The sequence below is a fragment of the Pseudomonas sp. VS40 genome (assembly GCF_018587885.1).
GTDB classification, from domain to species: Bacteria; Pseudomonadota; Gammaproteobacteria; order Pseudomonadales; family Pseudomonadaceae; genus Aquipseudomonas; species Aquipseudomonas pergaminensis.
Map to the genome: position 1 here is coordinate 57672 of NZ_JAGYWD010000008.1, position 115343 is coordinate 173014.

Genomic DNA, 115343 nt, shown 5'->3' on the forward strand with positions numbered 1-115343 from the left:
CCGATTGGCAGGCCGTCAACCAGCTGTATCAAGGGCGCGGCATGCTGCCGGTCGACGCCGAACGCCTGACCCCGCGTCATCAAGGTGGCCCGGTGTATTGGCTGGCGGAAGACGAAGACAGCGGCGCGGTGATCGGCAGCGTGATGGGCCTCAACCATCAGAAGGCGTTTCACGACCCGGAAAACGGTTGCAGCCTATGGTGCCTGGCGGTCGACCCGCAATGCACGCGCCCAGGCGTGGGTGAAGTGCTGGTGCGCCATCTGGTGGAGCACTTCATGAGCCGTGGCCTGAGCTACCTGGACCTGTCGGTGCTGCACGATAACCGCCAGGCCAAGAACCTCTACGCCAAGCTCGGTTTCCGCGCGCTGACCACCTTTGCGATCAAGCGCAAGAACGGTATCAACCAACCGCTGTTCCTCGGTCCTGGTCCGCAGGCGGGGTTCAATCCGTATGCGCGGATCATCGTCGAAGAAGCCCACCGGCGTGGCATCGATGTGCAAGTGGATGACGCCGATGCGGGCTTGTTTACCCTCAGCCATGGCGGGCGTCGTGTGCGGTGCCGCGAGTCGTTGAGTGACCTGACCAGCGCCATCAGCATGACGCTGTGCCAGGACAAAAGCCTGACCCATAAAACGTTGAAAGCGGCCGGGCTACGGCTGCCGTCGCAACAGCTGGCGGGCAGTGCCGATGACAACCTGGAGTTTCTCGACGAGCACCAGCGCATCGTGGTCAAGCCGCTGGACGGTGAGCAAGGCCAAGGCGTGGCGGTGGATTTGAAGAGCATCGAAGAGGTGCAGCAGGCGATCGAAGCGGCGCGCCAGTTCGACAGCCGTGTGTTGCTGGAGAGCTTTCACGAAGGGCTGGACCTGCGCATCCTGGTGATTGGTTTTGAGGTGGTGGCCGCCGCGATCCGTCGACCTGCGGAGGTGACCGGTGACGGCCAGCATTCCATCGGCGCGCTGATCGAAGCGCAAAGCCGTCGGCGCCAGGCCGCCACCGACGGCGAAAGCAAAATCCCCCTCGATGGCGAGACCGAACGCACGCTGAAAGCGGCCGGCTACGACTACAGCAGCATCCTGCCCCGTGGCCAGACCCTGGCCGTGCGCCGTACCGCCAACCTGCACACCGGCGGTTGCCTGGAAGACGTCACCGCCATCCTGCACCCCACGCTGGTGGACGCCGCCGTGCGCGCCGCCCGCGCGCTGGACATCCCCATGGTGGGCCTGGACCTGATGGTGCCCGCCGCCGACCAACCCGAGTATGTATTTATCGAAGCCAACGAACGGGCCGGCCTGGCCAATCATGAACCGCAGCCTACGGCCGAGCGGTTTGTGGATTTGTTGTTTCCTCACAGTTAACCGATGGCTTGAGCGATAGGTGGCCTGCCCCGGCCGCATCGCGGGCAAGCCCGCTCCCACAGGTTGAACGCCATCTAATGTGGGAACTGGCTTGCCGGTGATGAGGCCATCAATGGCACCCCCATCTTCCCGAGTTATCAGGAGTCTTTATGAGCCGAACCATCCCAGAACCCGATCTGAACTACCTGCAAAAAGTCCTGCTGGAAATGCTCGCCATTCCCAGCCCCACCGGCTTTACCGACACCATCGTGCGGTATGTCGCCGAGCGCTTGGAAGAACTGGGCATTCCCTTCGAAATGACCCGGCGCGGCACCATCCGCGCCACTCTCAAAGGTCAGAAAAACAGCCCCGACCGCGCGGTGTCCGCGCACTTGGACACCATCGGCGCCGCCGTGCGCGCGATCAAGGACAACGGCCGCCTGAGCCTGGCGCCCGTGGGCTGCTGGTCGAGCCGCTTCGCCGAAGGCAGCCGCGTCAGCCTGTTCACCGATAACGGCGTGATCCGCGGCAGCGTGCTGCCGCTGATGGCCTCCGGGCATGCGTTCAACACCGCCGTGGATGAAATGCCGGTGAGCTGGGACCATGTGGAACTGCGCCTCGACGCCTACTGTGCCACCCGCGCCGATTGTGATTCCCTGGGGATCGGCATCGGCGACTACGTGGCCTTCGACCCGCTGCCGGAGTTCACCGAGAGCGGGCATATCAGTGCCCGCCATCTGGATGACAAGGCGGGTGTCGCCGCCCTGCTTGCCGCGCTTAAGGCAATTGTCGACAGCGGCGAGCCCTTGCTGATCGACTGCCACCCGCTGTTCACCATCACCGAAGAAACCGGCAGTGGTGCAGCGGCCGCCCTGCCCTGGGACGTCAGTGAGTTTGTCGGTATCGACATTGCCCCGGTCGCACCCGGCCAGCACTCCAGCGAGCATGCAGTGAGCGTGGCGATGCAGGATTCCGGCGGGCCGTATGACTATCACTTGTCGCGGCATTTGCTGCGCCTGGCGTCTGACCACGAATTACCCGTGCGCCGCGACCTGTTCCGCTACTACTTCAGTGACGCCCACTCGGCCGTGACTGCTGGCCACGATATCCGCACCGCCTTGCTGGCCTTCGGTTGCGATGCGACCCACGGCTACGAGCGAACGCATATCGACAGCCTGGCGGCATTGAGTCGCCTATTGGGCGCCTACATCCTCAGCCCGCCCGTGTTCGCCAGCGATGCGCAGCCGGCCCAGGGTTCCCTGGATCGGTTCAGCCATCAGATCGAACACGAGACGCAGATGGAGAGCGACACGCGGGTGCCGTCGGTGGACAGTCTGGTGGGCAACAAGTCCTGAGACTGGCAACTCTGATCCCGGCGCAGTAGGATCGCCGGGATCCATCACCCGAGGCTTGTATGCTGATTCCCTACGACGCACTTGAAGTCGACACCCTGACGCGCCTGATCGAAGACTTCGTCACCCGTGACGGCACCGACAATGGCGACGACACGCCCCTGGAAACCCGCGTGTTGCGCGTGCGCCAGGCGCTGACCAAGGGCCAGGCGCTGATCGTGTTCGACCCGGAAAGCGAGCAGTGCCAGCTGATGCTCAAGCACGATGTGCCCAAGCATCTGTTCGACTGACCTCAGAGATTGGGCACCGGTACCGGATGGGTAGCGGCGCCCTGGCGGTCGCGGATCTTCTGGTAGACCTCGGCCCGGTGTACATGCACCCCGCTCGGCGCCTCCACACCGAATTTCACCTGGGTACCGTTCAGTTCAAGAATGTGCACGGAGATGTCATCGCCGATGGAGATGACTTCGCCCACGGCGCGGCTTAAAACCAGCATGGCAGTTATCCTTTTAGCAATGAAAGGACCTTGACCATGCGCGCTCGGTGTAGGGGCATCAATGGCTTGCGGAGAATTCAGGCAAGCCCTACAAACGCAGGTAAATTGCCTGACAGACTGCTGCCGGATTAGCCCTTGGCTGCCTGCGCCTTGGCACGCATCTTATCGGCCATGCTAGTCATTTCGTCGTACAGCAACTGCGGGTTCTTCTGCTTCAATGCCCATGCCATCCGCCCCTGTTCGTGGGGCAGGATCATGAATTCACCCGCTGCGACCCGCTGATAGATGTAATCCGCGATGTCCGCCGCCGAGATCGGAGAACTCTCCAGCAACTTGCCCACCTGGGCTTTCATTGCCGGGGTCGGCCCGCGGAACGAGTCCAGCAGGTTGGTCTGGAAGAACGACGGGCATACCACATGCACCCCGACTTCCTGTTGCTTGAGCTCCACCAGCAAGCTTTCCGACAGCGCCACCACGCCGGCCTTGGCCACGTTGTAGTTGCTCATGGCCGGCCCCTGCATCAGCGCGGCCATGGACGCGATGTTGATGATGCGGCCCTTGCTCTTTTCCAGCAGGGGCAGGAATGCCTTGCAGCCCTTGACGACGCCCATCAGGTTGATTGCAATCTGCCAGTCCCAATCCTCCAGGGACAATTCGGCGAAGAACCCTCCCGAGGCCACGCCGGCATTGTTGACGATCACATCGACCCCGCCGAGTTTCACCTCGCAGGCCTGGGCAAAGGCGGTGAGCTGGCTGTAGTCGCGCACGTCGCAGCGCTGGGTAAACCCATCGCCACCGGCCTCGCGGACGCGCTTGAGGGTTTCCTGCAGGCCCGCCTCGCTGACATCCGACAAGGCCAACTGCCAACCTTCGCGCGCCCAGCGCAAAGCGATTTCGCGACCCAGGCCGGACCCGGCGCCAGTGATCATCATGCGGTTTTGCATAGGAGGTAGCCTTGTGGTTCACGGAAGAAGTGACCGGCAGTGTAGCGAAGGATTTTCCTGCCCCCATCCACCATCAGGGTGATGAATGCCCCCGGCAAACCAGCGGCCCGGTCCGAGGTTCGCCTATAGCCTAAGTTCAATATTTTTCAACTTATAAGGTGAAGTTGCGAACGTATTAAAAGAAATAAGCAAGTTCGCAAATTGCTTTAAAAAAATAGTGAATCTTTCGCGATGGACGGCAGTCGGAGTTGTTAAGGCGTTCGTGAATTAACTAGCGGGCCTATCGTTAATAACCGGTCTTTGCAGAAGGCCAATAAGGAAAAAAACCATGAGCCTCATTCTGATCATTATCTTGATCCTCCTGCTGGTCGGTGGTCTGCCAGTGTTCCCTCACTCGCGTAACTGGGGTTACGGCCCGTCGGGTATCCTGGGCGTCGTACTGGTGGTCCTGCTGGTCCTGTTGTTGCTCGGCCGGATATAAATCCGCGCCGCAGTAAAACACGCACAAAAAAAAGAGGCCTTTAAAAGGCCTCTTTTTTTATGGCCGGTTAATTAGTCCGGCTTGCCGTCAACCACGCCGGCGGTGTTATCCAACAGACTCTTGGTGGCCGTCTGCAGGAAGGACTCGAGTTTCTGCCTCAATGCACCTTCATCCGGTGATTCAGGAATCACTTTACCCGTCGGGTTAGCGCCCAATTCGTATTCCCACAGCTTGGGTGGCATTTCCTTCGGCAGCACCAGAATTCGGTCGCCGGTAACCAACGCAACAGTCTGATCGCTGCCAGACGGCTTGATGACACCAAAGCCTTTATCGCCTTCCGGCAGGTTCAACAGATCGCGACCCCAGCACTGGTGCAGGGTTTCGCCGCCCAGACGGCCCATGATGGTCGGCACGATGTCGATCTGCGTACCCACCGTGTGGTCACGCTCGCCGAACTTCTCCTGCATGCCCGGTGCAATCATCAGCATCGGCACGTTGAAGCGGCCCAAGTCCATTTCGGTGATCTGCTGTTCGTTGCCGAAGCCGTGGTCGCCCACGATCACGAACAGGGTTTCCTTGAAGTACGGCTCCTTGCGGGCCTTTTCAAAGAACTGGCCCAGGGCCCAGTCGGAGTAGCGCATCGCCGTCAAATGCTCATCGAGACTGCCACGGCCTGTCACCCGCTCCACCGGCAATGGCGTCGGCAAGGCATACGGCGTGTGGTTCGATAGCGTTTGCAGCAAGGCATAGAACGGCTTGCCGCCTTCGCGGGCCTTCAACTCTTCCAGGCCACGGTTGAACATGTCCTGGTCGGACACGCCCCATGTCGGGTCGGAGAACACTGGGTCGACGAAATCGTTGCGACCAATGAAGTTGGTCATGCCCTGGTTGCTGAAGAAGCCCGATTGGTTGTCCCAGGCGAAGTCGCCGTTGTAGACATACACGTCGTCAAACTTGCGCGCGCTCAGCAACTGCGGCAGGCCCGACAGCTTGTGGCTGCCTTCCGGGGTCTGCATCAGGTATTCGAATGCCGGCAGGTTCGGGAAGCACGCCATGGTGGCGAACATCCCCTGGTGAGTGTGAGTGCCGTTGGAGAAGAAGCGGTCGAACAACAGGCCTTCCTTGGACAGTTTGTCGAAGTACGGCGTGATGTTGCCCGGACGACCCAGGGCGCCCACCGAGTGGCCGGCGAAGCTTTCCATCAGGATCACTACAACGTTCTTGATCGGCAGGGTTTTCTCTGCCGGCGGCGTGAACTCGCGGCGCACGGCGGCGGTGTCGGTGTCGACCAGTTTTTCTGTCGGCAGCACCAGCATATCGCGCACGGTCTGGGTGGCCAGCGGCTGTTCCAGCGTGGCTTTCCAGGTGTTATCACGATGCTCGGAGAAACGTGCCTTGGCCGCGCCGATCAGCGACAGGGTGCCATTGAGGCCCAACTGGTTGGCGAAGTTGGATTCGGTGGTGTAGACGTCACCCCAGCGCAGCGGGGGGCCCTGGCGCAGGGTGCCACGGGCGGCGACCACGGCGATCAGCAGGCAGACCACGAACACCGCGATGCGTGTGTACCACGGGGCAACCTGGCGGGTGCCAATGCTGCCGCCACTGAACGGGCCACGCGGGCGCGTCGCACGGTCGGCACCTTTGAACGCGATGCTCAGAATCAGCGTGCCCACGGCCCAGGCCAGCAGGTAGCGCACCACCGGGAAACCGTACCAGAGCATGCTCATCACGGTTTTCGGGTCTTCCTTCACGTACTGGAAGACCAGGCCGTTGAGGCGCTGGTGGAACTCGCGGTAGAAGTCCATCTCCATCAGGCCCAGGAACAGCGCGATGCTGGACGCAACGGTGAGCCAGAAACGGAAGAACCCGCGCGCGGCCATGGCCCGTACGCTGAACAAAGCCAGCAGCAACGGGATCAGCAGGTACACCACCAGGCGGATATCCAGGCGCAGGCCGTTGGCGAACGCCTCAAGGAAGGTCGAGGCCGGCGTGTCGAGGATCATCTCGCGGTTGTAGACCAGCAGCGCCAGGCGCAGCAGGGAGAACATCACCATCATGACCAGTGCGCAGAGCAGCGTGTACGCCAGATGGGATTTGACGGTCGGTTGCAGCAGGCGATTAGAAGCTCGCTGCTGACTCAGGGCGTCCGGGTTTGCCATGTCGTTTCAGGACCCATTGGAAGTTTAAGTGACGAAGTAGTGCAGTGGCGCGAATGGTGCCCGATCAACGGCAGCAAGGCTATTAATTACTGAACGTGCACCGCTGCCCCGCCTTTAGTGGCACGTGCGATAGAGCCCTGGCAGGGAAATAAAGCCGGCGAATTGTCTTGGATGGAATGTGAAAATTCTGTGCAGCGAATATTTCGATACACAAATCTAAGGGTTGTGCTGAAACCAATGTGGGAGCGGGCTTGACCGCGAATGCAGTGGGTCAGTCGAAATAGCACTGACTGACCTAACGCATTCGCGGGCAAGCCCGCTCCCACATTTAGCGTGCTACGTCATCAAATCCGCACATTGCCCCGCGGCCCGGCAATCGCCCAGATGATCAGGCCCAGCACTGGCAGCAGCAGGATCAATAGGATCCACAGCACCTTGGCGCCCGTGCTCGCGCCGCTTTTGAATACGTTGATGATCGCCCAGATATCCAGCGCCAGGATGATCAGGCCGATCAAGCCATTAAAAGTGGAACCCATGGTGTCGCTCCTAAAGTGAGGGCATGCACCTTTAGGATAGTCAGCCCAGGCCGGGGTTCCGTTTTATTTCAGACGTGGACGGCGATCTTCAGCGCTTCCAGGGACGGCTCGCCCTTGATCCCCACTTCGGCGCACAACTCCAGCACGCGCGGCAGGTCGTTGCCGTACACCAGCACCGCCTGGATTTCATCATCCAGCAGTTGGCTGAAGTTAAGCAGCACGTAGCCGCCGTCTTCCGGGCTGAGGGCGCTCATCTGGATCTGGATACGGTTCAGCGCCGTCAGGTCTTCGGTCTTGGCCAGTTGCTTGGGCTTGAGGTTGAACGCCACGCCGGGACCGAACGACGCGACGATCTGCGCGAACAGGTCGGCGTAGGTGTCGGCCTGAAACAGCACGGTGTCCGGCAGGCTGCCGACCACCACCCACTCACCCAACGGAATGGGGAAGGTGTCGTCGTAGTTGATGTCCGGGTTGGCTGCCAGAAACGCCTCAGGATCCGCGTAGGCCTGAGCCGCTTCATCGGCAATACGCGCCACCTCGTCTTCGCCCATGACCCCGGCGCTGATTTTGCTGATAAGTTCGACGAGGGCGGTTTTCATGGGGCAATCCTGTGGCGTGCTGGTTTTCGAGGGCGCAAAGCCTACACCAGTTTCTGCAGTTTCGCCGCCGTATCCACCGCGCCCATGGTCAATGCTGCTGCCAATGCCGTTGCGCCCTGGGCATCGGTAGCCTTGGGGTTGGCGCCCTGGCCGAGCAGGTAGTCGAGCATTTCGACGCGGTTGAACATCGCCGCCATCATCAATGCCGTACGCCCGTCCGAGGAGCAAGCATCGACCGGCGCCCCGCCTTCGATCAGCGCCTGCACCACTGGCAAGTTGCCTTTGAACGCAGCACCGGCAATCGGCAGTTGGTTCTTGTCGTTGGCGATCAGGGGGTCGGCCTTGAACTCCAGCAACACTTTTACCGCATCGGCATGGCCGTGGTAGGCCGACAGCATCAGCAGGGTGTCGCCATTGTGGTTGCGAAAGTTGGCCGGCAAACCTTTGGCCAACAGCGCGGCGAGCATGGCCGCGTCGCCACGGCGCGCTACGTCGAAGACCTGCTCGGCAAATTCGGCGGCTTCGTCATCGGTCATTTGTTTGGCTTGGTCTGACATGTGGGACGGCTCCATAGGTAGTGCTTTATATGGCGCCCAGTGTCGCGATGGAGTTCCCACATGTCATGGCTTTTTTGTCAAAAGCCCCGATAGGCACATTCAATAGCGCTGCCTTTAGTAACGAAAGTGTCCCCCCTGGATCTGCGCCAGCAACTGCCCGGTGACGGGCACATAGCTGTCCGACCCCGGCAGCCAGGCGTAGACCGGGTCATTGCCCGCCTTGTCCGGGTCGAATGCTTCCTCCTTGAGCCGGACCTTCTGGTATTTGAAGGTGCCAGTGGTTTCCATCTTCACTTTGATCCGCAGGAACAGCGGCACTGCGTAGTGCGGCAGCTGACCATGGGCAAACTGCAGCAGCTCACGCAGATCCAGGGCCGCCAAGGACTCGCTCGGGGTAATGGCCACCATGCCCGCGCGGCCGTTGGTGTTTTCGATTTCCACCCCATAGGCCACAACCTCGGCGATCTGCGGGTGTTGCAGCAGGATATTTTCCACTTCCGTGGTGGAGACGTTTTCGCCTTTCCAGCGATAGGTATCCCCCAGGCGGTCGACAAATTGCGCATGGCCAAAGCCGATGCTACGCACCAGGTCGCCGGTGTTGAAGTAGCGGTCGCCCTTCTCGAACACATCACTGAGGATCACCTTGCGGTTTTTTTCCGGGTCGGTGTAGCCGTCATAGGGCGATTTTTCATCGATCCTGGCGAGCAACAACCCCTGCCCGCCTGTCTTCACTTTGTGCATGAAGCCATCGCTGCCACGGATCGGTTCACCGGTGTCATGGGCGTAATCCACCAACGCCCAATGCTGCAGGCAAAAGCCGACAGTGTTATCGAAGTTCAAGACGTTGGTGAAACCGATATTGCCGTCGCTGGCGGCATACAACTCGCAAACATGCTCTACGCCGTAACGCGACTTGAACTGCGCCCACATGCCTGGGCGCAGGCCATTGCCGACCATTTTGGTCACGTGATGCCCGCGGTCGTTTGCACCTGCAGGCTGGTCGAGCAAGTAACGGCACAATTCGCCGACATACCCGAGGGTGGTCGCGTTGAATCTGCGGGCGTCATCCCAGAATTGGCTGGCACTGAACTTGCGCCGGATGGCGAACCCCGACGCCCCCACAATCGCCGACCCCCAGCACACGCACAGACCCGTGGCGTGGTACAGCGGCAAGGTGCAATAAAGGACATCGTCCGGCCCCATGTCCAGGGCAATGCTGCCGAAGCTGACGGCAGTCTTGGTCCAGCGGCCATGCTTCATGATGCCGGCCTTGGGCAATCCGGTTGTGCCGGAGGTGTAGATATAGAAGCAGGGGTCGTTGAAGAATATCTGCGCGGTGCTTGGCGGGTTGTCCACCGGGCACTCGGCGCTGGCGGCCAGCAAGTCGCAATAACCGCCGGGCGCTGCACTGGCCTGTTGGTCTGCTACAAACCAGGTCCGTTCGGCGGGAATCTCTACCTGGTCACGTACCGTTTCATAAGCAGCCACCAATTCTGCACCGACTACAATCGCCACCGGGCTCACCAGGTTCAGGCTGTGCACCAGCGCCGCCTGGGTCTGCGCGGTATTGAGCATCGCGCAGATGCCGCCCAGCTTGGCCACGGCCAGCACGCTGAGGAGCAACTCCGGGCGGTTCTCGATAAACATTGCTACCACGTCGCCCTTGCCGATGCCTTGGGCATGCAGATGGTGGGCAATGCGGTTGGCCTGCTGATTGGCTTCGGTGTAACTGAGCACACGATCGGCGTACAACAACGCCGTGCCCTGCGGGTTGCGCAGGGTCGCTTGTTCGAAATGCCAGCCAAGGCCACAAGGCTGTGCGGGGTCGGTGACATTGGCGGCGCGCATGCCGCGGACCACACGGGGCAGTGCGCGAACGATGGCAGGCACCTTACGCAGCATCATGCCCCAGGTGATCATGTCGTTTTGCGGGTGGTTCATGGGAACGTCCTTTTTCTTATTCTTCTTAAACCTCGAAGGAAAGTACGCCAGCCCCTCTTCGGCTGTACACGCGGGATTTGAAAAGTTTTGTATCCCGATGGGTGAGTGTTGAAAAAAGGAATTTAGTCGGGCGGCGGCAGTCTTTATGAGTAAGGACGCGCCCGTTCGTCCGTGTCGAGCAACGCAAAATGCAGGATGCATGATGGCCATTCATGCAAATTGCACGAATCCGAAAAATTGCATTTTTTATAACATACTGATTTATAACGATATTTTATAAATTCAGTAGCTGGCACAATCACTGCACCTATCTCTCCATGCTTGCCCAATTGAGCCAACGGAGCTGATAGACATGAGCCTGATCCAAGATAAATTCGCTTCAGTATTCTCCAACTACGACGTCACCACCCAGCCACGTCCTGACGGTGGCATCCTGTTGACCCTGCGTAACAGTGAAGGCAAACAGGTCAAGCGCTCGATCTCTTACCAACAGCTGCACACTGCCGACCAGCTGACCTGGGTCATCAGCGCCATTCGCCGCGACCTGGCAGAACAAGCCAGCGATCTGCCGCAAATTTCGATGTTGCAAAGCCAGAACCGCTTTGCCCTGCCGACCTACCATTCGGCTTAAGCGCCTAAGCTTAAGTAGCAGACACAGAAAAGGGCCGCGACACCGTTGAGTGTCGCGGCCCTTTTTCATGGATTCAGAATAGCCCCATGCGCGCCGCTTCGTTCAGCGCCTGGACACGGTTGCTGACTTGCAACTTGCCATAGATGTTGCGCAGGTGGAATTTCACCGTGGCTTCGGAGGTGGCGCGTATCTGACTGATCTCCCAGACAGTCTTGCCTTCGGAAGCCCAACGCAGTATCTCCCGCTCCGCAGGCGTCAGCGGCTTTCCGGCCAGGTTGATCCGTCGCCTCAGCGCATTGGGCACCGAATAAGGCGCTTGGGATGATTCCCTTGGACCTCTCATTGGTTTCTCTCCTTATTTATTGGCTTAGCCTTATCACCCTTCGGATTCCTCCTATTGACAGGTGATATAAACGTTAATACCGAGGAGAGTTACACAATGAGGGAGACTCAGGCGTAGGCCTTGAAATAAACAGCAAGGCCTCACAAAGTTTTAAGCTTCTTCCCACAACAACTTCCACCCTTCAAGGGTTGAAGTTTCTGATAGCCCGCGATTAATCGTCCAAACCGGGGAAGCGACGGGCAATCTCGTCACCGGTGAATTGCGGCAACAACCCTGTTGCGGTGTTGAATAACCGCAATGCCACAACGTGCGGGTTCTCACCTATATCAAACCAGTGCGCCATGCCGGCCGGGATCACCAGCAGGTCGTTTTTCTCACAACGCACGGCGTAGACAGAGTCGCCTATGTGCAGGGCAAACAGGCCCTGCCCCGCCAGGAACACCCGTACGTCGTCTTCGCTGTAGCGGCGTTCATCCAGAAACTGCGCACGCAGTTCGTCCTTTTGCGCGTGGTCGCCGGTAACCCTGAGCACTTCCACGCGGGCGTAGCCAAGGGCATCGATCTGCGCCTGGTAGGCCGCAACCAGTTCAGCATCGCTGGCGCCCTTCTCGGTCGCGACGGGTTGCCAACGCTCAAAGCGCACCCCCTGTTCGGCGAGGGTCGCGGCGATGTCATCGAAATGGGTCAGGACCTTGTTCGGAGTGTCCGGTGTAGCGACGGAGTAGACAGCGACATAACTCATTGAAGGGTTCCTTGGTTCTGCTCGTGCAATCGAAGACCGATGATAATGGCGGCGGCCAGGGCCGCGACACTGGCGATACTGAAGGTCAGGGTCGGCCCCAACAGGTTCCAACTGTAACCCGAATACAACGCGCCCAATGCGCCGCCGGTGCCGGCCAGGGCGGCGTACAGCGCCTGGCCCTGACCTTGTTGCCTGTCGCCGAAACTGCGCTGCACAAAAGCAATCGCCGCCGCATGAAAACTACCGAAGGTGGCGGCGTGCATCACTTGCGCCAGCAGCAGCACCCAGAAAAACTCGGCAAACGAGCCCAGCAGTAACCAGCGCAGCGCCGCCAACAGGAAGCTGGCCAGCAGCACCCGGCGTACTGAGAAGCGCGCGAGGATGCGGCTCATGGCCAGGAACATCAACACTTCCGCCACCACCCCCAACGCCCACAGCAGGCCGATCACGCCACGGCTGTAGCCCAGGTGTTCGAGGTGCAGGGTCAGAAAGGTGTAGTACGGGCCGTGACTCATCTGCATCAAGGCCACGCAGGCGTAAAACGCCAAGACCCCGGGGCTGCGCAGTTGCTTGAGAAAGCCATCGCCCGCCAGGCGATTACCCTGGGTGGCGGGCTGCGCATTCGGCACCCACAGGCTGGCGCCAATGATGCCGGCCATGATCACCACAACCACCACCGGGTAGATGTCCAGGCTCAGCCAATCGAACAGGCGGCCCATGATCACCACGGTAAGGATGAATCCGATGGAACCCCACAGGCGGATCTGGCTGTAGCGCGCGGTCTGTTTTTGCAGGTGTGCGAGGGTAATCACTTCGAACTGTGGCAACACCGCGTGCCAGAAGAAGGCATGCAGGGCCATCACCAGGGCCAGCCAGGCGTAGGTGTGGCTGACGAAGATCAGCGAAAAACTCACCAGCGTGCACACCGCGCCAAACCGCACGATGGCCAGGCGTCGTCCGGTGTAGTCGCCCAGCCAGCCCCACAGGTTGGGTGCCACGCAACGCATCAGCATGGGGATGGCCACCAGCTCGCCGATGCGCGCGCTGGAGAATCCCAGGTGGTCGAAATACAGCGCCAGGAATGGCGCTGTCGCCCCGAGCAGGGCGAAGTAGAAGAGGTAGAAGCTGGAGAGGCGCCAGTAAGGAAGTGCGGGCGTCATGTCGATTTTTGGGGCTGCTTCGCAGCCCAGCGCGAGCAAGCTCGCTCACCACAAAAAGCTTGCTGAGCACAGCAAGCTCCCTCACCACAGCAGGCTGTCACAGCTGGCCCAGCACCGGAGTATTCACGCGCACATCGGCGTTTTGCCCACGGTTGCGCAGCAGGTGGTCCATCAACACGATGGCCATCATGGCTTCGGCGATCGGCGTGGCTCGGATGCCGACGCACGGGTCGTGGCGGCCCTTGGTGATCACGTCCACCGGGTTGCCCTGCACATCAATCGAACGGCCCGGGGTGGTAATGCTCGAGGTGGCCTTGAGCGCCAGGTGCGCAACAATCGGCTGGCCGGAGGAAATGCCGCCGAGGATGCCGCCGGCGTTGTTGCTGAGGAAACCTTCCGGGGTCAGCTCGTCGCGATGCTCGGTGCCGCGCTGGGACACGCACGCGAAGCCGGCGCCGATTTCAACCCCCTTCACGGCATTGATGCTCATCAGCGCGTGGGCCAGCTCGGCGTCGAGGCGGTCAAAGATCGGCTCGCCCAGGCCCGGCTTGACGCCTTCGGCCACCACGGTGATCTTGGCGCCGACGGAGTCCTGGTCGCGGCGCAGCTGGTCCATGTAGGCCTCCAGTTCCGGCACTTTATCCGGGTCCGGACTGAAGAAAGCGTTGTCTTCGACGCTGTCCCAGGTCTTGAACGGAATTTCAATCGGCCCCAACTGGCTCATGTAGCCGCGAACAGTGATGCCCTGGCTGGCCAGGTATTTCTTGGCAATGGCACCGGCAGCTACGCGCATGGCCGTTTCGCGGGCCGAGCTGCGGCCACCGCCGCGGTAGTCGCGCTCGCCGTATTTGTGATGGTAGGTGTAGTCGGCGTGGGCCGGGCGGAACAGGTCCTTGATCGCCGAGTAGTCCTTGGACTTCTGGTCAGTGTTGCGGATCAGCAGGCCGATGGCGCAACCGGTGGTGCGGCCTTCGAACACGCCGGAGAGGATCTCGACTTCGTCAGGCTCCTGGCGCTGGGTGGTGTGGCGACTGGTGCCGGGCTTGCGACGGTCGAGGTCACACTGCAGGTCTTCCAGGGACAGCTCGAGGCCGGGCGGGCAGCCGTCGACAATGGCGACCAACGCCGGGCCATGGCTTTCGCCCGCGGTGGTGACAGTGAACAGCTTGCCGAAGGTATTGCCGGACATGCAGGGCGCTCCGTGAAATCAGTTGAATCAAGTCAACCGTAATAACTTAAGGCGGCCAGTATACGCAGGCTAACCGAGTAGTTCATCCTCGAAACCTTACCGGTAGACCTTGGTCCAACCGGCACCTTCCTCATGATGGCGCGATGATGCTGCGAGTTCTTCTGTTCACCCTGACGTTGTTTACCGCCGTGGCCCAGGCCGCCTCCCCTGTTGTGCTGCAACGCCCCATCAGCCTGGATACCGGCAGCGGCGAGCTATTTGGCTCGTTGTTGCTGCCTCAGTCTGACAAACCCGTGCCGGTGGTGCTGATCATCGCCGGTTCCGGCCCCACCGATCGCAATGGCAACAGTGCCGACGGCGCCCGCAACGACAGCCTCAAGCGCCTGGCCTGGGTGCTGGCGCGGCATAACATCGCCAGCGTGCGCTACGACAAACGCGGCGTGGCCGCCAGCCTGGCCGCCACGCCGGATGAACGCAACCTGACCCTGGACGCCTACGTGGCTGATGCGGTGGCCTGGGGCAAACTGCTCAAGGCCGACAAGCGCATGGGCCCGCTGATTGTGCTGGGCCATAGCGAAGGCGCCCTGGTTGCCGCCCTCGCCGCCCCCCAACTGGACCCGGCGGGCGTGATCTCGCTGTCCGGCAGCGCGCGCCCGGTCGATCAAGTCATTCGCCAGCAATTGGCCGATCACCTGCCCCCTGCCCTGTTGCTGCGCAGCAACGAGATCCTCGATCACCTCAAGGCCGGCCAGGTGGATACCGATGTGCCTGGCCCGCTGGAAGGCATTTTCCGGCCCAGCGTGCAGCCTTACCTGATCAGCCTGTTCCGTGCCGACCCGTCGGCCGCGTTCGCCAAATTGCGCATGCCCGCGCTGATCATCCAGGGCAGCAACGATATCCAGGTGGGTGTGGGCGACGCGCAGCAACTGAAGAAGGCCAAACCCGATGCGCAACTTGTGCTGATCGAGGGTATGAACCATGTGATGCGTATTGTGCCCAACGACGTGAAGCAGCAATTGGCCTCCTACAATGACCCCCAACTGCCGCTCGCTGCCGAGCTGGGCAGCCGCCTTGTGCGCTTTATCGACGGACTTCAACCCCGTTAAGCGACAATTTGCCTCCAGTCCTGAGAGAAACGGCCGATAAGCCCAGAGTCGACAGTAAAAAGACTGTCGACTTGCTGGGTTTGGACAGGATCGCGCCGCATGACAACCACTGAAGCAACACCGGAATCCACCGCCGACACCCCGGCTGAAAAAACCGAGGCCGTCGACGCGGCACCCCTGCCGTGGGCGGATGTACAGGCCGAGCATTTCAAGATGCTGCGCCTTGCGCCCCTGGCCACTGACCGTGCCACCGGTGTACGACCGTTGCGCTTCGTGCAGTTCGGCTATGCCGAACGCAATGACAAACACCACAGCTTGCTGCGCATGGTCATCCAGCTGCCAGGCCAGCGGGTACGCCGTGAACAGAACCATCTGGATATCTGGGTCGACCACGACAAGCGCCGTGTGCACTTCGGCCCCGGCAACAGCCTGGAAATCGAACCGGCCAACCGCGGCATCGGTCGCTTCCTGGTGGCCCAAGGCGCTGCATGGGCGAAGAAGAAGTGGTCGCACTACCGCGTCGACGGCGTTGACCTGGCCAACAAAGATGCATTGAACGAGGCCACCCGCCTGCGCCGCGATCACTTCTTGCGCATCCAGGGGTTTGATGTGGCCTACGCCGATGTGCAGCACCTGAAAGGCAACGTGCAGCCGGGCAAGGTCGGCGATGTGCTGGACAGCTGGAACACCGAGAAAGTGCAGTTTGTGGAGATTCTCGAAGCCGCGCAGATGCTGCAGCAGGCCGAGCAGAACCTGGCGGAGCAGGAAGTGAAGCTGCGCAAGGAAGAGGAAAAGGTTACCAAGTTCAAGCGTGAGGACAGCGGGTTGCGGTTTACCATCACGTGCTTGGTGGCGTTTACGGTGTTTCAGGCGGGGTTGCTGATCTGGATTGCCACCCACCGCTAGTGAGCTGGAACGCAGTCAAAGGTGTTAGCTGGCTTGCCTGCGAAAGCGGCCTGACAGCCGACCACAATCTAACTGCCACCCCGCGATCCAAATGCGGGAGATGGCTTGCCTGCGAAGGCGGCCTGACAGCCGACCACAATCTAACTGTCCCCCCACGATCCAAAAATGTGGGAGCTGGCTTGCCTGCGAAAGCGGCCTGACAGCCGACCACAATCTAACTGTCCCCCCACGATCCAAATGTGGGAGCTGGCTTGCCTGCGAAAGCGGCCCCACAGCCGACCACAATCTAACTGTCCCCCCACGATCCAAATGTGGGAGCTGGCTTGCCTGCGAAAGCGGCCTGACAGCCGACCACCATCTAACTGTCACCCCCGCGATCCAAATGTGGGAGCTGGCTTGCCTGCGAAAGCGGCCTGACAGCCGACCACAATCTAACTGTCACCCCGCGATCCAAATGTGGGAGCTGGCTTGCCTGCGAAGGCGGCCTGACAGCCGACCAGGATGTTGGATCAGACCGAGTACATATCCGTTATTTAGGTCACGACTGCTATGGGTTCCGCCCTTACGGCGGCTCACTTTGGAAAAGCCCCAAAGTAAGCAAAAGGCTCTTGCCCCAACACTCGGCACCTCGCCTAGGCTCGGTGTGCCCGTAATCCGCCAGGGATTTGGGGGGCCGCCGCCACGCGCCATCCATGGCGCGGGGCGGCTAAACCGGCATCCCTGCCGGTTTACCCCCCAAATCCCTGTCGAATTCCGGCCAGCGTGTTTGACGGGGCGCCTAAGGTCAAAAGCTAGATCAAGATCACGATCAAGAGCGGCTCGCTTCGCATCGTGGTTAGGGTTGGTTGGTGCGAAGATACCTGTGGAATACGCACCTGTAGGAGCCGGCAAGCCGGGCTCCTACAGATTGTGCCTCACACTCGGGCGGCGAAGACGGCCTGATGCTGGCGGCACTGCTCCGCGGTGAGCATGAACACGCCGTGGCCACCGCGCTGGAAGTCCAGCCAGGCGAAGTCCACTTCCGGGTACAGCGCTTCGACGTGCACCTGGCTGTTGCCCACTTCAACAATCAGCAGGCCCTTCTCGGTCAGGTGGTCCGCCGCTTCGGCCAGCATGCGCCGCACCAGGTTCAAGCCATCGTCGCCGCAGGCCAGGCCCAGTTCCGGTTCGTGCTGGTATTCATCCGGCATGTCGGCGAAGTCTTCGGCATCCACGTAAGGCGGGTTCGACACGATCAGGTCAAAGCGCTGGCCCGGCAGGCCGTCGAAGCCGTCGCCCTGCACGGTGTACACGCGCTCGTCGACGCCGTGGCGCTCGATGTTCTGGTTGGCGACTTCCAGGGCTTCGAAGGACAAGTCGCCGAGTACCACTTCAGCGTCCTGGAACTCGTAGGCGCAGGCGATGCCGATGCAGCCGGAGCCGGTGCACAGGTCGAGGATGCGCGCCGGTGGCTGGGCCAGCCAAGGTTCGAAGCGGTTTTCGATCAGCTCGCCAATCGGTGAGCGCGGGATCAACACGCGCTCGTCGACGATAAACGACAGGCTGCAGAACCAGGCCTCTTTCAGCAGGTAAGCGGTGGGCACACGCTCATGGATACGGCGATGCAGCAGACGCTGTACGTGGGAGATTTCCTCTTCTTCCAGGTTGCAATCCAGATAGCTATCGGCAATTTCCCACGGCAGGTGCAAGGCGCCGAGCACCAATTGCCGGGCTTCGTCCCAGGCATTGTCGGTACCATGCCCAAAAAACAGCTCTTCCCCATGGAAACGGCTGACAGCCCAACGGATGTGGTCGCGCACGGTGCGCAGGCGGGATGTGATCACGGGGGCAAGCTCCTGGGAAAAAACGACTGGCGATTCTAACAGCCTTCACCTGTACCGACGATGTACGAAAACCCTTCGCCATCCGTCGGATTTCATACAAATTGCCATCATTGTGTTAAACAGGCCCACCTCTTGACATGGCTGCACGTCAACAACGGCGTACCTTACGATGGTAGCGATTCACAGAACCGCTCAGCCAGTGGACAATGTCACAAAAGCCCCCCTCACAGGAGCCCCAGAATGTCCGTTCCAAAGACGATGTTTCAACTCAGCGGTCGTGGTTACGCAGCAGCGAACCTCAGCCATGCGACCCTCGTGATCATCGACGCCCAGAAGGAATACCTCAGCGGTCCGCTCGCCCTCTCGGGCATGGACGCTGCCGTTGGCAACATCAAGCAACTGGTTGGCGCAGCGCGCAATGCCGGGCGCCCGATCGTGCACGTGCGCCACCTGGGCACCGTGGGCGGCCTGTTCGACCCCCAGGGCGAGCGCGGCGAATTCATCCCGGGCCTTGAGCCTGAGGGTGACGAAACCATCATCGGCAAGCTGCTGCCCAGCGCGTTCCACGGCACCGGCCTGGAAAAACACTTGCAGGACCTCGGCTCCCTGGACCTGATCGTCTGCGGTTTCATGAGCCATTCCAGCGTCAGCACCACCGTGCGTGCCGCCAAGAACCTGGGCTTTCGCTGCACCCTGGTGGAAGACGCCTGCGCCACCCGTGACCTGCCGTACAAAGGCGGCATCCTGAGCGCCGAACACGTGCAGCAGACCGAAATGGCCATCATGGCCGACAACTTCGCCACCCTGGCGTTGACCAAAGATCTGATCTGATCGACCTTCTGATGAGCGGCGCGGCAGTGTTTATTGCCCCGCTCATCCGCAATGCCTTTTCATTTGGCGCATTTACCCCTCGTCCCGGAACAACCTGTGTATTGTCCGGTCGAAGGGCCGATACCCTGGAGGAAAGGTCGGAATGAAGATATCCGATGGTTTTGATGCTCGTCGCTTGCGCCCCAAGGGCCCGAGCAATTGGCGTCTGCGCCTGGTGGCCGGCATTGCCGCGCTGCTGGCGATTGTAGGTGTGCTGTTGGCCGGCGCTGGTGGCGCCGGTTTGTTTGGTCATTCGCCGGCCCTTGGCGAACTGAATGCCAGCCCCGGTGGCTCGGCGATTCTGTTGGTGATCGGCCTGCTGGTACTGTGGCTGGGTATCTGGTTGTGGCGGCGCAGCCGTCGGAAAATGCGCCAACCGTTGTCGCTGAATATCGCATCGCACCTGATGAAAAAGCACGACTGATGGCGCTTGGATAGCGTTTCCTGCGCCCCGGCCGCCGCGATTTAGGTAAACTGCCCGCCCTTCGCGGAGGCTGACATGCAAGACGACGATTTTTCCCTGTTCAAAAACGAGTTGCGCGGCGTCAAGCCGATCAAGCACGACCGCGCCGACACCGGCAAACCCAAGGCTGACCGGGCGCAAATCGCCAAGCTGCGCCAGGCCGCGACCGTGCGCACCGATGCCACCACCGTGGGCGGCCTCTCGGACCAGTTCGTGATCGACGTCGGCCCCGAAGACGAGCTGATGTGGGCCCGCGACGGCGTGCAGGAAAGCCAGATGCGCAAGCTCAAGGCCGGCCAGATCCCGTTCGAAGGCAGCCTCGACCTGCACGGCATGACCGTGGAAAAAGCCCGGGAAACCCTGTGGGCCTTCCTGGCCGAAGCGACCAAGTTCGAAATCCGCTGCGTACGCGTCACCCACGGCAAGGCCGTGCGGTTGGACGGCAAGCGCCCAATGATCAAGAGCCACGTCAACACCTGGCTGCGCCAGCATGCCCAGGTACTCGGCTTTACCTCGTGCCAGCCCCGCCACGGCGGCGCCGGTGCGGTGTATGTGATGCTCAAGCGCACCATGATGGAAGGGCGCGACGAGTAACAAGTGCCATCGTCAGGCTTGCAGCGATGTGCCCGCCACCGTAACCTTGCGCTTTGCGAAAATCCCACAGGTAGTTTCATGTCCCTGGAACAGAATTACACCGCGATCCTCGGCCAACTCGGCGAGGACGTTTCCCGCGAGGGCCTGCTCGACACGCCAAAGCGTGCCGCCAAGGCGATGCAGTACCTTTGCCGCGGCTATGAGCAGACTCTGGAAGAGGTCACCAACGGTGCCTTGTTCAGCTCCGACAACAGCGAAATGGTGCTGGTCAAGGACATCGAGTTGTACTCGCTGTGCGAACACCACCTGCTGCCGTTTATCGGCAAGGCTCACGTCGCCTATATCCCGAGCGGCAAAGTGCTGGGCCTGTCCAAGGTTGCGCGGATTGTCGACATGTATGCCCGCCGCCTGCAGATCCAGGAAAACCTCAGCCGCCAGATCGCCGACGCGGTGATGCAAGTGACCGGCGCCCTGGGCGTGGCCGTGGTGATCGAAGCCAAGCACATGTGCATGATGATGCGCGGTGTGGAAAAACAGAATTCGTCGATGATCACCTCGGTGATGCTGGGTGAGTTCCGCGAAAACGCGGCCACCCGTAGCGAATTCCTCAGCCTGATCAAGTAACGGGCTGCGTAAGAAAAAACCGGCGTTCATCGCCGGTTTTTTTTCGCCTGCAGAATTAAGGTAAGCTGCGGCCCCTTCTGTCATGGGCAAGAGGTTTCAGCCATGTTCGTCAAAGCACTTCGAGTCGGCCTCGGCCACATCATCATCGCGGGCGACTTCCTGACCCGCCCCCGTAAAAAGCAGCGTCCCGCCGAGCGGCAGGCGCAGGTGAATGCCGCCGCCAAGGAACTGACCCTCTATCAATTCCACGCCTGCCCATTCTGCGTGAAGACTCGCCGTACCCTGCATCGCCTGAATGTACCGGTGGCCCTGAAGGACGCGAAAAACAACGAGCAGGACCGCCAGACCCTGCTGGAACAAGGCGGCAAGATCAAGGTGCCGTGCCTGCGTATCGAAGAGAATGGCCAGACCACCTGGATGTACGACTCCAAGGTGATCATCGATTACCTCGACAAGCGCTTCGCCGCAATCTGACAGACACCGCTCTCCCGTTGGCGCCCGACTTGCCGGCGATGGCGTGCAAAAAACCACCGCCTGGCTTTCGGGCCCATCGCCGGCAAGCCGGGTTCCTACAGGTTGATGTCTAAATCCAGCAGCGCGGACCCCAGGCACTTGCCATGGGCATCCAGCGCCAGCGAACGGGTGACCCCGCCGCGCAAGATCCCCGGTAGCACGAAGTTGAGTGCCTGCACATTTGGCAATTCGTACCGCCGCACGGGTGCGGCGCCGGGCTCCAGCAGGTCCGCAAAAAATGCTGTTACGCGCTCGGCCGTCAGGTGTTCGCACAGCAACGGGTAATCCTCGCCACGGTACGCAATGATCGAGATATTCGACGTGTCGCCCTTATCCCCGGTGCGGGAATGGGCCAGTGTGTGCAGCTTCATGCTTCGATCCTCGGTTTGACCGCACCACGCGGCAGCAGCAAAGACGCCACCGCCACCACCTGCCGCAGGCTTTTACTGGCGCCACCACCACCGGACGGGCCGTTGGTGTAGAGGGTTTCCACTTCATTGCCCACGCGCACCGCTTCACCGCGCTCTTCACAGCGCGCCGCCACGCGCAGGCGCACTTCCCAGGGCTCGACCGTGCTGCGCGGGCCGTGCAGCGAGTCCATGCCGATCAGTTCGGCGCGTACGTCCTGCATGTTCACGCCCATCAACTCAAGCCGCTTGAGGACGACCTCTCGCGCCAACTGCGCCCGCGCGACCGCGCCGGGGCCGCCGTAGGACATCTGCCCTTCGCCGATCCAACCGTCCAGGTAACCCACGCTGACTTTCAACTGCTCGGGTCGTGCACGGCCATCCGCCCCCACGGCGCGAATGCGATCAACACCCTCCTCCACAAAGCCCACGTGGGAAAAGTCCGCGGTCACATCCGGCGTCAGATACGCCGCCGGGTCGTGCACTTCGTAGATCAGTTGCTCAGTGCAGGTGGCGCGGCTGACCCGCCCACCGGAGCCGCTGACCTTGGTGATCAGCGCGTCGCCATCGGCATCGATCTCGGCCAACGGAAAGCCCAGGCGCGCCAGGTCGTCCACATCCTTGAAACCGGGGTCGGCAAAATAGCCGCCGCTGACTTGCCCGGCGCATTCGAGCAAATGCCCGACCAGTGTACCTCGGCCCAGGCGTTGCCAGTCGTCCGCCGCCCAGCCGAATTCGAACATCTGCGGCGCCAGGAACAACGAAGGGTCGGCCACCCGCCCGGTGATCACCACGTCGGCATCAGCGCGCAACGCCTCCAGAATGCCGTCGACACCCAGGTAGGCATTCGCAGAGATCAGCCGCTCACCCAGGGAGCCGACGGTCTGGCCGTTGTCCAGCAACCACTCTGGCTGCAACACCGTCAACACATCGTCGCCAACCACGGCAACCACCTTGAGACCAAGGCCCAACTCGCTGGCAATTCGCCGCACTTCAACTGCCGCTGCCACCGGGTTGGCCGCGCCCATATTGGTGATCACCCGCAAACGCCGGCGTCCGGCCTTCACACCAACGAACGGCAACACCCGGCGCATGCGCTCACTCAGGAGCGGGTCGTAGCCACCCTGCGGGTCACTGATGCGCGCCTGCTGCGCCAGGGCAATCGTGCGTTCAGCCAGGCATTCGAACACCAGGTAATCCAAGTCGCCGTATTCGGCCAACTCGACTGCAGGCTCGATACGGTCACCGGAATAGCCGGCGCCGGAACCGATGCGCAAGGTTTTCATTTCAAATAACTCCCAGGAGCAACGCCGTCAGGGTCATCAACACTGACGCGGCAAACAGAAACGGAATGGTGAAGCGTTGGTGGTCGGCCAATTCGACCTTGCACAGGCCCACCAGCAGGAAGGTTGCGGGGGTCAGCGGGCTGACCGGGAAACCGGTGGTGTGCACGCCCAGCAACGAGGCCTGGGCCACTTGCAGCGGGTCGACGCCCAGGGCCTTGCCGACTTCGGCGATCACAGGCATCACGCCGAAATAATAGGAATCAGGGTCGAACAACATGCTCAGCGGCATGGAAATGAAGCCCACCACCGCCGGGATCAACTTGCCATGGCCCGCCGGAATCTGCGCCACCGCCACTTCGGCAATGGCCTTGAGCATGCCGGTACCCTGCATGATCCCGGTGAACACCCCGGCGGCCAAGAGGATGCTGGCCATGGTCAGGGCGGTCTTCGCATGGGCATCAATGCGGGCGCGCTGGGCGTCGACGTTCGGGTAGTTGATGCACAGCGCCACGACGGTGCCGAGCATGAACATCACCACCGGGTCGACCCAACCGGCAATCATCACCACCATCACCAGCACGGTGAGGATCAGGTTGACCCAGAACAGGCGCGGACGACGCAGCTTGAGGTCATCGTCACTGAGCACCCGCTGCGGCACGGCATCCACGCTGGAGCCGGCGCCGAGGCCCAGGCGTTTTTCTTCGCGACGGCCGAGCCACCAGGCACAGGCAAACACAAAGATCAGGCCGACGATCTGCACCGGGATCAGTGGCTGGAACAGGTCCGCCACCGGCACATGCAGTGCCGCAGACGAGCGCAACACCGGCCCGGTCCAGGGCAGGAAGTTGACCCCGGCCGCCATCGCGCACACGCAGGCCAGGATGCGTTTATCGATGCCCAGCCGCGTATACAGCGGCAGCATCGCCGGTACCGTCACCAGAAAGGTCACCGCGCCCGAACCGTCCAGGTGCACCAGCAGCGCCAGGGTCGCGGTGCCTACGACAATTCGTGTAGGACGCGTCCCTACCGTGCGCAAGATGCGGTCAATGATGGGGTCGAGCATGCCAGCATCGGTCATGATCCCGAAAAACAGGATCGCAAACACAAACATACCCACCACGGGGGCGACGTTCTTGATACCGGTGATGATGAAAGCGCTGGTTTGCAGGCCGAATCCGCCGAGCAGCGCAGCGATGATCGGCAAGGCGATCAGGGCCACCAGCGGCGAAAGGCGTTTGCTCATGACGGCAGCGAGCAGGCACAGGATGGTAATGACACCCAGGGTAGCGAGCATGGGTTACTCCAGAGCGGCCTTGATGGCCGGTTATTGTTTTCCCTGGAGTATTGGAAGCGGGTTAGTCTTTGTAAATTGGAATATTCACCAGCCAGTGTTCGGAAAAACAAAATGAAGAACAGCATCCAGCACATTCAGGCGTTCCTTGCGGTCGCCCGCACCGGCAGTTTCACCAAGGCGGCCAATGAGCTGCATCTGTCGCCGTCGGCGCTGACGGTGCAAGTCCAACAGTTGGAAGACTGGCTAGGCGTCGCCCTGCTCGATCGCAGCCCGCGCCATGTCAGCATTACCGCCGCCGGCCAGGACGCCCGCGGGCCGATGGAAAAACTGCTGCTCGACCTGGACAACATTGTCACCGGCTCCCGCGACCTTGCCGCCTTGCGCCGTGGCGTGGTCACCATCGCCGCCCTGCCCTCGGTGTGCGCCGGCACCCTGCCGCCGGTTCTACGCCTGTTCCGCGAACGTTTTGCCGGGATTGAAGTACGCCTGCATGACCTGGTGGCTCATCGCATTCATGCCCAGGTGCGTTCCGGCGAAGTGGATTTCGGCATCGGCGTGCGCGCACGGCTCAGCCATGGCCTGGACTTCGTGCCGGTGCTGAATGATCGCTTGTGTGCATTTGTGCCGGTGGATCATCCGCTGACCCGCCATCGCACACTGGCCCTGGAACAACTGGCGGACCAACCGATCATCCTCACAGGGCGTGACAGCAGCGTGCGTGAACAAGTAGACGCGCTGTTCGATGAGACGCGCCTGACGATGAATGCGGGGATGGAGGCCAACTACATGTCGACCGTGTTGGCGCTGGTGCGCCAGGGGCTGGGGATCAGTGTGCTGCCGGAGTCGGCGGCGGACAACCTGGAGGGGTTGAAGCGCATCGACATCGATCACCCCGGCGTGAACCGGGAGATCGGGTTGATCAGTCGCAGCGGGATGGGGTTGAGTCCGGCGGCACAACGCTGCTTTGACCTGCTGCACGACGAACTATCTGACACACCGTAGCCCCACATTTGCGCCTCGTTGTCAGTCGAGCATTGGCACGTGCTTGGGATGGCTGGCAACACGCTTCAACCACGCCTGCACACCCGGATAAGCATCCAACTCAAAACCACCCTCATTTGCCACATGGGTGTAGGCATACAAGGCCACGTCCGCAATGGAGAACTGCTCGCCGACCAGGTACGGCGTCAGTTGCAGTTGGCGCTCCATGACCTTGAGAGCCTTGTAACCGCCCTTGTGCAGTTTCTTGTATTCCTCCAGGCGGTCTTCGGGCAGGCCCAGGTAAAACTGGATAAACCGCGCCACCGCAATGTACGGCTCATGGCTGTATTGCTCGAAGAACTGCCATTGCAGCACTTGCGTGCGCAGGCGCGGCTCGGTCGGCAGGAACTCACTGCCATCGGCGAGGAAGTTGAGAATCGCGTTGGACTCCCACAGGCAGGTGCCGTCTTCCAGTTCCAGCACGGGGATCTTGCCATTGGGGTTCTTCGCCAGGAACTCGGCGGTCTGGGTGTCACCCTTGAGGATGTCCACATCGATCCATTCATACGGAATGCCCAGCAGGCTGAGCATCAATTTGACCTTGTAGCAGTTGCCCGACTTGTAGTCGCCATAAACCTTGTACATGAGGCTCCCCTTATGCCGCTTGCGCGTGCTGTGCTTGACGGACCACCGCGGCCAGGCGCTTGAGACCTTCGTCCAGGCGGGCCGGGTCGATATGGCTGAAATTGAGCCGCAACGAGCCAAGGTGTTGGTCTGGCTCGGAAAAGAACGGTTCACCGGGCATGAACGCGACGTTCTGGTCGAGCGCTTGAGCCAACAAGGTGCGGGTGTCGAGCGGCTGTTTCAAGGTCAGCCAGAAGAATAATCCACCCTGGGGCACTTGCCAGTCGGCCAGGTCGCTGAAATGCCGTTCCAGTGCGGCCTGGAAAGCGTCGCGGCGTTCGCGGTAAAAGCTGCGCAGTTGCACCAGATGATGCTGGTATTTTTGCGTGCCGATCCACTGCATCGCCTGCCATTGACCGACGCGGTTGGTGTGCAGGTCCGCCGACTGCTTGAGCTTGAGCAGGTGTGGGAACAAGTCCGGGCTGGCGATCAGGTAGCCGACGCGCAGCCCTGGCAACAAGGTCTTGGACACGGTGCCGGTGTAAATCCAACTGGCCTTTTGCAGGCGCCCGACGATGGGTTTGGCGCTGCCGCCGTCGAAGGTCAATTCGCGGTAGGGTTCGTCTTCGATCAGGGTCACGCCGAACTCATCGAGCAACGCCGCGACGGCCTCGCGCTTGGCTTCGCTGTAACGCACGGCCGAGGGGTTCTGGAAGGTCGGGATCAGGTAGATGAACGCCGGGCGATGGCGTTCGAGGTTTGTACGCAACGCGGCCAGGTCGGGACCGTCGGCTTCCAGTTGCACGGTCAGGCAGTGCGCGCCGAACAATTGGAAGATCTGCAAGGCGGCCAGGTAGGTCGGGCCTTCCAACAGGATTTGCGTGCCTTTATCGATATAGAGCTTGGCCGCCAGGTCGAGGGTTTGCTGGGAGCCGCTGACCACCAGCACCTGGCTGGCCTGACATGGCACACCCAAGGCGCGTGCTTCTGCGGCGAGCAGTTCGCGCAGCTGTGGTTCGCCTTCGCTCATGCCGTACTGGCCGATGTTCAGCGGCATGTCGTCCCAGTTCAGTGCGGGCAGCATGGCTTCTGCGGGCAGGCCACCGGCGAACGACATCACTTCCGGACGCTGGGCGGCCGCGAGGATTTCACGGATCAAGGAGCTTTTAAGGCGCGTAACACGTTCAGAGAAGGCCATAAGGTCACCGGTAGCGAAGCCTGGAGGAAATACGTCAAACTGGTTGACCGAAATTACGATGACTTGCACGGATACGTCAATATGCTTGACCTTAAAAACCCAACCGCCCAGCAAGAGGCCATGGAAGCGTTCTTCTTTGGCTACCAGGCGTTCACCGCCAAGGCTGACGAAATGCTCGAGCGCCGTGGCCTGAGCCGGGTGCACCAGCGCATCGTGTTTTTTATCGCGCGCTACCCTGCCTTGAGCGTGAAAGAACTGCTGGAACTGCTGGGCGTGAGCAAGCAGGCGCTGAACATACCGCTGCGCCAACTGCAGGAAATGCACTTGGTGAACAGCGTCGCGTCCGAGACCGACAAGCGCAAACGCCTGCTTGAACTCACGGAAGAAGGCCTGCGTTTCGAGCAATCCCTGCGCCGTGAACAAGTGAAGTTGTTGCAGCGCGCGTTCGGCGAGGCCGGGGAAGAAGCGGTAGCGGGATGGCTGGCCGTCAATCAAGCATTGAGCGGTTGACCTATCCCCTCACACCGCTATTCGAAAACATTATTTGCTTTATTTGTATACAAAAGCATAATTCGCCTCGTGCGAGTTCCTGACCTATTGGTCAACAAAACCCGCCAGTACCTCAAAGCGCTGTTGCCCACACCTGTGACCGGCGCTGGAAATAACAATAAAACTCTTGAGGAGTACTCGCTGTGGATAGCCGCAAATCCGAAGCCCCGACGCTGGACCTTGCCCCCTCACAGAACAGTTGGCTGGAACGCCTGTTCAAACTGCGCTTGCATGGCACCACAGTGAAGACCGAGCTGATCGCCGGCCTCACTACCTTCATCACCATGGCCTACATCATCTTCGTCAACCCCAACATCATGGCCGACGCTGGCATCGATCACGGCGCGGCGTTCGTCGCCACCTGCATCGCCGCCGCCTTGGGCTGCCTGTTGATGGGCCTGTACGCCAACTGGCCCGTGGGCCTCGCGCCGGGCATGGGCCTGAACGCGTTTTTCACCTACACCGTGGTCGGCACCATGGGCTACACCTGGGAAACCGCGCTGGGTGCGGTGTTTATTTCCGGCGTGCTGTTCATGGGCCTCACCCTGTCCCGCGTGCGTGAATGGTTGCTCAACAGCATCCCCGTGAGCCTGCGGCATGCCATGGGCGCAGGGGTGGGCCTGTTCCTCGGAGTGATTGGCCTGAAGACCGCCGGCATCATCGTCGACAGCCCGGCTACCTTGATCAAGCTCGGCTCCTTGCACGAGCCGGCGCCGCTGCTGGCGGCCGTGTGCTTCCTGCTGATCGCCATTCTCAGCTATCACCGTGTGTTCGGCGCGATCCTGATCAGCATCATCGCCGTGACCCTCGCCGGCTGGGGCCTGGGCCTGGTGCACTACAACGGCATCCTCTCCACCCCACCCAGCCTGGCGCCGACCTGGATGGCCATGGACGTTAAGGGTGTATTCAATATAAGCATGATCAGCGTTGTATTTGCCTTTCTTTTTGTACACATGTTCGACACCGCAGGTACACTGATGGGCGTCGCGCAACGGGCCGGCCTGGTGAATGCCGATGGCAAGATCGACAACCTGTCCCGCGCCTTGAAGGCCGACAGTGCTTCCAGCGTATTCGGCGCCATGGTCGGCGTTCCACCGGTTACCAGCTACGTGGAGAGTGCCGCAGGTGTGGCCGCTGGCGGTCGCACCGGGCTGACAGCGGTGACGGTAGGCATCCTGTTTGTGGCGGCGATGTTTTTCGCGCCGTTGGCCGGCATGATTCCGGCGTACGCCACGGCGGGTGCGTTGATTTATGTGGCAATGCTGATGATGGCAAGCATGGCCCATATCAATTGGGATGAAGCCACCGACAGCATTCCAGCAATCGTCACCGCGATCATGATGCCGCTGACGTTTTCGGTCGCCGACGGGATCGCCCTGGGGTTTATCACCTACGTGGCGCTCAAGGCGGGCACCGGCAAGTACCGCGAGATTTCTGTGAGCCTGTGGGTGCTGTGCGCAATTTTTATCGCCAAATTCATATTTCTATAAGGAGTAACGGATGAACCTGGAAACCTGGCTACTGTTCAGCGGCGCGGCATTGGTGGTGATTCTGATCCCCGGGCCGTTGTCACTGTTGATGATCAGCAACAGCCTCAATTATGGCTTGCGTCGGTCATACCCAGCGTTTCTGGGTGGGGTGTTTGCCTCTATCTGTTTGCTCAGCGCCTCGGCCCTCGGTTTAGGCGCGCTACTGCTGGCGTCGGAACAACTGTTCAGCGCCTTGAAAGTGCTTGGCGCGGCGTACCTGTTTTATCTGGCCTGGCAAAGCTGGCAGCAATCGCGGCAGCCGGCACACGCTGCTGAAGTCCCACCGGTAGCGAGCACGCCGCGCTTTCGCGCCCTGTTTGGCCGTGCGTTTGTACTGGGCGCCAGCAACCCCAAGGACATTCTGTTTTTCGCCGCGTTCCTGCCGCAATTTCTCAGCAGCCAGCAAGCGTTCCTGCCGCAGTTGCTGATAATGATTGCGACGTGGACGCTACTCGATTTGCTCTGCAAGCTGGCCTACGGCCTGGGCGCGCACGGCGCCGCCCGCTACTTGCGCAGCGGCAAGGGCCAAAGTTGGTTCAACCGCATCAGCGCCGCCCTGTTCAGTGGGGCGGGCATTGTTTCGCTGATCAAGGTCAGGCTGCCAGTTTGACGAAGTAAACGGTGGCCGATACCCGCCCGTTAACGGGCCACTGGATGCCGGCCAAAATACGCACCAAGCGTTGCTCACTCAGTGCGAGCTTGACCTCGGCCGACAACGCCGTGTTCATATAGACGGCGGATCGCCCCAGGAACCAATTATCCGTCAACCTGTTGCCCAAGGGGAGGCTAGCCTTTTCAATCCAGTGAAAAGTCAGGTAGTAGAGCATGCCGGGTGAACGGGGGTGTGTGGCGACGGCTTCCTGTACGGATTTGCCGCGTTTGACTTCGAGCTCCCGAACACTGAACCCTTGCTCCTGCAGCACGCTCTTGACGGCATCGCGCTGCGCGACACCGCGTTCAGCCGCCCGCCCTTTGCCTTCGCGCTGCAGCGGTTTTGCCAAGCGGCGCGGCGGCGTGAAATCAACACGCGTGAAGCCAGGGGCTGCGCCCTGGTAGCCAACGAATGTAGTGCTTCGTCCTCGTTCAGTTGGCCGTAACATCCTCAGCAAATCGTCCGTCTGCCCAGGTTTTGCAGGTGCTGGCGGCAACCAGCCGTCCAGCGTTGCGCGCACATTGAGCATATGAGTCGCCGTCGCCGCCCTGGTCGTATCTGACAGCTCAATCATCCTCGCCACGGCAAATTCGCGACTCTTATGCGTCATGGACGGAAAGGCGTCCGCCACATACTCCGTGAGCGGCTTATCGAACAAGGGCGCATGCAGTTGCCACCCGCCCGTTGGCGTGCGAGACGCTGGAAGGGGTTGCTCAACCAGATGCGTGCTTGTCCAACGCTCGATATCGACGCGAGCCAACGAGACCGGGGGCTCGTTCTTCGTAATAAACACGATACGGTTCAAAGGTGCTTGCCCACCCTGCGGCAGCAACCTGTAAAAACCGCTTGAGGGGTCTGTGAAGCTCGTATAGGCAGGGGCGACCCGGAGGGCATTGTAGGAAAACCCGTGTGCATCCAATGGCACAAAGAAAATGCCAGGTGCGGGGGAGTTTAATTGCGGACTGATCTGGATTTGCATACGCCAATCGAGCCAATGGAGGGCGGGTGTGGAGGACTGGAGGATCCTGTTTTCGGTAGCCGTGCGCACGACGGGTGGCCACCAGTCCGGCGCCGGCGATGCCCGTGAGGGCCATGGATCAAGCACGCCCGAACTCGTTCCAGCCGCCGGCAGAGGCGCGTCGGCGCCGAGTAACCACTCCCGGGACTCATGGATGTTGATGATCAGTTCGTCCTGTTCCGGCAGCTGCTTGTTTTTCAAGCGCAACGACGGCTCGTTCGCGCGCCGGTAAACCGGATAATGGTGAGTGCCGTCCACCACAAACAGCTCGCCATTTTTGACGTAGACACCTTCCCGCCCCGGCCCCTTCAACGCCACAGCGTCTTCGGGCACCGATTTGACTTTAAAACGCTCCAGTGCCGGAAGCTGCCTCACCGATGGGGTCGAGGGGAAGGTAGGGGCCGGCTCAACACGCCAGCGATGCATCCGCCGCAAAGCCGGAGGCAGAGCAGACCGTGCAGCACCCGCCCCCGCTCTACCCGGGCCAGGTATGAAGGTCATGACCAGGCCGACCATGAAAAATTTTATCGTATCGGCGAGCACGCCTTTATCACGGGGGTCGCCAGAGCGTTGATAACGTTGCGCGGCGATGTGCAACTCATAGAGGTCACTGAACAGCCCGAGAATCGGAATAAAGACACTCAATACCATGCGTATTTTGGCGACGCTCTCATCGCGAAGACGGCGGGTTCGATATTTTTCCAGCGCCTTGTTGGAGTAACTGGCCGCCTGTGTCTGGCGCTGCAGCTCATGTACGTACCCGCGGTACAGCAACGCCTGGGCATCGCAGCCGGGGTTGGCGACGATTGCCAGCCAATCCTGCGGATCACTGGCAATCTGTTCGGACACCTGCTCCTCTATCTCGTCAAGCGACAGCGATGGCTCCCGATGCTTCACCCGAAGCGCGCGAGATAACCGCCAAATCCCTTTCACAAAGGCGTTACCGGTGGCCACATCGAGAATGCTGGTGGCCTCTGGTTCAAGCGTTGCCTGAAAGGCCCAGCCCGGCGCGACCTGCCGCGCCAGCGCCTTGGCGTTATCGGGCAATGCGCCCAGACGGTTCAACTCAGCTCGGGCCTTTTCAAGACCGCTGTACTCAGTGAGCACCAAAGCGCGCGGGGCCTGGGGCCAATAGACCACGCAAAGTCCGGAGCGCTTGTCTTCTACCACCACTATTCCGGCGACATAGCGATCATGTTGCATCGTATGTCCCACCACATGAATCCCATGCAGCCGTAATTCATGTTGGTTTTTCAACAGATCCTGCGGCGCACGTGCGGCCATTGCCGTGCTGAACACGCTCTGTGCTGTGGTGGACAACCCCTGTTGAACCGCGCAAAACAGATGATAATCAGCGCCCGTGCGCAACACGCGATTCAATAACTCGGGAATACGTCCTTCGCTGGGCGAGTGGTCGGGGCTGACCGGTGGGTAAAAGGTGTTTTTTATCAACCCGTCGTAGTGACCGCCGATATCCAGCGAAGAGATTATTTGCCTCAGATGGTTAACATGAAAGCCTGGCCATGGCCTTCGCAGAATACAGGCACGGTTTAATTTGTACTGCGTCCAAGATGCCAGCGGATCAAGGTTTTGCAGCGCCACCTCCAACAGACTGAAGGCCCTGCATGCGGAAGACAGGGGCAATAGGGTTCGCGGGCCCTTCAGGAGGCAAGCCTCTTCATAATCACAATACGTGCCGTGAATATCGCCAGACATCGCGATAAAGGGCTCATCCACACCAATCTCCAAGGCGATCCCCTCGCGACGCAAGCGGGCGGTCAACGCTTGGCGGGCATAGGTGTGCAAGTCCGGCAGACGTTGCTCTTGCCGCGCTAAAAATGCCCAGACGCTGCTCATGTAAAGCGTCTGCAAGCGCCTGAAGGGTCTACGCTGCGCACGCGTTGCCCCCGTTAACCATGCCGGCAGTTTTTTCGCTTCAAGCGCAACCTTGCGCAGCAGCTCAATATTCGCCTGCGCGCGGCTCAGAGTACTGTTGACAGGAACCTGCAGGTGTTGCTTCAGCTCAATCAGCAGCAGCGCACGGCTCAACTGCGGATCCTTTACCTCGCTGAAAACACGGGTGATATCTTCACTGCTTTTGTGCAATCGGTCGTAGGCCCCCAGCAATTTCTTGAGCGTGGCCAGCGCGGGTTTACCTGGGATCTCTACATAGCGCACGCTCAGGGTTTCACGGGCGGCGTGTGCACGTAAGTCGCGACGCTTATCGCGCTCCACACAGCCCCACAGCACAGAGTCGTCCCGGCTGCTCAGGCTTGCCTTGAGACTGCGGGTTAACCGGTCCATCCCGGAAAAAGCCAACACCCCCCCCTCCACCCCAAAAGCGTACAGAACCACGGGAAGCTGGCGCGTCGGCCTCCTCAGCGCCGCTGCCGTGGTGACCACCCACACGTTATGGAGCGAAAAGAAGGCGCCTAGGTCGTTGCCGATTGCGACTGACATCACCCTTGTTTGACTGCCGGGGCGCTTGCTTTCCAAAGGCTGCTCTATCACTTCAATCATCAAGTCCCGATGGGCCGTGCTGAGGAGTGCGAGTCGGTGTTGCAATTGAACCTCACAACGCAGAGCCTCGGCCTGGGCGTTCATGAACAGAGAAACACGCCTGGGAGTTCCCGCTCCGCCGGGTCGCTCAGCCCAAAAGACCAAATCAAGCGACCGTTGCAGCACCTCCTTCATCAACGTCTTCAACGCCTGTGCATGCACCTCCAATTGACTCATCAGCGACCGGAGCTCTTGGTACGCGGGTGTCTCTGCGGCGGGATCATCCGGGGCCAACAGCGCGACCAGACCTTTTTCATAGCGTTTTAACTGATGCTTTTCGGTGAGTAACGCGAGGCCCGGTGCCATGCTCGCAAACACTATTTCTGCGTGTCGTCGCTGATGATCCCACTCAAGTAATGAGTCGCGGATGGGCCCCAGGCGAACGCCGCCGATCAACTGCTTTCTGGTGCGCTCCATGAACCTGAGAAAGGGCACTGCCTCCAGCGGTTGAGACCGGGGGGGCTCTGCGGAGTAGACCTGCGCCAGATTAATCGTAAAGGCACAAGCGACTTCATTGGCCCATTGCCCCTCCAGCAACATCTGAGCGCCTTGCGTCAGTGCATCCCCCACAATCTTCGGACCACACGCGAATCCAGTTGTCGGCGACAGGCCAGCCGGTGGGCACAATCGATTGCGTCGATTCAACGGCATACACTGCCACAGCTGGTGAAAACGCTCTCTGTCCAGCTCCAGCAGGCCGCATTGAAGGTCGGTGAAGCTCGGATACTCGTAAAAATTGCGTACCACACCTGGAAGGTAAATCACGTGGAGGGCTCTAGCAGGCTCGCCCTCACGATAAATATGCAATGCTCCGGGGATCGCTTCAGCGGGCGCACCCGGCCACATCAATTGGCTCACGTGCACGTTGGCCCAAGGTTCACCCGCCCGCTGGCGTGCCTCAGCAGTCGGGGCATCGATGACGGCCTGGACCATCTGCATTGCCGCACTCGACAGTTCGTCCAATTGCCAGGTAATAAAGGCTCGGTCAGCGAACAGTCCCACGTGCAGCTCGATCCAGCGCTCACGCCGCGTCAGCCAGGAGCCCATGGCCAGGGTATTCCAATAGGTTTCCTGCGCGTGGGCCAGCCGGTCAGTCAGCCGCATCTCGATTACCCGTTGCACCACCTCCGACGGCGTGTAGAGCAATTGACGATTCGGCTCGCCCTTGACGCTCAGTGCGGTGAAGGCGTTGACGTTGATTTCCACCGCCGGCTTCACCAGCACCAACAATGCCCGCTCGGTCAGCGTCTGGACCTTCTCGGGCAAGAGCGGCGGCTTGGGCTCGGTAAACAACAGCGTGTCCGGGTCAATCTCAAACGCCTTGTGCAGCTCGGCGCGAATGACCTTCAATACTGTGGGCGAACGTCCTATCAGGTGGGCAAGTGCCCGAGTCGACTCGACACACCGAAGGTCGGCAAGGGCAATCTTATTGACCAAGCGGCTGGGATGCGTACTGGCGTTTATTCGCCATCGCAGTGTGTTGCGCATGTCCTGCGATGCCGTTTGGGCGGCTATGTCTGCATCGTTGGTATCGAGGGGCGGGCTCATGGTGTTTTCTATCAATGAGAAAAAACCAGCCTAGATGGGGCGCATATTCAAAAGGCGCTAGATAGTTAAGCCCATCCAAGAATCGAAAAAAAGCCCGCAGTGTGGGCGGGCGAAAAACCAACGAAGAGCTTTGGGGGTGTGAAGCAAGGTGACGCTCAGCTACCGCGATAGGTGGAGTAGCTGTAAGGCGAAATCAGGAGGGGAACATGGTAATGATCCTGCTCGGCGCTGATGCCAAAGCGCAGCACCACTACATCCAGGAAGGCCGGCTCTGGCAGTTGCACACCACGCGCGCGGTAATAGTCGCCGGCGCTGAATTGCAGTTGGTACACGCCGCTGCGATAGTCATCACCTTGCAGCAGCGGCGCGTCGCAACGACCGTCGCTGTTGGTCAGGGCGGTGGCAACCCGTTCCAGTTGCGCGCCTTCGACGCGGTACAGTTCAACCTTGATCGCGCTGCCGGGGCAGCCGTGCGCGGCGTCCAATACGTGTGTGGTCAAGCGTCCCATGGCGTCTTTGCGCCTCCCGTAGACAGTAAGAAGAGTGATCCGCACTTTTTCGGGGCAGCGAAAAAGTCGGCGATGGCTGATTAAGACACTTTCTAAAAAAATTGTACACAATAAATTCAACAAATATCCCAACCCCTGTAGGAGCCGGCGTGCCGACGCCAGTGTCTGGCCTGATACGCCGATGGGAACCCTTCGCTGGCAAGCCAGCTCCTACAGGTGGGCGTCTGGCAAAAAGATTTTGCGGTTTAGCTGACCAGTCAGGCAGGTTTCTTGCAATAGCCTATTCATGTGCCGTTTAGAAAAAATGCAGAAATGCAGGCTTACAAAGTCGGCGATAAGTTGTATACAATCACTCATCGCTACTACGACGAACAAGAAGGAAGACTGCAGTGAGCGCTGACTACCCACGCGACCTGATCGGTTACGGCAGTAACCCTCCTCACCCCCACTGGCCGGGCAAGGCGCGCATTGCGCTGTCTTTCGTACTCAACTACGAAGAAGGCGGCGAGCGCAATATCCTCCACGGCGACAAAGAGTCCGAAGCCTTCCTGTCGGAAATGGTCTCGGCCCAGCCGCTGCAGGGCGAGCGCAACATGAGCATGGAGTCGCTGTACGAATACGGCAGCCGTGCCGGCGTGTGGCGCATCCTCAAACTGTTCAAAGAATTCGATATCCCGCTGACCATCTTCGCCGTCGCCATGGCCGCCCAGCGCCACCCGGATGTGATCCGCGCGATGGTCACCGCCGGCCACGAGATCTGCAGCCACGGCTACCGCTGGATCGACTACCAATACATGGACGAGGCCCAGGAGCGCGAGCACATGCTCGAAGCCATCCGCATCCTCACCGAACTGACCGGCGAACGCCCGCTGGGCTGGTACACCGGGCGCACCGGCCCCAATACGCGGCGGCTGGTGATGGAGGAAGGTGGCTTTCTCTACGACTGCGACACCTACGACGATGACCTGCCCTACTGGGAACCCAATAACCCCACCGGCAAGCCGCACCTGGTGATCCCCTACACCCTGGACACCAACGACATGCGCTTTACCCAGGTGCAGGGTTTCAACAAGGGTGATGACTTTTTCGAGTACCTCAAGGACGCGTTCGACGTGCTCTACGCCGAAGGCGCCGAGGCGCCGAAAATGCTTTCCATCGGCCTGCATTGCCGCCTGATCGGCCGCCCGGCGCGCCTGGCGTCGTTGAAGCGTTTTATCGAATACGTAAAAGGTCATGAACAGGTGTGGTTCACCCGCCGCGTCGACATCGCCCGTCACTGGCACGAAACCCACCCGTACACGGGAGCCGCGAAATGACTGCGTTCCACACCTTGAAACCCTCGACCCTGAGCCGCGATGCATTCGTCGCAGCCTTCGCCGACATCTACGAACATTCGCCATGGGTGGCCGAAAAGGCCTTCGACCTGGGCCAGGACACTTCGATCGACCAGATCGAAACCCTGCACCAGCGCATGAGCGACATCCTGTTGAGCGCCGATCATGCCAGCCAGCTTATGCTGGTAGTCGCTCACCCGGACCTGGCCGGCAAAGCCGCCGTCCAGGGGCAACTCACCGAAGCCAGCACCAATGAACAGGCTGGCGCCGGTATTCACCAATGCACGGCCGAAGAGTTCTCGCGCTTCACCGAGCTGAACGATGCCTACAAGGCCAAGTTCAAGTTTCCCTTCATCATGGCGGTAAAAGGCAGCAACCGGCACCAGATCCTCGCCGCGTTCGAAACGCGCATCCACAACTCGGTGGACACTGAGTTCAAGTGCGCGCTGGACGAGATCAACAAGATCGCGTTGTTCCGCTTACTGACCCTCTAAACGACCATCCCCAGCCACTTTATCTAAGGCAGACAAGAAGAATGAAAGCTTACGCCGTACCTTTCGAAAAGTTCGTCAACCTGGCCGACGCCCGCCTGGGCACCAAGATCATCTCCGTCACCGATGACTGGTTCGCCGACGCCAACCGCCTGTTCCAGCCGACCCCGGCCGTGTGGAAGGAGGGCGTTTTCGATGACAACGGCAAGTGGATGGACGGCTGGGAGTCGCGCCGCAAGCGCTTCGAAGGCTACGACAGCGCGGTGATCCGCCTGGGCGTGCCGGGTTCGATCAAGGGCGTGGACATCGACACTTCATTCTTCACCGGCAACTACCCGCCGTCGGCGTCCCTGGAAGCCTGCTTCCTGGCCTCGGGCGAGCCTGACGAAAACACCCAGTGGGTGGAAGTGCTGTCGGCCGTCGAGCTGCAGGGCAACAGCCACCACTACCACGAGATCAACAACGACCAGGCATTCAGCCACCTGCGCTTCAACATCTACCCGGATGGCGGCGTGGCGCGTCTGCGTGTGTACGGCGTGCCGTTCCGCGACTGGTCTTCGGTGGGCGACAACGAACAGGTCGACCTGGCTGCTGCCTTGAATGGTGGCCGCGCGCTGGCGTGCTCCGACGAGCACTTCGGCCGCATGAGCAACATCCTCAACCCGGGCCGTGGCATCAACATGGGCGACGGCTGGGAAACCGCACGTCGTCGCACGCCAGGCAATGACTGGGTGATTGTCGCCCTGGGCCACCCAGGCGAGATCGAGAAGATCATCGTCGACACCCTGCACTTCAAGGGCAACTACCCGGACACCTGCTCGATCCAGGGCGCGTTCGTGAAGGGCGGCACCGACAGCCAGATCGAAACCCAATCGCTGTTCTGGCGCGAACTGCTGCCGGCGCAGAAGCTGGAAATGCACGCTGAACACACGTTTGCCGAGCAGATCAAGGCGCTGGGCCCGATTACCCACATCCGTCTGAATGTGTTCCCGGATGGTGGCGTGAGCCGCCTGCGCGTATTGGGCAAGGTAGCTAAGTAAGCGGTGAACCCATCGCAGGCAAGCCAGCTCCCACAGGGGAATGCATTCCCAGTGTGGGAGCGGGCTTGCCCGCGATGACAACAGATCAAACAACACAGTATTCGGATAAGAAGACAGCCATGCGCACACTGATGATCGAACCCCTGACCAAAGAAGCCTTCGCCCCTTTCGGAGACGTTATCGAAACCGACGGCAGCGATCACTTCATGATCAACAACGGGTCGACCATGCGCTTCCACAAACTGGCAACGGTGGAAACCGCCAAGCCAGAGGACAACGCCATCATCAGCATCTTCCGCGCCGACGCGCAGGACATGCCGCTGACCGTGTGCATGCTGGAACGACACCCGCTGGGCAGCCAGGCTTTCATTCCGCTGCTCGGCAACCCCTTTCTGATCGTGGTCGCGCCACTTGGCGATGCACCTGTATCGGGCTTGGTCCGCGCCTTCGTCACCAACGGCAGGCAGGGCATTAATTACCATCGCGGCGTCTGGCACCACCCGGTGCTGACGATCGAAAAGCGGGATGACTTCCTGGTGGTTGATCGCAGTGGCACAGGCAATAACTGCGATGAGCATTTTTTCAAAGAGGATGAGCGGTTGATCCTCGCCCCCCACCAATAAGAGAAGGTCTGATCACCCGACAACAAGGGTGACAGGCGAGAGGTAAAGACTGTGGAAGCACATTTGATGGAATGGCTGAACCTGAGCGTGCGCTGGGTTCACATGATCACGGGCGTCGCGTGGATCGGCGCTTCTTTCTACTTCGTCTGGCTGGAAAACAACCTCAATCGCGTCAACCCCAAGAGCGGCCTGGCCGGTGACTTGTGGGCGATCCACGGTGGCGGTATCTACCACCTGGAAAAATACAAACTGGCCCCACCGACCATGCCGGACAACCTGCACTGGTTCAAATGGGAAGCCTATTTCACCTGGATGTCCGGCATCGCGCTGCTGTGCGTAGTGTTTTACTGGAACCCCACGTTGTACCTGCTGGCCCCTGGCAGCAGCCTCAGTGGTCCGGAAGGCGTATTGCTGGGCATTGGCTCATTGTTCGCCGGCTGGTTCATCTACTCCTTCCTCTGCGATTCGGCCCTGGGCAAGCGCCCTGCCCTGCTCGGTTTCATCCTGTTCGTGCTGTTGATTGCCGCCGCGTACGGCTTCAGCAAAGTGTTCAGTGGCCGTGGCGCCTACCTGCACGTGGGTGCGGTGATCGGCACCATCATGGTGGGCAACGTGTTCCGCATCATCATGCCGGCGCAACGTGCACTGGTCGCGGCGATCGCCGAGAACCGCACACCAGACCCGGCGCTGCCGGCCAAAGGCCTGCTGCGTTCACGGCACAACAACTACTTCACCTTGCCGGTGCTGTTCATCATGATCAGCAACCACTTCCCGAGCACCTACGGCAGCCAATACAACTGGCTGATCCTGGCCGGTATCGCGGTGGCGGCGGTGTTGGTGCGGCACTACTTCAACACCCGGCATAACAGCCAGAAGTATGCGTGGACGTTGCCGGTAGGCGCGCTGGCGATGATTTGCCTGGCGTATGTGACCGGGCCAAAACCGGTATCGACTTCGCCAGAAGTGGCCAAGGCACCTGCGGCAATCGAGTATCAGCCACTGCCGGAAACCGCAGTGGGTGGTGGCCTGAAACCTGCTGCACCTGCCGCACCGGCTGCTCCGGCGGCCGAACCGGCACCGGCCCAGGCCACCACCGATTTCGGCCAGGTCCACAGCGTGATCGAACAGCGTTGCACCGTGTGCCATTCGGCCAAGCCCACCAGCCCACTGTTCAGCACCGCGCCGGCTGGGGTGATGTTTGACACCCCGGCACAGATCCAGCAGCAGGCCGCGCGTATTCAAGCGCAGGCCGTGGCGAGCCAGATCATGCCGCTGGGCAACATCACCCAGATGACCCAGCAGGAACGGGACTTGATTGGCACCTGGATCAATCAGGGGGCCCGTACCAACTGACAGCCTGATGCAAATCCAATGGTGGGAGCGGGCTTGCTCGCGAGTGCGAGGGTTCAGTCACTTATGTTTTGAATGACACTCCGCTTTCGCGAGCAAGCCCGCTCCCACAGGGGCTTTGCAGCGTTTTCAAGCGCAAGTTCCACCCGGCAATTGAATGCCAAACAACACAACAATAAAAAGATCCGAGGTGTTGCATGACCGAGTTAGCCGAACCGCAGATTCCTGCCGCGCCCGCCATGGTGCGGCTGCCCCTCTTGCAACTGATTCTGGTAGGCCTGCAACACGTCTTGCTGATGTACGGCGGCGCCGTCGCCGTACCCCTGATTATTGGCCAGGCCGCCGGCCTGAGCCGTGAAGAAATCGCCTTCCTGATCAACGCCGACCTGCTGGTGGCCGGGATCGCCACCATGGTGCAGTCGTTCGGCATCGGTCCGGTGGGCATTCGCATGCCGGTGATGATGGGCGCCAGTTTTGCCGCCGTCGGCAGCATGGTCGCCATGGCCGGCATGCCCGGCATCGGCTTGCAGGGGATCTTCGGCGCAACCATCGCCGCCGGGTTCTTCGGCATGCTGATCGCGCCGTTCATGTCCAAGGTCGTACGCTTTTTCCCACCACTGGTGACCGGCACGGTGATCACCGCGATCGGCCTGTCGCTGTTTCCGGTGGCCGTGAACTGGGCCGGGGGCGGCAGTGCCGCCGCCACATTTGGCTCGCCGATCTACCTGGCGATTGCCGCACTGGTACTGGCCACCATCCTACTGATCAACCGCTTCATGCGCGGTTTCTGGGTGAATATCTCGGTGCTGATCGGCATGGGCCTGGGCTACGCCTTGTGCGGTGCGCTCGGCATGGTCGACCTCAGCGGCCTGGCGATGGCGCCGTGGGTACAGGTGGTGACGCCGTTGCACTTCGGCATGCCCAAGTTCGAGTTGGCGCCGATCCTGTCGATGTGCCTGGTGGTGGTGATCATCTTTGTCGAATCCACCGGGATGTTTCTCGCGCTGGGCAAGATCACCGGCCAGGATGTCACGCCGAAGATGCTGCGCCGTGGCCTGTTGTGTGATGCCGGCGCGTCATTCTTTGCCGGCTTCTTCAACACCTTCACCCACTCTTCCTTCGCGCAGAACATCGGCCTGGTGCAGATGACCGGCGTGCGTTGCCGTTCGGTGACGATCATGGCCGGGGTCTTCCTGATTGTGCTGAGCCTGTTGCCCAAGGCCGCCTACCTCGTGGCGTCGATTCCACCGGCGGTGCTGGGCGGCGCGGCCATCGCCATGTTCGGCATGGTGGCGGCGACCGGGATCAAGATCCTGCAGGAAGCCGACATCGCCGACCGTCGCAACCAGTTGCTGGTGGCGGTGAGTATCGGCATGGGCCTGATCCCCGTGGTGCGCCCGGAGTTCTTCGCGCAGCTACCGCTGTGGATGAGCCCGATTACCCACAGTGGCATCGCCATGGCCACGCTCAGCGCGTTGTCGCTGAATATCCTGTTCAACATTCTCGGTGGCGCTGAACGCCCTGAAGTCGCTCATACGCATTGATTCCCCCTGTTACTAAAAAGCAAAGAATAAAAACAATAACGAAACAGGGAACACAAGCATGCACACCCTTCACCTGGGGCCGGCTACAAGCCGTGCCCCATTCTCGCCCCACGCGCTCTGTTACAGCGCACTTGAGCCCAGGCTTTGGAGCCAGTATTCTCCGCGCCCGCTCGAATCGACTCAAAAAAAAACAGCAAATGTAAAAGCTGACTGCAAGGCCAACTTATCCCGGCCTCATGTCTGCGGCCAAAGTGCGCAAACGTCCTCTGAATTCGACTGCATCCCATGCAGCCGACGGGGATTTTTTGGCTTTTTAAACACCTTGGCGCAGCTCTTGCTAAAAGCACTAAAGCTGACCGAACAGACGATTTTTGCAGCGAACCAAAAGGCGCCACACCAGAGCGTCTGCGTAGAAGAAAAACCATAAAACTTTAACTCGGGAGCAACCGAATGAAACCTATGTTCAAAGGCCTGATGCTGGCGGGATCCCTGCTGGCCGGTGGCCAAGCCGTGGCCGGTGACCTGTTGCAGTGGCAGAACAACAGCCTGACTTACTTGTGGGGCAAGAGCTTTACCGTCAACCCGCAGATCCAGCAAACCGTCACGTTCGAACATGCCGATGCCTGGAAGTACGGCGACAACTTCTTCTTCCTCGACCGCATCTTTTATAACGGCAAGGAAGACGGCAATGTGGGCCCGAATACTTACTACGGCGAGTTCAGCCCACGTTTGTCGTTCGGCAAGATTCTGGACAAGGACCTGTCATTCGGCCCGATCAAGGATGTATTGCTGGCACTCACTTACGAGTTCGGCGAAGGCGATAACGAGTCGTACCTGGTGGGCCCTGGTTTTGACTTGAACATCCCCGGTTTCGATTACTTCCAGTTGAACTTCTACCAGCGCCAGACCGAAGGCAATCGCCCGGGTGACGGTGTTTGGCAGATCACCCCGGTGTGGTCGTACACAATCCCGGTGGGCAACTCGAATATCCTGATCGACGGCTTTATGGACTGGGTAGTCGACAATGATACGAACGCCCGTGGTACTTACCACGCCAACCTGCACTTCAACCCACAAGTTAAATACGACCTGGGCAAAGCGCTGCATTGGGGCGACAAGCAGTTGTATGTGGGTTTTGAATACGACTACTGGAAGAACAAGTACGGGATTGAAGATTCGGGTGCATTCAAGACCAACCAGGACACGGCGAGTTTCCTGGTCAAGTACCACTTCTGACCCTGGCTGATTTTCCATGCCCCTCCCCCTGTAGGAGCCCGGCTTGCCGGGCGCCTACAGGTTCGGCGTGAGGCCTAGGAACCGCGACAACTCTTCACGCTTGGCCAACGCATCGCGCCGCCCCAACTCAATCAATTCGCTGCAATACCCCGCCTCGAACAGCAAGTAACTCAACACCCCTGCCCCGCTGGTCTTGGTCGCTCCCGGCCCGCGTAAAAACATACGCAATGCCGCCGGCAATTCCTGCCGATGCCGCGCCGCGATTTCATCGATGGGTTGGCTCGGTGCAATCACCAGCACCTCCACCGCCGCCACGCCAGGCGCGGCATGGCTGTACTGATTCAAGCGTTCCAGCAATTCGATGTCGCTTTCCAGGCTGTCAATGAACGTGCTGTTGAGCATGTGCCCGCCGATCTGCGCCAGGGTCGGCTCCTGGCCGGTGTAGGTGCGTTGCGTCGCCGGTTCATTGCCGCGCGGGTTGCCACTGACGCCGACCACCAGCACGCGGCTGGCGCCCAGGTGCAACGCCGGGCTGATCGGTGCCGATTGCCGCACGGCGCCATCGCCAAAATACTCCTGGTCGAGCTTCACCGGGGCGAACAGTAAGGGAATCGCCGAACTGGCCAGCAGGTGCTCAACCGTCAGTTGGGTCGGCACGCCGATGCGGCGGTGGCGTAACCAGGCGTCGATGGTGCCACCGCCCTGGTAGAAAGTTACCGCTTGCCCGGACTCGTAACCGAAGGCCGTCACCGCAACGGCGTGCAGGTGCTTGTGGCGGATAGCCTCGTCGATGCCCTCAAGGTTCAAGCGCTCCTGCAACAAATCGCGCAACGGCGAGCTGTTCAGCAGTGCCACCGGCACTTGGGCACCAATGCCCAGCAGGCTGTGGATGAAAAAGCGGCCCGCCTGACGAATCACCCCCGGCCAATCGCTGCGCAGCACCAGATGGCTGCGAAAGCCCTGCCAGAACGCGGTCAGGCGTTGGATGGCGGCGGTGAAGTCCATGGCACCACTGGCCAGGGTTACTGCGTTGATCGCGCCGGCCGAGGTGCCGACGATCACCGGGAAAGGGTTCGGCGACCCTGGCGGCAACAACTCGGCAATGGCCGCCAATACCCCTACCTGATACGCCGCTCGCGCCCCACCGCCGGAAAGAATCAAGCCAGTAACCGGTTCAGCTGGGCGCATTGCGTCACTCCATGTGGGCCATCAAGGGAAGGTTCGGTCTTATCAGCGGCGTTTTTCGTACAGCTTGGCTTCACCTGGCGGCCGGCTCTTGAAGCGGCGATGGGTCCACAGGTATTGCTCGGGGCATTCACGTACCGAGGCTTCGACCCACTGGTTGATGCGCAGGCAGTCGACTTCATCGCTCTCGCCGGGGAAGTCGGTCAACGGCGGGTGGATCACCAGGCGGTAGCCGCTGCCGTCGGCCAGGCGCTCCTGGGTGAACGGCACCACCAGCGCCTTGCCCAGGCGGGCGAACTTGCTGGTGGCGGTCACGGTGGCGGCCTGGATGCCGAACAGCGGCACGAAGATGCTTTGCTTGGCGCCGTAATCCTGGTCCGGTGCGTACCAGATGGCGCGGCCGGCGCGCAGCAGCTTGAGCATGCCACGCACGTCTTCGCGCTCCACGGCCAGGGAATCGAGGTTATGACGCTCGCGGCCACGGCGCTGGATATAGTCGAACAACGGGTTGCCGTGCTCGCGGTACATACCATCAATGGTGTGCTTCTGCCCCAGCAGCGCTGCGCCGATTTCCAGGGTGGTGAAGTGCAGGGCCATGAGGATCACGCCCTTGCCATCCAGCTGGGCCTGCTTGAGGTGTTCCAGGCCTTCGACGTGGGCCAGGCGCGCCAGGCGCTGGCGCGACCACCACCAGCTCATGGCCATTTCAAAGAACGCGATGCCGGTGGAGGCAAAGTTTTCCTTGAGCAAATGTTTACGCTCTTTGGCGGATTTTTCCGGGAAGCACAGTTCCAGGTTGCGTGCAGCGATGCGGCGACGTTCGCCGGCCACGCGGTACATACCCGCACCCAGCAGGCGACCAATCGCCAGCAGCGCACGGTACGGCAGTTGGGTGACCAGCCACAGCAGGCCGAGTCCCAGCCATAACAGCCAAAAACGCGGGTGAAAAAATACAGCTCGAAAACGCGGGCGATCCATTACAGATTCCGGTAAAGACAAGGGCCGCGCATTCTACAACGGTTCGACTCGGCTTGCGGCCCGTGAGTGTTCTCGTTATAAGTCTCGACACTTTTCGTGACAAGCCGCTTTTGCCGACCATGAGCCAAACCGAACCGCTAGACCAAGATCCCGTGTTCCAGCTGAAAGGCAGCATGCTCGCCATCACCGTGCTGGAACTCGCCCGTAATGACCTCGAGGCCCTGGACCGCCAGCTGGCCGCCAAGGTCGCCCTGGCGCCGAATTTCTTCAACAATGCCCCGCTGGTGCTGGCCCTGGACAAACTGCCCGCCGGCCAGGGCAGCATCGATCTGCCTGGCTTGATGCGTGTATGTCGCTCCCATGGGCTGCGCACCCTCGCGATTCGCGCCAGCCGTATCGAGGACATTGCCGCCGCCATCGCCATTGAACTGCCAGTACTGCCACCGTCCGGCGCGCGCGAGCGTCCGCTTGAACCATTGGTCGGTGAAGAGAAGAAAAAACCGGAAAAACCACCCGAGCCTGCGATCAAGCCTACAAAGATCATCACCTCGCCCGTACGCGGCGGGCAGCAAATTTACGCCCAGGGTGGCGACCTTGTGGTGATCTCCTCGGTCAGTCCGGGGGCGGAACTTCTGGCCGATGGCAACATCCATGTATACGGCCCGATGCGCGGACGTGCCCTCGCCGGCATCAAGGGAGATACCAAGGCCCGTATTTTTTGCCAGCAGTTGACCGCTGAGCTAGTGTCCATCGCAGGCCAGTACAAGGTTTCAGAAGATTTGCGCCGTGATCCGCTGTGGGGGGCTTCGGTGCAGGTCAACCTGTCGGGCGATGTGTTGAACATCATCCGTCTTTAACGGATACTGCCGCATTTTCCAAGCATCTCTAGACTCTGATAGCACAGCGAAACCGGCAAGACTTGCGTAGGAATAATCGGAAGTGACGTTTCCCCTAGGGAAACCCCATCTTTTTCCTACAAAGGCTGTCCGCCTGCAGCGAGTTCCAAGAGATGTTTTTCAGGGACCGAAATGTCCTTTTTCCTTAGGGGTGAAACACCTTGGCCAAGATTCTCGTGGTTACATCCGGCAAGGGTGGTGTGGGTAAGACCACCACCAGCGCCGCTATCGGTACCGGTCTCGCTCTGCGCGGCCACAAGACAGTTATCGTCGACTTCGACGTCGGCTTGCGTAACCTCGACCTGATCATGGGCTGCGAGCGCCGCGTGGTGTATGACTTCGTCAACGTGGTCAACGGTGAAGCCAACCTGCAACAGGCCCTGATCAAGGACAAGCGCCTTGAGAACCTGTACGTGCTGGCCGCGAGCCAGACCCGTGACAAAGACGCGCTGACCAAAGAAGGCGTAGGCAAAGTCCTCGCCGAGCTGAAGGAAACCTTCGAATACGTGGTCTGCGACTCGCCGGCCGGTATCGAGACCGGTGCTCACTTGGCGATGTACTTCGCCGATGAAGCCATCGTGGTCACCAACCCGGAAGTGTCCTCCGTACGTGACTCGGACCGCATGCTGGGCCTGCTGGCCAGCAAATCCAAGCGCGCCGAGGAAGGCCAGGACCCGATCAAGGAGCACCTGCTGCTCACCCGCTACAACCCTGAGCGCGTCAGCAACGGCGAAATGCTGGGCGTTGAAGACGTGAAGGAAATCCTCGCCGTGACCCTGCTGGGTGTGATCCCGGAATCCCAGGCCGTCCTGAAAGCTTCCAACCAGGGCGTTCCAGTGATTCTTGACGACCAGAGCGACGCCGGCCAGGCGTACAGCGATGCCGTTGATCGCTTGCTGGGCAAGACCGTGGAACATCGCTTCCTCGATGTTAAGAAGAAGGGATTCTTCGAGCGTATCTTTGGAGGCAACTAAACAATGAAATTTCTCGACTTCTTTCGCGCCAACAAAAAGCCAAGTACCGCGTCGGTAGCGAAAGAGCGTCTACAGATCATCGTGGCGCACGAACGCGGCCAACGCAGCACGCCGGACTACCTGCCAGCCTTGCAGAAGGAACTGGTCGAGGTGATCCGCAAGTACGTCAATATCGGCAACGATGACGTGCATGTCGCCCTGGAAAATGACGGCAGCTGCTCGATTCTGGAACTCAATATCACCCTGCCTGATCGTTGATCGAAAAGGCGGCTGCCACGGCGGCTCGTTCACCCTGACCTGTTTTACGGGCCGGGTGGGCGAGCCGCCGTTGGCGTTTGTTACGAGGCTGTTTAATGCCGTTGTCCACTATCCATATCCTCTATCAGGACGACGCTGTCCTGGTGGTGAACAAGCCCACCCTGCTGCTCTCGGTGCCTGGCCGCGCCGATGACAACAAGGATTGCCTGATCACCCGCCTGCAGGAAAACGGCTACCCCGAAGCCCGCATCGTCCATCGCCTGGACTGGGAAACCTCTGGGATCATCCTGCTGGCCCGGGACGCCGATACTCACCGCGAACTGTCCCGCCAGTTTCACGACCGTGAAACCGAAAAGGCTTACACCGCCCTGGCCTGGGGCCAACCGGAACTGGACAGCGGCAGCATCGACCTGCCCCTGCGCTACGACCCGCCGACCAAGCCTCGCCATGTGGTCGACCATGAATTCGGCAAGCATGCGCTGACCTTCTGGAAGGTGTTGGAACGGTGTGGCGACTGGTGCCGCGTCGAGCTGACGCCGATCACCGGGCGCTCGCATCAGTTGCGCGTGCACATGCTCTCCATCGGCCACCCGCTGTTGGGTGATGGCCTGTATGCCCATGAGCAGGCCCTGGCCGCCTGGCCGCGCCTGTGCCTGCACGCCAGCATGCTGAGCTTCACCCACCCGCAAAGTGGCGAGCGTTTGCGCTTCGAGTGCCCCGCCCCTTTTTAAAGCTGCGAACGCAGTACATTGTGGGAGCTGGCTTGCCTGCGATAGCGGTCTATCTGTGCCAAATGCATTGACTGACACACCGCTATCGCAGGCAAGCCAGCTCCCACAGTAGTTTTGTGTGTTGCTCAAGAAGGTAGCTTCACGCCAAATCGCGAGCCAATACGGTAAACTCCGCGCATTGCTGTCTGGAGCTATTTATGCGCGAAGCGTTGAATCAAGGCCTGATCGACTTCCTCAAGGCCTCCCCTACTCCTTTTCATGCCACTGCTGCCCTGGCCCAGCGCCTGGAAGCGGCCGGCTACCAGCGTCTCGACGAGCGCGAAACCTGGACCACCGAGGCCAACGGGCGCTATTACGTCACCCGTAACGATTCCTCGATCATCGCCTTCAAGCTCGGCCGTCATTCGCCGCTGCAAGGCGGTATCCGCCTGGTCGGCGCCCACACCGACAGCCCGTGCCTGCGGGTCAAGCCCCAGCCTGAACTGCAACGCCAGGGCTTCTGGCAGTTGGGCGTGGAAGTCTACGGCGGCGCGCTGCTGGCGCCGTGGTTCGACCGCGACCTGTCCCTGGCCGGCCGCGTCACTTTCCGCCGCGATGGCAAGGTCGAAAGCCAGCTGATCGATTTCAAGCTGCCGATTGCCATCATCCCCAACCTGGCCATTCACCTGAACCGTGAAGCCAACCAGGGTTGGGCGATCAATGCCCAGACCGAGCTGCCGCCGATCCTCGCGCAATTTGCCGGTGACGAGCGCGTGGACTTCCGCGCCGTGCTCACCGAGCAGCTTGCGCGGGAACATGGCTTGAATGCCGATGTGGTGCTCGACTACGAGCTGAGCTTCTACGACACGCAAAGCGCTGCGGTCATCGGCCTGAACGGCGACTTCATCGCTGGCGCACGCCTGGATAACCTGCTGTCGTGCTACGCGGGCCTGCAAGCCCTGCTCACCAGCGACAGCGAAGAAACCTGCGTGCTGGTGTGCAACGACCACGAAGAGGTCGGCTCCTGCTCGGCGTGCGGCGCCGATGGCCCGATGCTCGAGCAGACCCTGCGCCGCCTGCTGCCGGAAGGTGATGAATTCGTACGCACCATTCAGAAATCCCTGTTGGTATCGGCCGACAACGCCCACGGCGTGCACCCGAACTACGCCGAGAAGCACGACGCCAACCACGGTCCCAAGCTCAATGCCGGCCCGGTGATCAAGGTCAACAGCAATCAGCGCTACGCCACCAACAGCGAAACCGCCGGGTTCTTCCGCCACCTGTGCATGGCTCAGGAAGTGCCGGTGCAGAGCTTCGTGGTGCGCAGCGACATGGGTTGCGGCTCCACCATCGGCCCGATCACCGCCAGCCACCTGGGCGTGCGCACCGTGGACATCGGCCTGCCGACGTTTGCCATGCACTCCATTCGCGAACTGTGCGGCAGCCATGACCTGGCGCATCTGGTCAAGGTGTTGGGTGCGTTTTATGCAAGCCACGACCTGCCCTGATAATTAGGGCTGACTCGGTCAAAAATGTGGGAGCGGGCTTGCTCGCGAATGCAGAGTGTCAGTCAAAGATGTTGTGACTGATCCACCGCATTCGCGAGCAAGCCCGCTCCCACATTAGTTCTGCGTACACCTGATCTGCATCACCTGCATTTTCCGCAATCCGACCTAGACTTGTCAGTATTCCCACTCCGACAAGGCCGTCGCACCATGATCTCCATGTCCTCCTTCCACGCCATGCTTATCCCGATCATGATCGGCATGATCCTGTTGGCTGTAGGCTTCAACTTCCGTGACAAGCCCCTCGGCGTATTAGGCATGTGGATCGGCATGCTGCTGATCCTGGGCACCGTGGTGTACAAGATCCTCGCCAAACTGGCCGAATGACGATTGCACTCGTACACTCGGTCAATTCGTCGTTTCCAAGGTTGACCGCCTCGTGCTTTCCCGTCTGTTTGCCCTGCCCTGCTATTGCCTGATTGCCCTGCTCACCCTGCTGCCGCTCGCGCCTGCCCAAGCCGTGAGCTTGCCTGGCTTGCTGGGCAGTACCAATAAGACCCAACCCCAGGCCGAAGTGCCGCTGGGGCAGTCGTTGGACGAGGTGATCAAAACCCTGGAGAACGACCAGCAGCGTACCCAGTTGCTCACTGACCTGAAAAAACTGCGCGCCGCCACACAAAAAGCCCAGCCTGCCGCCGAGCAGGGGGTACTGGGGCTGATCGGCAGTACGCTGTCCGGTTTTGAGCAGCAGTTCTCCGGCGCCGACAGCCCGTTGGGGCGCTGGTCCAACGAGGTCGACCTGGCCAAGGAAGAACTCAGCGCGCTGATGCTGCCGGCCAACGAATGGCTGCCGATCATTTTCGGGTTTGCCCTGATCCTGGCGGTCTGGAGCCTGCTCGCCGCCGCGCTGATCTGGCTCAGCCACCGCGTTCGCGAACGCTTCGGCCTGCCCGAAGAACTGCCGCAACACCCGCGCACCTGGGACATGGTGCGCTTTGCCCTGCGCAAACTCGGCCCGTGGCTGATCGCCTTGGTGATCACGGTCTACCTGAGCTATGCGCTGCCCTCGTCCCTGGGCAAATCCCTGGCGATGGTCCTGGCCTACGCGCTGGTGGTGGGCACCTGTTTTTCGGCCATCTGCGTGATTGCCTTCTCCGTGCTCGACGGTCCCCATCGTCATCGCGCGTTGTATATCCTGCGCCACCAGGCCTTCCGCCCACTCTGGTGGATCGGCAGCTTTGCCGCCTTCGGTGAAGCCTTGAGCGACCCGCGCTTGGTTCAGGCCCTGGGCCAGCACTTGTCCCATACGGCTGCAACGGTCGCCAATGTGATGGCGGCGCTGTCCACCGGCGTATTCATCCTGCGTTTCCGCCGGCCCATCGCCCACCTGATCCGCAACCAGCCACTGTCGCGCCGCCTGACGCGCCGCGCCCTCAGTGACACCATCGAAATCATCGGCTCCTTCTGGTACATCCCGGCGTTGTTGCTGGTGGGCATCTCGCTGTTCGCCACCTTTGTCTCTGCCGGCGATACCAGCACGGCCTTGCGCCAGTCCCTGCTGTGCACCGTGTTGCTGGTGCTGTGCATGGTGATCAACGGGTTGGTGCGTCGCCACGCCCTCAAGCCGCAACGCGGGCACAAACGCCATGCGCTGTACTCCGAGCGCCTGAAAAGCTTCGTCTACACCCTGGCCCACCTGGTGGTATGGCTGGTGTTTATCGAATTAGGCCTGCGCGTGTGGGGCCTGTCGCTGATCCGTTTTACCGAAGGCGACGGCCATGAAATCAGCGTCAAGCTGTTCGGCCTCGGCGGCACGCTGCTGTTCGCCTGGCTGATCTGGATCCTCAGTGACACCGCGATCCATCACGCCCTCACCCGTTCGCGCAAAGGCCTGGCCAATGCGCGGGCGCAAACCATGATGCCGTTGATCCGCAACGTGTTGTTCGTGACCATCTTTATCATCGCCGCGATTGTCGCCCTGGCGAACATGGGCATGAACGTCACGCCGCTGCTGGCGGGTGCCGGTGTGATCGGCCTGGCCATCGGCTTTGGTGCGCAATCGCTGGTGGCAGACTTGATCACCGGCCTGTTCATCATCATCGAAGACTCCCTGGCCATCGATGACTACGTGGATGTCGGCGGCCACCTGGGGACGGTGGAAGGCCTGACCATCCGCACCGTGCGCCTGCGCGACATCGACGGCATCGTGCACACCATTCCGTTCAGCGAGATCAAGAGCATCAAGAACTACTCACGGGAGTTCGGCTACGCGATCTTCCGGGTGGCGATTCCCTACAACATGGAAATCGACGACGCCATCAAGCTGATGCGCGATGTCGGCCAGAAAATGCGCAACGACCCTCTGCAACGTCGCAATATCTGGTCGCCACTGGAGATCCAGGGCGTAGAGAGTTTCGAATCCGGCAGCGCGATCCTGCGCGCACGCTTCAAGACGGCGCCGATCAAGCAGTGGGAAGTGTCGCGGGCGTTCAACCTGTCGCTCAAGCGTCATCTGGATGAAGCCGGGCTGGACCTGGCCACGCCGCGCTTGAGTGTGCAGGTGGTGACCGCCGGCACGGTGCAGGAGAAAGATCAACAACAATAAACTCAGGAGAGGTCCTTATGCGTTTAACCGGTCTGACACACCAATGGGCGTTCGGCATGCTGTGCGCTGTGGCCAGCAGTGTCGTGGTTGCCGCCAGCAGCGACCAGGAGAGTGCCCGGGAGGCAATCGCCACCCAGGCAACGGCACTTGAGCCGGCGCTGCTGGAAACCCGACGCGACATTCACGCCCACCCTGAACTGGGCAACACCGAAACCCGCACGGCCGAGCTGGTCGCCAAACAGCTGCGTGACCTGGGCCTTGAGGTCAAGACCGGTGTCGCCCGCACCGGCGTGGTCGCCGTACTCAAAGGCGCCCTGCCCGGCCCGACCGTCGCCTTGCGTGCCGACATGGATGCACTACCGGTGAAGGAAGTCGCCGACTTGCCTTTCGCCTCCAAAGCCAAAGGCACCTACTTGGGCAAGGACGTCGACGTGATGCACGCCTGCGGCCACGACGCCCATGTCGCCATCCTGCTGAGCACTGCGAAGATCCTGACCGGCATGCGCGAACGCCTGCCCGGCACCGTGGTGTTCTACTTCCAACCGGCCGAAGAAGGCCCGAGTGATTTCATCCCCGACGGTAAAAATACCTGGGGGGCCAAAATGATGGTGCAAGAAGGCGTGATGAAGGCGCCCAAGCCGGACGCAGTGTTTGGCCTGCATGTGTGGGCGGGTGTACCCGCCGGCCAGATTGCCTACCGTCCGGGACCGACCCTGGCCAGCTCGGATGACTTGCGCATCAAGATCCTCGGCAAACAGACCCACGCCGGTCGCCCCTGGGACGGCATCGACCCGATCACCGTGGGCGCAGAGACCATCGTCGGCCTGCAAACCGTGGTCAGCCGCCGCACTGACATTTCCTCGTTCCCCTCAGTGGTGAGCATTGGCACCATCAACGGTGGCACGCGCTACAACATCATCCCTGAGTCGGTGGACATGACCGGCACCATTCGCTCCTACGACTACGGCATCCGCCAGAAACTGCACGCGGATGTGCGGCAGACCGTGGAAAAAATCGCCGAAAGCGGCGGCGCCAAGGCCGAAGTCACCATCATCGAGAAGTACGACCCCACCATCAACAACCCGGCGTTGACCGAGAAGATGCTGCCGAGCCTGCGCTGGGCGGCCAAGGATGACGTGGTGCAGGCCCCGCTGGTGGGCGGCGCCGAAGATTTCTCGTTTTATGCCAAGGAAACACCGGGGCTGTTTGTGTTCCTGGGGGTGACGCCGAGGGATCAGGACATGAGCAAGGCGGCGCCGAACCACAACCCGGGGTTCTTTGTGGATGAGTCAGCGCTGGTAGTGGGGGTGAGGACGTTGGCGTCGTTGGCGACGGATTACCTGTACGCCAACCAGGCACTGTGAAGCGTTTCTGTGGGAGCGGGCTTGCCCGTGATGGCGGTGTGTCAGGCGATGTATTCGATGACTGATAAACCGCTATCGCGGGCAAGCCCGCTCCCACATTTGATTTGCGGTGCTTAAGCGAGCGTGGCGCCATCCATCTTCTGGCGCAGGCTCAGTGGACGCATATCGGTCCAGACTTCTTCGATGTAGGCCAAGCACTCTTTCTTCATGCCGCTCTTGCCCACGGTGCGCCAGCCTTCCGGCACAGCCTTGTAATCGGGCCAGATGGAATACTGTTCTTCATGGTTGACCACTACCTGAAACAGGATGTCGTCGCGGTCAAATACTGAGGTCATTGCTGTTCTCCATCGCTAAAAGGCTGGCTGCGCACCGCGCGCAGCACTGATATCTGTAGAAACGTACCGAACCGGAAAAAAATTAGAGGCTGGCGACCGCTGCCGCCAAAGCGCGCCCGAAGATATCCGCCACCCGGTCGATTTCAACAGCGGTGATCACCAGTGGTGGCAGGAACCGCACCACGCTGCCATGCCGGCCACCGAGCTCGAGGATCAGCCCACGCTTGAGGCATTCGCGCTGCACCAGCGGCGCCAGCTGGCGATGCACCGGCGGGTGGCCCTGGATGTCTGGCGTGCCAGTCGGGTCTACCAGTTCCACGCCGAGCATCAGCCCACGGCCGCGAATATCCCCCAGGTGCGGGAAGTCGCGCTGCAGGATGCGCAGGTGCTCACCCAGGCGCTCGCCCATGGTTGCGGCGTGACCGGCCAGGTCGTGGTCCTTGAGGTAGCGCATCACTGCCGAGCCCGCCGCCATCGCCATCTGGTTGCCACGGAAGGTCCCGGCGTGTGCGCCCGGCAGCCAGGTGTCGAGCCAGTCGCGGTACACCACCACCGCCAGCGGCAAGCTGCCGCCGATGGCCTTGGACATCACCACCACATCCGGAATGATGCCGGCGTGTTCGAAGGCGAACATTTTGCCGGTGCGGCCGAAACCGCTCTGGATTTCATCGACGATCAACGCCACGCCCGCCTGCTCGGTGATGCGTCGCAGGCCACGTAGCCAGTCGAGGTCAGCCGGAATCACACCGCCCTCGCCCTGCACCACCTCGACAATCACCGCCGCCGGCAGCAATACCCCCGCCTCAGGGTCATTCAGCAGGTTTTCCAAGTAGTGCAGGTTGACCTTCACCCCTTGCGCCCCGCCTAAACCAAACGGGCAACGGTAGTCGTAGGGGTACGGTAAGAATTGCACGCCATTGCCGAGCAAGGCGCCCAAGGGTTTCTTCGGCCCCAGGCTGCCCATCAGGCTCAAGGCACCCTGGCTCATGCCGTGGTAACCGCCCTGGAACGACAACACCGTGCTGCGCCCGGTGGCGGTGCGCACCAGCTTCAACGCGGCTTCCACCGCATCGGTGCCGGTGGGCCCGCAGAACTGGATCTTCGCTTCCCGCGCCAATGCCGGCGGCAACAGGCCGAACAGGTCCTGCACGAACTGGTCCTTGACCGGCGTGGTCAGGTCCAGCGTGTGCAGTGGCAGTTCATCGGCCAGCACTTGCTGGATGGCCTCGATCACCACCGGGTGGTTATGCCCCAACGCCAGGGTGCCGGCGCCGGCCAGGCAGTCGATGAAGCTGCGGCCTTCCACGTCTTCCACGTAAATACCCTTGGCGCGCTTGAGCGCCAGGGGAATGCGCCGAGGGTAGCTGCGGGCGTTGGACTCCTGCTGGCGCTGGCGGGCGAGCAAGGGTGTTTCGTCGAACTGGTAGAGCGTTTCATGCACCTGGGCGTCTTCGATACGGCTGGTAGCGACTGACATTTCTCGATCCCTCAATACGCTGATGTGGTGACCAAACTGCCGATCCGCTGGCGTCTGGCCCAAGGGGCATGCGCACGGATTTCCTGTTCTGGAAACGCACCAGCATGAGAGGGATTTAGTGACTGTGATCGTTAACTGATGGATGAAGATCCAAATGTGGGAGCGGACTTGCTCGCGAAGGCGGTGCGTCAGTCGCCACTCCCATCAACTGGCAGATTGCATTCGCGAGCAAGCCCACTCCCACATTTGAACCGCGTTCGGCATCAGAGCCCCAGGTATTTTTCGTTCAGCGCATACAAAATCGCGCAGGTCTCCCCGTCCAGAAACCCGCAGTAATCCCGAGGCCGAAAGTGCATCTGAAACGCCCTCGTCCTCTGCTGAAACCCTTGCCGATTTTTCGCAGGCGCATACCCGTAACGCTGAAACGCCCGCTCCACCTCGACCTCTGGCGGCAACCCGAGGCAAAAGCGGCGCTGGTACATTGCCCGCGTCGCCTCATCAAACCAGGCCCCTACCCCCGCCTCATGCAAACCCTGCCACGGCAGCCGAGGCCCCGGATCACTCTTGCGCCCGTACGCCACGTCCGAGTGCCCGAGGATGTCGGTCGGCCCGATCTGCGGATAACGCCCCAGAACGTCGCGGACCAGCGCAATCAACACCTCGATTTGTTCCTGCCCGTAGGCAGGAAACGTGAACACACCGCCGTCATCCCGCGCCAGGTTGACGATCTCGATGCCAATCGAGCGGCTATTAAGGTTGTCACGCCCCGCCCAATGGCTCACCCCGGCATGCCAGGCGCGTTTGTCCTCCTCCACTAACCGGAAGACCCGCAGTTCTTCATAGCCCGCAGCGCGGTAGCTGGGGTCCTCTGGATCGGGCAGCAGGTAGTGCGCGCTGACCCCGTCCTGGGTCAGGGTGCGCAGGGATGAGCCAAAAGGCGCCGCGGTGTAATGCAGGATCAACTGCCGCACCGGCTCGCCGTTGCGTTCGTTGAAGCCTTTGGCAGGGAAACTTGTATCAATGACCAACATAAGAACCGTCCTTTTCAATACAGGCCGAGTCGTTCAGCCCGTTCAAGCGCAAAAAAATTACCGCCATCCTGAAGACTTGATCCTCAGGAGGGCGGTAACTATTTGGCACGTGAGAGAAAAGGGATCAGCGTCGCAGCGGCATGCCCAGGTCGACGCGCAGGCCGTCCGGTTGGCTGTCGAACTTCAACGAGCAGGCGCAACGCTGCACGATCGCTTGCACGATCGCCAGGCCCAGGCCGCAGCCTTCGCTGTTGCCATTGCGCCAGAAGCGTTGGGTCAGGTACTGCAGGTCCTCGGGGGAGATCTGCTTGCCGTGGTCGCGCACGCGAAACACCACCGTGTCGGCGGCGGTGATTACGCTAAGTTCCACCCGGGTGTCCGCCGGCGTGTGGCGCAAGGCGTTGTCCAGCAGGTTGCGCAAGGCCGCAACCGCCAGGCCCACCGGCATTTCCACCGGGGTGGCCGAGAGGTTGGCCGGCAGGATCAGGTCGATACGCGCGTTGTCACCGGCATTGGCATCCTGGATCGCCAGCCGTGCCACATCCTCGGCACTGGAGTGCATGCCATCGTCAAACGACAGGTTGCCCTCCACTCGCGCCAGCAACAGCAATTGTTCCAGGGTCCGGTGCAGGCGGTCGGCGCCCTCCTCGGCATGGGCCAGGGACTGGTCGCGGGCCGCGCCCTCGGTCATGCGGGCTACTTGCAGGTGGGTCTTGATGGCTGTCAGCGGGCTGCGCAGTTCATGGGCGGCGTCGCCGGTAAGGCGGCGTTCGCGCTCGATGGTCTTGGCGATGCGTTGCAGCAGTTGGTTCTGGGTGTCGAGCAGCGGCTTGAGCTCGCTGGGCAACGGATGGATCTGCAGCGGTTCGAGGGAGTCGGCACTGCGGCGCATCAAGGCGTCGCGCATGCGATTGAGCGGTAGCAGGCTCTGGCCGATACCCAGCCACAGCAGGCACAGGCAGCCGAGCATCGCCACGCCCACCGGCACCGACGCCGCCAGCAGGATCGACAGGTTCAGCGCTTCACGCTCCACCTGGCGGTCGGCGGTGGTGATTAAAAGGTCGCCACGGGACAGGGTGAAACTGCGCCAACCCACGCCATCGATGACCTGGTCACGAAACCCGCTCATGCGCGATTCCAGCCCCTCGTCCGGCGTGGTGTGGCTGCGTGCCAGGATTTCCCCGCGCAGGGAGCTGACCTGGCAGGCCATGCCACCCGGCACCTGCAACTGTTCGGCGCTGAAATGCGCGCCGCCACTCACACTGGCAAGGCCCGGCATCTGCTCGGTCAGCCCCGCCACCATGCGCGCCGACGCCACCAGGCGCTGGTCGAGGGAGAACATCATCTGGTTGCGCAGGTCGTTGAGCATCCAGGCGGCCGCCAGGGCCCAGATCAACACAAAAGCGGCGCCCAGCTTGAACGTCAGGCGCAGGCGCAGGCTCTTCACGATGCGTCCTCGCCCCCGTCAGCCGGGCCCAGGCGGTAGCCGAGGCCGCGCACGGTCTCGACGATGCCGTTACCCAATTTGCGCCGCAGGTGGTGGATATGCACGTTGAGGGCGTTGCTCTCCAACTCGTCGTTGAAGCCGTAGACGCTGTCCTTGAGCTGCTCGCTGGACAACACACGCCCCTTGTTGTGCAGCAAGGCTTGCAGCAGCGCCTGCTCGCGGCGCGAGAGGTCCACCGGCTGGCCGCCCAGGAAGGTTTCGCGGCTGCTGGGGTCGTAGGCCAGGCGACCATGCTCGATCAGGTTGACGCTGCGGCCCGCCACCCGTCGCAACAGGGTTTGCAGGCGCGCGGCGAGTTCGCGCAGGTCGAAGGGTTTGAGCAGGTAGTCGTCGGCGCCAGCTTGCAGGCCGTCGACGCGGTTGGTCACCGAGTCTCGCGCGGTGAGGATCAGCACCGGAATTTCCAGGCCCTGGCTGCGCTGTTGCTGCAATAGCTTGAGGCCGTCTTCATCCGGCAGGCCGAGGTCGAGCACCATGATGTCGAAGGTCGCCGCCTTGAGCATCGCGCGTGCGGCGCCCGCCGTGGCCACGCGCTCGACGGTAAAACCCTGGGCGGTGAGGCCGGCCACGATGCCGCTGGCGATGAGTTCGTCGTCTTCGCAGACCAATACGTGCATGCTGAACCCTTCATAAAAGATCGGGAGATTAAAAGTGCCGTGGATTAAGCGCCGATTATGCCGTGAAAAGACGCCCACTAAGACTCTAGAATAGCCTCGGTTAATCATCGGTTAATCAACGCCACACATTGTGTGCCTCACTTGCATCGAACTAAGGCTTGACCATGCGGCATCTGTTTACCTTACTGCTGGTGTTGTTCGCGGGATTGGCCCAGGCCGCGCCGGGCAACCCGTTTGAGACCAAACCTGATTTCCTTCCGGTGGGCAAAGCCTTCACCTTTACCTCCGAACGTCTTGAAAGTGGCGAGACGCAGCTGTATTGGCAGATTGCCGACGGTTATTACCTGTACAAGCAGCGCATGAAATTCGATGGCCTGGCCGAAAAGCCCGTGCTGCCGCAAGGCGAGGCCCACAGCGATGAGTTCTTCGGCGACCAGGAGGTGTATCGCCAGGGCCTGGAAGTGAAGATTCCGGCCGGCGCCACCGGCCAAATCAAGCTGGGCTGGCAGGGCTGCGCCGACGCGGGCCTGTGCTACCCGCCGCAATCGATCACCGTGGACCTGGGTGGCAACCCGGCCGTGGCCGCCACCGCCGAAGCCCAGGACCAGAGCCTGGCCAGTGGTTTGCAGCAGCGCAGCCTGGGCTGGAGCCTGTTGCTGTTCTTCGGCCTGGGCCTGTTGTTGGCGTTTGCGCCGTGCTCGTTGCCGATGCTGCCGATTCTCGCCGGCCTGGTGGTGGGCAGTGGCGCCAGCCCGCGTCGCGGCTTTGCCCTGGCCAGCAGCTACGTGGTGTGCATGGCGTTGGTGTATGCCGTGTTGGGTGTATTGGCTGCCCTGCTCGGCAGCAACCTCGCCGCGCTGCTGCAGACGCCCTGGATCCTCGGCAGTTTCGCCGCGTTGTTCGTGATCCTCGCCCTGCCGATGTTCGGCTTCTTTGAGCTGCAACTGCCGGCGTTCCTGCGCGACCGCCTGGACAACGTCAGCCGTCAGCAAAGCGGCGGCAGCCTGGTAGGCGCCGGGGTGCTCGGTGCACTGTCCGGCCTGCTGGTAGGCCCCTGCATGACCGCGCCACTGGCGGGCGTGCTGCTGTATATCGCGCAAAGCGGCAACGCGCTGCACGGTGGCTTGATCCTGTTCTGCATGGGCATCGGCATGGGTATTCCACTGTTGCTGCTGGTGACCGTGGGCAACCGCTTCCTGCCCAAGCCGGGCACCTGGATGAACGTACTCAAGGGCATCTTCGGCTTCCTGTTCCTCGGCACCGCCGTGTGGATGATTCGTCCGGTGGTCGGCGAAAACCTGTGGGTCGGCCTGTGGGGCGCACTCGCGCTGGTGATGGCCTACTGCGGCTGGACCCTGGCCCGCGAATACGGCCTCGCCGCCAAAGTGTTCGGCGCCGGCTCCCTGGTGTTGGGCCTGTGGGGCGCCGTGTTGGTGGTGGGCGCAGCGGGTGGCAGCGATGACCTGTGGCAACCGCTGAAGGTCTACAGTGGCTCACGGGCCGCCGCCGCCCCCACCGCCCACGACGCCTTCATGACCATCAGCGACCCCGCCGTGCTGCAAAGCCAGCTCGACAGTGCCAAGGCTCAGGGCCAATGGGTGCTGGTGGACTATTACGCCGACTGGTGCGTGTCGTGCAAGATCATGGAAAAACAGGTGTTGGGCAAACCGGAAGTACTCGACGCTTTGAAAGACGTGCGCCTGCTGCGCCTGGACGTCACCGCCGACAATGCCGCCAGCCGCGAGCTGCTCGGCCGCTATAAAGTCCCCGGCCCACCCAGCTTCGTGTGGATCGGCCCGGACGGTGAAGAACGCCGTGCCCAGCGCATCACCGGCGAAGTGGATGCCACCGCCTTCCTGCAACGCTGGACGCAAGCCCGGGACGCCCTCTGATGCTGACGCTGACCATTGGCACCTTCGCCATCGCCCTGAATCACATCCTGCTGATCAGCGCGCTGATCCTCGCCACCCTGGTGGGCTGGCGCGTGGCCAAGCGTGGCGGTGAAAACCCGGAGTCGGTGCTGTTCAGCCTGTTCCTGCTGGGTATGCTGGTGGCCCGCGTCAGCTTTGTGCTGATGTACTGGAGTGACTACCGCAACGACTGGCTGCAAATGGTCGACCTGCGTGACGGCGGCTTCCTCGCCTGGCCCGGCGTGATCGCACTGGTGCTCGGCGCACTCGCCTACGGCTGGCGTCGCCCGGCCCTGCGCAAGCCGCTGAGTGCCGGGGTCATCACCGGCCTGGTGTTCTGGGGCATGGCCAGCCTGTCCCTGAGCCTGTATGACAAAGGCTCGCAGCTGCCGGACATCACCCTGCGCAATGCCAATGGCGACGTGGTGCAACTGGCCGACTACAAGGGCGGCCCGCTGGTGATCAATCTCTGGGCCACTTGGTGCCCGCCCTGCCGGCGTGAAATGCCGGTGCTGGAACGCGCCCAACATCAACGCCCGGACGTGACCTTCCTGTTCGTCAACCAGGCCGAAAGCATGCAAAGCGTCAGCACCTTTCTCGCCACCCAGGGCCTGACCCTCGACAACGTGCTGTTCGACGCCAGCGGCCGCCTCGGCCAGGCCGTGGGCTCGATGGCCTTGCCTACCACCCTGTTCTATCGCGCCGACGGGCGCCTGATCAACAGCCACCTGGGCGAGTTGTCCCAGGCCAGCCTGGCCCGTGCCATGGAACCCTTCGACTCCGCTCCTGCTGCCACAAGGAAACCGACATGCCCCGCCTCCGCCACCTGCTGACCCTGCTGCCGCTGACGCTTGCCGCCACCCTGGCCCAGGCCGAAGACTGGCCGGCGCCGATCAAACAGATCGAAGCCAAGGGTGCCAAGATCCTCGGCAAATTCGACGCTCCCAGCGGCCTCACCGGCTACGCCGCCCAGTACCAGAACCGTGGCATGGCGCTGTACCTGACCGCCGACGGCAAGAACGTGATCGCCGGCAACCTGTACGACGCCCAGGGCAACGACCTGAGCAGCGCGCCCCTGGAAAAACTGGTGTACGCGCCGATGGCCAAGGAAGTCTGGGCCAAAATGGAGAAAAGCAGCTGGATCCAGGACGGCGACAAAAACGCGCCGCGCATCGTCTACCTGTTCAGCGACCCCAATTGCCCGTACTGCAACATGTTCTGGGAACAGGCCCGCCCCTGGGTGAAGGCCGGCAAGGTGCAGCTGCGCCACATCATGGTGGGCATTATCCGCGAAGACAGCCCGGGCAAATCCGCCGCGCTGTTTGCCGCCAAAGACCCGCAAAAGGCCTTGGAAGAACATGAAGCCGCGGGCAAAGGCAGCAAGTTGCAGGCGCTGGAGAAGATTCCGGCGAATATCGAGGCCAAGCTTGATGGGAATATGAAGTTGATGGATGAATTGGAGTTGTCGGCGACGCCGGCGATTTTCTATCTGGATGACAAGGGGGGGTTGCAGCAACAGCAAGGGGCGCCTTCGCCGGAGAAGCTGGTGAAGATATTGGGGCCGAAATAAAGCCTCCGACCATCGGAGGCCTTATTCTTACCAGGGTCTGATCACAGTCCTTCGACAGTGATCTGGGTCACATCAAAGTCATTGACCGGATCTCTGCCCATATGAAGGTTATCAAGTGAGAGTCTCGTGGTATCTGAACCGGCCAGGAAAGTACCTTGAAGCAATTCCCACGGTGTACCAGGCTCCGTTCTCGAGGAAATTTCTTCCCCTTGAGCTACGAGCACCAAAAGAGGCTTTCTGCCATCTCCTGGTTGATAAGAGTCGCGTACCCAGGCACTGAACTTGTAGAGACGCCCAACCTCCAGTTGGGTAAAGTCCTTGTACATCTTCACACGCTGGGTGACAGGGTTCTTCGTATTGGTGAACCCCCAGTCTTCCAAATAATACCCATTCGTCGATCCCGGTACAGCCCCTTCCTTAAGCCTCAGATCGTCTTCATGTGTGGCACCTGGCCCTCTCTCCCAGTTATTCCAGCTTTCACCGTCAGGGTTGAAATCGGTGTAATCGTAGAAAGCCTTACGAATCTTCAAATGCAATTCCGGAAACGCAATCGAATTACCCACCCCACCACCAATATCCGGCGTCGCTTTGAATGTCACAACCAACGGCGTTGCATTACGCAGTTTTTCCAGCTCTGTACGCTTGAGTAATTTATTCAACCCACCGTCCACGTCATACGAGGTAATCGGATCGGCAGTAGACACTTTTATGATGTAAGGCGCGCCATTTTCGTCGGCGATCCCCGCGCACTCCAACCAGCCAAGCTGACCTGACAGAATAAACCACCAGGGTTCAACAGTGATTGAAGCATCCCCAAAAAAGCTGGCCAAATCCAGAATGCCACCTTGTTGGGCGGGTGGCGTAGCCTGCGGCACTACCGGTGTCGGCAGTCGCACAGGCGCGCTGATCTTCAAGTTCAAATCCGCAGACGTCTGCACCTTGCATGCGCTGGTCACGGTGTAATTGATCTTCACCGTCTTGCCCATACTTTCGATCACCGCTTCCCGTGGCAGAGCGAAGATGACTGCCCCCTCAGCGCTGCCGGGTTTGGACGCCAACGGCCAGCAAGTACCATTCGGCTTTTGCCAGCAGACGCTGATGCTGTGCTTGGTGTTGTTGCCGACGTAATCCACTTCGACATGAACACCGTCGCGCCCATTCCAGGCGGTCAGGTCAGTGTCCACCGCTTCGGTCACACTGGGCTCAAGCAGCACCAAGGGTTCTTGTTTGAGGTGGAAAGTTTTAAACGGAAACTCAACAGCCCCAAGTTCACCCAGCCCATCGAAACTCACTGCAAAATACAGATGCAAATCACTGCAATCCGCCAGTTTCTGAAGCTCGGCCCTGGGTATCGCTGCATCCACGCCATTTTCCAACCAGGATGATGTCAGCGGTTCATTTATCAATACGTCAAAACGATAAGGGCTCCCGCCCGCCAGCACGCCCACGCACCACATCCAGCAAGACTGCCCCAGTGCCGCGTAATCCCAGATGGGCACCACGCCGGTTGCATCATCATCAAAGGTGTAGAGGTCCAGCACATTGCCGGTAGCCTGTTCAATATTCGGTCTCGACAAACCATCGATGCCAAGCACTTTTACGGTACGCTTGGGCGAGAACCATTGGCTGCCATCGCAGCGCCTCACGTTGTAAGCCAGCGTAATGGTTTTCTTAAAGTTGGCGCTGATCGCCGAAGGTGGCACTGCAAACACCACGCTGCTTTCACCCTCGCCCACTTCACGACACTCCAGTGACGGCGAGCCTGGCCCCGGCGTACCGGAGAGCGTCAGGCACACCCGGTCATCACTGCACACGCGTTCATAGGCCACCACGACATGTGCCCCCTTAACCGTATTCACCGGGTTTAGCACACAGCCATCGAACTCAGTATGAACAGCCTCCCGCATTTCCGGCGGCGACAACTGCAGGTGGGGCTCAGTGTGCAGGGTTAGTAGTAGCGAGCGAAAGAGTCTGTAGACTGCTCCGGCGCTTTGGCGAAAGCGAACCTCGCATAAAATAGACAATTCACTGTGATGCTTAAGTTGCAGGAGTACATCCCTTGGCAGAGGCCGGCGCCAGCCCGTGCGCACGTCTTCCTCGGTAACGGGTTCATGCTTGAATGGATAGAGTCTGGCCTTGGTGCCGTCGAGATAAGTCCCGCTCAGATAGCAATTAATTGTCTGGTTCGTGCCTGCAAATGCCCAGGGGGAAATCAAAATAGTAGGGTCTTTACAGCACAGCAAGGAAAGATCCAGCTTGCTATCGATCGCTTCGGGAAGCTCCACCTGAGGCAAGTTGGAAGGCAGGCTGATTCTTACGCTACCTTGTCGAGATGTTTGCTCCTCGTCGTTCCGGCTGACGGTGTAGGTGAAAATGGCATAGTCATCCAGCCACAGCGCTATGTAGTGCGCCGGAATATGAAAGTCGATATAACCACCGTCGACACCTTCCTGAGGTTCGAGCGGAGGATAAGGGCTACCTTCAATGGGCCAGTTCAGGGTGATGAGGTCACTGGCCCGCATATCGTCGTATATGACCCGAACCGTCCCTCCATCCAGCAGTTTGAGTGAATCGACATCAGATTTTCCCTCGGCCTCAAGCAGCTCTGGCTTAAGCAAATCAAGGGCATCCGGTAATGACTTGGGCATGCTGAAAGCTCCTTTCCAATGGACGGTGAGTGCCAAGCCGAAGTATTCGCCTATGAGGCACCGCCCTATCACATCGGAAAAAAACGGCTTTTCCTACTGTCAGAATTCACAGTTCTAACCCGAAAAAAGACGCTGTCCGATCAACGGACAGCACCAACTTCGTTCTTAAGCCCCTCCAACTCCGCTACCGTGCTGCAACAGCAAGGGGCGTCGCCAGAGAAGCGGGTGAAGAATCTTGGACCGAAATAAATCGAGGCCCTCTGCAGTGTGTAGAGGGCCTATTTCTCAAACCGCTATGAAATTTCCTCCAGAATAATTCTACTCATGTCGAAGTCATTACCTTGTTTCCCCATCTGCAGATTGTCAATACTGAGCCTGGCGGTGGTTGAGTTCGCTATGAACGTACCACTGATGGTCATCCAAACCCTGGAAGCCAGAACAGTCGCCGGATAAATATCAACCCCATTGGCTACCAAGCCAATTTTTGGAGGAGGGCTAGCACCACTGTTATTTCGTACATCTGCTCTAAATTCATAGCGAAAGCCTGGTTCGAGATTATTGTAGACTTTTACCAATTTCTCCCTTTGCGTTAATGGATTGCTGGTGTCGGTGTATCCCCAGTCAAACAAAAAAACGCGACCATCAGGATCAGTCTTGATTTTCAAATCTTCAGGGTGGGTTGCACCGCCCCCCGACGCCCAACCATTCCAATTTTCCCCAATAAATTCAGTTGCATCCAGCATTTTCTTGGTAAACATAGTAATGATCGACGTCGGAAATACAATTGCATTGCCTACATTTGGGTCGCCATCAGCGGTGACTTTAAACTGGATCAATAAAGATGTTTTATCCTTAAACTTTAAAAGCTCATCCCGCTCGATCGGCCACTGCAGTTTATGTTGACCATCCTGCTCAATTTTTTCCCCGGTGATCACCTTGATCGTATACGGCAAGCCATCCTCACCTGTGCCAAGACACTCCAACCACGCTAACTGTCCGGGCAATATGAACCACCAAGCATCCAAACTAACGTGGGCATCTCCAAGAAAAGTACGCATATCCAGTACTGATTCAGTCACTTCTAGAACAGTCGGCTCGGGGAGCCTTACTGGGGTACTGATGTTCAGTTCCAAGTCCATAGAAGTTGCCTGCTGACACGCGCGTTCAACGGTGAAGTTAATCGGTATTGTTTTATTGATTCCATGAATAACCGCGTTGCGAGAAACAGGAAACTCGACGTAGCCAGGATCACTATTGCCTTGTTTACTGATGCATGGCAAACAGGCGCCTTCCTGTTTCCAGCACACACTGATCATGTCTCTGGCACTCATCCGTGGGTACTGCACTCGAACAGTTGCCCCATTTCGAGCATTCCATACCGTCAAATCAGAACCTACCGCTTCTCGTACCGTAGGGGCATCCAGCACTAGATCAGGCTGCACCAGCTCTAACGCCAGCACTGGAAATGCTTCAGCGCTGGCCTTGTCCAACCGGCCATTGAAATTCACCGCGAAATGCACATATACGGTGCTGCAATCCGATAGCTTTAGAAGCTCGCTTCGCAGCAGAATTTCACTGACGCCGGTCCTCGGTCCCGACTGACCTTGCAGGACATCAATACTGTAAGGCGTGTCGCCCTCCGAAATCCCGGTCACCCAGAGCCAGCGCGGATGGACTTCATCGATAAGCCACCAAGGGTGGACCGTTATTTCGGCGTCGCCGGAAAAGGTATTGAGGTCCAGCGTTTTCCCCGTGGCCTCACTCACATCGGGCATGGGTAGATCGCTGATGTTCAGGACATGAATATCGCGGGACGGCGATTGCCACATCTCTCTACCGCGCTGCACGGTGTAGCACACCGTCACGGTTTCCTGGAGGTTCGCGCTGATGGACGAAGCCGGCACGACAAAGTCGATAAAGCCTTTGGTCCCCATCTCCTGGCAGCCCAGATAAGGCGTTCCCGGCCCGGCAGTACCCTTCCAGTAGGCACACACATTGTCGTTGGGGCAGGGTTGATCGTAAGCCACTCGAAGCGTGGCGCCGTCCTTAGCGTTGATTGGGTTGAGTGAGAACTCGCCGGGCGTGCACTCCACCGCTTGAACGACGTTGGGCGCGCCCAGTTCCAGATGGGGCAGTGTGAGCAGCGTTGTGGTGCTGCTGGGAAAGAGTCGCGAAAAGCTGTTGTCGTGACCATGGAGCTTGACGTCGAATATCAGGATCAATCGACTATTGTGCTCAAGTTGCTTGAGCAAGGCCATTGGCAACGGCCTAGACCATCCGCCCAGCACTTCTTCGTCGGTGATCTTCTCGCCCTTGAAGAACTCCTCATAAAAACGCCCCCCCCCTGCATAAGTGCCACTTAAATATAGCCCGGCACTCTGCTCATTATTGATAAATGCCCAAGGCGCAACCGAAACGACAGGATCGCGGCAACACAACAGCGAAAGGTCCAGCACACCATCAGTGGCCTGCAGAAATTCGGGTGCGGGCAGGTTGGAGGGCAGCTTGATTCTGACCTCGGCCACACGCGACGGATGCGTTTCACCGTCACGGGTAACGGTATAGGAAAATTTGACGATGGCGTCGAGGCGTAGCCCCACATCAAACGGCTCAACATCGAAATCGACGCAACCCGCGTCAACACCATACTGCGGCTCAATGGGCGCGCACTCACCTGGTCGGGACTCCCAGCACACGGCAATCCGATCCGTGCGAAGCATCCCGTCATAACAAACCCGTATGGTCGCCCCGTGAAGCAATTTCAGTGGGTCAACCTCTCGTGCGCCCTCTGCCTCGACCAACTCGGGCATGGGCGGTTCAAAAACATCCGGCAATGACTTGGGCATGCTGAAAGCTCCTTTCCAATGGACGGTGAGTGCCAAGCCGAAGTATTCGCCTATGAGGCACCGCCCTATTGCATCGAAAAAAAGCAGAACTTCCTACTGTCAGAATTCACAGTTCCAACCCGAAAACAGACGCTGTACGACCAGCGGACAGCGTCGGCTTCGCCGTAAAGCCCTCGAAGAACACGACGCCGCCGGCAGGCCTGCACGTTGCAGGCACTGGCCAAGATCCGGCCAATATCGGTACCTCTGCCATGCCACCGTATGTCCTGGAAACCTGTTCCAGAAGGGTCACCGGGTCATTGTCAACGCCAGTGCCCCCCTGAAATGTTAGGCTAAGAGCACCCATTCATTTGGAGCACTGCTCACTCCACTGAGCCTATTAACGTAAAATTGTCAAAAAAAGCATAATCCACGGAATCGATTTCCAACGTCTTGACATGCTCCTTCTGCGGGGCATCGAACTCGATCCACAAATGCCTTGGAGGAGACGGCAGCCACCGCTCGTGCAAGAGCTCACCCTTGTCGTTCAGAAACCTGAACCCAACGGAATTGTGCCCATCAATATGAGCCGCTGCAAAACGGACACACTTACACTTATTAGTGAAATCCAGCCTTAGCTTTTGTGGCCTATGCAACATCCCTGAGAGCTGATAGGCGGTTACAATTGCAGGTCCCGTCAAATAGGGTGGTACGGCAGGGAACGTGACAATGCCCCCGCCACGACCAACATTGTCTATCATCGTGATCGTCATGGTCGATAACTCAATTTTTTCTTGATCGGCAAGAAACTTATTAGGCTGCCCATCAAATCCTTCAGTCTGCACGAAGCGGTGAATCAACGTGGTCGTGAGCAATGGAAATGTCGTCGGCAATTCCTCTGCCGGGTCGCCATCAAATAGCACCTGCATGACAAATGTGACTTCGCTGCGGTGACACAATTGCATGAACACATCGTGCGGCATTGCTTTTTTCCATCCGTTGGTTACCTCTGACTCCGTAACGCTCTCCCACTGTACCAGCGGCAAAACGGTGGGGGTTCCGTCCTCCAGAAAGCCACGGCATTCCAGCCGGACTTTGTTTTTTGTGCTGATCATCATCCAAGGTTCAGCCGTGATCTCGGGGTCACGTGCGCAGAAATCACCCAGGTCAAATATCAGGTCTGGCAAAGCCGGCCGGGGCAATCGGCTTACATCGCAGGGTGGGCTTTCGAGTGTTTTACACTTACGAGTCACTGTGTAATGTACCCGCACGGCATCTTCCAGGTACGGTGTCGCCGCGCTGGCGGGAATTGCAAAGTCGACGAAGTCTTGATCCCCAGCCTCTTTGCATGGGACCGGTGGAGTGCCATCCCCCGGCCCGCCCTCCCAATAGACACACACCTGGTCATCCGGGCACGTATCGTCATAGGCGACTCGGACCGTGGCGCCCTGAACCGCATTGACGGGCCTGAGTACATAATCGTTCGGCCCCCGCTCGGTGGCATCGGGAACACTGGGAGGGGGCAGCACCAGTGGAACTTGCTGAATATTGAAACGATGAACAAGGAACTCTTGGGCGTCCACCAAATCACTCGCCTCACAAAAGCTTGCCGCAAAGTGCAGATCAAAATCACTGCAATCGGCCAGTTTTTGCAAATCAACCCTGGAGAGCGGCGTCTCGACACCACGCGCCTTCCAGTCATCCGTAACCGGTGCCCCGCTCAAGAGATCAAACCTCAAATCACGCCCGTCTTCCCCTTTGCCAGTGACCCACATCCAGCAAAGTTTCGAGCATTCACCATAGGCCCATGCAGGCACTGTAGCCGTCGCGTCCCCTGAAAACGCTCCCAGATCCACTGTATGGTTAGTGGCTTCCTCGATCTGCGCACGGGGGAATTGAGGCACCAAAACGTTAACCACGCGATCAGGTGATGGCAGTTCACTCTCGCCGAAGGCAAGGGTGTAGCTCAGCGTCATTGGCTTGTTGAAAAAACACGCAACGGTACATGCGGGCAGCTTGACGGACGCCCGATCCCCATCCTGCTCAATCACCACGCAGTCAAGCTGTTTCCTTGCATAACCGGGTCCCGTCACAAAGAAGCAGACACGATCACCTGCATAGGTATCCAGATTGGAGGCATCTACATCCCCACCATCCCTGGTCAATTCAGGGTTAAGACACCACTCGTCGTTGTAAAACACAGATTGCTGCAGATGGGGAGGTGGCAGGTTTTCAATGCCGGGATCCACAATCAATGCAGCGGTGCGACGATGTTGAATCTCCAGCGCATTTCTTGGCAGGCGTGTTTCGAGGCGAGGATCAACCTCAGCGGGAGGTTCGGCGGCCAAGCTACTGGTGATCCAGGCACATTGAAGGGTAATCGATCTCCATGGCTTGCGTCGCGCCAGCCAACCACGGGCGATAAAAAACTTAAGTACGTAGCCGTCGACTGCCTCTTCAGGGCTCAACACGTGACCATAAATCACGGTGTAGAACACATATGGAATGGCGTCTTGCTCGGTAACAGCAGTGCAATAAACCTTATCGCCCGCTTTCGCAAGAGGAGGGACAGGCACCAACACCGTCTCGTCTCCTGTGTGATATTTCATGTCATAGGTAGGTGTGTTATTAACAGTTTCTTCATGAAGCAGGTAAGGGGCCAAGTTTTTACTTTCACTGGCTGGGTAGAACGATATCCCCACTTCCTTGACCAACGAAGCCGCTGGCTGCCCGCTTGCTCGCCCTTTATAGGAAATGAGCAGGGTGAACCCCATTGAGGTCGTCAGATAATGCAGAGGGATAGCAATCCTCCTGGCGCCTGACTCACCACTTGAATCCACAATATCGTGGAATACCAGCTCAGGCGCCTCCTTCACGAGGAATATGACGGTGGTGTCTGAACTGTCCATGCGTGAATCGACGGTCAGGTATGAACCCTCCATTTGGGAGGGAACAATGGTTGCGCCCACCTCACTGGAAATCAGCGGGGCATTCACTTCAACTGCGTCCAGCCTGGCTGTTTGGGAATCTGAGCTTTTGGGCTTTGGAGCGCTGTCAGCGCTTGATGGGGTTTCGCGAGGTGGTTTTTTTTGCTTAGCCATGAAAAGAACTCCGTGTTCCGAGGGTATACCCTTATCCTGTGTGCGGACGAGGGCTACCCATCAGTGAGCTCTTCTGATGCTTATTCGCCTACTGTGAGAATTGACAGTTTTGGCGCTATACCCCGCCCCTGCCGACCAGTGGTCATCTGCGCTTCTTCCAACTTCTTCCCCGTGCTGCACTCGATGCCAACGCGACGTTGATCGCTTAGCTGAAATTGCTTGGTCCAAAGTCAGCAGCGTCCAGTCTGACGCCATCGCCGGCAAGCCGGCTCCTACAGTTGGAGTGATTCACCTGTAGCAGCCGGCTTGCCGGCGATGAGGCCCTGACAGACAACGAAGCTTAAAGCCCCTCCAACTCCGCCATCAAATCACTCAACCGGTCCACCTTCTCGGCGCTGATCTCATTCGCCGCCAACCCATTAATGTACTCGGCCAACTCTGCCACCGTGCTGCACTCGAACATCGCCCGCAGCGGTACGTCACGTTGCAGGGTTTTCTGCACCCGCGAGGCAATCTGCGTGGCCAGCAGCGAATGCCCGCCCAGTTCGAAGAAGTTGTCCTCTACCCCTACCCTGTCGACTTTCAGCACCTCGGCCCAGATGGCGGCCAGGGTGGTTTCCAGTTCGTTTCGCGGCGCCAGGTAGTCCTGGCTGTGCAACTGGCCGATCTCCAGGGTCGGCAAGGCTTTGCGGTCGAGTTTGCCGTTGGCGTTCAGTGGCAGGCGGTCAAGCCATAGCCAGTGCAGCGGCACCATGTATTCCGGCAGTTCGGCCCGCAGGCGCTGCTTGATGCGGTCCAGGCGCTCGCCGGGGTTCAGCGCTGCATCAGCCGCCACCAGGTAGCCGACCAGGTGCTTGCCATTGACGCCTTCCTGCACGCCCACCGCCGCATCGCGTACTTCCGGTTGTTCGTGCAGGCGCGCTTCGATTTCACCCAGTTCGATACGGTAGCCGCGAATCTTCACTTGATGGTCGATGCGCCCGACGTACTCCAGCACGCCGTCACTGCGACGGCGCGCTAGGTCGCCGGTGCGGTAAAGCCGTTCGCCCGCGGCACCGAAGGGGTTCGGTACAAACACTGGCGCGGTGCGCAGTGGGTCGCTGACGTAACCGCGACCGACGCCCGTACCGGCGACACACAACTCGCCAACTGCGCCTTGGGGCACCAGCTCCAGCGCCCCATCGAGCAGGTACAAACGGTTGTTGTCGGTCGGTGTGCCAATCGGCAAGTAAGTGCCACGGGTCGACGCCAGGTCGACGCGGTAGAACGCCACATCGTCCGAGCATTCCGCCGGGCCATATGCGTTCACCAGGCCAATCTGGGGGTAACGCAACAGCCATTGGTGCGCCAGCTCCGGCGGCATGGCTTCACCAGTCGGCAGCATCCAGCGCAGACCGTCCAGGCCAATACGCTCCTGGGCCAGCATGCCCTGGATCAGCGACGGCACGCTTTCCAGCACGGTAATCCCTTGGGCCTGAACGTGCTCCAGCAAACCTTGGGGATCATGGGCGAGGGTATTCGGCACGATGTCCACCCGCGCGCCAAACAGCGGCGCAGCGAGGAATTGCCACACAGAAATATCGAAGCTCTGCGAAGCGGTTTGTGCAATCACATCCGCGTCACTCAAGGCCAGGTACGGCACCTTGCTCAACTGGTTATTGAGCATGCCGCGCTGTTCCACCATCACGCCCTTGGGCAGGCCAGTGGAACCCGAGGTATAGATCACATAGGCGAGGTTGTCCGGACCGCTGTAGATGCCGGGATTTTCGCCGCGTGCAGGCACTTCTTCCCACACCAGCAACTGGCAGTCGAAGCCTTCCAGCAACTCGATGGCCTGCTCGCGACATGCCTCAGTGCACACCAGCAGTGGTGTGCGGCTCAGGTCGATGATGCTGCGCAGTCGCTGGCTCGGCAGGCCTGGGTCGAGCGGCAGGTAGCCGGCACCGGCCTTGAAGCTGCCGATGTTCATGCCCAGCAGGTCGAGGTTGCGTTCGGCCAGCAATGCCACGGGTTGATCCAGACCGACGCCCGCACTGATCAGCGCGTGGCCCAGGCCGTTACTGCGGCGATTGAGTTCGTCATACGTCCATTGCTGATCAAGGCAACTGGCGGCAACCCGCTGAGGATGCGCGGATACCTGGGCCTCGAACAGTTCGACATAGCTACGCTCCAGCGGGTAGTCGTGCTCGCTCTGGTTACAGCCTTCCACCAGGAACCCGCGCTCTTGCTCACCGATCAGCGGCAGGTCGGCCATGTCGCCATGGAAGCCCTGCACCAGCGCCAGCAGCAGGCGCTTGAACTCGCCGAGCATGCCTTGCACGGTGGTCTCGTCGAAGTAGCGCTGGTCGTAGGACAGGTGCAAACCAAGGTCATCACCCGGGTAACACACGGCGGTCAGCGGGAAGTTGGTGTGGGTGCGGCCGGAGTCCGAGGTGGCATTCAGGCTTTGCGCACGGTCCAGCACCGAGACTTCCACCGGGGCATTTTCGAACACGAACAGGCTGTCGAACAGTGGCTGGCCCTTGGGCAATTCGCTGTGCTCCTGGATCGTCACCAGCGGCAGGTATTCGTACTCGCGCAGTTGCATATTGCTGTCGAGCAAGCCGCTCAACCACTGACGCACGCTGCAACGCTGATCGTCCTCGGGCAGTTTTACCCGCAGCGCGATGCTGTTGATGAACAGGCCGACGGTGCGTTGCATCTCCGGCATTGCCACCGGGCGCCCGGCCACGGTGACACCGAACAACACGTCACGGTCGCCGCTCAAGCGCCGCAGCACCAAGGCCCACGCCGCCTGGGCGAAGGTGTTGACGGTCAGTTGATGAGCCTGGGCCAACTCACGCAATTGCGCACCGTCGCGGGCATCGAGGCGGGTGTAGCAATCGCCCACCACCATGCCGCCGCTGTGGCCCGCGTGTTCACGCAGGAACGGCCGGTCACTCGGGATCGGCGTGGTGCGTTCGAACCCTTGCAGGTTCTGCTGCCACCATTGGCGTGCCTCGTTGAGGTTCTGGCGTTGCAGCCAGGCAATGTAGTCGCGATAACGCGGCGGCGTGGCCAACTGCGCCTCGCGGCCTTCGCTTAGGGCCATGTAGATCTCGAAGAAGTCATTCATCAGCAACGAACGGCACCAGGCATCGATAAGGATGTGGTGGTTGCTCATCATGAACCAGTAGCGTTCAGCGCCGACGCGGATCAGGCGCAGGTGGAACGGCGCCTGGTTGAGCAGATCGAAACCGGCTTCGCGCTCTTGCTTGAGCAGCGCTTGCAGACGCGGTTCCTGTTCGCTTTCCGGGTCCTCGCTCCAGTCCAGGTATTCAATCGGCGTGCTGCCCGGTGTGTGGATCACTTGCAGCATGTCTTCGCCGACGTTCCAGCAGAACGAGGCGCGCAAGGCTTCGTGACGGGCGATCACCGCCTGCCAGGCCTGGGCGAAGCGCTCGGGGTCCAGGGCGCTGTTGATACGGTAGCGGTCCTGCATGTAATACAGGCCGGTGCCCGGTTCCAGCAGGGTATGCAGCAACAGGCCTTCCTGCATCGGTGTCAGCGGGTAGACGTCTTCGATGACGTTGGCCGGTACCGGCAGGCTGTCGAGTTGCGACTGGCTCAGGTGGGCCAGCGGGAAGTCGGACGGTGTAAGACCACCGGCATCGTCCTGCAGGCAGTGCTGGGTCAGGCTTTGCAGTTCGGCCAGGTACGCCTCGGCCAATTCGCGCACGCTGTGCTGATCGAAGCGCTCACGGCTGAAGGTCCAGCGCAGCACCAGCTCACCGCCGTACACCTGGCTGTCGACGCTCAACTCGTTGGGCAGCGGCGCATCCGGGTCATGGGCCAGGCCTGCGGACTCGTCCAGCGGGTGGAACAGCGCATCGGCGCCAAAGCTCTGGTCGAACTGGCCCAGGTAGTTGAAGGTGATCTGCGCGCTCGGCAGTGCGGCCATGCGCTGTTTGCACAGGTCGTCGGCCAGGTAGCGCAGCACGCCATAGCCCAGGCCCTTATGCGGCACGCCGCGCAGTTGCTCCTTGATCGCCTTGATCGAGTCGCCCTGGGACGCTTGCGGGGTCAGGCGCAGCGGATAGGCACTGGTGAACCAGCCGACACTGCGGGTCAGGTCGATGTCATCGAACAGGGTTTCGCGGCCGTGGCCTTCCAGTTGGATCAGCGCCGACGCGTGGCCGCTCCAGCGGCACAGCACACGGGCCAAGGCGGTCAGCAGCAGGTCGTTGACCTGGGTGCGGTAGGCGCTCGGGGCCTGTTGCAATAACTGGCGGGTGTGCTCGGCATCCAGGCGCACGCTGACAGTGTCGGCATCGCGGTTACGCAGCGAGCCTTGCGGACGGGGCACCGGCAATACGGTTTCCGGCCCAGCCAATTGGTCTTGCCAGACGCTCAACTCTTCACGCAGGGATTCGCTGCCGGCATAGGCCTGCAAACGCGCGGCCCAGTCACGCAAGGCGCTGGTCTTGGCCGGCAGGCTGACGGACTGACCGTCGCTGAGTTGACGGTAGACGTTCTGCAGGTCTTCCAACAACACGCGCCACGACACGCCGTCCACCACCAGATGATGGATCGCGATCAGCAGGCGTTGCTGCCCCTCGGGCCCGTCCACCAGCAAGGCGCGCAGCAGCGGGCCGTGTTCCAGGTCGAGGCTGCGTTGGGTGTCGGTGAACAGCGCGGTGCAGTGCGCCATGTCGCGCACTTGCGCCTGCATCAGCACGCCGCCTCGCGGCACGGCCAAATGCTCGGCGTGCCAGTGCGCGTCACGCCGGGAGAAGCTCAGGCGCAGGGCGTCGTGGTGCTCCAGCACGGCCAGCAGCGCTTGCTCCAGGCGATGAGGCTCCAGCAGTTGCAATGGTTTGAGGACCAGCGCCTGGTTCCAGTGCTGACGCTGTGGAATCTCGGTGTCGAAGAACCAGTGCTGGATCGGCGTGAGGCCCGAAGGCCCGGTCAGTACGCCCTGCTCGGCCGTGACCTGCTCGGAGCGGGTGGCGACGGCAGCCAGGGTTTGCACGGTCTGGTGCTGGAACAGGTCGCGAGGGCTGAAATGAATCCCGGCCTGCCGCGCACGGCTGACCACCTGGATCGACAGGATCGAGTCGCCACCCAGCTCAAAGAAGTTATCGTCCAGGCCGACTTGCTGCACGTTCAGTACCGCACACCAGATCGCAGCCAGGGTGCTTTCAAGTTCATTGCGTGGCGCCACATATGTTTGGCGGTTTGCCTCAGGATCTGGTTGCGGCAGGGCACGGCGGTCGAGCTTGCCATTGGCGGTCAGCGGCATGCTGTCCAGCACGATCAAGTGCGCGGGCACCATGTAGTCCGGCAGTTGCGCCTTGAGATGGGCCTTCAGCGCGTCACGCAGCGCGCCGTGCTCGGCATCGCTGACCAGATACGCCACCAGCTGTTTGCCGCTCGGCGAATCCAGCGCCAGCACCACCGCTTCGCGCACGGCATCGTGTTCCAGCAGGCGGGTTTCGATCTCGCCCAGCTCGATACGGAAACCACGAACTTTCACTTGATGGTCGATACGCCCCAAGTACTCCACCAGGCCATCGGCGCGCTGGCGCACCAGGTCGCCGGTGCGGTACAGACGCCCACCCTTGCGCGCAAACGGGTCCGCGACAAAACGTTCGGCGGTCATGCCCGGACGCTGGTGATAACCCTGGGCCAGGCCCGCCCCGCCGACGTACAACTCGCCGGTCGCGCCTTGCGGCACCAGGGCCAGGTCGGCGTCGAGAATGTAAGCCACGCGGTCACCGATGATGCTGCCGATCGGCACGCTGGCGGCGCCCTCCTCCAACTGCTCCGGTGCAAGGCTGGCCAGCGGCATCACCACGGTTTCAGTCGGGCCATAGGCGTTGAAGAACACCTGTGGCTTGAACGCGGCACGGATGCGCTGCAAGTGTTCGCCGGTCAGGGCTTCGCCGCCGGTGATGCACATACGCACCGGCAAGGTCTGCTGCTGAGTGGCCAACCACTGCGCCAACTGGCTGCCGTAGCTCGGGGTGAAGCCCAGGATGTTGATGCCATGGGTGCGGATCAATCCGCAGATTTCCTCGGCATCCCACTGGCCCTGGGCGCGCAGTACCACCTGCGCGCCACTGAGCAGCGGCACCAGCAAACGCTCGGTGGCGGCGTCGAAGTTGATCGAATAGAAGTGCAATTCGCAGTCATCCGGGCGCATGCCAAACCGCTCGATCACCGCTGTGCAATGCATGGCGATTTCACCGTGGGACACCACCACGCCTTTCGGCTTGCCGGTGGAGCCGGAGGTGTAGATCAAGTACGCCTGGTGTTGCGCCAGGCTGATAAACGGCAGCGCATCGGCCGGGTAGTTGGCGAGCACCGGCAAGTCATCTTCCAGGCACCAGCAGGCTACGCTCGCCGGCAATTCGCCGAGCGCTGCGAACATCGCCGCATCGCTGAGCAACAGGCCGATGCCGCTGTCTTCGATCATGTAGTGCAAGCGGTCCAGCGGATATTCAGGGTCCAGCGGCACGTAGGCGCCGCCCGCCTTGAGGATCGCTAGCAGGCCGATGACCATTTCCAGCGAGCGCGGCAGTGCCAGGCCCACCCGCACCTGCGGGCCGACGCCGCGCTCACGCAGCATCCAGGCCAGGCGGTTAGCGCGGGCCTCCAGCTCGCGGTAGCTCAGCGTTTCACCGGCGAAGGTCAGCGCCGGTGCATCGCCACGGGCTGCCGCTTGCTGGCTGAACAGTGGATGGATGCACTGGTCAAGGCGGTGTTCGCCCGCCTCGATGCCCAGGCTGTCCTGCACGGCCCGCTGCTCGGCGACGCTCAGCAAGGGCAGCTCGCTGAGGCGCTGTTGCGGGTTGGCGATCAAGGCTTCCAGCAGGTTGCGCCAATGTTCGGCCATGCGCGCAATACGCGGCTCGTCGAACAGGTCGGTGCTGTAGGTCAGGCAGCAACCCAGCCGATGGTCGAGGTCGGTGACTTCCAGGTTGAGGTCGAACTTGGTCGCACGCGCATCGTTGGCCAGGTATTCGACGGTCATGCCGGCCAGTTGGCGGCTTTGCTGGAATTCCCAGCGCTGCACGTTGCACATCACCTGGAACAGCGGGTTGTACGCCGCACTGCGCGGTGGCTGCAGGGCTTCCACCAGGTGATCGAACGGCAGGTCCTGATGGGACTGGCCTTCGATCACAGTGTGGCGCACCTGCTCGAACAATTCAGCGACGTTCATCTGCCCAGTGAGCTGGCAACGCAGCACCTGGGTGTTGAGGAAGGCGCCGATCAGCCCTTCGCTTTCCGGGCGAATACGGTTGGCCACGGGCGCACCGATGCGCAGGTCGGTCTGGCCGCTGTAGCGGTAGAGCAACACAGCCAGGGTGGCGGTCATGGTCATGAACAGGGTCAGGCCGCGCTCGGCATTGAAGGCTCGCACGCGGGCCGCCAGGTCATCGCTCAGGTCGAAGCGGTAGAGTTCGCCCTGGTGGCTTTGCACCGGTGGCCGTGGACGGTCGCCGGGCAGTTCCAGCAAGGGGTGTTCGCTGCCCAATTGCGCAGTCCAGTAGTCCAGTTGACGCTGACGTTCGCCAGCCTCCAGCCATTGGCGCTGCCACACGCTGTAGTCGAGGTATTGCACCGGCAGCGGTGCCAGTGGCGATTCACGCTCATCGATAAAGGCTTCGTACAGCGCACTGAGTTCACGGGCAAAGATGTCCATGGCCCAGCCTTCGGTGACGATGTGGTGCAGGGTCAGCACCAAGTAGTGTTCGCGCTCGCCGGTCTTGACCAGGCAGGCTCGCAGCAACGGCCCGGTCTCCAGGTTGAACGGTGTATGGGCCTCGTGATCTGCCAATTGTTGCAACCGTGGCTGGCGTTCGGCTTCGTCCAGCGCGGAGAAGTCCTGCCAGTCCATGCGCAGGCCGGTCTGCGCCGCGACCTTCTGATAGGCCACGCCGTCGACGCTCGGGAAGGTGGTGCGCAGGGTTTCGTGACGCATGATCAAGGCCTGCAACGCCGCCTCGAAACGCCCCACATCCAGTACGCCGCGCAGGCGCGCCATGCCGCCGACGTTGTAGGCCGGGCTGTCCGGTTCCATCTGCCACAGGAACCACATGCGCTGCTGGGAATAGGACAACGGCACCGGTTGGCTGCGGTCGACCTTGGCGATTGCGGTCTGCTGGTTGCGTTGGCCCGACGCCTGGATCAGTGCGACCTGCTCGGCAAATGCCCCCAACTCACTGGCTTCGAACAAAGTGCGCAATGGCAGCTCGACGTCACATGCCTGGCGGGTGCGGGAGATGATTTGCGTGGCCAGCAACGAATGGCCACCGAGGGCGAAGAAGTCATCGCGCAGGCCGATGCCCGGCAGGCCCAGCACTTCGCGCCAGATCGCAGCGATCTGCTGTTGCAGCGGGGTTTCGGGCTCGACATGTTCGCGCACGTGCCACACCGGTTCCGGCAACGCCCGGCGGTCCAGCTTGCCGCTGGGGCTCAGAGGCATGCTGTCCAGGCGCATCAGCAGCGCGGGCACCATGTACTCGGGCAGCTCGGCGGCCAGGGCGGTCTTGACGTGTTGTTCGTCCAGCTCGGCAGGGGCGGTGTAGTAGCCAATCAGCTGAGCATCACGCACCAGCACCACGGCTTGGGCGATGCCTTCCAGGGCGAGCATGCGCGCTTCGATTTCTTCCGGCTCCACGCGAAAGCCACGCAGCTTGACCTGCTGGTCGAGGCGCCCGAGGTACTCGATCACACCGTCGGCATTCCAACGCGCGCGGTCACCGGTGCGGTAAAGGCGTGCCCCTTGGTGGTCAGCGACAAAACGCTCAGCCGTCAACCCGGCGCGGCCCAGGTAACCCCGGGCCAGGCCAATGCCGCCGATGCACAGTTCACCCGGCACACCCAGTGGCACCGGGTTGAGCTGCTCGTCCAGCACGCGGCAGATCACATTGCCCAGCGGGCGGCCAATCGGCGAGCGCTCGCCGTCTTCGACACGGCAGTGCCAGTGGGTCACGTTGATCGCGGTTTCGGTCGGGCCATAACGGTTGTGCAGTTGCACCGCAGGCAACTGCGCCAGCACGCGGTTGCGCAGTTCGGCGGGCAAGGCTTCACCGCCGGAGAACAGGCGGCGCAGGCGGGTGCATTCGGTTACCAACGGTTCGTCGATAAACAACTGCAACAGCGGCGGCACAAAGTGCAGCGTGGTCACGCCGTGCTCCTGCACCAACTGCGCAATGCGATGCGGGTCGCGATGTTCACCGGGGCCGGCCAGCACCAGGCGGCAACCGCTGATCAGTGGCCAGAAACACTCCCACACCGACACGTCAAAACTGATCGGCGCCTTTTGCATCAACACGTCGGTTTCATTGAGTTGATAAGTGGCCTGCATCCACTGCAAGCGCTCGGCCAGGGCCGCATGGGTGTTGCCCACGCCTTTGGGTTGGCCGGTGGAACCGGAGGTGTAGATCACGTAGGCGAGGTTGTCACCGTGCAGGTGCAAGCCGGGCGGCTGGGTGGGCCAGCTGTCGAGGTGCAGGCTGTCCATCGCAATCACGCACACGCCTTCGGCGCTCGGCACCTGTTCCAGCAATGCGGTCTGGGTCAGCAGCAGGTGGACGCCACTGTCCTTGAGCATGTAGGCCAGGCGCTCGGCGGGGTAATCCGGGTCCAGCGGCACATAGGCGCCACCGGCCTTGATGATTGCCAGCAGGCCGATCAGCAGTTGCGGCGAACGCTCGGCGGCGATGGCCACGCACACGTCCGGGCCGACGCCTTTATCGCGCAAGTAGTGGGCCAGGCGGTTGGCCTGGGTGTGCAGTTGGGCAAAGGTCAGGCTACCACCGTCCCAGACCAGCGCGGTGGCGTCCGAGGTCTGCTGGTTAAGCAGCTCCGGCAGCCACTGCTGGGCTGGCGCGCAGGGTGCTTCGCTGTAAAGCGCCTGTTCGTCCTGCTGCATCAGCGCGATGTCGCCGATGGCTTGCTGGGGGTGCTCGCAGACGGCGTGCAACAGGTTGATGTAGTGCTCGGCCAGGCGCTGGATGGTCGCGGTTTCGAACAGCTCATCGGCGTAGTCGAACGACAGGCTCAAGCGCCCGTTGCGGTCTTCTTCGGTGTGCAGTTGCAAGTCGAACTTGGCTTCGCGGCTGTGCCATGGCAGTTCATCGGCAAGCATGCCCGGCAAGCGGCGCAACGCGCTCAAATCGCGCTGTTGGTGGTTGAACATGACCTGGAACAGGCCCTGTTCGCGGGCCTGCGGGAAGGCTTCCAGCAGTTGTTCGAACGGCAGGTCCTGATGGGCCTGGGCGCCCAGTGCCGTCTGGCGCGTCGCGGCCAACAGCTCACTGAACGCCAGGCGCCCGTCCAGCTCGGCACGCAGCACCAGGGTGTTGATGAAGAAGCCGACCAGGCCTTGGGTTTCCTGGCGCGGACGGTTGGCGTTGGGCACGCCGATGCGAATGTCGCGCAGGCCGCTGTAGCGATGCAGCAGGCTTTGGAAGGCCGCCAGCAACAGCATGAAGGGCGTGGATTCGTGGGCCTGGGCGGTCTGGCGAATCGCTTCGCTGAGGCTCGTGCCAAGCCGCACGGTGTGGCGTGAGGCGGTGTGACGGTGGTGCGCCGAACGCGGGTGGTCGGTGGCCAGGCTCAGGGTTGGATGCTCTTCACCCAGTTGCGCTGTCCAGTACGCCAGTTGGCGCTCGCCTTCGCCCTCGGCCAGCCATTGGCGCTGCCAACTGCCGTAGTCGGCGTATTGCAGGGCCAGGGGCGGCAATTCCAGGGGTTGGCCCTGGACAGCGGCGGCGTAGAGGCGCGAGAACTCGTCGATGAGAATGTTGAGCGACCAGCCGTCGGCGATGATGTGGTGCAGCGTCACCAGCAGTTGGTGATCCTCATCGTCCAGGCGCACCAGCGTCACCCACAGCAGCGGGCCTTTTTCCAGGTCGAACTGGGTGCGGGCTTCGTCCTCGCGGATCTGTTGCGCGCGGGCTTCGCGTTCGGCCGCTGGCAGGTCACTGAGGTCGATGACTTGCAGCTCGAACTCCACCTTGGCATCGATGCGCTGGAAAGCCTGGCCGTCTCTTTCGTAGAAGCGCGTACGCAGCGCTTCGTGGCGCTGGATCAGTTGCTGGAAGCTGGCGCGCACGGCGTCTTCATCCAGCTCGCCGCGCAGGCGCAGGGCACCGGGGATGGTGTAGGCGCTGCTGTGCGGGTCCAGTTGCCAGGTGATCCACAGGCGGTTCTGCGCCAGGGATTGGGGCAGTTCATCCTGGCGTGACAGGCTGTGGATCACGCCTTGGGCGACGCCACCGTCTTGCTGCAACTGCGCAACGTTGGCCGCGAAGCCTTCCAGGGTCGGCGCTTCGAACAGCATGCGCAGGTTCAGTTCCAGGCCGAGGGTTTCGCGCAGGCGTGCGACCACCTGGGTGGCAGTGATGGAGTTGCCGCCGAGCAGGAAGAAATGATCATCGGCGGCAACGCTTGCGATGTTCAGTTGCTCACACCAGATCGCCGCAATCTGGTTGTGCAACTCGGATTCCAGCGCCCCATCGCTCACCTGCGCTTGCAGGTCGGGGAACTGGGCATAGCTGTCGAGGCTGCCGTCCTTGTGACGAAGCGCACAGGCTGCGCGCTGCACTTTGCCGCTGGAGGTCTTCGGCAAGGCGCCGGGGTTGAGCAGCACCACCACGCTGGGCGCCTCTTGGTAAGCCTCGGCCACGGCTTGGCGGATCGCCTTGATCAGCGCTTCGGGCGGCAGGATTTTCTGCACGCTGCGGCTGATTTCGGCGGCAATGCCAATGCCTTCCAGCCCCTTGTCGCTCACCGCAAATGCGGCGACCCGGCCTTTGCGCACCACTTCGACTTCGCGCTCAATGGTCTGCTCGATGTCCTGGGGGTACAGGTTGTGGCCGCGCACGATCAGCAGGTCTTTGAGGCGGCCGGTGATGTACACCTCACCGTCACGGATAAAACCCAGGTCGCCGGTGCGCAGCCAGGTACGGCCAGCATGTTGCACGAAGGTCTTGGCGGTGGCTTCCGGGTTGCGCCAGTAGCCATGGGCGATGCTCGGACCGCTGGCCCAGAGTTCGCCGACGCGGTTGTCGGGCAGTTCGGTGAGGGTTTGTGGGTCGGCAATCAGTACGGCATGCTCGGGCTGGCTGGTGCCGCAGCTCATGATCGCACTGCCCTGCCCCGGTTCGGCGCGGTTGGCGGCCAGGGCCTGCTCGTCGACGCGCAACGCGGCAATACCCTGGCCCCGGGTGCCGCCGGCGACAAACAGGGTCGCCTCGGCCAGGCCGTAGGAGGCGAAGAAATTGTTTGGGGTGAAACCACAGGTGGCGAACTTTTCGGCGAAGCGTTCCAGGGTGTCGAGGCGGATCGGTTCGGACCCGGAATAGGCCACGCGCCATCGGCTCAGGTCCAGCCGCTCCAGCGCCGAGTCACTGACCCGTTCACTGCACAGGCGATAGGCGAAATCCGGACCACCGCTGATGGTACCGCCGTATGCGCTGATCGCCTCAAGCCAGCGCAACGGCCGGCCGAGGAAGTAGGCCGGCGACATCAACACGCACGGCACACCACTGAAGATTGGTTGCAGCAGGCCGCCGATCAGGCCCATGTCGTGGTACAGCGGCAGCCAGCTGACGATCACGTCATCCGGGTTGAGGTCGATGCCAAAACCACGGCGGATCAGCACTTCGTTGGCCACCAGGTTGCCGTGGCTGACCTGCACGCCCTTGGGCAGCGCGGTGGAGCCGGAGGTGTATTGCAGGAAAGCGATGTCGTCGGGGTGCAGGTCGGGAGCGATCCAGTTACCAGCGCTCTCCAGGCTATCGACGCTTAACACCGGCGGCGCGTTGTCGAGCTGCGACAAGCCGTCGGCGAGGCTGGCGATGGTCAACAGCAGGCGCGGCTCGGCGTCGCTGATGATCGACAGCAGGCGCTCCTGATGGTGACGCCGCGTGGACTCCGGCGGGTAGGCCGGCACCGCAATAACCCCGGCGTACAGGCAACCAAAGAACGCCGCAACGTAATCCGGGCCACTGGGGAACAACAGCACCGCACGGTCACCCAGCTCGGCATTGGCTTGCAGCGCAGCGGCGATGGTGCGGGCGCGCTGGTCCAGGTCGCGGTAGCTGAGTACTACGCTGTGCTCGGCGGACTCGGCGAGGAAGCGCAGGGCGACCTGATCCGGGGTTTGCGCGGCACGACGCTGAAGGGACTGGACCAGGGTGCGGGGAAGTTCGAAGGCGTCCATCATGGGGTTCCTGCCTGAAATCGGCTTACGGGAAATTCGGGAATTGGGGAGCTTTTAGCCAGCGGCCAGTTGCCGCGCCGCGCCATTGCGCCAGCGGGCCAGGTGTTCGTCGGCATAGCGCCGCACGCAACGCAGCACGGCGCTTTCGTGCTGGATGAGGAAGAAGTGGTGACCGTCGAACATGTCCAGGGAAAAGCCACTGGCGGCGTCGAGTTGCCAGTCGAGCAACTGGTCGGCGCGCACGCTGTCCTGTTTGCCGCCGAACACGTGGATCGGCATGTCCAACGGCGTGCGCTCGCCGTAGGTGAAGCTGCCGCACAGCAGGAAATCGGCACGCAGGATCGGCAGCATCAACTGCATCAACTCGGGGTTGGCCAGGGCTTCTTCAGCGGTGCCTTGCAGTTCGCGCAGGCGGGTGATGAGTTGTTCGTCGGTCTTTTCGATGGCGTACTCGCTGACGTCACGACGCGCCGGCCCGGCTGTGCCGGAGGCGAACAACGCCAGCGGCGCGGGCACGCCGCGAGCGCTCAAGCCGTGCGCCAGCTCAAAGGCGAGCAGGCCTCCAAGGCTGTGGCCGAACAGGGCGTAGGGACCGTTCAAGTCGCGGCTGATTTCCTCCGCGAGCTGCGTGGCCAAGGCCTTGATATCGCGCTGCAGCGGCTCGTCCATGCGCATGCCACGACCGGGCAATTCCAGCGGACACACCTGCAACCATTCAGGCAAGGCCCGGCGCCAGCGCGCGTAAATCATGGCGCTGGCGCCCGAATAGGGCAGGCAGAACAGGCGCAGTCGAGTCGGCGTACTCATCGAGCGACGACTCCAAACTGAAACACGCTGTATGCACGATAGAAACCCATTTCGTCCTCCTGCGGGTGCTGATCCTTGGCCGTTTTACTAACGGACCTGTCACCCAGAAGAACGGACGGCACCGGCAAATAATTAGTCGCCGGGTACGAGCGAGACGTGGTTCACACCAAACAAGAAAGCATAAGATTAGTTCGCCTTCTCATTTGACAATCATTATCATTAAGCATAATTTGTTGCCCGATGTGTAGGAGGCCTCAGCAAGGACGCCCTCCCCTAACCTCTTTTGCGACAAGGTGATTTCCATGACGGAACAAGTATCCACAGGCAGGTGCGACTCACCGCTTCTCCAGGCATTCGTCGATAACCGGCTGATTCTGGTGAAGATCGCGGCACGCATTACAGGGTGCCGCTCCCGAGCCGAAGACGTAGTGCAGGACGCCTACTTCCGGCTGCAATCGGCGCCGACGATCACCTCATCGTTCAAGGCCCAGCTGAGTTATCTGTTCCAGATCGTGCGCAACCTGGCGATCGATCACTACCGCAAGCAGGCCCTGGAGCTCAAATACTCCGGGACGGAAGAGGAAGGCTTGAATGTGGTTATTCACGGCGCTTCACCGGAAACCTCGCACATCAATTTCAACACCCTGGAAAACATCGCCGACGCCCTGACGGAGCTGCCCCAACGCACCCGCTACGCGTTCGAGATGTACCGCCTGCACGGCGTGCCGCAAAAGGATATCGCCAAGGAACTGGGGGTTTCGCCGACCCTGGTGAACTTCATGATCCGTGATGCGCTGGTGCACTGCCGCAAGGTGTCGGGCAGCCATAGCGATACGTTTGCGCGCAGGGTTTGACGCTCAGCAGAGTGATCTGACACTCAGCAAATCAAATGTGGGAGCTGGCTTGTGTGGGAGCTGGCGATGCGGTTTGACAAATACACCGAGTCGCCCGCATCGCAGGCAAGCCAGCTCCCACATGAGCCTATGTCTACCAAGACGATCTGCAGCGTGCCTGTCAGGGCACCGGCATCACATCAATACGATACGGCTCGAAAATCTTCAGCATCTCGCCATCGTCACGCAAGCGCTTGAGCAACGCGGAAAAGGCTTCCCCCGTGATCGGCGCCTTTGGCCGCAGCAGCGCATAGTGGTGATACACCTGGTCGATGCGCTCCGACACCAGGAACTGCCCCGCCATGTCCGCGTTGCGCACCATAAAGTCACTCAAGTACGAACGGGTCACCAAGGCGATGTCGGCACGCCCGCGCGCAACCATCAGCAGGTTGCTGTCATGGGAATAGGTCAACGTGGCGTTGAAGTGCTCGGCCATGTACTTGGGGTCGGGGTTGAAGTTGGCGAAGGCGTAGTGATACCCGCTGAATACGGCCAGGCGTTTGCCCTTGAGGTCGGCGAAATAGCGTTGGTCGCGACCGGTCTCACGCTGGGCGACGAAGATTTCTGCATCTTCCAGGCCCATGTCGACGGTAGTGTGGGGAATCTTCTGCCAGCCCCAGTCGGGGTTTTCGAAGATGGCCATGTCCACCCGGCCCTGCTCGAAATCACGAAAGCGTCGCGGGATAGAAGTGGGCACCAGTACAAATTGGTAGTTGGTTTGCGAAGCGTTGAGGGCCTCGACCAGTTGTGGCAGCAAACCGGTGTCGGCGCCCTGCTCGGGGCGCACGGTGTAGGGCGGGAAATGTGCCGCACCGATGCGGACCAATTGCGCAGCCGAAGCCGGCACCCACCACGCGGTGCCCAGTGCCCAAAAGGTCAGTCCTGCAGCCAGCCGCCATGGCGAAAACATCAAGGCACACACCGTTCAAAAACACTCATGGCGATAAGCTAGGCGTTTTTGTCTGGCGAGACAACTTTCCACCGGCAAATTAATAGCTTGCGCCTCAATCCGCTTTCAGAACCATCAGCAGGGCTTCTTCGGCCAACTGCTCGAGCGTCAGGCTGCCCTCGGCGCGAAACCAGGTGGTGGTCCAGGACAAGGCGCCGGTGAGGAAACGCCGGGTAATAAATACATCGCCACGGATATAACCGGCGTCCTTGGCCTCGCCCAGTACCTGCAGCCAGATCGCCTCATACACATCGCGCAGGGCCAGCACCTGGGCCTGGCCTTCGGCCGACAGTGAGCGCCACTCGTACACCAGCACCGCCATGGCTTCGCCGCTGCCGCCCATGATCGACTGCAATTCGCAGCGGATCAGCGCCAGCACGCGTTCGCGGACGTTGCTCGCTTCTTCAAGCGAAGCGCGCATCATCGCGGTGTTGTAGTGGATGGTTTCTTCCATCACCGCGCGCAGGATCTCGTCCTTGCTCTTGAAGTGATGAAAGATGCTGCCGGACTGGATGCCCACGGCGCTGGCCAGGTCGCGCACGGTGGTGCGCTCAAAACCCTTGTTGCGAAACAGGTGGGCCGCGGTTTGCAGCAGCTTGCCACGGGCACTGTCGGGGTCGGTCAATTGGCCGCCATCGACCATGGTGCGCATCACCCGCAGGGCTTTGTGCTCATCCATGCCTCTCTCCTCTACTTCCACGGACGTCTTGGCCGGCAATTTAGGCCGTGCCGGCCACCCAAGCAAGCGCTTGGCTAAAACTTGTGTCCGGAGTTTACAAACCAAGCGCTTGCTTGGTAGTCTCGTTGCCAGCCATTCGAGGAAGGATTTCTCATGAGCAAGACGGTTCGTATCGGCTGCGCCAGCGCCTTCTGGGGCGACACCTGCACCGCCGCAGCCCAATTGGTGCACGGCGGCAAACTGGATTACCTGGTGTTCGACTACCTGGCGGAAATCACCATGTCGATCCTCGCCGGCGCGCGCATGAAAGATCCCCAGGCCGGTTATGCCACGGATTTTGTCGAGGTGCTCACCCCGCTGCTCGCCGATATCCAGCGCCAGGGCGTGCGGGTGATCAGCAACGCCGGCGGTATCAACCCCCAGGCCTGCGCCGCCGCCCTGCAAGCGGCCTGCGACAAGGCAGGCGTCGCGCTGAAAATCGCCGTGCTCCTGGGCGATGACCTGCAACCCCAGCTCAAGCATCTTCACACCATCACCGACATGTTCAATGGCACGCCACTGCCGCCGATGTGCGTGTCCGCCAATGCCTACCTGGGTGCACCGGGCATCACCCAGGCGCTGCTGCTGGGTGCGGATATCGTCATCACCGGCCGGGTGGTCGACAGCGCAGTGGTCAGCGCCGCGCTGGTGCATGAGTTCGACTGGTCATGGCAGGACTACGACCGCCTCGCCCAGGCCGCACTGGCCGGGCATATCGTCGAGTGTGGCGCGCAGTGCACCGGCGGCAACTTCACCGATTGGCGCAACGTGCCGGACTACGAGCACATCGGTTTTCCCATCGTCGAAGTCAGCGCCGACGGCCAGTTCACCGTGAACAAAGTCGACGGCACGGGCGGACTGATCAGCGAACTCAGCGTGGCCGAACAGCTGCTGTATGAAATTGGCGACCCACACGCGTACCTGCTGCCGGATGTGATCTGCGATTTCAGCCAGGTCAAGCTGCAGCAACAAGGCAAGCACTGCGTACGCCTGCACGGCGCCAAGGGTTTGCCGCCGACCGACCAGTACAAAGTCAGCGCCACTTACCCGGACGGTTTCCGCTGCACCGCCAGTTGCCTGATCGCCGGGATCGATGCCGTGGCCAAGGCCGAACGGGTCAGCCAGGCGATCATCAACAAGACCTCGGAACTGTTCAGCCAACGCGGCTGGGCGCCTTTCACCGAAGTGAACATCGAATTGCTCGGCAGCGAAACCACCTACGGCGCCCACGCGATGCGCCAGGACTGCCGCGAGGTGGTGGTGAAACTGGCAGTGCGTCATCCCAACAAACAAGCATTGGTGCTGTTCGCCCGCGAAATCGCCCAGGCCGCTACTGGCATGGCGCCCGGCCTCACCGGCATCGTCGGCGGACGGCCAACCGTGTACCCGTTGATCCGGCTGTTTTCGTTCCTGATCGACAAGGCCTCCTGTGACATCGAGATCGACTTCCAGGGCGAACGCCACGCCTGCGCACGGCCGATGGCCGACACGCCCACCCTGCCGGATGCGCCGATTGAGCCACCCACGCCACAAGGCCGCGCCGATGCCAGCGTACCGTTGGTGAAACTGGCCGTGGCGCGTTCCGGCGACAAGGGCAACCACAGCAACATCGGCGTGATCGCCCGCGACCCCGACTACCTGCCGTGGATCGCCGAAGCACTCACCCCGGCAGTGATCGTCGACTGGATGGGCCATGTGCTCGACCCCGTGCATGGTCGCGTCGAGCGCTGGTACCTGCCCGGCAGCCACAGCCTCAATTTCCTGCTGGAAAACGCCCTGGGCGGCGGCGGCATCGCCAGCCTGCGCATCGACCCTCAGGGCAAGGCCTTCGCCCAGCAACTGCTGGAAATCCCCATCGCCGTGCCGCAACACATCGCAGATTCTCTCACCTGACAGGAGCCTTGCCGTGGCCTTCGACTCAATCTTCAAAGCCGATCTGTTCCAGGGGCAAACCGTGATAGTCACCGGTGGCGGCAGCGGCATTGGCCGTTGCATCGCCCATGAACTGGCGGCCCTCGGCGCTCACGTGATCCTGGTAGGGCGCAAGGCGGAGAAACTGCAGAACGTCGCCATCGAGATCGCCGAAGACGGCGGCACCGCCGATTGGCAGGTGTGCGACATTCGCGATGAAGAGGCGGTCAAGGCGCTGGTCAAACACATCATTCAGGCGCATGGCCCGATCCACGGCCTGGTCAACAATGCGGGTGGCCAATATCCGTCGCCGCTGGCCGCGATCAATCAGAAAGGCTTCGAGACCGTGCTGCGCACCAACCTGGTTGGCGGCTTCCTGATGGCCCGGGAAGTGTTCAACCAATCCATGAGCAAGCACGGCGGCGCCATCGTCAACATGCTCGCCGACATGTGGGGCGGCATGCCCGGCATGGGCCACTCAGGCGCGGCGCGTGCCGGCATGGACAACGTCACCAAGACCGCCGCCTTTGAATGGGGTTATGCCGGCGTCCGCGTGAATGCCGTGGCGCCGGGATGGATCGCCTCCAGTGGCATGGACACCTACGAAGGCGCCTTCAAGGCGGTGATTCCGACCTTGCGCGAACACGTGCCGCTCAAGCGCATTGGCACCGAGTCGGAAGTCAGCGCGGCGATCGTGTTCCTGCTCAGCCCCGCCGCCGCCTTTATCAGCGGCAGCACCTTGCGCATCGACGGTGCCGCCAGCCTGGGCAGCCGCGCCTGGCCATTGCACAAGGCGCAATCGCCGAGCGAACCCTTCAATGGCTTCCACCGCGCTTACCTGCCCGATGTGCTCAAGACGGAGCAATAGACCATGCCGGTGATTGAATCCTTGATCGACACCCACAGCGCCCAGTTCGCGCAAAACCGCGAAGCCATGCTGACGGCCATCGCCCAGCTTCAGCAGTTGGAACACAACCTGCTCGCCAAGGCGCAGGAAGCCAAGGCCAAGTTCGACAAGCGCGGCCAACTGCTGCCCCGCGAGCGCCTCAACCTGCTGCTGGACCCCGGCGCGCCGTTCCTGGAACTGGCCAGCCTGGCCGGCTACAAGTTGCACGACGACAAGGACGGCAGCGCCGCCGGTGGTGGGTTGATCGCCGGCATCGGCTACGTCAGCGGCGTGCGCATGCTGGTGGTGGCCAATAACAGCGCGATCAAGGGCGGTACTATTTCCCCCTCCGGCCTGAAGAAATCCCTGCGCCTGCAACAGATCGCCATGGAGAACAAACTGCCGGTGGTGACCCTCGCCGAAAGCGGCGGCGCCAACCTCAACTATGCCGCCGAGATTTTCGTCGAAGGCGCGCGCAGCTTCGCCAACCAGGCGCGCCTGTCAGCCATGGGGTTGCCGCAGATCACCGTGGTGCATGGCTCGGCCACGGCCGGCGGCGCCTATCAGCCAGGGTTGTCGGATTACGTGGTGGTGGTGCGCGGCCGGGCCAAGCTGTTTCTCGCCGGCCCGCCGCTGCTTAAAGCCGCGACCGGCGAAGTGGCGACCGATGAAGAACTGGGCGGCGCCGAGATGCACGCACAAACCGCCGGCACCGCCGAGTACCTGGCGGAAAATGACGCCGACGGCGTGCGCATCGCCCGCGAGATTGTCAGCCTGCTGCCCTGGAATGATCACCTGCCGCCTGCGACCAAGCGGGCTTATGCAGAGCCGCTGTACCCCATCGAAGACCTGCTGGGCCTGATCCCGGATGACCCGAAAAAACCCTACGACGTCCGCGAGATCCTCGCGCGCCTGGCCGACGGCTCGCACTTTCTTGAATTCAAGGGCGAGTTCGACGCCCACACTGTCTGCGGCCACCTGCACATCCAGGGGCGCGCAGTCGGCGTTATCGGCAACAACGGCCCCATCACGCCCAAGGGCGCGAGCAAGGCCGCGCAATTTATCCAGCTGTGCGACCAGAGCCGCACGCCGCTGGTGTTCCTGCACAACACCACCGGCTTCATGGTGGGCACCGAATCGGAGCAGCAAGGGGTGATCAAGCACGGCGCGAAGATGATCCAGGCGGTCGCCAATGCGCGAGTGCCTAAACTCACGGTGGTGGTGGGCGGCTCCTACGGCGCCGGCAACTACGCGATGTGCGGCCGCGGCCTGGACCCACGCTTCATTTTCGCCTGGCCCAACAGCCGCACGGCGGTGATGGGCGGTGCCCAGGCGGGCAAGGTGCTGCGCATCGTCACCGAGGCCAAGCAGTTGAAGGACGGCCTGGTGCCAGACCCTAAGGTCCTGGACATGCTGGAACAGGTCACCGCGCAGAAGCTCGACAGCCAATCCACTGCACTCTACGGCAGTGCGAACCTGTGGGATGACGGGCTGATTGATCCCAGGGATACCCGCACATTGCTCGGCTTTTTGCTGGATATCTGCCATGAGGCCGAAGTGCGGGCGTTGCAGCCCAACAGCTTTGGCGTGGCGCGTCTCTAACGTTCGCCCGAGACGCCCCGCGTCGCGATAAGGAGCACAATAAAAATGATCTTCACCCAGGAACACCAGGAACTGCGCCGCACCGTCCGCGCCTTCGTCGACCGCGAGATCAACCCCCATGTCGACGAGTGGGAAAAGGCCGGGCGCTTCCCCATCCACGAGATCTTTCGCAAGGCCGGTGACCTCGGCCTGCTGGGCATATCCAAGCCGGAGCAATTCGGCGGCATGGGCCTGGACTACAGCTATTCCATCGTCGCCGCCGAAGAGTTCGGCACCATCCGCTGCGGCGGCATTCCCATGTCCATCGGCGTGCAGACCGACATGTGCACCCCCGCCCTCGCCCGCTTCGGCTCCGATGAACTGCGCGATGAATTCCTGCGTCCGGCCATCAGCGGCGAGCAGGTCGGCTGCATCGGTGTTTCGGAAACCGGCGCCGGCTCCGACGTCGCCGGGCTGAAAACCCATGCGCGCAAGGACGGCGACGACTACGTGATCAACGGCAGCAAAATGTGGATCACCAATTCGCCCAGCGCCGACTTCATCTGCCTGCTGGCCAACACCTCCGACGACAAGCCGCACATCAACAAGTCGCTGATCATGGTGCCGATGAACACCCCCGGCATCAGTGTCAGCCCGCCCCTGGAAAAGCTCGGCATGCACAGTTCCGAGACCGCCCAGGTGTTCTTCGACGACGTGCGCGTACCGCAGCGCAACCGCATTGGCCACGAAGGCGCGGGGTTCATGATGCAGATGCTGCAGTTCCAGGAAGAACGCCTGTTTGGCGCGGCCAACATGATCAAGGGCTTGGAGCATTGCATCGACAGCACTATCGAGTACTGCAAGGAGCGCCAGACCTTCGGCAAGGCGCTGATCGACAACCAAGTGATTCACTTCCGGCTGGCCGAACTGTCCACCGAAATCGAATGCCTGCGCGCGCTGGTCTACCAGGCCACCGAGCAATACATCAAAGGCCAGGACGTGACTCGCCTGGCTTCCATGGCCAAGCTCAAGGCGGGCCGCCTGGGCCGCGAAGTCAGCGACAGTTGCCTGCAATACTGGGGCGGCATGGGCTTCATGTGGGACAACCCGGTGGCCCGCGCCTATCGCGATGTGCGCCTGGTCTCGATCGGCGGCGGCGCCGACGAAATCATGCTGGGCATCATCTGCAAACTGATGGGCACCTTGCCGGGGAAAAAATCATGAACACCCTGCTGCTCGAACCGCACAACGGTGTGCTGCACATCACCCTAAACCGCCCGGAATGCCGCAATGCGATGAGCCTGGAAATGGTCAATGAACTGCGCAGCGTGCTGGCGCAGCTGGACAGCCAGACGCGGGCCGTGGTGATCAGCGGCGCGGGCGGGCACTTTTGCGCCGGGGCGGACGTGAAAGACCTGGTCACGGCGGGCAATCAACTCCAGGCGCTGAACCGCGCATTCGGCACCTTGCTGCAAGAAGTAGAAGCGGTGCCGCAAGTGGTGATCGTGGTGCTGCAAGGCGCGGTGCTGGGCGGCGGTTTTGGCCTGGCGTGCGTGAGCGATATCGCCATCGCCGATCACCAAGCGCAATTCGGCCTGCCGGAAACCAGCCTGGGCTTGCTGCCGGCGCAGATAGCGCCATTTGTGGTCAAGCGCATCGGGCTGACCCAGGCACGCCGCCTGGCGCTTACCGCCGCGCGATTTGACGGCCTGGAAGCCGAGCGGCTGGGCGTTGTGCACTTCACCGAGCGCGATTCCCAGGCGTTGGCGGAGCGGCTGGATGACGTATTGGGCCAGGTACTGAAGTGTGCGCCAGGCGCCAATGCACGGACCAAAGCGCTGCTGCTCGCGAGTGTGGATGAACCGCTTGAGGCAGTACTGGATCGAGGAGCGCAGTGGTTTGCCGAGGCCGTGAGGAGTGAGGAAGGGATTGAGGGGACGCAGGCGTTTGTGCAGAAGCGGAAACCGAAGTGGTGCCGATGACGCCTTCGCGGGCAAGCCCGCTCCCACATTTGGACCGAGTACGGCACGTACAAACCGGTCGGCTCTAAGGCCGCCGCGCTTTTGATTTTGATCTTGGGCGCCCCGTCAAACACGCTGGCCGAACGCAGGCTTGAATCCGTGGGTAACCCGGCAGGACGCCGGTTTAGCCGCGCTGGGCCAAGGATGGCCCATCGCGGCGGCCCACGGATTAAAGCCTTCGTTACGGCATGCCGAGCCTAGGCGAGGCACCGAGTGTTGGGGCAAGAGCGTTTTGCTTACTTTTGCGCTCTTCAAAAGTGAGCCGCCGTAAGGGCGGAACCCATAGCAGCCGTTACCCAAACAACGGATATGTACCCGGAGCCCAAAAATGCCGCAGCTAACAAAAATCCTGATCGCCAACCGCGGCGAAATCGCCTGCCGCATCCAGCGCACCGCCCAAGCCCTAGGCTATCGCACTGTGGCCATCTACAGCGAAGCCGACGCCCAGGCCCTGCATGTGCAGATGGCTGACGAAGCCGTGCACATCGGTCCGGCCCCCGTCCACCAGTCATACCTCAACATCGAAGCCATCCTCAACGCCGCCAAACTAACAGGCGCCGACGCCATCCACCCCGGCTACGGCTTCCTCTCCGAAAACCCCGACTTCGCCCGCGCCTGTCAACACGCCGGCCTCACCTTCATCGGCCCCAGCGTTGAAGCCATCGAACTGATGGGCAGCAAACGCCTGTCCAAACTCGCCATGCTCGAAGCCGGCGTTCCCTGCATCGCCGGCTACCAGGGCAGCGCGCAGGACGACACCACCCTGCAACAGGAAGCCGACCGCATCGGCTACCCCCTGATGATCAAGGCCAGCGCCGGCGGCGGCGGTCGCGGCATGCGCCTCGTACACCAATCGAAAGACCTGCTGGACAACCTGCACACCGCCCGCTCGGAAGCCAAAAACGCCTTCGGCAGCGACGAACTGATCCTCGAACAAGCGCTGATCGACCCGCGCCACGTCGAAATCCAGCTGTTCGGCGACAGCCACGGCCACCTCATTTACCTCGGTGAGCGCGACTGCTCGATCCAGCGCCGCCACCAGAAAGTCATCGAAGAAGCCCCCTGCCCTGTCATGACGCCCGAGCTGCGCCAAGCCATGGGCGAAGCTGCTTTGAAGGCCGGACGTGCGGTGAACTACGTCGGCGCCGGCACCGTGGAATTCCTGCTCGACCGCCACGGTCGGTTCTACTTCCTGGAAATGAACACGCGCCTGCAAGTGGAACATCCGGTGACCGAACTGATCACCGGCCTCGACCTGGTGGATTGGCAACTGCAGATCGCCGCCGGCCAGCCACTGCCGCTGACGCAGGCGGACGTCACCCTTAGCGGCCACGCCATCGAGGTGCGCCTGTACGCCGAAGACCCGGCCCAAGGCTTCCTGCCGCAAACCGGCGAAGTGCTGCGCTGGGAACCGGCGACTGGTGTACGCATCGATCATGGTGTGGTGCAAGGCCAGTGCATCAGCCCGTTCTACGACCCGATGCTCGGCAAGCTCATCGCCCACGGCGCCACCCGCGAAGAAGCGCGGCGTAAACTGCTAAGGGCGGTGGAAGACACCGTATTGCTGGGCCTGCAGACCAATCGGCAGCTATTGGCCGCCCTGCTCAAGCACCCGGATTTTATTGCTGGCGATTTCAGCACCGGGTTTATCGCGCGACACTTCAGCGAAATCCAGCCCCAGCCCCCCTCAGCAGAACAACTCAGCCTGGCCGCCGCACTGTTTTACGCACACAGCGCACACCAGCATCCCCAAGCCCTGGCCGGATGGCGCAACAACGCCAGCGCGTCCCGCAGCTACCGGCTCGAGGTCAACGGCGAGCTCCACACCGTCAGTACCGAGCCCCTGCCCCTCACCATCGACGGTCGCTTCGCCACCTGGGTGTCCAAGGGTATCCGCCGTCGCGTTGCCTATCACCTCGAAGCCAACCGACTGTGGCTACCCGGCCTCACCGTGGTCGACCGCAGCCAGCACATCGCCAGCCGCCAGGCCAACGCCAGCAGCGGCACGGTCAAGGCGCCAATGGACGGTGCGATCGTCGATGTGCGGGTCAGCGCCGGCGACAGCGTCACCAAAGGCCAACTGCTGCTGGTGCTCGAAGCCATGAAAATGGAGCATCCGCTGACGGCCGGTATCGACGGTGTGATCAAGGGCGTGCAGGTGGCCACGGGCGATCAAGTGCGCAATCGTCAGGTTTTACTGGAGATCGTCTAGCCCCTAGGCGGAACTACAGGGCCGGGCTACGCTCTATCCCCAACAGAAAGGGAAGAGAACGGGAACCTGCGCGATGCCCCATTGGCTGATTATTGACCTTGAAGCCACAACGGATGAAGGCGGCTGGCCCGTGACGGAGATGGAAGTCATCGAGATCGGCGCGAGCCTGGTGAACCGCCAGGGCCGCGAGCTGGATCACTTCCAGCGCTTTGTGCGACCGCTGCGCCGGCCATTGCTGACGCCCTTTTGTCGCCAATTGACCCACATCACCCAAGCGAACATCGATACCGCCGCGCCGATCACCGAGGTGTGGCCGTTGTTCGAACGCTGGCTGGGCCAGCATCAGGCGCGCCTGGAAGGTTGGGCCAGCTGGGGTGATTACGATCGCAAGCAGCTGGAGTTGGAGTGGCAGCGTCATGGCCTGGCCAGTGCACTCGCCCAGACACCCCATGTGAACCTCAAACAGCGCTTCGCCAAGGCCCGGCGCCTGGACAAGCCCCTGGGGCTCAACGGCGCCCTGCAATTGGCGGGGATGCAGTTCCATGGCCAGCAACATCGGGCGCTGGAGGATGCACGCAACACCGCGCGCCTGCTGCCGCTGATTCTGCCGGTCTAGGCAGCTCCCCAAGGCTTGGGCATACTGGCCGACCTATTTCCGTAATCTGCATTCCCTGTAGGCGCCGGCTTGCCGGCGATGAGGCCCGCATGCCGGGCATCGCACAAGCGAATGCCATCGCCGGCAAGCCGGCGCCTACAGGGTGCGTGAAGCCTTTACTCACTTTTCGAGGATTCGCCCATGTTCAAAGTCAACGAGTACTTCGACGGCACCGTCAAGTCGATCGCTTTCGGCACCCCAGAAGGTCCGGCGACCATCGGCGTCATGGCCCCCGGCGAATACGAGTTCGGCACCGCCCAGCGTGAAATCATGCACGTGGTGTCCGGTGCCCTGACCGTCAAGCTGCCTGACGCCAGCGAGTGGGAAACCTTCGCCGCCGGCAGCCAGTTCAACGTACCGGCCAACAGCAAGTTCCAGCTGAAGGTCGCCGTGGACACCGCTTACCTGTGCGAATACCGCGGCTAAGGGTCAGCAACAGGCAAAAAAAGCCCGTCTCGCAGGAGACGGGCTTTTTTATGGGCGCGGGAAATTACTCAAGAATCGTCACCGGCATCCCGACTTCCAGGCGACCCACGCCATCGTTGACCAGGTTTTGGCCGAACATCGCGCCATTTTCAGTCTTGCGGTAGGCCTCCAGCGTCGCGAAGGGTTCGCGGTCGGCGCTGCGTTCGCCGGTCTGCGGGTCGATGGTGGTGAGGATGCAGCGCGAGCACTGCTTGACCGCTCGAAACTCAACATCACCGATGCGCAGGCGTTTCCAGCCGTCCTCGGCAAAAGCTTCGCCGCCTTCGATCACCAGGTTGGGACGAAAACGCAGCATCTCCATGGGGCGGCCGATGCGTTGCGACAGGTCATCCAGCGAGGCCTGGCCGATCACCAGCAGCGGGTAGCCGTCGGCGAACCCAACTTGATCGTCATCTTTGCCATAACCGGCTTCGGTGGTGCGGGCGCGCTCGAGGGGGATCTGCACCAGGCGCGTCGGTTTGCCGATAAAGGCACTGACCCAGGCCGCGGCCTCGTCGCCGGCGTCGGGCACACGCAAGGTGTCGCGCCAGATGGTCACACCGCGTAATTGAGCGTCGCTACCAGGCAACGCCACGTCCAACGGCGTGTAGCCAGGCGAACTCAGGGTGAGCCCGCCGTGGCTGTTCCACAGGGCCGAGAGTTGGCTCATCTTGGCCACGGCACGCTGCGTGAGGAAACGCCCGCTGGCCTCATCCACCAGCATCCAGCGTCGATCGCCGTCCACCCCAAGCTTATCCAGGCCGACCTGCTGCACTATTTCGGCCTTGCCGGACTTCAAGGGGTAACGGTACAACGCGCTGAGACGAAGCATGGGCCTGCATTCCTGAGGGGCAAAGCCGTCACCCTAAGGTCAAGCGGGCACTTCGTCCAGCATCAGACGCTGACGCACTACATCCACCAGCTTGTCGGGCTGGAATTTGGACAGGAAGTTGTCGCAGCCGACCTTCTTCACCATCGAGTCATTGAAACTGCCCGACAAAGAGGTGTGCAGCACCACATACAGCTTGCGCAGGCGCGGGTCGTTGCGGATCTCGGTGGTGAGACGGTAGCCGTCCATTTCAGGCATTTCGGCATCGGTGAAGATCATCAGCAGCTTGTCGGTCATCACCTGGCCACTGTCGGCCCAGGCCTTGAGCATGTTCAGTGCCTTGAGGCCGTCGCTGGCAATGTGCATCTTCACGCCCAGTTGGCCGAGGGTGTCGCGCAATTGCGAGAGCGCCACGTTGGAGTCATCCACCAGCAGCACTTCACGGCCACGGGCGCGCTCCAGCACCGGGTCTTCGAGTTTCTCGCGGGAGACCTTGGCGTTGTACGGCACAATTTCAGCCAGGACTTTTTCCACGTCGATGATTTCCACCAACTGGTCGTCGACCTTGCTGATGGCCGTGAGGTAATGCTGGCGACCGGCACTGGCCGGCGGCGGCAGGATGGCTTCCCAGTTCATGTTGACGATGCGGTCAACGCCGCCCACCAAAAACGCCTGCACGGAGCGGTTGTACTCGGTGACGATAATGGTGCTGTTGGGGCCCGGCACCAGCGGGCGCATGCCAATCGCCTGGGACAGGTCGATCACCGGCAGGGTCTGGCCACGCAGGTTGACCACGCCGCACACGAACGGATGACGTTGCGGCATCAAGGTCAACTTGGGCAGTTGCAGCACTTCCTGCACCTTGAACACGTTGATCGCGAACAACTGGCGCCCGGCCAGGCGGAACATGAGGATCTCCAGGCGATTCTCACCCACCAGCTGTGTGCGTTGATCTACCGTGTCGAGAATGCCGGCCATTAAAAGCTCCTGTTGCGCTGAGGAATTGTGCGGTTCACATAAGCCTGGTTATCGGCGGCGAACGCCAGACCTTGACCCTGGTAAAATGCCACGTAAATTCATTGATGTCACACTGACATCATGGTTTACTGCGCTGGCCACTCCAGATGGCGGTATAGCGACGTTGCGCGACATTCAATTCGACGCAAGGTTCCGCTATGTAAGGGATTCCCCTAGGCACAATCAGGCCCAACCTGATATTCGCAATATCTAATAGCCATTAATGTGACGCCATTCTCAATGCATGAATGGAGTCAGGCTTTTGTTTGCCATCCCAAGCCCTCGGCCCGCAGGCCTTCCAGACATACAGATGTCGGCCATTGAAGGTGTGCAACTGACCCCGCTCATGAGGGCAGCGCACCGCCGTTGCCGCCACTCTAATAAGCGTCCTACTGAAAACTCAGAAGCGACCTACAGATCCCAGTCATATTTCAGCGCTACTTTTAAGCCATTCACCCGGTGCGACATCTCATCACCCGACCTTATGTTGTGGAGACTTGCATGATGAACAGCGCAAATGAATGGCAGACCACACTTCCCGAGTTTTTGTTGGAAGCGGAAAGGCTACTGGCCAAGTCGGAAGAGTGCTTGAGCCATTTGCACCTGATTCGCGACGACAGCGACGCCATCGACTGCATGAAGTCCAGCCTGGCCAAACTGGCCGAGAAGGCCGACAGCCTGGCCCTGCAGGCAATCAGCGAGTTTTCCCGGCATATCCAGTACCTGATCGCCAACGCCGCCAGCCCCATGCAGCTGCATGATCAGGCGCTGGATGCCTTGCATGCGTGCCTGACTTTATTGGCATGGCAACTGGAACTCATCGACACCCGCACCGGCGAACTGGGTATGGATGAGAGTGAGCAGGCAACATTGATTGCAACGGTTACGTTGCAGATTCCGCAAAAAGATTTCAGTTATAAACCGCAGCAGCGCTTGCATCACACGTCTTGAGTGAATATCCATGTCGTATTTAAACTGAAGTTGTCTGAAAACGACCCCACCATTAATCGAGTTGAATTGAGTCGCGCGGGCAAAGATATCAATTAGCCATTAACGGTAATAACGATACAACCTTGCAGAAATAATATAACTTCCCCACTTCATGAACTCTGGGAATACCGCCCGGAGCATTTGCGCGGTTATTAATCCTGCAAGGCACCGCACCAGGCGACCAACGGTAACAGTGGTGGTACTATGCCCCGCTCGAAGTGACTCAACTTCATCATGCATAAAAACGATTCGATAACGCATTCCAAACAGAGCCCAGTCAGCCGCCGTGACCGGTCTTCCCGCAGCGAACCTTCATTGGCTCCATCCGCTATGTACGCCAGTCTCAAGCCCCTCATCGCCAGGTTCGCGTCCCGCAGCAATGCACGCCGTTTGATCCTTGCCCTGTGCCTTGCTTCGCTGCTGCTCGGCCTGTGGGCCTACACCCGTTCCGAGGCGCTGCCATTGCTGGTGATCGTGCTCAACCTGGCCACCCTGGTGGTGGTCGGCCTGCAACAATGGCGCTCGCGCAAGTCCATCAAGTTCCAACCCCAGGAACTGGCCGACCGCCTATTGCAAGTGCAGGAGAACGAGCGCCACCGCCTCAGCCGCGAACTGCATGACGATATCGGCCAACTGCTCACCGCCGCCAAACTGCAAAGCGAATGGCTCAAGCGCCGCCTGCCCGAAGACCTGCAAAGCCAATGCACAGTGCTGTGCAACACCCTGAATGAAACCCTGGCCAAGGTGCGCGACGTCTCCGCCATCCTCAACCCTCGCCAGTTGGCCAGCCTGGGCCTGGAAGCCAGCCTGCGCGCGCACCTGCTCAAGACCCTGGAAAACACTCCGATTCACTGGAGCCTGGAATGCCAGCAACGGCTGACCGGCATCCCGGAAGAAATGGCCGTGGCGGCCTTTCGCATCACCCAGGAAGCCGTGACCAACATGTTGCGCCACGCCAAGGCGCGCAACCTGCTGGTACGCCTGCAACGCCTGCCCGAGGGCCTGTCGCTGGTTATCTGCGATGACGGGCAGGGTTTTTCGCCAGCCATCAACCCAGGCCTGGAAGGCCAACGGGGCATGGCCGGCATGTCCGAGCGGACTGATCAGCTTGGCGGTTCATTATCCGTCAGTAGCCAGCCAGGCAAAGGGACACGGATCGAAGCGCTTTTCCCCTGGGCGCCGCGCGCCCTCGAACGGGCCAGTTCCCCTAAGGTTCTCGAGTGACCTGCAAATTACTCCTGGTGGATGACCACGCACTGATCCGGGCCGGCGTTCGCGCGCTGGTCCAGGACATTCCCGGCTACACGGTGATCGGCGAAGCCAGCGATGGCGCGCAGTTGCTGGAGCAGTTCAGCGCCCTGCTGCCGGATATCGTGCTGTTGGACTTGTCGATGAAACACACCGGCGGCCTGGATGCCTTGCAGCAGCTCAAGCGCGTCTACCCCAAGAGCAAAGTGCTGATCCTGTCGATGCACACCGACCCGGAACTGATCATGTGCGCGCTGGAATCCGGCGCCCATGGCTACCTGCTCAAGGACACCACCGCCAACGAGCTGGAACACGCACTGCTGGCCTTGCGCAACAACGAACGCTACCTGAGCCCGGCGATTGCCCACACCGTGATCAACCAGGCGCTGGTGCGCAGCCAGGGGCCCACCACCCCCGCCGGCCACAGCCACAACCTCACGGCGCGGCAGTTGGAGATCCTGCGCCTGATCGTGCGCGGCAAGTCCACGCGGGAAATCGCCCACGGCCTGGGCCTGAGCATCAAGACCGTGGAAGCCCACCGCTCGCAGATCATGAAGCGCCTGCAGATTTTCGACGTGGCGGGCCTGGTGCTATTCGCGGTGCGCGAGCAGATCATCAGCCTGGACGACTAACGGCGAATCCACCGGCAGGTGCACGCGCAAGGCTTGGGGCAAGGCTTCGAAGTGCAGGTCATCGCCCTCCAGCGGCTCGCCATCGAGGTTGATGTACAGCCCTTGCGCGACCTTGATATTCACCCACGGCAGGCGCGCGCGGACAAACATGGTGTCCAGCCCCCAGCCGTTGTTCATCAACTCGCGCAATGTACCGACCACTTCCTGGGGGGCCGGCAGGATACTGACGTCCAGCAGGCCGTCATCGGCCATGGCGCCAGGGCAGAGCTCATGCCCACCGCCTGCCTGGCGACCGTTGCCGATCCCCAGGGCGAGCAGCTCGCCTTTCCAGTGGAAATCGGGGCCATCCAGCTCGGCGTAGGCGGCCTTCAACTCGCTGAACCGCGTCAAGCCAGTGAACAGGTAGGCGGCGCCACCCAGGACTTTTTTCAAGTCTTCGGAGGTGTTGGCAGTGACCTGGCTGCCGAAACCTCCGGTCGCCATATTGAGGAATATCTGCCCGCCGACCTGGCCCAGGTCGATGGCCCTGGGTGGCACGTCCAGCAGTGCCAGGGCCTGGGCAGGCTCCAGCGGCACGCCAGCGGCCTTGGCGAAATCGTTCGCAGTGCCCAGGGGCATCAGCACCAGGCTGGCGTCGGTCTTGGCCTGGGCCATGGCTTCGGCCACATCGCGCAGGGTGCCGTCGCCGCCACCGGCGATGATGTGGGTATAGCCGTCAGTGAGGGCTTCGTTGACCAGCCGCTGGGCGTCGCCGCCTTCCCAGGTGACCCGCACCGCCAACTCGCCGCCCTGCTCGCGCCGGGCCTGCACGGCGGTCCGGACGTCCTCGTTGAGGGCTTGCTTGCCGTGGAGGATCAACAGGGCTTTGGGGGTGGTCATTGCGGGAATCTCCTGATTCAAGGGTGCTTGGAGGATGTGGACCTTGGGCGGGGAGAAAAAAGCCATTGGATGGGAAAAAAATTGGATGATTGAGTGCATATCCGTTTTTTGGGTAACGGCGGGTATTGGTTCCGCCCTTACGGCGGGTCACTTTTGAAAAGAGCCCAAAAGTAACCAAAAGGCTCTTGCCCCAACACTCGGTACCTCGCCTAGGCTCGGTATGCCCGTAATCCGACAGGGATTTGGGGGGCCGCCGCCACGCGCCATCCATGGCGCGGGGCGGCTAAACCGGCATCCCTGCCGGTTTACCCCCCAAATCCCTGCCGAATTCCGGCCAGCGTGTTTGACGGGGCGCCTAAGATCAAAATCAAAAGCAAAAGCACAGCGGCCTGACAGCCGGCTTGAGTGGTGTGAAGCAAAGGCAAAAGCCAACGCGGTCCTGTAGGAGCCGGCTTGCCGGCGATGGTCGTTAACGATGACGTGGGGTGTCTGGATGAACGCGGCGGTCTCACGTTTTTCGCCGGCAAGCCGGCCCCTACAAGGGACCGCGTATCCACGATGCGAAGCGAGTCGCTCTTGATCTTGATCTGAGGCGCCCCGTTAAACACGCTGGCCGAACGCAGGCTTTGGAGCGTGGGTAACCCGGCAGGACGCCGGGTTAGCCGCGCTGGGCCAAGGATGGCCCATCGCGGCGGCCCACGCTCCAAAGCCGGAGTGAGGGCACACCGAGCCTAGGCGAGGTGCCGAGTGTTGGGGCGAAGCGTTTTTGGTTACTTTTTGCGCTTTTCAAAAAGTGACCCGCTGTAAGAGCGGAACCATAAGCAGCCGTTACCGCAGCAACGGATATGTACTCAATCAACTCTTATGCAACTTACTCATCAGTTGCGCCTCAGCCTGAGTCAACCCACACGACTGAGTAAGCTCATCCACCGTAGCCCCCATCCCCACCAACTTCGCCGCCTGCGCAAACGAAAGGCTCGACGGATCCCGCTGCTCAATCTGCGCCAGCTTGTCGGGCAACGGCGCAAGGATGGCGCGCAGTTCATGCACCTCATCCCCCACCTTCACCGCACTCTGCTGGTAATGATCAACCCGCTTGACCAACTCCAGAATGCGCCGGTCACGCACCGCATCACGCTCGGCCTGCTGCAGGAACAATTCGCGCTGCTGGCGCACATAGCGCAGCAGGAACGCCAGGGTCCCGGCCCACAACAGGGCCAGGACAATCACCGCCGCCTCAAAGAACAATCAGATGCTCTCCAGTTCCGACCATTCTTCTTCGCTCATCATCTTGTCCAGCTCAACCAGAATCAGCAGTTCGCCGTTCTTGTTGCATACGCCCTGGATGAACTTGGCGGACTCTTCGTTACCCACATTCGGTGCGGTTTCCACTTCCGATTGGCGCAGGTACACCACTTCCGCCACGCTATCGACCATGATCCCGACCACTTGCTTGTCGGCTTCGATGATCACGATACGCGTGTTGTCGTTGACCTCAGTCGGTACCAGGCCAAAACGCTGGCGGGTGTCGATCACCGTCACCACGTTGCCGCGCAGGTTGATGATGCCCAGCACATAGCTCGGCGCACCCGGTACCGGGGCGATCTCGGTGTAGCGCAGCACTTCCTGCACGCGCATCACGTTAATGCCATAGGACTCGTTGTCCAGTTTGAAGGTAACCCATTGCAGGATCGGATCATCCAAACCTTGTGCGGACGCTGACTTATTCATACCCCTGACCCCTTCAAATGCCGCATGACACGGCGTGTGTGCTTCGCTGACCGCATTCGCATGCGGCCCTTATTGTTCAATCAACTGCGTTTGTTCTGTGGCATCGCCTTGACCGCGCCACTGGCGATCAACTCGGCCAGTTCGGCGACGTCGAGCAACGCGCACATATGTTCGATCACGGTGCCCGCCAGCCAAGGCCGTTGGCCCCGGTGGCTGCGCCATTTGATTTCGTTCGGGTCCAGGCGCAACGAGCGGCTGACCTGATGCACCGCCAGCCCCCACTCATAACCCTGCACCGAGATCACGTACTGCAAGCCTTGGCGGAAGTCGTCGCGATAGCGGTCGGGCATGACCCAACGCGCGGTATCCAACACTTTGAGGTTGCCCGCCTGGCTGGGCAGGATGCCGAGGAACCACTCCGGCTGCCCGAACAGCGGCGTCAGTTCCTGACCTTCCAGGGAGTAGATCGAGCCCAGGCACACCAGCGGTACCGCCAGGGTCAACCCGGCGACATCGAACAGCAGGCATTCGAACGGCTCGGCAGCCCAACTCGGACGCCCATCGCCAGTCACCGGCGGCGGGGTGATGCTCGGTGGCAGGTGCACTTCCACCACCGGCTCGACCACCACGGGCGCAACCACTGCCGGCGCGATCGGCACGATGACCGGGGCAACCGGCACAACCTGCGCGTCGCGGGCCTGCTCTTCCAGAACGGCCAACTGGAATTCATCCAGCGTGCTTTCCGGCTCTACAGCGGGCTCCAGCACCAGGATCGGTTCCGGCAATTCTTCCGCGGTCGCATCCTGCAGCAAGGCATCCAGGTAGGATTCCAGTGCCAGTTGCGGCCGGGTCTTGAGTTCTACGGGACGGTTCATCACGCCACCTGCGCCACAAGTTGCTGGGACAGCAGGTGCTTGAGCAACGCGCGGTAGGCCAGTACGCCTCGGCTTTTCGGGTCGAACTGCGACGGCGCCAGGCCGGCGCGGCTGGCGTCACGCAGGCGTGTGTCCACCGGGATGTAGCCGTTCCAGATGGTATCCGGGTAGGCATCGCGCAACACACGCAGGGTGCCGAGGGATGCCTGGGTGCGGCGGTCGAACAAAGTCGGCACGATGCTGAACGGCAGCGCCTGTTTGCGCGAACGGTTGATCATTGCCAGGGTGCTGACCATGCGCTCCAGACCTTTGACGGCCAGGTGCTCGGTCTGCACCGGGATCACCAACTGCTGGCTGGCCGCCAACGCGTTGACCATCAACACGCCCAGCAACGGCGGGCTGTCGATGATGGCGTAGTCGAAGTCCTGCCAGAGTTGCGCCAGGGTCTTGGCGATCACCAAGCCCAACCCGCTCTGCCCCGGCGACTGGCGTTCAAGGGTGGCCAGGGCGGTGCTGGACGGCAGCAGGGAAATACTTTCGTTGCTGGTGGGCAGCAGCAGTTGCCCCGGCAAGTCGGCCGGCACGCTGCCCTTGTGCAGGAACAGGTCGTAGTTGCTGTGTTCCAGCGCATCCGGGTCGTAGCCGAAATAGCTGGTCATGGAGCCGTGAGGGTCCAGGTCCACCACGACCACGCGCTTGCCCGCCTCGGCCAGCAAGCCGGCTAAGGCGATGGAGGTGGTGGTCTTGCCGACCCCACCCTTTTGATTGGCAACTGCCCAGACTCTCATTCGGTTGGTTCCTCCCGGCAGGCACAGGCGCGACCGAGACATTGCATAAGGTTATTGAGCCGGCGACGGAGAATTGACGGCGCTCTGACGAACCGGCGGTTTTACAGGGGGCGGTGCAGTTTGTGTGCCAGCCCGCTTCAAGGCGGCATCCGGTGTTGCATTGGCGGTACCGGTGCCGGTCAGGCTGCGACGCACATCCAGGTTGCGCGAGACCACCAGCACCACCCGACGGTTACGTGCGCGCCCCTCCACCGTGGCGTTATTGGCCACCGGCTGGAACTCGCCATACCCCACCGACGCCAGGCGCCCAGGGTTCACACCCTGCATCGCCAGCATGCGCACGATGCTCGCGGCACGTGCCGAAGACAGCTCCCAGTTGGTCGGGTACTGCGCGGTGCTGATCGGGAAATTGTCGGTAAAGCCTTCCACGTGGATCGGGTTCTCGAACGGCCGCAGGATCGCCGCCACCTTGTCGATGATAGTGAACGCCTGGTCACTGGGCATCGCATCGGCACTGGCAAACAGCAGGCTGGAGTTCAGCTCGATCTCCACCCACAGCTCGTTGCCACGCACGGTCATCTGGTTGGAGCTGATCAAATCGCCGAACGCGGCGCTGATGTCATCGGCGATGCTTTTCAGCGGGTCGCTGGTTCCACCCACGCCAGCGGCGGTTTCATCGCTGTCGTTGACCAACGGCTTGGCCGGCGTCACGGTCTTGGGCCGTTCTTCGCCGATGGGGATCGGCTTGAGGGCGCGGTCGGCATCGTTGAACACGCCGATCAGCGCCTGGGAAATGACTTTGTACTTGCCTTCGTTGATCGACGAGATGGAGTACATCACCACGAAAAACGCGAACAGCAAGGTGATGAAGTCCGCATAGGACACCAGCCACCGCTCGTGGTTGACGTGTTCTTCAGGCTCGCGACGGCGACGGCTCATAATCGATATCTCCCATCAATCCATGAAGCCCTGGAGCTTCAATTCGATGGAGCGTGGGTTCTCACCCTCGGCGATCGACAGGATGCCTTCCAGCAACATCTCGCGGTAACGCGACTGGCGCATGGCAATCGACTTGAGCTTGCTGGCCACCGGCAACAGCACCAGGTTGGCACTCGCCACGCCGTAGATGGTGGCGACAAATGCCACGGCAATGCCGCTGCCCAGTTGCGACGGATCGGCGAGGTTGCCCATCACGTGGATCAAGCCCATCACCGCACCGATGATGCCGATGGTCGGCGCGTAGCCGCCCATGCTTTCGTAGACTTTGGCGGCGTTGATGTCGCGACTTTCCTGGGTGTAGAAATCCACCTCCAGGATGCTGCGGATCGCTTCCGGTTCGGCGCCGTCCACCAGCAATTGCAGGCCTTTGCGTGCGTAGCTGTCCGGCTCGGCGTCGGCCACGCCCTCCAGGCCCAGCAGGCCTTCCTTGCGCGCGGTGAGGCTCCAGTTGACCACGCGATCAATGCCACCTGGCAGGTCCACGCGAGGCGGGAAAATGATCCATATCAGAATCTGCATGGCGCGCTTGAACGAGCTCATGGGCGACTGCAACAACGCCGCGCCCACGGTACCGCCAATCACGATCAACGCTGCCGGGCCGTTGGCCAATGCGCCGAGGTGACCGCCTTCGAGGTAGTTGCCGCCGATGATCGCGACAAACGCCATGATGATGCCGATCAGGCTCAATACATCCATCAGAGGCAGGCCTCCACCAGATGCTTGCCGATGTCGTCCAAGCTATAGACGGCGTCGGCCAGGTCCGCCTTGACGATGGCCATGGGCATGCCATAGATCACGCAACTGGCTTCGTCCTGGGCCCAGATTGCGCTGCCGCCCTGCTTGAGCAGCCGCGCGCCTTCACGGCCATCGGCGCCCATGCCGGTGAGGACCACCGCCAGAACTTTGTCGCCGTAGGACTTGGCCGCCGAACCAAAGGTGATGTCCACGCAGGGTTTGTAGTTCAGGCGCTCATCGCCCGGCAGGATTTTGATCGCGCCACGGCCGTCCACCATCATTTGCTTGCCACCCGGCGCCAGCAACGCCAGGCCAGGACGCAGGATGTCGCCATCCTCGGCTTCCTTGACACTGATGCGGCACAGCTTGTCCAGGCGCTCGGCGAATGCCTTGGTGAACGCCGCGGGCATGTGCTGGATCAGCACGATCGGCGCCGGGAAGTTGGCCGGCAGTTGGGTCAATACGCGTTGCAGGGCCACCGGGCCGCCCGTGGACGTGCCGATAGCCACAAGTTTGTAGGCCTTGCGCTTCGGCGCAGGCGAATGGGCAGTCGCAGGCGCAGCAGCGCGAACCGGCGCCACGGCAGGCCGTGCAACCGGCGCAGGCGCTGGACGAGCAAACGATGACGTCGGTGCAGCCGGTGCTGCAACCGGTGCAGGCGTGGGCGCTGGCGCGCTGAACAGGCTGCGACGGTTACTGCGGGAAATGCTGTGCACTTTCTCGCACAGCATTTGCTTGACCTTCTCGGGGTTGCGCGAGATGTCTTCGAAATTCTTCGGCAGGAAATCCACCGCGCCAGCGTCCAGCGCATCCAGGGTGACCCGGGCGCCTTCGTGCGTCAGCGAGGAGAACATCAACACCGGGGTCGGGCAGCGTTGCATGATGTGCCGAACTGCCGTGATGCCATCCATCATCGGCATCTCGTAGTCCATGGTGATCACGTCCGGTTTCAACGCAATGGCTTGATCAATCGCCTCTTTGCCGTTGGTGGCCGTGCCGACCACCTGGATCGTTGGATCGGCGGAAAGAATTTCCGAGACGCGGCGGCGGAAGAAACCCGAATCGTCCACCACCAGGACCTTGACTGCCATAAACACTCCGTTAGGCGGGGCGGGCACTACCGCCCTGCCCCACCAGAATCAAATACGCCGAGCGGCGTAACGCTTGAGCATGCTCGGAACATCGAGAATCAGCGCGATCCGACCGTCACCGGTGATGGTCGCACCCGACATGCCCGGGGTTCCCTGCAGCATTTTGCCCAAAGGCTTGATGACCACTTCTTCCTGGCCAACCAGTTGATCGACGACAAAGCCGATCCGCTGGGTGCCCACGGAGAGAATCACCACATGGCCTTCGCGCTGCTCTTCGTGCTTGGCCGATGCCACCAGCCAGCGCTTGAGGTAGAACAGTGGCAACGCCTTGTCGCGTACGATCACCACTTCCTGGCCGTCCACCACGTTGGTGCGCGACAGGTCGAGGTGGAAGATCTCGTTGACGTTGACCAGCGGGAAGGCGAAAGCCTGGTTGCCCAGCATCACCATCAGGGTCGGCATGATCGCCAAGGTCAACGGCACCTTGATCACGATCTTCGAGCCCTGGCCCTTGGTCGAGTAGATGTTGATCGAGCCGTTGAGCTGGCTGATCTTGGTCTTCACCACGTCCATGCCGACGCCGCGGCCGGACACATCGGAAATCTCGGTTTTGGTCGAGAAGCCCGGGGCGAAGATCAGGTTGTAGCACTCGGTGTCGGTCAGGCGGTCGGCGGCGTCCTTGTCCATCACGCCACGCTTGACCGCGATGTTGCGCAATATGGTCGGGTCCATGCCTTTGCCGTCGTCAGTGATCGACAGCAGGATGTGGTCGCCCTCTTGCTCGGCGGCCAGGATCACCTTGCCGTTGCGCGACTTGCCCGAGGCTTCGCGCTCTTCCGGGGTTTCCACGCCGTGGTCGACGGCGTTGCGCACCAAGTGGACCAGCGGGTCGGCCAGGGCCTCGACAAGGTTTTTGTCGAGGTCGGTTTCTTCACCCACCAGTTCCAGGTTGATCTCTTTCTTCAGCTGACGCGCCAGGTCGCGAACCAGGCGTGGGAAGCGGCCGAAGACTTTCTTGATCGGCTGCATCCGCGTTTTCATCACGGCGGTCTGCAGGTCGGCGGTCACCACGTCGAGGTTCGACACGGCCTTTTGCATGGCTTCGTCGCCGCTGCTCAAGCCCAGGCGTACCAGGCGGTTACGCACCAGCACCAGTTCGCCGACCATGTTCATGATGTCGTCCAGGCGTGCGGTATCAACCCGCACGGTGGTTTCGGCTTCACTGGCAGGCTTCTCGGCCACCGGTGCTGCAGCGGCACGCGCCGGAGCCGGTGCTGGCGCTGCGGCTGGCGTGGCAGCTGGCTTGGCGGCCGGGGCCGGCGCTGCGGCTTTGGCGGCCACCGGTGCAGCGGACGCGACCGCTGCGGCCGGGGCCACTTCGCTGAACTTGCCCTTGCCGTGCAATTCGTCCAGCAGGGACTCGAACTCGTGATCGGAGATCAGGCCGTCGCCCGCCGGTGCTGCATTGGCAGCGGCAGGCGCCGCAGCCGTGGCGGCGACTTCCGGCAAGGCGTCGGCCACGAAGGTGCCCTTGCCATGCAGTTGGTCGAGCAACGCTTCGAATTCGTCGTCGGTAATGTCGGTGCTGGCACTGGCGGCAGGCGCCTCTGCAGCAGCAACCGGTGCGACAGCATCGGCCGCAAACTGGCCTTTGCCATGCAACTGATCGAGCAGGGACTCGAACTCAGCGTCGGTAATGTCTTCGCTGGTCGGTGCCGCGACGGCAGCCGCCGGCGCCTCTGCCTCGGCCTTCACGGCACTGAGAGAGTTGAGCAGCTGTTCGAACTCGCTGTCGGTCACATCCGGCTCGGCTTGCGCCACGGGCTCCGGCGCGGCTTCCACCACAGGCGCAGCCGAGGTGTCGGCAGGTTCTGCCAGGCGCGCCAGCGCGGCCAGCAGTTCCGGGGTGGCCGCGGTGATCGGGGCACGTTCGCGCACTTCGCTGAACATGCCGTTGACCGCATCCAGCGCTTCGAGAATCACGTCCATCAGTTCCGAGTCGACGTGCCGCTCACCCTTGCGCAGGATGTCGAACACGTTCTCGGCGATGTGACAGCACTCCACCAGCTCATGGAGCTGGAGGAAGCCGGCGCCCCCTTTTACAGTGTGAAAACCGCGAAAAATTGCATTGAGCAGGTTCGCATCATCTGGGCGGCTTTCCAGCTCGACCAGTTGTTCGGACAGTTGCTCTAAAATTTCGCCGGCCTCTACAAGGAAATCCTGAAGGATTTCTTCATCGGCGCCGAAGCTCATGTGGGTGCTCCTTAGAAGCCTAAACTGGATAACAGGTCATCTACGTCATCCTGACCTGACACAACGTCTTCACGTTTATCGGCATGAATCTGCGGACCTTCACCCTTGGCGAGATGTTTTTGTGGATCTTTTTCCGAGAGGATCGCTTCGCGGTCATGTTCAATGCCGGCAAAGCGGTCAACCTGGCCTGCCATAAGCACCAATTTGAGCAAGTTGCTTTCCACTTCGGTGACCAACTGGGTCACACGCTTGATCACCTGGCCGGTGAGGTCCTGGTAATCCTGGGCGAGCAGAATGTCGTTGAGGTTGCTGGAAACCGTGCGGTTTTCCTGCTCGCTGCGTGACAAGAACCCATCGACCCGACGCGCCAATTCTCGAAACTCTTCAGCCCCCACTTCCCGGCGCATGAAGCGGCCCCAGTCAACGCTGAGGGCCTGGGCTTCATTGGCCATGCCGTTGACCAGGGGCGTGGCGTTTTCCACCAGGTCCATGGTGCGGTTGGCCGCCGCCTCAGTCAGCCTGACCACGTAGGACAGGCGTTCGGTGGCATCAGTGATTTGCGAAATTTCTTCGGCCTGGGGCATATGCGGGTCAATCTGGAAATTGACGATCGCACTGTGCAGCTCGCGTGTGAGCTTGCCCACTTCCTGGTACAGGCCGCGGTCACGGGTCTGGTTGAGCTCATGGATTAACTGCACCGCGTCGCCGAACTGGCCTTTCTCAAGGCTGTCGACCAACTGATGAGCATGCTTTTTCAGGGTCGACTCGAAGTCTCCCTGTGACGTTTCTTTATGCTCCATAGCTCCCCCGCGATGGCATTAGCCGTGGATGCGTTCGAAGATTTTTTCGATCTTCTCTTTCAAGGCCAAGGCAGTGAATGGCTTGACCACGTAACCGTTAACCCCGGCTTGGGCGGCTTCGATGATCTGCTCACGCTTGGCTTCGGCGGTCACCATCAGCACAGGCAGGCTGCGCAGCTTTTCGTCAGCGCGCACGTGGCGCAGCAAGTCGATGCCGGTCATGCCCGGCATGTTCCAGTCCGTTACCAGAAAGTCGATGCTCCCGCTGTTGAGGATCGGAATCGCCGTAATGCCGTCATCCGCCTCGACCGTGTTAGTGAACCCAAGGTCACGCAACAGGTTTTTTATGATCCGCCGCATCGTTGAGAAGTCATCAACGATGAGGATTTTCATGTTCTTGTCCAATTCGACCTCCAAGCAGTCTTAAACGCGCCCAGCACCTGGACGCGCCATTTCAATCAACAGGCATTACACAAAAAGGACTGCCGGGGGCACCACGGGTCGAACCCGCGAAGGCTGCTTGCCCTCGCGGTATCGTCTACAGTGTCCCCACACTGCCTGTCAGCGCGCTCGCCACTCTCCCAAACGCCCCCGCAAGCGGGCTGCGCACTGGCTGTGCAACTGGCTGACCCGCGATTCGCTGACCCCCAGGACCTCACCGATTTCCTTGAGGTTAAGCTCTTCGTCGTAGTACAGCGCCAACACCAGTCGCTCACGCTCCGGCAAATTGGCAATCGCGTCCGCCAACGCCCCCTGGAAACGCTCATCTTCCAGGTCACGCGATGGCTCCATATGAGCGCTCGCGCCGTCCTCGTGCAGCCCTTCGTGTTCGCCGTCCTGCAAGAGGTCGTCGAAACTGAACAGGCGGCTGCCCAAGGTATCGTTCAAAATCCCGTAGTAATCGTCGAGACTCAATTGGAGTTCGGCCGCAACTTCGTGATCTTTAGCGTCGCGACCGGTTTTTGCTTCAATTGCGCGAATTGCGTCACTGACCATGCGCGTATTGCGATGCACCGAACGCGGCGCCCAGTCACCTTTGCGCACTTCATCGAGCATCGCGCCACGTATGCGGATACCCGCGTACGTCTCGAAACTCGCCCCCTTGCTCGCGTCGTATTTGGTCGACACTTCGAGCAGGCCGATCATGCCCGCCTGGATCAGGTCTTCGACCTGGACGCTGGCGGGCAGGCGTGCCAGCAAGTGATAGGCGATACGCTTGACCAGGGGCGCGTAGCGCTCGATCAATTCGCCCTGGCTGTCACGGGCAGACTTCTTGTACGCGTTGTAGCCGGTCGCTGTCATAGCACGGGTCCTGCGCTCGTCTGATGCACCAATCGCTCGACGAAAAACTCCAGATGCCCCCGAGGGTTGGCGGGCAACGGCCAGGTATCGACCTTCTGGGCAATAGCCTTGAACGCCAATGCGCATTTGGAACGAGGGAACGCTTCGTAGACTGCACGCTGCTTTTGCACAGCCTTGCGCACACACTCGTCGTAGGGAACTGCGCCGACGTATTGTAAGGCGACATCGAGGAAGCGATCCGTGACCTTGGTCAACTTGGCGAACAGATTGCGCCCTTCCTGCGGGCTCTGGGCCATGTTGGCCAGGACGCGGAAGCGGTTCATGCCGTAGTCACGGTTAAGCAGTTTGATCAGGGCATAGGCGTCGGTGATCGAGGTGGGTTCGTCGCAGACCACCAGCAACACTTCCTGTGCAGCGCGCACGAAGCTGACCACGGACTCGCCGATCCCGGCGGCGGTGTCGATCACCAGCACGTCGAGGTTGTCGCCGATATCACTGAAAGCCTGGATGAGGCCGGCATGCTGCGCCGGGCTCAGGTGCACCATGCTCTGGGTGCCCGAGGCAGCCGGCACGATGCGGATGCCACCGGGGCCCTGCAGCAGCACATCGCGCAGCTCGCAGCGGCCCTCGATCACATCGGCAAGGGTGTGTTTGGGTGTCAGCCCCAGCAGAACGTCCACGTTCGCCAAGCCCAGGTCAGCATCCAGCAGCATGACGCGACGGCCAAGCTCTGCCAGGGCCAGGGACAAATTCACTGACACGTTAGTTTTCCCGACGCCACCTTTGCCGCCGGTCACCGCGATCACCTGTACGGGATGCATGCTGCCCATTTTATTTCTTTACCTTGTCTTGCTTAGACGCAGGCTACATGGCTTGGCCGCGTGAATCGCTTGCAGACCATCGATGTAGATACATTTCACGGTGTTCATCCTGACTCAACCCACCCGCTTTGCCGGGTTGTGGTAAAGGTCGGCGAACATATCGGCCATCGCTTCCTCGCTAGGCTCTTCTTGCATTTGCACGCTGACTGCACGGCTGACCAACTGATGACGGCGCGGCAGATGCAAATCATCCGGGATCCGCGGCCCGTCGGTCAGGTAGGCGACCGGCAATTCATGACTGATGGCCAGGCTCAGCACCTCGCCCAGGCTCGCGGTTTCATCGAGCTTGGTGAGGATGCAACCGGCCAGGCCACAACGCTTGTAACTATGATACGCAGCGGTAAGAACCTGTTTCTGGCTGGTGGTTGCAAGCACCAGGTAATTTTTCGACTTGATGCCACGCCCCGCCAGGCTTTCCAACTGCATGCGCAATGCCGGGTCGCTGGCTTGCAGGCCGGCAGTGTCGATCAGCACCACGCGCTTGCGCAGCAAGGGGTCCAGGGCGTTGGCCAGGGACTGGCCCGGATCGACATGGGTCACCGACACATTGAGGATCCGGCCCAGGGTCTTGAGCTGCTCCTGGGCACCAATACGGTAGCTGTCCATGCTTACCAGCGCGATATTCTGAGCGCCGTACTTGAGCACGTAACGAGCCGCCAACTTGGCCAGGGTGGTGGTCTTGCCCATGCCGGCAGGGCCGACCATGGCGATCACACCACCCTCTTCCAAGGGTTCGATTTCCGGGGTGACGATCATCCGCGCCAAGTGGGCCAGCAACATGCGCCAGGCTTGGCGAGGCTCTTCGATTTCAGTGGTCAGGGCCAGCAGGTCGCGAGACAACGGGCCAGACAGGCCGATACGTTGCAGGCGACGCCACAGGTTGGCCTGCTGCGGCTTGCTGCCTTGCAGTTGGGTCCAGGCCAGCGAGCCAAGCTGCACTTCAAGCAGTTCGCGCAGGCCGTTGAGTTCAAAGCGCATCGAATCAAACACGCGCTGGTCAACCGCAGGCGCCGGAGCAGGCGCAGCAGGACGCGGCGGTTCTTTGAAGGTGGGCTCGACCAGCGGCTCGGCAGCGGTCAGCGGCAAGCCGGCGAACAATTGGCGGTTGGTGGTGGCATCGCTGTCGCCGCGCATGCTCAGTTCAGCCTGGGCCGAGACAATCCGCGAAGCGGTCTTGCGCAGCTCGTCTTCGAGCTCCATGTTCGGCACGCGCGGCGCCAGGGCCTGGGGTGTGTAGTCCAGGGCAGCCGTCAGCTCGACACCGCCGGCAATACGACGGTTTCCGATAATCGCGGCGTCGGCGCCCAGCTCATCACGAACCAGTTTCATGGCCTGACGCATA

General features: G+C 61.1%; 96 protein-coding genes (2 of these 96 cut by a window edge). 47 read left to right on the top strand and 49 right to left on the bottom strand.

The window, feature by feature from the left end; translation table 11 throughout:
- The 3 genes from ngg to KHP07_RS22580 all read left to right on the top strand — a co-directional run.
- Positions 1 to 1358, top strand: the 3' portion of a protein-coding gene (ngg, locus tag KHP07_RS22570; protein WP_214498061.1) for an N-acetylglutaminylglutamine synthetase. 376 nt of this gene lie to the left of the window's left edge; only the last 1358 of its 1734 coding nucleotides appear in the window; its start codon lies off the left edge, out of view; the stop codon is at positions 1356 to 1358.
- A gap of 149 nt (positions 1359 to 1507) precedes the next feature.
- Entirely contained in the window at positions 1508 to 2692 is a 1185-nt protein-coding gene (locus KHP07_RS22575) for an osmoprotectant NAGGN system M42 family peptidase (protein ID WP_015885092.1), read from the top strand.
- Between the two features lie 59 nt (positions 2693 to 2751).
- The gene (locus KHP07_RS22580) at positions 2752 to 2979 is read left to right on the top strand and encodes a YheU family protein (protein ID WP_003192759.1); all 228 of its coding nucleotides are present in this window, start codon (positions 2752 to 2754) and stop codon (positions 2977 to 2979) included.
- A 2-nt stretch (positions 2980 to 2981) separates the two neighbouring features.
- Here the strand turns inward: KHP07_RS22580 and csrA are convergent, their stop codons facing one another.
- Together csrA and KHP07_RS22590 are read right to left on the bottom strand one after the other, a co-directional pair.
- Positions 2982 to 3185 (bottom strand): carbon storage regulator CsrA, encoded by a 204-nt coding sequence (csrA, locus tag KHP07_RS22585; protein WP_078049540.1) that lies wholly within the window; start codon positions 3183 to 3185, stop codon positions 2982 to 2984.
- A 128-nt stretch (positions 3186 to 3313) separates the two neighbouring features.
- On the bottom strand, positions 3314 to 4129 hold the full coding sequence (locus KHP07_RS22590) for an SDR family oxidoreductase (RefSeq protein ID WP_078049541.1): 816 nt from the start codon (positions 4127 to 4129) through the stop codon (positions 3314 to 3316).
- Between the two features lie 328 nt (positions 4130 to 4457).
- Here KHP07_RS22590 and KHP07_RS22595 point away from each other — a divergent pair, with 328 nt between their 5' ends.
- On the top strand, positions 4458 to 4610 hold the full coding sequence (locus KHP07_RS22595; protein ID WP_015885095.1) for a DUF3309 family protein: 153 nt from the start codon (positions 4458 to 4460) through the stop codon (positions 4608 to 4610).
- A gap of 71 nt (positions 4611 to 4681) precedes the next feature.
- On the opposite strand, the gene KHP07_RS22600 is transcribed toward KHP07_RS22595, so the two are convergent.
- The 5 genes from KHP07_RS22600 to KHP07_RS22620 all read right to left on the bottom strand — a co-directional run bounded on the left by KHP07_RS22600 (position 4682) and on the right by KHP07_RS22620 (position 10402).
- Positions 4682 to 6769: an LTA synthase family protein gene (locus KHP07_RS22600; protein ID WP_099492288.1), complete on the bottom strand. Its 2088-nt coding sequence runs from the start codon at positions 6767 to 6769 to the stop codon at positions 4682 to 4684.
- 344 nt (positions 6770 to 7113) lie between these two features.
- Positions 7114 to 7305 (bottom strand): PLDc N-terminal domain-containing protein, encoded by a 192-nt coding sequence (locus KHP07_RS22605; RefSeq protein ID WP_003172956.1) that lies wholly within the window; start codon positions 7303 to 7305, stop codon positions 7114 to 7116.
- A gap of 68 nt (positions 7306 to 7373) precedes the next feature.
- Positions 7374 to 7904 (bottom strand): hypothetical protein, encoded by a 531-nt coding sequence (locus KHP07_RS22610; RefSeq protein WP_099492287.1) that lies wholly within the window; start codon positions 7902 to 7904, stop codon positions 7374 to 7376.
- A 41-nt stretch (positions 7905 to 7945) separates the two neighbouring features.
- Positions 7946 to 8461: an ankyrin repeat domain-containing protein gene (locus tag KHP07_RS22615; RefSeq protein WP_078049544.1), complete on the bottom strand. Its 516-nt coding sequence runs from the start codon at positions 8459 to 8461 to the stop codon at positions 7946 to 7948.
- Between the two features lie 114 nt (positions 8462 to 8575).
- A complete protein-coding gene (locus KHP07_RS22620) occupies positions 8576 to 10402 on the bottom strand; it encodes a long-chain-acyl-CoA synthetase (RefSeq protein WP_214498062.1) in 1827 nt (608 codons plus the stop codon).
- 352 nt (positions 10403 to 10754) lie between these two features.
- Here KHP07_RS22620 and KHP07_RS22625 point away from each other — a divergent pair, with 352 nt between their 5' ends.
- Positions 10755 to 11033 carry a DUF3509 domain-containing protein gene (locus KHP07_RS22625; RefSeq protein ID WP_010208870.1) on the top strand — a complete coding sequence of 93 codons (279 nt, stop codon included), beginning with the start codon at positions 10755 to 10757 and terminating at the stop codon, positions 11031 to 11033.
- Positions 11034 to 11106: 73 nt separating this feature from the next.
- On the opposite strand, the gene KHP07_RS22630 is transcribed toward KHP07_RS22625, so the two are convergent.
- The 4 genes from KHP07_RS22630 to aroC form a co-directional block, all read right to left on the bottom strand.
- Positions 11107 to 11376 carry a response regulator transcription factor gene (locus KHP07_RS22630; RefSeq protein ID WP_078049546.1) on the bottom strand — a complete coding sequence of 90 codons (270 nt, stop codon included), beginning with the start codon at positions 11374 to 11376 and terminating at the stop codon, positions 11107 to 11109.
- 211 nt (positions 11377 to 11587) lie between these two features.
- Positions 11588 to 12118, bottom strand: a complete 531-nt coding sequence (locus KHP07_RS22635; RefSeq protein WP_099492285.1) for a 1,2-dihydroxy-3-keto-5-methylthiopentene dioxygenase — start codon at positions 12116 to 12118, stop codon at positions 11588 to 11590.
- A complete protein-coding gene (locus KHP07_RS22640; RefSeq protein WP_100492427.1) occupies positions 12115 to 13278 on the bottom strand; it encodes an MFS transporter in 1164 nt (387 codons plus the stop codon). Before KHP07_RS22640 ends, KHP07_RS22635 begins: the two co-directional genes overlap by 4 nt.
- Positions 13279 to 13375: 97 nt before the next feature.
- On the bottom strand, positions 13376 to 14467 hold the full coding sequence (gene aroC / locus KHP07_RS22645) for a chorismate synthase (protein ID WP_214498063.1): 1092 nt from the start codon (positions 14465 to 14467) through the stop codon (positions 13376 to 13378).
- 143 nt (positions 14468 to 14610) lie between these two features.
- Here aroC and KHP07_RS22650 point away from each other — a divergent pair, with 143 nt between their 5' ends.
- A complete protein-coding gene (locus KHP07_RS22650) occupies positions 14611 to 15573 on the top strand; it encodes an alpha/beta hydrolase (protein ID WP_099492284.1) in 963 nt (320 codons plus the stop codon).
- 99 nt (positions 15574 to 15672) lie between these two features.
- Positions 15673 to 16479: a hypothetical protein gene (locus KHP07_RS22655; RefSeq protein ID WP_214498064.1), complete on the top strand. Its 807-nt coding sequence runs from the start codon at positions 15673 to 15675 to the stop codon at positions 16477 to 16479.
- 914 nt (positions 16480 to 17393) lie between these two features.
- Here KHP07_RS22655 and prmB read toward each other — a convergent pair.
- Positions 17394 to 18302, bottom strand: coding sequence for a 50S ribosomal protein L3 N(5)-glutamine methyltransferase (gene prmB / locus KHP07_RS22660; protein WP_078049551.1), 909 nt, complete (start codon positions 18300 to 18302; stop codon positions 17394 to 17396).
- Between the two features lie 240 nt (positions 18303 to 18542).
- Between prmB and KHP07_RS22665 the strand changes: the two genes are divergently transcribed.
- The 5 genes from KHP07_RS22665 to KHP07_RS22685 all read left to right on the top strand — a co-directional run bounded on the left by KHP07_RS22665 (position 18543) and on the right by KHP07_RS22685 (position 21327).
- Positions 18543 to 19133: a cysteine hydrolase family protein gene (locus KHP07_RS22665; RefSeq protein WP_078049552.1), complete on the top strand. Its 591-nt coding sequence runs from the start codon at positions 18543 to 18545 to the stop codon at positions 19131 to 19133.
- Between the two features lie 142 nt (positions 19134 to 19275).
- On the top strand, positions 19276 to 19596 hold the full coding sequence (locus KHP07_RS22670) for a hypothetical protein (RefSeq protein ID WP_078049553.1): 321 nt from the start codon (positions 19276 to 19278) through the stop codon (positions 19594 to 19596).
- Positions 19597 to 19671: 75 nt separating this feature from the next.
- The gene (locus KHP07_RS22675; protein ID WP_214498065.1) at positions 19672 to 20229 is read left to right on the top strand and encodes a Smr/MutS family protein; all 558 of its coding nucleotides are present in this window, start codon (positions 19672 to 19674) and stop codon (positions 20227 to 20229) included.
- A gap of 78 nt (positions 20230 to 20307) precedes the next feature.
- Positions 20308 to 20853 carry a GTP cyclohydrolase I FolE gene (gene folE / locus KHP07_RS22680; RefSeq protein WP_003442011.1) on the top strand — a complete coding sequence of 182 codons (546 nt, stop codon included), beginning with the start codon at positions 20308 to 20310 and terminating at the stop codon, positions 20851 to 20853.
- Positions 20854 to 20955: 102 nt separating this feature from the next.
- Positions 20956 to 21327, top strand: coding sequence for a glutathione S-transferase N-terminal domain-containing protein (locus KHP07_RS22685; RefSeq protein ID WP_214498066.1), 372 nt, complete (start codon positions 20956 to 20958; stop codon positions 21325 to 21327).
- 95 nt (positions 21328 to 21422) lie between these two features.
- On the opposite strand, the gene KHP07_RS22690 is transcribed toward KHP07_RS22685, so the two are convergent.
- From KHP07_RS22690 to KHP07_RS22700, 3 genes are read right to left on the bottom strand one after another with little or no spacing between them, the layout of a single operon-like run.
- On the bottom strand, positions 21423 to 21737 hold the full coding sequence (locus KHP07_RS22690; protein WP_099492378.1) for an AtuA-related protein: 315 nt from the start codon (positions 21735 to 21737) through the stop codon (positions 21423 to 21425).
- Entirely contained in the window at positions 21734 to 23059 is a 1326-nt protein-coding gene (locus tag KHP07_RS22695; RefSeq protein ID WP_214498067.1) for an acyclic terpene utilization AtuA family protein, read from the bottom strand. The genes KHP07_RS22690 and KHP07_RS22695 overlap by 4 nt, the downstream gene beginning before the upstream one ends.
- Position 23060: 1 nt before the next feature.
- On the bottom strand, positions 23061 to 24353 hold the full coding sequence (locus tag KHP07_RS22700) for a CitMHS family transporter (protein WP_214498068.1): 1293 nt from the start codon (positions 24351 to 24353) through the stop codon (positions 23061 to 23063).
- A 111-nt stretch (positions 24354 to 24464) separates the two neighbouring features.
- Between KHP07_RS22700 and KHP07_RS22705 the strand changes: the two genes are divergently transcribed.
- On the top strand, positions 24465 to 25355 hold the full coding sequence (locus tag KHP07_RS22705; RefSeq protein WP_214498069.1) for a LysR family transcriptional regulator: 891 nt from the start codon (positions 24465 to 24467) through the stop codon (positions 25353 to 25355).
- Between the two features lie 21 nt (positions 25356 to 25376).
- Here KHP07_RS22705 and KHP07_RS22710 read toward each other — a convergent pair whose 3' ends face one another.
- Both KHP07_RS22710 and KHP07_RS22715 read right to left on the bottom strand, forming a co-directional pair.
- The gene (locus KHP07_RS22710) at positions 25377 to 25979 is read right to left on the bottom strand and encodes a glutathione S-transferase family protein (protein WP_078049560.1); all 603 of its coding nucleotides are present in this window, start codon (positions 25977 to 25979) and stop codon (positions 25377 to 25379) included.
- A gap of 10 nt (positions 25980 to 25989) precedes the next feature.
- Complete coding sequence (locus KHP07_RS22715) at positions 25990 to 27156, bottom strand: aminotransferase-like domain-containing protein (protein ID WP_100492426.1); 1167 nt, start codon at positions 27154 to 27156, stop codon at positions 25990 to 25992.
- An 81-nt stretch (positions 27157 to 27237) separates the two neighbouring features.
- Between KHP07_RS22715 and KHP07_RS22720 the strand changes: the two genes are divergently transcribed.
- The 3 genes from KHP07_RS22720 (at position 27238) to KHP07_RS22730 (ending at position 29844) form a co-directional block, all read left to right on the top strand.
- Positions 27238 to 27666 (top strand): MarR family winged helix-turn-helix transcriptional regulator, encoded by a 429-nt coding sequence (locus KHP07_RS22720; RefSeq protein WP_078049561.1) that lies wholly within the window; start codon positions 27238 to 27240, stop codon positions 27664 to 27666.
- A 182-nt stretch (positions 27667 to 27848) separates the two neighbouring features.
- Complete coding sequence (locus KHP07_RS22725; RefSeq protein WP_214498070.1) at positions 27849 to 29195, top strand: NCS2 family permease; 1347 nt, start codon at positions 27849 to 27851, stop codon at positions 29193 to 29195.
- 10 nt (positions 29196 to 29205) lie between these two features.
- Complete coding sequence (locus tag KHP07_RS22730) at positions 29206 to 29844, top strand: LysE family translocator (RefSeq protein WP_099492375.1); 639 nt, start codon at positions 29206 to 29208, stop codon at positions 29842 to 29844.
- Here the strand turns inward: KHP07_RS22730 and KHP07_RS22735 are convergent.
- Complete coding sequence (locus KHP07_RS22735) at positions 29828 to 35011, bottom strand: dermonecrotic toxin domain-containing protein (RefSeq protein ID WP_214498071.1); 5184 nt, start codon at positions 35009 to 35011, stop codon at positions 29828 to 29830. The two genes, KHP07_RS22730 and KHP07_RS22735, sit on opposite strands and share 17 nt — an antisense overlap.
- A 155-nt stretch (positions 35012 to 35166) precedes the next feature.
- On the bottom strand, positions 35167 to 35520 hold the full coding sequence (uraH, locus tag KHP07_RS22740) for a hydroxyisourate hydrolase (protein WP_099492373.1): 354 nt from the start codon (positions 35518 to 35520) through the stop codon (positions 35167 to 35169).
- A 389-nt stretch (positions 35521 to 35909) separates the two neighbouring features.
- Between uraH and puuE the strand changes: the two genes are divergently transcribed.
- The 8 genes from puuE to KHP07_RS22780 all read left to right on the top strand — a co-directional run bounded on the left by puuE (position 35910) and on the right by KHP07_RS22780 (position 43138).
- Complete coding sequence (gene puuE / locus KHP07_RS22745; RefSeq protein ID WP_214498072.1) at positions 35910 to 36836, top strand: allantoinase PuuE; 927 nt, start codon at positions 35910 to 35912, stop codon at positions 36834 to 36836.
- Positions 36833 to 37348, top strand: coding sequence for a 2-oxo-4-hydroxy-4-carboxy-5-ureidoimidazoline decarboxylase (gene uraD, locus KHP07_RS22750; RefSeq protein ID WP_078049567.1), 516 nt, complete (start codon positions 36833 to 36835; stop codon positions 37346 to 37348). Before puuE ends, uraD begins: the two co-directional genes overlap by 4 nt.
- A 41-nt stretch (positions 37349 to 37389) precedes the next feature.
- Positions 37390 to 38385: an allantoicase gene (gene alc, locus KHP07_RS22755; RefSeq protein ID WP_078049568.1), complete on the top strand. Its 996-nt coding sequence runs from the start codon at positions 37390 to 37392 to the stop codon at positions 38383 to 38385.
- Positions 38386 to 38504: 119 nt separating this feature from the next.
- Complete coding sequence (locus KHP07_RS22760; protein WP_099492371.1) at positions 38505 to 39008, top strand: ureidoglycolate lyase; 504 nt, start codon at positions 38505 to 38507, stop codon at positions 39006 to 39008.
- Between the two features lie 51 nt (positions 39009 to 39059).
- Positions 39060 to 40361 carry a urate hydroxylase PuuD gene (locus KHP07_RS22765; protein ID WP_078049569.1) on the top strand — a complete coding sequence of 434 codons (1302 nt, stop codon included), beginning with the start codon at positions 39060 to 39062 and terminating at the stop codon, positions 40359 to 40361.
- Positions 40362 to 40555: 194 nt separating this feature from the next.
- Positions 40556 to 41902 (top strand): nucleobase:cation symporter-2 family protein, encoded by a 1347-nt coding sequence (locus KHP07_RS22770; RefSeq protein ID WP_016976352.1) that lies wholly within the window; start codon positions 40556 to 40558, stop codon positions 41900 to 41902.
- Positions 41903 to 41960: 58 nt separating this feature from the next.
- Positions 41961 to 42329: a hypothetical protein gene (locus KHP07_RS22775; RefSeq protein WP_214498073.1), complete on the top strand. Its 369-nt coding sequence runs from the start codon at positions 41961 to 41963 to the stop codon at positions 42327 to 42329.
- 23 nt (positions 42330 to 42352) lie between these two features.
- A complete protein-coding gene (locus KHP07_RS22780; protein ID WP_078049570.1) occupies positions 42353 to 43138 on the top strand; it encodes an outer membrane protein OmpK in 786 nt (261 codons plus the stop codon).
- A 54-nt stretch (positions 43139 to 43192) separates the two neighbouring features.
- Here KHP07_RS22780 and KHP07_RS22785 read toward each other — a convergent pair whose 3' ends face one another.
- Entirely contained in the window at positions 43193 to 44326 is a 1134-nt protein-coding gene (locus KHP07_RS22785; protein WP_099492370.1) for a patatin-like phospholipase family protein, read from the bottom strand.
- 42 nt (positions 44327 to 44368) lie between these two features.
- A complete protein-coding gene (locus KHP07_RS22790) occupies positions 44369 to 45301 on the bottom strand; it encodes a lipid A biosynthesis lauroyl acyltransferase (protein ID WP_099492369.1) in 933 nt (310 codons plus the stop codon).
- Between the two features lie 119 nt (positions 45302 to 45420).
- On the opposite strand from KHP07_RS22790, the gene minC reads away from it, so the two are divergent.
- The 8 genes from minC to KHP07_RS22830 all read left to right on the top strand — a co-directional run bounded on the left by minC (position 45421) and on the right by KHP07_RS22830 (position 53613).
- Positions 45421 to 46158 carry a septum site-determining protein MinC gene (minC, locus tag KHP07_RS22795; RefSeq protein ID WP_078049573.1) on the top strand — a complete coding sequence of 246 codons (738 nt, stop codon included), beginning with the start codon at positions 45421 to 45423 and terminating at the stop codon, positions 46156 to 46158.
- Between the two features lie 200 nt (positions 46159 to 46358).
- Positions 46359 to 47171: a septum site-determining protein MinD gene (minD, locus tag KHP07_RS22800; RefSeq protein WP_003175251.1), complete on the top strand. Its 813-nt coding sequence runs from the start codon at positions 46359 to 46361 to the stop codon at positions 47169 to 47171.
- A 3-nt stretch (positions 47172 to 47174) separates the two neighbouring features.
- Positions 47175 to 47429, top strand: a complete 255-nt coding sequence (gene minE / locus KHP07_RS22805) for a cell division topological specificity factor MinE (RefSeq protein ID WP_003175252.1) — start codon at positions 47175 to 47177, stop codon at positions 47427 to 47429.
- Between the two features lie 95 nt (positions 47430 to 47524).
- On the top strand, positions 47525 to 48160 hold the full coding sequence (locus tag KHP07_RS22810; RefSeq protein ID WP_078049574.1) for an RluA family pseudouridine synthase: 636 nt from the start codon (positions 47525 to 47527) through the stop codon (positions 48158 to 48160).
- Positions 48161 to 48357: 197 nt separating this feature from the next.
- Complete coding sequence (locus KHP07_RS22815) at positions 48358 to 49647, top strand: M18 family aminopeptidase (protein ID WP_025854984.1); 1290 nt, start codon at positions 48358 to 48360, stop codon at positions 49645 to 49647.
- Between the two features lie 207 nt (positions 49648 to 49854).
- Positions 49855 to 50031: a hypothetical protein gene (locus tag KHP07_RS22820; RefSeq protein WP_214498074.1), complete on the top strand. Its 177-nt coding sequence runs from the start codon at positions 49855 to 49857 to the stop codon at positions 50029 to 50031.
- Positions 50032 to 50083: 52 nt separating this feature from the next.
- The gene (locus KHP07_RS22825; RefSeq protein ID WP_078049575.1) at positions 50084 to 52249 is read left to right on the top strand and encodes a mechanosensitive ion channel family protein; all 2166 of its coding nucleotides are present in this window, start codon (positions 50084 to 50086) and stop codon (positions 52247 to 52249) included.
- 17 nt (positions 52250 to 52266) lie between these two features.
- Entirely contained in the window at positions 52267 to 53613 is a 1347-nt protein-coding gene (locus KHP07_RS22830; RefSeq protein ID WP_100492422.1) for an amidohydrolase, read from the top strand.
- A 113-nt stretch (positions 53614 to 53726) separates the two neighbouring features.
- Here KHP07_RS22830 and KHP07_RS22835 read toward each other — a convergent pair whose 3' ends face one another.
- The 5 genes from KHP07_RS22835 to KHP07_RS22855 all read right to left on the bottom strand — a co-directional run bounded on the left by KHP07_RS22835 (position 53727) and on the right by KHP07_RS22855 (position 58580).
- The gene (locus KHP07_RS22835; RefSeq protein WP_065873388.1) at positions 53727 to 53948 is read right to left on the bottom strand and encodes an MbtH family protein; all 222 of its coding nucleotides are present in this window, start codon (positions 53946 to 53948) and stop codon (positions 53727 to 53729) included.
- An 82-nt stretch (positions 53949 to 54030) separates the two neighbouring features.
- Entirely contained in the window at positions 54031 to 55425 is a 1395-nt protein-coding gene (locus KHP07_RS22840) for an aspartate aminotransferase family protein (protein ID WP_078049577.1), read from the bottom strand.
- A gap of 263 nt (positions 55426 to 55688) precedes the next feature.
- The gene (locus KHP07_RS22845; RefSeq protein ID WP_214498075.1) at positions 55689 to 56456 is read right to left on the bottom strand and encodes an N-acetylmuramoyl-L-alanine amidase; all 768 of its coding nucleotides are present in this window, start codon (positions 56454 to 56456) and stop codon (positions 55689 to 55691) included.
- 124 nt (positions 56457 to 56580) lie between these two features.
- Positions 56581 to 57903, bottom strand: a complete 1323-nt coding sequence (locus KHP07_RS22850; protein ID WP_078049579.1) for an ATP-binding protein — start codon at positions 57901 to 57903, stop codon at positions 56581 to 56583.
- Positions 57900 to 58580: a response regulator gene (locus KHP07_RS22855; RefSeq protein ID WP_025858611.1), complete on the bottom strand. Its 681-nt coding sequence runs from the start codon at positions 58578 to 58580 to the stop codon at positions 57900 to 57902. The genes KHP07_RS22850 and KHP07_RS22855 overlap by 4 nt, the downstream gene beginning before the upstream one ends.
- 164 nt (positions 58581 to 58744) lie before the next feature.
- On the opposite strand from KHP07_RS22855, the gene dsbD reads away from it, so the two are divergent.
- From dsbD to dsbG, 3 genes are read left to right on the top strand one after another with little or no spacing between them, the layout of a single operon-like run.
- The gene (dsbD, locus tag KHP07_RS22860) at positions 58745 to 60472 is read left to right on the top strand and encodes a protein-disulfide reductase DsbD (RefSeq protein WP_214498076.1); all 1728 of its coding nucleotides are present in this window, start codon (positions 58745 to 58747) and stop codon (positions 60470 to 60472) included.
- Positions 60472 to 61323 (top strand): TlpA disulfide reductase family protein, encoded by an 852-nt coding sequence (locus KHP07_RS22865; protein WP_078049581.1) that lies wholly within the window; start codon positions 60472 to 60474, stop codon positions 61321 to 61323. The genes dsbD and KHP07_RS22865 overlap by 1 nt, the downstream gene beginning before the upstream one ends.
- Positions 61299 to 62060, top strand: a complete 762-nt coding sequence (dsbG, locus tag KHP07_RS22870) for a thiol:disulfide interchange protein DsbG (protein WP_099492365.1) — start codon at positions 61299 to 61301, stop codon at positions 62058 to 62060. Before KHP07_RS22865 ends, dsbG begins: the two co-directional genes overlap by 25 nt.
- A 41-nt stretch (positions 62061 to 62101) precedes the next feature.
- Here the strand turns inward: dsbG and KHP07_RS22875 are convergent, their stop codons facing one another.
- The 5 genes from KHP07_RS22875 to KHP07_RS22895 form a co-directional block, all read right to left on the bottom strand.
- On the bottom strand, positions 62102 to 64708 hold the full coding sequence (locus KHP07_RS22875) for a hypothetical protein (RefSeq protein ID WP_214498077.1): 2607 nt from the start codon (positions 64706 to 64708) through the stop codon (positions 62102 to 62104).
- Positions 64709 to 65001: 293 nt separating this feature from the next.
- A complete protein-coding gene (locus KHP07_RS22880) occupies positions 65002 to 67554 on the bottom strand; it encodes a hypothetical protein (RefSeq protein ID WP_214498078.1) in 2553 nt (850 codons plus the stop codon).
- Between the two features lie 362 nt (positions 67555 to 67916).
- On the bottom strand, positions 67917 to 70634 hold the full coding sequence (locus tag KHP07_RS22885) for a hypothetical protein (RefSeq protein WP_214498079.1): 2718 nt from the start codon (positions 70632 to 70634) through the stop codon (positions 67917 to 67919).
- 340 nt (positions 70635 to 70974) lie between these two features.
- Complete coding sequence (locus tag KHP07_RS22890; RefSeq protein ID WP_214498080.1) at positions 70975 to 83856, bottom strand: non-ribosomal peptide synthetase; 12882 nt, start codon at positions 83854 to 83856, stop codon at positions 70975 to 70977.
- A gap of 51 nt (positions 83857 to 83907) precedes the next feature.
- Positions 83908 to 84660 (bottom strand): thioesterase II family protein, encoded by a 753-nt coding sequence (locus KHP07_RS22895; RefSeq protein ID WP_214498081.1) that lies wholly within the window; start codon positions 84658 to 84660, stop codon positions 83908 to 83910.
- 302 nt (positions 84661 to 84962) lie between these two features.
- Between KHP07_RS22895 and KHP07_RS22900 the strand changes: the two genes are divergently transcribed.
- Positions 84963 to 85514: an RNA polymerase factor sigma-70 gene (locus KHP07_RS22900; RefSeq protein WP_005789991.1), complete on the top strand. Its 552-nt coding sequence runs from the start codon at positions 84963 to 84965 to the stop codon at positions 85512 to 85514.
- A 160-nt stretch (positions 85515 to 85674) separates the two neighbouring features.
- Here the strand turns inward: KHP07_RS22900 and KHP07_RS22905 are convergent, their stop codons facing one another.
- Positions 85675 to 86463, bottom strand: coding sequence for a substrate-binding periplasmic protein (locus KHP07_RS22905; RefSeq protein WP_214498082.1), 789 nt, complete (start codon positions 86461 to 86463; stop codon positions 85675 to 85677).
- 94 nt (positions 86464 to 86557) lie between these two features.
- Positions 86558 to 87181 (bottom strand): TetR/AcrR family transcriptional regulator, encoded by a 624-nt coding sequence (locus KHP07_RS22910; RefSeq protein WP_078049586.1) that lies wholly within the window; start codon positions 87179 to 87181, stop codon positions 86558 to 86560.
- A 153-nt stretch (positions 87182 to 87334) separates the two neighbouring features.
- On the opposite strand from KHP07_RS22910, the gene KHP07_RS22915 reads away from it, so the two are divergent.
- The 8 genes from KHP07_RS22915 to ppnP all read left to right on the top strand — a co-directional run bounded on the left by KHP07_RS22915 (position 87335) and on the right by ppnP (position 96912).
- Positions 87335 to 89113, top strand: coding sequence for an acyclic terpene utilization AtuA family protein (locus KHP07_RS22915; protein WP_214498083.1), 1779 nt, complete (start codon positions 87335 to 87337; stop codon positions 89111 to 89113).
- A 13-nt stretch (positions 89114 to 89126) separates the two neighbouring features.
- Positions 89127 to 89999 carry an SDR family oxidoreductase gene (locus KHP07_RS22920; RefSeq protein ID WP_214498084.1) on the top strand — a complete coding sequence of 291 codons (873 nt, stop codon included), beginning with the start codon at positions 89127 to 89129 and terminating at the stop codon, positions 89997 to 89999.
- 3 nt (positions 90000 to 90002) lie between these two features.
- Positions 90003 to 91619 (top strand): acyl-CoA carboxylase subunit beta, encoded by a 1617-nt coding sequence (atuC, locus tag KHP07_RS22925; protein ID WP_214498085.1) that lies wholly within the window; start codon positions 90003 to 90005, stop codon positions 91617 to 91619.
- Between the two features lie 45 nt (positions 91620 to 91664).
- The gene (atuD, locus tag KHP07_RS22930) at positions 91665 to 92822 is read left to right on the top strand and encodes an acyl-CoA dehydrogenase family protein (RefSeq protein ID WP_214498086.1); all 1158 of its coding nucleotides are present in this window, start codon (positions 91665 to 91667) and stop codon (positions 92820 to 92822) included.
- Positions 92819 to 93580: an enoyl-CoA hydratase/isomerase family protein gene (locus KHP07_RS22935; protein ID WP_214498087.1), complete on the top strand. Its 762-nt coding sequence runs from the start codon at positions 92819 to 92821 to the stop codon at positions 93578 to 93580. The genes atuD and KHP07_RS22935 overlap by 4 nt, the downstream gene beginning before the upstream one ends.
- A 367-nt stretch (positions 93581 to 93947) precedes the next feature.
- On the top strand, positions 93948 to 95831 hold the full coding sequence (locus tag KHP07_RS22940) for an acetyl/propionyl/methylcrotonyl-CoA carboxylase subunit alpha (RefSeq protein ID WP_214498088.1): 1884 nt from the start codon (positions 93948 to 93950) through the stop codon (positions 95829 to 95831).
- A 73-nt stretch (positions 95832 to 95904) separates the two neighbouring features.
- Positions 95905 to 96447: a 3'-5' exonuclease gene (locus tag KHP07_RS22945; protein WP_078049594.1), complete on the top strand. Its 543-nt coding sequence runs from the start codon at positions 95905 to 95907 to the stop codon at positions 96445 to 96447.
- 180 nt (positions 96448 to 96627) lie between these two features.
- The gene (gene ppnP, locus KHP07_RS22950) at positions 96628 to 96912 is read left to right on the top strand and encodes a pyrimidine/purine nucleoside phosphorylase (RefSeq protein ID WP_034107898.1); all 285 of its coding nucleotides are present in this window, start codon (positions 96628 to 96630) and stop codon (positions 96910 to 96912) included.
- Positions 96913 to 96976: 64 nt separating this feature from the next.
- Here ppnP and KHP07_RS22955 read toward each other — a convergent pair whose 3' ends face one another.
- Both KHP07_RS22955 and KHP07_RS22960 read right to left on the bottom strand, forming a co-directional pair.
- Positions 96977 to 97783 carry an MOSC domain-containing protein gene (locus KHP07_RS22955; RefSeq protein WP_214498089.1) on the bottom strand — a complete coding sequence of 269 codons (807 nt, stop codon included), beginning with the start codon at positions 97781 to 97783 and terminating at the stop codon, positions 96977 to 96979.
- Positions 97784 to 97822: 39 nt separating this feature from the next.
- Positions 97823 to 98758, bottom strand: a complete 936-nt coding sequence (locus KHP07_RS22960; RefSeq protein ID WP_078049596.1) for a chemotaxis protein CheV — start codon at positions 98756 to 98758, stop codon at positions 97823 to 97825.
- 540 nt (positions 98759 to 99298) lie between these two features.
- Here KHP07_RS22960 and KHP07_RS22965 point away from each other — a divergent pair.
- The 3 genes from KHP07_RS22965 (at position 99299) to KHP07_RS22975 (ending at position 101667) form a co-directional block, all read left to right on the top strand.
- Complete coding sequence (locus KHP07_RS22965) at positions 99299 to 99748, top strand: hypothetical protein (protein WP_177409497.1); 450 nt, start codon at positions 99299 to 99301, stop codon at positions 99746 to 99748.
- 369 nt (positions 99749 to 100117) lie between these two features.
- On the top strand, positions 100118 to 101011 hold the full coding sequence (locus KHP07_RS22970; RefSeq protein WP_099492353.1) for a sensor histidine kinase: 894 nt from the start codon (positions 100118 to 100120) through the stop codon (positions 101009 to 101011).
- Complete coding sequence (locus KHP07_RS22975) at positions 101008 to 101667, top strand: response regulator transcription factor (RefSeq protein ID WP_078049598.1); 660 nt, start codon at positions 101008 to 101010, stop codon at positions 101665 to 101667. The genes KHP07_RS22970 and KHP07_RS22975 overlap by 4 nt, the downstream gene beginning before the upstream one ends.
- Here the strand turns inward: KHP07_RS22975 and yegS are convergent.
- From yegS to flhF, 14 genes are all read right to left on the bottom strand, one after another.
- Positions 101626 to 102546: a lipid kinase YegS gene (gene yegS, locus KHP07_RS22980; protein WP_078049599.1), complete on the bottom strand. Its 921-nt coding sequence runs from the start codon at positions 102544 to 102546 to the stop codon at positions 101626 to 101628. The two genes, KHP07_RS22975 and yegS, sit on opposite strands and share 42 nt — an antisense overlap.
- 855 nt (positions 102547 to 103401) lie before the next feature.
- Positions 103402 to 103794 (bottom strand): DUF2802 domain-containing protein, encoded by a 393-nt coding sequence (locus tag KHP07_RS22985; protein ID WP_078049600.1) that lies wholly within the window; start codon positions 103792 to 103794, stop codon positions 103402 to 103404.
- On the bottom strand, positions 103795 to 104277 hold the full coding sequence (locus KHP07_RS22990; protein WP_010564003.1) for a chemotaxis protein CheW: 483 nt from the start codon (positions 104275 to 104277) through the stop codon (positions 103795 to 103797).
- A gap of 80 nt (positions 104278 to 104357) precedes the next feature.
- Complete coding sequence (locus tag KHP07_RS22995; protein ID WP_078049601.1) at positions 104358 to 105152, bottom strand: CheW domain-containing protein; 795 nt, start codon at positions 105150 to 105152, stop codon at positions 104358 to 104360.
- Positions 105152 to 105940 (bottom strand): ParA family protein, encoded by a 789-nt coding sequence (locus KHP07_RS23000; protein ID WP_016976611.1) that lies wholly within the window; start codon positions 105938 to 105940, stop codon positions 105152 to 105154. The genes KHP07_RS22995 and KHP07_RS23000 overlap by 1 nt, the downstream gene beginning before the upstream one ends.
- Before the next feature lie 51 nt (positions 105941 to 105991).
- Positions 105992 to 106879 carry a flagellar motor protein MotD gene (motD, locus tag KHP07_RS23005; RefSeq protein WP_078049602.1) on the bottom strand — a complete coding sequence of 296 codons (888 nt, stop codon included), beginning with the start codon at positions 106877 to 106879 and terminating at the stop codon, positions 105992 to 105994.
- A 15-nt stretch (positions 106880 to 106894) separates the two neighbouring features.
- Positions 106895 to 107635 carry a flagellar motor protein gene (locus KHP07_RS23010; RefSeq protein ID WP_033900785.1) on the bottom strand — a complete coding sequence of 247 codons (741 nt, stop codon included), beginning with the start codon at positions 107633 to 107635 and terminating at the stop codon, positions 106895 to 106897.
- Positions 107635 to 108765: a protein-glutamate methylesterase/protein-glutamine glutaminase gene (locus KHP07_RS23015; RefSeq protein WP_028617312.1), complete on the bottom strand. Its 1131-nt coding sequence runs from the start codon at positions 108763 to 108765 to the stop codon at positions 107635 to 107637. Before KHP07_RS23015 ends, KHP07_RS23010 begins: the two co-directional genes overlap by 1 nt.
- A gap of 48 nt (positions 108766 to 108813) precedes the next feature.
- Positions 108814 to 111018, bottom strand: coding sequence for a chemotaxis protein CheA (locus tag KHP07_RS23020; RefSeq protein ID WP_099492351.1), 2205 nt, complete (start codon positions 111016 to 111018; stop codon positions 108814 to 108816).
- An 11-nt stretch (positions 111019 to 111029) separates the two neighbouring features.
- A complete protein-coding gene (locus tag KHP07_RS23025; RefSeq protein WP_078049605.1) occupies positions 111030 to 111818 on the bottom strand; it encodes a protein phosphatase CheZ in 789 nt (262 codons plus the stop codon).
- A gap of 18 nt (positions 111819 to 111836) precedes the next feature.
- The gene (locus tag KHP07_RS23030; RefSeq protein ID WP_015885173.1) at positions 111837 to 112211 is read right to left on the bottom strand and encodes a chemotaxis response regulator CheY; all 375 of its coding nucleotides are present in this window, start codon (positions 112209 to 112211) and stop codon (positions 111837 to 111839) included.
- Between the two features lie 168 nt (positions 112212 to 112379).
- A complete protein-coding gene (gene fliA, locus KHP07_RS23035) occupies positions 112380 to 113120 on the bottom strand; it encodes an RNA polymerase sigma factor FliA (RefSeq protein WP_016976604.1) in 741 nt (246 codons plus the stop codon).
- Positions 113117 to 113950 carry a flagellar synthesis regulator FleN gene (fleN, locus tag KHP07_RS23040; RefSeq protein WP_003192912.1) on the bottom strand — a complete coding sequence of 278 codons (834 nt, stop codon included), beginning with the start codon at positions 113948 to 113950 and terminating at the stop codon, positions 113117 to 113119. Before fleN ends, fliA begins: the two co-directional genes overlap by 4 nt.
- 105 nt (positions 113951 to 114055) lie before the next feature.
- Positions 114056 to 115343: the 3' portion of a flagellar biosynthesis GTPase FlhF gene (gene flhF, locus KHP07_RS23045; RefSeq protein ID WP_078049606.1), read on the bottom strand. Its footprint extends 29 nt past the window's final position; the window shows 1288 of its 1317 coding nt (coding positions 30-1317); the start codon falls outside the window, past its right edge — the gene reads right to left on this strand; its stop codon occupies positions 114056 to 114058.

Excerpts from the sequence above, each read along its gene's own strand:
- KHP07_RS22685 (WP_214498066.1), top strand. The coding sequence starts at position 20,956 with ATGTTCGTCAAAGCACTTCGAGTCGGCCTCGGCCACATCATCATCGCG.
- KHP07_RS22635 (WP_099492285.1), bottom strand. The coding sequence starts at position 12,118 with ATGAGTTATGTCGCTGTCTACTCCGTCGCTACACCGGACACTCCGAAC.
- KHP07_RS22840 (WP_078049577.1), bottom strand. The coding sequence starts at position 55,425 with ATGTCAGTCGCTACCAGCCGTATCGAAGACGCCCAGGTGCATGAAACG.
- KHP07_RS22940 (WP_214498088.1), top strand. The coding sequence starts at position 93,948 with ATGCCGCAGCTAACAAAAATCCTGATCGCCAACCGCGGCGAAATCGCC.
- KHP07_RS22710 (WP_078049560.1), bottom strand. The coding sequence starts at position 25,979 with ATGTACAAGGTTTATGGCGACTACAAGTCGGGCAACTGCTACAAGGTC.
- KHP07_RS22760 (WP_099492371.1), top strand. The coding sequence starts at position 38,505 with ATGCGCACACTGATGATCGAACCCCTGACCAAAGAAGCCTTCGCCCCT.
- KHP07_RS22810 (WP_078049574.1), top strand. The coding sequence starts at position 47,525 with ATGCCGTTGTCCACTATCCATATCCTCTATCAGGACGACGCTGTCCTG.
- KHP07_RS22790 (WP_099492369.1), bottom strand. The coding sequence starts at position 45,301 with ATGGATCGCCCGCGTTTTCGAGCTGTATTTTTTCACCCGCGTTTTTGG.
- KHP07_RS22665 (WP_078049552.1), top strand. The coding sequence starts at position 18,543 with ATGTCCGTTCCAAAGACGATGTTTCAACTCAGCGGTCGTGGTTACGCA.
- alc (WP_078049568.1), top strand. The coding sequence starts at position 37,390 with ATGAAAGCTTACGCCGTACCTTTCGAAAAGTTCGTCAACCTGGCCGAC.
- minE (WP_003175252.1), top strand. The coding sequence starts at position 47,175 with ATGAAATTTCTCGACTTCTTTCGCGCCAACAAAAAGCCAAGTACCGCG.
- KHP07_RS22650 (WP_099492284.1), top strand. The coding sequence starts at position 14,611 with ATGATGCTGCGAGTTCTTCTGTTCACCCTGACGTTGTTTACCGCCGTG.
- KHP07_RS22890 (WP_214498080.1), bottom strand. The coding sequence starts at position 83,856 with ATGATGGACGCCTTCGAACTTCCCCGCACCCTGGTCCAGTCCCTTCAG.
- KHP07_RS22625 (WP_010208870.1), top strand. The coding sequence starts at position 10,755 with ATGAGCCTGATCCAAGATAAATTCGCTTCAGTATTCTCCAACTACGAC.
- KHP07_RS23030 (WP_015885173.1), bottom strand. The coding sequence starts at position 112,211 with ATGAAAATCCTCATCGTTGATGACTTCTCAACGATGCGGCGGATCATA.
- uraH (WP_099492373.1), bottom strand. The coding sequence starts at position 35,520 with ATGGGACGCTTGACCACACACGTATTGGACGCCGCGCACGGCTGCCCC.
- KHP07_RS22640 (WP_100492427.1), bottom strand. The coding sequence starts at position 13,278 with ATGACGCCCGCACTTCCTTACTGGCGCCTCTCCAGCTTCTACCTCTTC.
- KHP07_RS22575 (WP_015885092.1), top strand. The coding sequence starts at position 1,508 with ATGAGCCGAACCATCCCAGAACCCGATCTGAACTACCTGCAAAAAGTC.
- KHP07_RS22820 (WP_214498074.1), top strand. The coding sequence starts at position 49,855 with ATGATCTCCATGTCCTCCTTCCACGCCATGCTTATCCCGATCATGATC.
- KHP07_RS22945 (WP_078049594.1), top strand. The coding sequence starts at position 95,905 with ATGCCCCATTGGCTGATTATTGACCTTGAAGCCACAACGGATGAAGGC.
- KHP07_RS22895 (WP_214498081.1), bottom strand. The coding sequence starts at position 84,660 with ATGAGTACGCCGACTCGACTGCGCCTGTTCTGCCTGCCCTATTCGGGC.
- KHP07_RS22965 (WP_177409497.1), top strand. The coding sequence starts at position 99,299 with ATGATGAACAGCGCAAATGAATGGCAGACCACACTTCCCGAGTTTTTG.
- yegS (WP_078049599.1), bottom strand. The coding sequence starts at position 102,546 with ATGACCACCCCCAAAGCCCTGTTGATCCTCCACGGCAAGCAAGCCCTC.
- KHP07_RS22990 (WP_010564003.1), bottom strand. The coding sequence starts at position 104,277 with ATGAATAAGTCAGCGTCCGCACAAGGTTTGGATGATCCGATCCTGCAA.
- KHP07_RS23000 (WP_016976611.1), bottom strand. The coding sequence starts at position 105,940 with ATGAGAGTCTGGGCAGTTGCCAATCAAAAGGGTGGGGTCGGCAAGACC.
- csrA (WP_078049540.1), bottom strand. The coding sequence starts at position 3,185 with ATGCTGGTTTTAAGCCGCGCCGTGGGCGAAGTCATCTCCATCGGCGAT.
- KHP07_RS22835 (WP_065873388.1), bottom strand. The coding sequence starts at position 53,948 with ATGACCTCAGTATTTGACCGCGACGACATCCTGTTTCAGGTAGTGGTC.
- KHP07_RS22720 (WP_078049561.1), top strand. The coding sequence starts at position 27,238 with ATGCTTGACCTTAAAAACCCAACCGCCCAGCAAGAGGCCATGGAAGCG.
- aroC (WP_214498063.1), bottom strand. The coding sequence starts at position 14,467 with ATGTCCGGCAATACCTTCGGCAAGCTGTTCACTGTCACCACCGCGGGC.
- KHP07_RS23020 (WP_099492351.1), bottom strand. The coding sequence starts at position 111,018 with ATGAGCTTCGGCGCCGATGAAGAAATCCTTCAGGATTTCCTTGTAGAG.
- KHP07_RS22780 (WP_078049570.1), top strand. The coding sequence starts at position 42,353 with ATGAAACCTATGTTCAAAGGCCTGATGCTGGCGGGATCCCTGCTGGCC.
- KHP07_RS22600 (WP_099492288.1), bottom strand. The coding sequence starts at position 6,769 with ATGGCAAACCCGGACGCCCTGAGTCAGCAGCGAGCTTCTAATCGCCTG.
- KHP07_RS22830 (WP_100492422.1), top strand. The coding sequence starts at position 52,267 with ATGCGTTTAACCGGTCTGACACACCAATGGGCGTTCGGCATGCTGTGC.
- KHP07_RS22880 (WP_214498078.1), bottom strand. The coding sequence starts at position 67,554 with ATGCCCAAGTCATTGCCGGATGTTTTTGAACCGCCCATGCCCGAGTTG.
- KHP07_RS22630 (WP_078049546.1), bottom strand. The coding sequence starts at position 11,376 with ATGAGAGGTCCAAGGGAATCATCCCAAGCGCCTTATTCGGTGCCCAAT.
- KHP07_RS22695 (WP_214498067.1), bottom strand. The coding sequence starts at position 23,059 with ATGAAAACCTTGCGCATCGGTTCCGGCGCCGGCTATTCCGGTGACCGT.
- KHP07_RS22730 (WP_099492375.1), top strand. The coding sequence starts at position 29,206 with ATGAACCTGGAAACCTGGCTACTGTTCAGCGGCGCGGCATTGGTGGTG.
- KHP07_RS22855 (WP_025858611.1), bottom strand. The coding sequence starts at position 58,580 with ATGCACGTATTGGTCTGCGAAGACGACGAACTCATCGCCAGCGGCATC.
- dsbD (WP_214498076.1), top strand. The coding sequence starts at position 58,745 with ATGCGGCATCTGTTTACCTTACTGCTGGTGTTGTTCGCGGGATTGGCC.
- KHP07_RS22910 (WP_078049586.1), bottom strand. The coding sequence starts at position 87,181 with ATGGATGAGCACAAAGCCCTGCGGGTGATGCGCACCATGGTCGATGGC.
- KHP07_RS22700 (WP_214498068.1), bottom strand. The coding sequence starts at position 24,353 with ATGCTCGCTACCCTGGGTGTCATTACCATCCTGTGCCTGCTCGCTGCC.
- KHP07_RS22615 (WP_078049544.1), bottom strand. The coding sequence starts at position 8,461 with ATGTCAGACCAAGCCAAACAAATGACCGATGACGAAGCCGCCGAATTT.
- ppnP (WP_034107898.1), top strand. The coding sequence starts at position 96,628 with ATGTTCAAAGTCAACGAGTACTTCGACGGCACCGTCAAGTCGATCGCT.
- KHP07_RS22955 (WP_214498089.1), bottom strand. The coding sequence starts at position 97,783 with ATGCTTCGTCTCAGCGCGTTGTACCGTTACCCCTTGAAGTCCGGCAAG.
- KHP07_RS22845 (WP_214498075.1), bottom strand. The coding sequence starts at position 56,456 with ATGTTGGTCATTGATACAAGTTTCCCTGCCAAAGGCTTCAACGAACGC.
- KHP07_RS23025 (WP_078049605.1), bottom strand. The coding sequence starts at position 111,818 with ATGGAGCATAAAGAAACGTCACAGGGAGACTTCGAGTCGACCCTGAAA.
- KHP07_RS22620 (WP_214498062.1), bottom strand. The coding sequence starts at position 10,402 with ATGAACCACCCGCAAAACGACATGATCACCTGGGGCATGATGCTGCGT.
- KHP07_RS22690 (WP_099492378.1), bottom strand. The coding sequence starts at position 21,737 with ATGAAGCTGCACACACTGGCCCATTCCCGCACCGGGGATAAGGGCGAC.
- fleN (WP_003192912.1), bottom strand. The coding sequence starts at position 113,950 with ATGGGCAGCATGCATCCCGTACAGGTGATCGCGGTGACCGGCGGCAAA.
- KHP07_RS23010 (WP_033900785.1), bottom strand. The coding sequence starts at position 107,635 with ATGGATGTATTGAGCCTGATCGGCATCATCATGGCGTTTGTCGCGATC.
- atuD (WP_214498086.1), top strand. The coding sequence starts at position 91,665 with ATGATCTTCACCCAGGAACACCAGGAACTGCGCCGCACCGTCCGCGCC.
- KHP07_RS22590 (WP_078049541.1), bottom strand. The coding sequence starts at position 4,129 with ATGCAAAACCGCATGATGATCACTGGCGCCGGGTCCGGCCTGGGTCGC.
- KHP07_RS22735 (WP_214498071.1), bottom strand. The coding sequence starts at position 35,011 with ATGAGCCCGCCCCTCGATACCAACGATGCAGACATAGCCGCCCAAACG.
- KHP07_RS22775 (WP_214498073.1), top strand. The coding sequence starts at position 41,961 with ATGCACACCCTTCACCTGGGGCCGGCTACAAGCCGTGCCCCATTCTCG.
- KHP07_RS22915 (WP_214498083.1), top strand. The coding sequence starts at position 87,335 with ATGAGCAAGACGGTTCGTATCGGCTGCGCCAGCGCCTTCTGGGGCGAC.
- KHP07_RS22595 (WP_015885095.1), top strand. The coding sequence starts at position 4,458 with ATGAGCCTCATTCTGATCATTATCTTGATCCTCCTGCTGGTCGGTGGT.
- dsbG (WP_099492365.1), top strand. The coding sequence starts at position 61,299 with ATGCCCCGCCTCCGCCACCTGCTGACCCTGCTGCCGCTGACGCTTGCC.
- KHP07_RS23015 (WP_028617312.1), bottom strand. The coding sequence starts at position 108,765 with ATGGCAGTCAAGGTCCTGGTGGTGGACGATTCGGGTTTCTTCCGCCGC.
- KHP07_RS22610 (WP_099492287.1), bottom strand. The coding sequence starts at position 7,904 with ATGAAAACCGCCCTCGTCGAACTTATCAGCAAAATCAGCGCCGGGGTC.
- folE (WP_003442011.1), top strand. The coding sequence starts at position 20,308 with ATGTCCCTGGAACAGAATTACACCGCGATCCTCGGCCAACTCGGCGAG.
- motD (WP_078049602.1), bottom strand. The coding sequence starts at position 106,879 with ATGAGCCGTCGCCGTCGCGAGCCTGAAGAACACGTCAACCACGAGCGG.
- KHP07_RS22875 (WP_214498077.1), bottom strand. The coding sequence starts at position 64,708 with ATGCCCAAGTCATTACCGGATGCCCTTGATTTGCTTAAGCCAGAGCTG.
- KHP07_RS22935 (WP_214498087.1), top strand. The coding sequence starts at position 92,819 with ATGAACACCCTGCTGCTCGAACCGCACAACGGTGTGCTGCACATCACC.
- KHP07_RS22900 (WP_005789991.1), top strand. The coding sequence starts at position 84,963 with ATGACGGAACAAGTATCCACAGGCAGGTGCGACTCACCGCTTCTCCAG.
- minC (WP_078049573.1), top strand. The coding sequence starts at position 45,421 with ATGAGCCAAACCGAACCGCTAGACCAAGATCCCGTGTTCCAGCTGAAA.
- KHP07_RS22960 (WP_078049596.1), bottom strand. The coding sequence starts at position 98,758 with ATGGCCGGCATTCTCGACACGGTAGATCAACGCACACAGCTGGTGGGT.
- KHP07_RS22995 (WP_078049601.1), bottom strand. The coding sequence starts at position 105,152 with ATGAACCGTCCCGTAGAACTCAAGACCCGGCCGCAACTGGCACTGGAA.
- uraD (WP_078049567.1), top strand. The coding sequence starts at position 36,833 with ATGACTGCGTTCCACACCTTGAAACCCTCGACCCTGAGCCGCGATGCA.
- KHP07_RS22885 (WP_214498079.1), bottom strand. The coding sequence starts at position 70,634 with ATGGCTAAGCAAAAAAAACCACCTCGCGAAACCCCATCAAGCGCTGAC.
- KHP07_RS22905 (WP_214498082.1), bottom strand. The coding sequence starts at position 86,463 with ATGTTTTCGCCATGGCGGCTGGCTGCAGGACTGACCTTTTGGGCACTG.
- KHP07_RS22785 (WP_099492370.1), bottom strand. The coding sequence starts at position 44,326 with ATGCGCCCAGCTGAACCGGTTACTGGCTTGATTCTTTCCGGCGGTGGG.
- KHP07_RS22970 (WP_099492353.1), top strand. The coding sequence starts at position 100,118 with ATGTACGCCAGTCTCAAGCCCCTCATCGCCAGGTTCGCGTCCCGCAGC.
- KHP07_RS22675 (WP_214498065.1), top strand. The coding sequence starts at position 19,672 with ATGCAAGACGACGATTTTTCCCTGTTCAAAAACGAGTTGCGCGGCGTC.
- KHP07_RS22815 (WP_025854984.1), top strand. The coding sequence starts at position 48,358 with ATGCGCGAAGCGTTGAATCAAGGCCTGATCGACTTCCTCAAGGCCTCC.
- KHP07_RS22715 (WP_100492426.1), bottom strand. The coding sequence starts at position 27,156 with ATGGCCTTCTCTGAACGTGTTACGCGCCTTAAAAGCTCCTTGATCCGT.
- KHP07_RS22670 (WP_078049553.1), top strand. The coding sequence starts at position 19,276 with ATGAAGATATCCGATGGTTTTGATGCTCGTCGCTTGCGCCCCAAGGGC.
- KHP07_RS22770 (WP_016976352.1), top strand. The coding sequence starts at position 40,556 with ATGACCGAGTTAGCCGAACCGCAGATTCCTGCCGCGCCCGCCATGGTG.
- KHP07_RS22865 (WP_078049581.1), top strand. The coding sequence starts at position 60,472 with ATGCTGACGCTGACCATTGGCACCTTCGCCATCGCCCTGAATCACATC.
- atuC (WP_214498085.1), top strand. The coding sequence starts at position 90,003 with ATGCCGGTGATTGAATCCTTGATCGACACCCACAGCGCCCAGTTCGCG.
- KHP07_RS22655 (WP_214498064.1), top strand. The coding sequence starts at position 15,673 with ATGACAACCACTGAAGCAACACCGGAATCCACCGCCGACACCCCGGCT.
- KHP07_RS22580 (WP_003192759.1), top strand. The coding sequence starts at position 2,752 with ATGCTGATTCCCTACGACGCACTTGAAGTCGACACCCTGACGCGCCTG.
- KHP07_RS22605 (WP_003172956.1), bottom strand. The coding sequence starts at position 7,305 with ATGGGTTCCACTTTTAATGGCTTGATCGGCCTGATCATCCTGGCGCTG.
- fliA (WP_016976604.1), bottom strand. The coding sequence starts at position 113,120 with ATGACAGCGACCGGCTACAACGCGTACAAGAAGTCTGCCCGTGACAGC.
- KHP07_RS22705 (WP_214498069.1), top strand. The coding sequence starts at position 24,465 with ATGAAGAACAGCATCCAGCACATTCAGGCGTTCCTTGCGGTCGCCCGC.